Origin of the sequence: Chitinophaga sp. NPDC101104 (genome assembly GCF_050277495.1) — a bacterium.
Taxonomy (GTDB): domain Bacteria; phylum Bacteroidota; class Bacteroidia; order Chitinophagales; family Chitinophagaceae; genus Chitinophaga.
Genome location: NZ_JBNNSF010000001.1, coordinates 1,505,307 through 1,620,649, shown reverse-complemented (window position 1 = coordinate 1,620,649; position 115,343 = coordinate 1,505,307). Strand labels below are relative to the sequence as shown.

Sequence of the window (115,343 nt, the reverse complement as noted above, 5' to 3'; positions counted from 1 at the left end):
CGCCACACGGCGATTTAATGTATACGCCGGTTATCCAAAAACCCATCCTTGTATATAAATATTAAACAAAAGCCAACAATCATTCCCTACATTTATCCACAATTCCGCTTTGTGAAAAACGCGGCAGGGTTAATACATTAAATAAATTTTAAATTAGTCGAAACATGAGAAAAGCTCGCTACTTAGCTTTATTGTTGTGTATGGCGCTTGGCGCGAATGCGCAGGTGAAAGGTGTTAAACATGTGATCCTGATCGGTATGGACGGGCTCGGGGCTTACGCCATGGAAAAATCGGACAACCCGGTCATGAAACAGATGATGGCCGACGGCAGCTGGACGTTGAAGGCGCGCAGCGTACTTCCCTCTTCCAGCGCAGTAAACTGGGCTTCCATGATCATGGGTGCAGGTCCGGAACTCCACGGCTTCACCGAATGGGGCAGCAAAACGCCTGAAGTGGAGCCACGGGAGCTGGACAAATACGGCCTCTTCCCTTCCCTCTTCACGCTGCTGCGCGAGCAAAAGCCCAACGCAGAAACCGGCGTAATCTATTCCTGGGGAGGCATCGGCTACCTGTTCCCGAAACAGGCCGTGAATAAAGATCAAAACTGTCCCACAGACAGCGCCACTACCGAAACGGCTATTGCTTACCTGAAAGAAAAGAAACCGGATTTTCTTTTCGTACATTTCGATCAGCCAGACGGGGTGGGCCATGAGATCGGGCATAACATTCCGCCGTACTATGAACAAGTGCATAAGAACGACGTTTTATTAGGTAAGATCCTCCAGGCCGTGAAAGACGCCGGGATGTGGGACAACAGCGTGATCATCCTTTCTTCCGACCACGGTGGCATCAACAAGGGCCATGGCGGCAAAACGATGGTGGAAATGCAGATCCCCTGGATTTTTACCGGAAAAGGCATCAAAAAAGCCAATGAAGTGACGGAAAGCGTGATGACGTACGATACGGCCGCAACGATCGCATATATCTTCGGGCTGAAAACCCCGCAGAGCTGGACCGGCCGGCCCGTGAAGAGCATTTTCAAATAAAGCGCGATCCGCGCAGATCCGCCACAGCGGCCGATCGCCCGGATCCCATTTACTACTGTATGCAGCGAATTATCTTATATCTGATTTTCATGACCGGCGCGCTTTCGGTGAAAGCGCAGGTCCAGGGCCAGGTGATCAAGGTATTGACCTACAATATCCACCACGCCGAAAACATGAACGGCAAGCTCGATATCCAGGGCATCGCCACCGTGATCCTCGCCACCAACCCGGACCTCGTGGCGCTCCAGGAAGTGGACTCCGCCACCCTCCGCATCGGCAAATCCGACATTCTCAAGGAACTCGCCGATGCCACCGGGATGTACATCTACTTCGGCAAAGCCATGGACTTCGACGGCGGCGGTTATGGCAACGGGGTACTTTCGAGATACCCCATCCAGTCGGCCTACACGCTCCCACTCCCGTCCAAAGGCAAAGAAGGCGAACCGAGATCGGCCGCCATCGTGACGGTGCAGCTCCCGGGCGACAGCCTCCTGCGCTTCGCATCGGCCCATCTCGATCATACGGAAGACCCGGCAGACCGGCTCTCGCAGGTACAACTGGTCCTGCAGCAACTGCACCGTTCTCCCGTTCCCCTCGTGATCGCCGGCGATTTCAACGCCCTGCCGCCATCGAAAGAGATCGCCCAACTGAAGGCGCATTTCACCGACGCTACCGAAAAACTGGGGCCCACCTGGCCATCTGACAAGCCCACCCAAAAGCTCGACTACATCCTGCTTTCCGGGAAAGGGCGCTGGCATGTGAGCGCAGCCGCCGTGGTGGAAGAAACCATCGCATCCGACCACCGGCCCGTGATCGCGGAACTGCTATTGAAGTAGGCACACGGACAACATAATAAAAAGGCTCCCTGACCGGGAGCCTTTTTCGTTTGCGGTAGTTACCATGTCCAATGGCCGAACCAGTCCAGCCCCGGGATCGTGTATTGGTATGTGATCGTTGGCGTGAAGGGAGGATATTTTTGCGTGATGCGCCTGTAACAGATCGCCACCCAGACCTGGTCGCGGTTGGAATCGTTCCACCGCGCCAGGCGCGGCACGCGCATCGTGAAGCTGCCCTCGCTGAAGGCTGCGCCGCCCATGCCTTTTTCCGGCAACAGGTTGACGTAATCCCGGTCTTCGATGTAAAAGTAGAGTGAGTCGGTCATACCCTGGTAAGGGGTCGTGCTCCAGGTGAAATGGTACTCGATATCGATGTATGGCGACGCTGCTGTGACGGCGCAATCGATATGCGGCAGTAATTCGGGATTGGAAGGATTGGTGGAGCCGACGATGATGGACCCGGTAGACGCGGCGCCGCTCGAAGGCTGGACCTTCACCGTGATCGTGGCGCCGGGCGTGCACCACATCGTAGTGTTGTAGGAAATACTGCCGGTATGCGCCGTTTGCGTGGGGCCGCAGCCCGAGATCGTGAGGGTATACGGGCCCTGGAATTGCCCCATATCATCGTCCCAATCCACATTCAGCGTGCCAGAAGACTGATTGTAGCTGATGAGCACAACCGTGCTCCCTAATGTTTGTAAGGTCGATGAACGGGTATCGCGCAAACGGGGCTCCGCCTGCGGCTCGGGCATGGAAGATTTGCCGCATCCTGCGGCGGCCAGCGCCACCAGGGCGCCAGATAAGTAAGCAACAATTTTCATGAGGATAATGGTTTTAATCGTTTTGGAATGTGGTGGCTACGAAAATGAAATGATTGCGGGGGATGGATTCGCTTTCGGGCAACGTGTAATACCGTGAAAGCCAGGCATTCCTGGTCGTCGCAGACCGGAAGGGAAGGGTCTTTTTCATAAGGGAATTGTTTTAAGCTGATATAAAATAAGGAAATCCCGTCATCCGTCCTACCCCTCCATTCATCATTTTTCAATACACTAAAACGTTTTAGCGAATCATTTTCCTTATTTTAGCTTTTTACGACCGGGCTGCATCTATGCCGCGGCGCCGGCGGTTGGATATTAAAAAAACAGTGAATGAAAAAATGGATGGTTTTGCTGGCCCTCGGGCTGGCATCTGCCGCGCAAGCACAAACCGTGAACTATGCGCAGAAAGTAAATCCCTTTATCGGCACAGGCGGCCACGGCCACACGTATCCCGGCCCCAGTATGCCTTTCGGCATGGTACAGCTCAGCCCTGACACCCGCCTCAAAGGCTGGGACGGCTGCTCCGGGTACCATTACACCGATTCCCTGCTCTATGGCTTCTCCCACACCCACCTCAGCGGCACCGGCATCGAGGATTACTGCGATGTGCTGCTCATGCCCGTTACCGGACAGCCCGCGTGGAACAACGAAGCCTACGCCTCCCCTTTCTCCCATGCCAACGAGAAAGCCTACGCCGGCTTCTACAGCGTGAAACTCGACAAATACGACATCCGCGCCAGTCTCACCGCTACCCGCCGCGTAGGCCTGCATAAATACGAATTCCCCCCCTCCGCAAAAGAAGGCCACGTACTGCTCGACCTCTACCATCGCGATATCGTCATCCATTCTTCCCTGAAAGTGATCAACGACTCCACCGTTGTGGGCATGCGCACTTCCACCAGCTGGGCGAAGGAACAGATACTGTATTTCGCCATGAAATTCAGCCAACCGTTCCGCAGCCACACCGTGGCGTTGGGAGACACCACCAAAGGCGCGCTGCAACAGGCCGAAGGGCGCAACATCAAGGCGTACTTTACGTTCGGCGTGAAAGGTCCCGTCTACGTAAAAGTGGCCATCAGCGGCGTGAACGAAGCCGGCGCCATGAAAAACCTCGACGCCGAAATGCCCGGCTTCGACTTCGACGGAACGCTCGCCAACGCAGTATCGGCATGGAATACAGAGCTCGGCAAAATCGAAGTGAAAGGCGGAACGCCCGATCAGCAAACCATGTTCTACTCCGCGCTTTACCACGCCTGCCTCAATCCCAACCTCTACATGGACGTAGACGGGCAGTACCGCGGCACCGACCTGAAAGTCCACAAGGCCGAGGGTTTCGAGAATCATAGCGTGTTTTCGCTGTGGGACACCCATCGCGCCCTGCACCCGCTCATGACCATCATCAATCAACGCCGGACCAACGACTGGATCAATACCTTCCTTGCCCAATACAAAAACGGCGGCATGCTGCCCGTCTGGGAACTGAGCGGCAACGAAACGTTCTGCATGATCGGCTACCATTCCGTGCCCGTGATCGTGGACGCCTACCAGAAAGGCATCCGCGGATATGATGCGAAATACGCACTGGAAGCCATGCGCAGCTATGCGGAAGGCACCCGCTTCGGGATGCAGGACTACATCCGCCAGGGCTACCTCAGCATGGATACGCAACCTGAATCCGTGTCGCGCACGCTGGAATATTCGTACGACGACTGGTGCATCGCACAGATGGGAAAAATGCTCGGCGATATGGAAGTGCATGATCGCTACATGCGCCGGGCGCAATCGTACAAAAACCTCTACGACGCGTCTACCGGGTTTATGCGCGGCAAGATCGGCGCCAGGTGGATGAGCCCCTTCGTTCCCACGGAAGTGAACAACTTCTTCACCGAAGCCAACAGCTGGCAGTATAGCTTCTATGCCCCGCAAGACGTAAGCGGCCTCATGAAACTGAACGGTGGCAGGGAAAAATTCATCGACAAGCTGAACCATCTTTTCACGACCGAAGATCAACTTTCCGGCCGCCACCAGAGCGATATTACAGGGCTTATCGGACAATACGCGCACGGCAACGAGCCCAGCCATCATATCGCGTACCTGTTCAACTACGCCGGCCAGCCCTGGAGAACGCAGGAGCTGGTGCACCAGGTCATGAACACCATGTACCATAACGCGCCCGACGGCTTGAGCGGCAACGAAGACTGCGGACAGATGAGCGCCTGGTACATCATGAGCGCCATGGGCATTTACCCCGTGCGCCCCGGCGACGGCCTCTACAGCCTCGGCACGCCCGCATTCGACGAAGTGAAGATCCATCTCGAAAGCGGCAAAACCTTCACCATCAAGGCGCACCACCTCAGCCCGAAAAACTTTTACGTGAAAGGCGTTAGCCTGAAAAGCGCGAACGGAAAAACGGAAAATCTCAGCACTTCGGTTATTCCCCACAGCGCCATCATGGAAGGCGGCGAACTGACGTTCGACATGAGCGCCACGCCCAACAAAGCCTGGGCCACCGGCACTAACGTGCCCGTTAGCGCCATCACCGAAGACCTCATCGTGGCCGTTCCGTATGTAGTGGCTGCGGAAGACCGGTTCAAAAATTCCATGTCCGTTACACTGAAAGCGGTGGAACCGAACACTTCCATTTTCTATACGCTGGACGGCAGCACGCCCGATAACAAATCGAAAAAATATACCGGCCCCGTTACGCTGAAAAAATCCGTGCGCCTCAAAGCCGTGGCATTCCGCAACGGTAAATACAGCCAGGTGACGGAAACGCCTTTCTACCTCATCCCTACCGACAAAACCATTACGGTGCTGTCGAAAATCCACCCGCAGTTTACTGCCGGCGGGCCAGACGGGCTGATCGACGGGATCCGCGGGCGGGAAGATTTCCGCCTCGGCGCATGGCAAAGCCATTACCCGGGAAACCTGGAAGCCATCGTAGACCTGAAATCGCCCCGCCAGCTGAAGAAACTCGGCCTCGGCGTGTTGCAGGATATCGGTTCTTGGATATGGTACCCCACGCAGGTGGAGTTCCTGCTGTCCGACGACGGTAAAACCTTCCGATCGGCCGGTGTGGTGAAAAATACCTTCTCCCCGCGCGAGCATGGCAGCTTCATCCAGGAGCTGAGCCTCCCGGTGAACGCGAAAGCCCGGTACGTGAAAGTGATCGCTACGTCGATCGGCGTAATCCCCGACTGGCACCCCGGAAAGGGCGAGCATGGCCACATTTTCGCGGATGAAATTACGATCGAATAAAAACCAGGGAGGACTGACAATCCTCCCTTTTTCTTTGGTGAAAGCAGATTGACAGCAATAAAAAAGGAGCGTTCGAAATGCTCCTTTTTTTTATGATCGTGCGTTTACAATCCGGACTTGGGGCGAACATTTTGCTTGACTGCCGCCGGACGATATGCAGAATGACAGGAATCCGCCGGCGACTGCGATAAACTTTGTATCTTATCCGCCTGAAAATCATCAATGATAAGCCGAAGGGAAAACGGCCCTGCCAGAAAGGAGCGCTCCGCGCACAGGGCCCATTGTTCCCGACATAAAACCATCGACAGACAATGACCATTAAAACGCTCGTTATCGCACTGCTGGCCCTTGCCGGCCTCGCGTCCTGCGGCACGCACGGGCCCGAGGGCACCGCGCCCAAGGCGCCCGTACAGCTCATTCCCATGCCCGCAAGGCTCACCGAGTCGGCAGATTCCTTCCTGCTCGACAAACAAACCGTGCTCGTCGCCGCCACCCCGGCCGATCGCAAAACGGCCGAACTGTTCAACGAATGGTTCAGATCGCTCGCAGGGTTCGAACTGAAGATGCAGGACAGCGGATCGATGAACGCCATCGTGTTCAGGACGCGCCCCGCTGCGGAAAAAGCCATCGCCGAAGCTTACCGGCTTAAAGTCGGTAAGGATGTTGTGACGATCGACGGCGACGATGAGGCCGGTACGTTCTACGGCATGCAAACCCTCATCCAGCTGCTGCCCGTGCAATCCGCCACGGCGTACTGGCTGCCCGGGGTCGACATCTCCGACCAGCCCCGCTTCGCCTATCGCGGCCTCCACCTCGACGTTTCCCGTCATTTCTTCCCCGTTACCTTCGTCAAAAAGTACATCGACCTGCTGGCGATGCATAAAATGAATACTTTCCACTGGCATTTAACCGACGACCAGGGCTGGCGCATCGAGATCAAGCGTTATCCCAAACTGCAGGAAATCGCCAGCAGAAGAAAGGAAACCCTCGACGGAAGGCTCGAAGACAATAAATTCGACGGCAAGCCCTACGGCGGGTTCTACACCCAGGAAGACATCAAGGACGTTGTGCAATATGCGGCCGACCGCCATGTGACCGTGATCCCCGAAATCGAAATGCCGGGCCATGCACTCGCCGCGCTGGCAGCGTATCCCAGCCTGGGCTGCACCGGCGGGCCATACTCCGTTGGCACCAAATGGGGCGTGTTCGACGACGTTTTCTGCGCCGGCAACGACTCCACCTTCCTGTTCCTGCAAAACGTTCTGGAGGAAGTAATGATCCTCTTCCCTTCCAAATACATCCACATCGGCGGCGACGAATGCCCGAAAGTGCGCTGGGACAAATGCCCCAAATGCCAGGCCCGCATGAAAGCCAACGGGCTGAAGGACGGTCATGCCCTCCAGAGCTACTTCATCCAGCGGATGGAAAAATGGCTGAATGAAAAAGGGCGCCAGATCATCGGCTGGGACGAAATCCTGGAAGGCGGCCTAGCCCCCAACGCCACTGTCATGAGCTGGCGCGGGATGGAAGGCGGCATCGCGGCGGCGAAACAGCACCACGATGTCATCATGACGCCCGGCAATTTCGTGTATTTCGATTATTACCAGTCGCTCGGCAAAAACGAACCGCTGGCCATCGGCGGGCTCACGCCCGTGAGCAAAGTATATAGCTTCGAACCCGTTCCCGAAGGCCTTTCCGCCACCGAAGCCGCTTTCATCAAGGGCGCGCAGGCCAACCTGTGGACGGAATATATCGGCAGTCCGGAGCATGCGGAATACATGGTGTACCCCCGCGCCGTGGCGCTGGCCGAAGTTTTATGGTCGCCCAAAGACAAGAAAGATTACGACGGTTTCCTCGAAAGGCTCAAACGCCACCTGCCCCGGCTCGATAAAAAAGCCGTGAACTACGCCAAGCACGTTTTCGAAGTGCGCGCCAGCGTGGAAAACGACGGGAAGAACGGCGTGCAGGTGAAGCTGGATTCCAAGCTGGACGGAGGAAAGATCGTTTTCACGACAGACAGTTCCGCGCCGGACGCGGCTTCCACGCCATATACCGGCCCCATCCCCGTCACCAAAACGGGAACCATCCGCGCTACGGTGCTGCAGGACGGCAAGCCTTACGGCAACGACTGGCAGCAATCGTTCGTGTTCCACAAAGCGATGGGCAAAACCGTGACCCTCGCCAAAACGCCTCACCAGAACTACAACCCGGGCCCGTTTGCGCTCGTGAACGGCATCGAAGGCGTTACGTCGTTCACCGACAACCAGTGGACCGGCTACAGCGGTGGTACCATGGAAGCGGTGGTTGACCTGGGAGATAGCACAGACATGGCGGTGGTGGGATTGAATTACCTCGCCAACCGGGAGCAGTGGATCTATCCGCCGAAAGAGATCGTGATTTCGGTGTCGGAAGACGGGAAGCATTACAAGGAAGTGATGCAAAGAAAAGATCCCGGCGGCACGGGCATCATTCACATCCGCGAGCGGTTGCAGGAGGTGAAAGGCCGGTATGTGAAATTCACCCTGCGGGCGCTCGGTAAGATCCCGGACGGCGCCCCCGGCGAAGGCCAGGCGGCCTGGCTGTTTGTGGACGAACTGATCGTGCAGTAAACCGCCGGCGGGCTGAATGTCAATAATCGCCGGATGGCCTGGGGATGGAAGCTTACCGCTCCCCCCCCGGTTATCCCAACAATAAGCAATAAAAAGGCCGGCCCGGTTTGAGACGGGCCGGCCTTTTTACTTTAGCTGACCACCGTTCAAGAACGGCGGACTTGTTTCTTCATCTGTATGCTATTCGTGACTCTATTTGAAAAGATGATGAGGTGCTATGTTTGATGATGATGAGGTGCGATGATGTGATCAATGCGCGACCCAAAGGGTCCATTTTGCGTCGAATTTGTACCACTCGCCCCGGGGGCCCTGCCACTTCCATTCGGGTACTTCTTCGAAATTTTTGCCGGCGTCGGCCGTCCACCACAACTTCCCTTCCCCGATTTTGAGCCAGCGGTCCTGTTTATCGGCCCACATCCCGTCCGTCACCTCCGCCCATTCGTGCCCGTCGGGGCTCCACCAGATGCGGGCGTTGCGGTCGAGCCGGTACCAGAAAGACTTCCCTTCCTTATTGGCCGCCCAGGAACCGGATTTGGACTTTACCCAGTTGACGTTGCGGGTGGCCGCGGCCGGCGGGTCGGGAAAAGCGGCTGATGATGCGCCGGTTGCGTGCAGCAGGAGGGCGCTGGCCACAAATATTAAAATTCTTTTCATGCGTTGGGCGTAAAATGGGTTTGGTTACTGACGGTTATGGGTTCCGTCCGGGGCCGGGGCCGGTCGGGGATCATTCACTGCTAATAATTACGGAGGATAAAAGGGTTTGGATTTGACGGGAGGAAAGCGGGAAGGAAATAGTTAATCATAAATTTTCGAGAACATTACCTGTATTTTATTTAATTTTCCGGCTCGTTTTTGAAAACGCATTAAAAAACTGAACAATGACCATTAATCACCAGGAAATTGAACTGATCGACAGTTTCGAACAGATTTCCGTGGACATTCACCCTGATGCCAAAGCGGGTTCCAAAGCCGTAGCCAGGGAGATCGCTGCTCTTATACGCGAAAAGCAGGCCGCCAACGAGCCCGCCGTATTAGGTCTTGCCACCGGATCCACTCCGAAGTACCTTTATGCTGAACTCGTTCGTCTTCACAAAGAAGAAGGACTGAGCTTTAAAAACGTAGTCACTTTCAACCTCGACGAGTACTACCCTATCGAGCCGGATGCTTTGCAGAGCTACAACCGGTTTATGAAAGAACACCTGTTCAATCATATCGACATTCCCGCAGAAAATTACAACATCCCCGACGGCACTGTTCCCAAAGAGCAGATCAAGGCTTACGCAGAAGCGTACGAGCGCAAGATCGAGACCGTTGGCGGCATCGATATCCAGATTTTGGGCATCGGGAACAACGGCCACATCGGCTTCAACGAGCCCGGTTCGCAGCCTAACTCCCACACCCGCCTCGTAACGCTGGACAACAGCACCCGCCTGGCCAACGCCTACGAGTTCTCCAACATGAGCCAAGTGCCCCGCCTCGCCATCACGGCCGGTATCGGCACCATCATGAAGGCGAAGAAAGTGATCCTCCTCGCCTGGGGCCAGCACAAAGCCAAGATCGTGCGGCGCTCCGTGGAAGGCTCCACCACCGACCAGGTGCCCGCTTCCCTGCTGCAACAGCATCCCAACTGCAAATTCGTCATCGACGAGCAGGCCGCTTCCGAGCTCACCCGTAACAAGGAACCCTGGCTCACCGGCGACTGCGAATGGACGCCGAAGCTCACCCGCAAGGCCGTTACCAGCCTGGCGCTGAAGCTTAACAAGCCCATTCTCATGCTCACCGACAAAGATTACAATAATAACGGCCTGAACGACCTGATCGTGCAATACGGTTCGGCATACGAACTGAATATCAAGGAGTTCAATGCCATCCGCGACACCATCACCGGCTGGCCCGGCGGCAAGCCCGGCGCAGAACTGCCCAACCATCCCGAGCGGTCGACCCCCGAGCGCAAGCGCGCCCTCATCTTCAGCCCGCACCCGGACGACGATATCATTTCCATGGGCGGTACCTTTATCCGTCTCCATGAACAAGGTCATGATGTACACGTTGCGTACCAGACTTCCGGCAACATCGCTGTTACCGACGAGTTTGTGCTCCGTTTCATCGACTTCGCCGTAGGTTTCGAAGGCATGTTCGACATCGACCGCAGCAAGAGCTCCCAGATCCTGGAGAACGCCAAAGCGTTCATCGGCAGCAAGAAGCCCAGCCAGAAGGATACTCCGGAAATCCGCGCCATCAAAGGCCTCATCCGCCGCGGCGAAGCGAAAGCCACCTGCCGTTACGTAGGCGTGGGCGACGATCACGCGCACTTCCAGAACCTGCCTTTCTACGAAACCGGCCTGGTGGAAAAGAAACCCATGGGCCCGGAAGACGTGCAGCTGACCGTGGACCTGCTCCGCGAGCTGAAACCCCAACAGGTCTACTGCGCCGGCGACCTCGCCGATCCGCATGGCACCCATAAAGTTTGCCTGGACATCATCTTCGCCGCGCTCGACATCGTGAAAAACGACGACTGGGCGAAAGATTGCTGGGTTTGGCTCTACAAAGGCGCATGGCAGGAATGGGATATCCACGAGATCGAAATGGCGGTGCCCATGAGCCCCGACCAGATCATGCAGAAGCGCCTGGGCATTTTCATCCACCAGAGCCAGAAAGACGTAGTTCCCTTCCAGGGTGCCGACGCACGCGAGTTCTGGCAACGTGCCGAAGAGCGCAACGCCAACACCGCCGAGCTGTACGACAAACTGGGCCTGCAGAAATATGCGGCCATGGAGGCTTTCGTACGCTACCACTTCATGTAAAAGTCAACTTTGGAGATATGTTTGATACGGTCCGGGCAACACGCCCGGACCTTTTTCGTTTTATGCACAGGTGTGCATAATCCGGTGAGCACCGCATCGTTATGATTCGTTAACTTTGATCGATATGACATTAACCCTCCTTTCCGTACTGATCGCAGGGCTGTTTGCAGGCGGCCTGGGCGGCTTTCTGCTCCTCCGCAGGTTCTACGCCCCGAAAGACGAACTGGCCAAAATGCTGAGCCGCGAACAGGTAGACGAAGGATATGTGAGCCGGGAAATGTACGACAGCACGCTTTTCACCCTCCATCAGCGCGACCAGGAACTGAAAGCACAGGAAGGCGAGTTGCGCACCCTCACCGCCAGGCTCGCCGCGGCAGACAAGGAAAAGGAACAGTTATCCGGCCTGGGCGAGCAACTGAAAAAAATCCACGAAAGCAACCGGCAGGAATTCTCGAACCTCGCGGCCGACATCCTCCGCCAAAAAAGCCGCGACCTCCTGGAAACGAACAAACTTTCCCTCGACCACCTGCTGGCGCCGCTGCAGACCGACATCGGGCAGTTCCGTAAAACCATCGAGGAAACGCGGAAAGAAGACATCCACGACCTCACTTCCCTCAAGAAAGAAATCGAATCCCTCCAGCAACTGAACCTCCGCCTCAGCGAAGACGCACAGCGCCTGGCAAGCGCCCTCAAATCCGACGTGAAAGTGCAGGGCAACTGGGGCGAAGACCGCCTCCGCCTCATCCTCGAAGCCGAAGGCCTCCAGAAATACATCGATTACACCAGCGAGGAAGTCCACCGAGATCATGACCAGCAGCGCAACTTCAGACCGGACTTCATCCTGAAACTGCCCGACGGCAAGCACCTGGTGATCGACAGTAAAGTTAGCCTCAACGCCTACGTCGCCTATTTCAACACGCAGGACCCCGCAGAGAAAAAAATCCATCTCAAACAACTCGTCCGCAATATCAACGAACATATCGACGAGCTTGGCGCCAGGAATTACCAGCGCCTGGGCACCCTCAAGTCCCCCGACTTCGTTTTCATGTTCATGCACTTCGAGCCCGCGCTCACATTGGCTTTGAACGAAAGCCCGGAGATTTTCAACCGCGCGCTCAGCAAAAAAGTGGTACTCATTACACCGTCTACCCTCGTGGCCACGTTCAAAATCGTCCGCCAGTTGTGGCAGCATGAAAACCGGGCGCGGAACGTAGATGAGATCTTCCGCCAGTGCGGATTACTGTACGACAAATTCATCCTGTTCCTGGAAGAAATGCAGGGAATGGGCGAACATATCAATAAAGCCGGCGTTGCTTATGCCGAAGCCATGAACAGGCTGAAGGAAGGCAAACGAAAAGGCGATACCATCATCGGCAAACTGGAACAAATCCGGGACCTGGACGCAAAAACGACCAAATCCCTGCCGAGAGACATTGCCAACGACATGGACATCCGCTTTCCCGACGACGGGCTGAAAGCGGTCCACGGGAATGTATGACGGGATGTTTCCGTCAAAAGAAAAACCCCCATTCGAAACATATGCATGTACAGCCGTTTTCGTCCGAATATGCGGACCAGATTTACGATTTCATTCTCCACATCCAGCAGCAGGAATTCGGCCTGCCCGTAACCCGCGAACAGCAGCCCGACCTGGCGATCATCCCGGAAGTGTACCAGCAGGGCGTCAGCAATTTCTGGATAGCGGTGCATGAAGGCCGGCTGATCGGGACCATCGCGCTGATGGACCTCGGCGGAGGGAAGGGCGCTTTGCGCAAGATGTTCGTTCACCAGGATTTCCGTGGCCGCGGGCACGGTGTGGCCGACCGTTTGCTGGAAACATTGAAGGAGTGGGCCCGCAGCCATGATTACAGCGACATCTATCTCGGCACCGCCGACATCCTCCATGCTGCGCACCGCTTTTACGAAAAGAACGGCTTCGTGCAGGTGAGCCGGGGCGCGATCCCCGACGGGCCGTACATCCTGCCCGTAGATACCAAATTCTATCATTTTCAACTCTGACAACCTATGCGCATCCGCATTTTTCAGCATGTACCGTTCGAAGGGCCCGCCGCCATCGCGGAATGGGCGGAAAGTAAAGGCCACACCCTGGAGTATACCCGCTTTTACGACAACGATCCGCTGCCGGCTGCGTCTGACGTGGATATGCTGGTAGTGATGGGCGGACCGATGGGCGTATACGACACCGACGAGTTCCCCTGGATCCGTAACGAAATCGCTTTTATCAGTGACGCCGTGGAATCGGGCAAACCCGTGCTGGGCGTATGCCTCGGATCGCAATTGCTCGCCGCAGCATTGGGTGCCGCCGTGTATCCCAACCGCGAAAAAGAGATCGGGTGGTTCCCGGTAACCTTCCACGCCGAATGGGCACCTGCTTCGCTGGTAGTGTTCCACTGGCACGGAGATACGTTCGATCTGCCGGAAGGCGCACAGCTGCTGGCGGAATCGCCCGTGACCAAGCACCAGGCCTTCCAGTTCGGTCAAAACGCCGTGGGGCTGCAATTCCATCTGGAAGTGACGGACGTGTCCGTAGAAGGGATGATCGATGCCTGCGGCCACGAACTGCATGGCGGCGATTGGGTGCAGCATGCGGAAGTGCTGCGGGACGGCCTTCCCCATGCCAGGGAAACCAAAGCTACGCTGTTCCGCCTGCTGGACAGGCTGGCGCAAAATGCCGTACATTAGCGTATGGCAAAAAAGGTAGCATTACTCATCGTAGGCGGCGGCCCCATCGGCCTCGCATGCGCGCTGGCGGCGCAAAAGCAGGGAATAGACTATGTGGTGATCGAAAAGGGATGCCTCGTCAATTCGCTCTACCGGTACCCCATCAACATGACCTTTTTCTCAACCAGCGAAAGGCTCGAGATCGGCGGCATCCCCTTCGTGTCCAACAACGCGAAACCCACCCGCCCGGAAGCCCTCGAATATTACCGCCGCGTGGCGGTGAGCAAGAACGTCAACATCCATCTCTTCGAAAAAGTGGAAACGGTGAAACCCGCTGAAAAAGGCTACACCGTCATCACCGATAAAGCCGTGTACGGGGCAGACAACATCGTTATCGCCACCGGTTTTTACGACATCCCCAACCTGCTCCGCATTCCGGGGGAAGACCTTCCCAAAGTAACGCATTACTACAAAGACCCGCACTATTACGCCACACGGAAAGTGATCGTCATCGGCGCCAACAACTCCGCCGTGGACGCGGCTTTGGAAACCTACCGCAAAGGGGCCGAAGTTACGATGGTGGTCCGCGAGGAAGGGATCGGCAAACGGGTGAAATACTGGGTGAAGCCCGACATCGAGAACCGCATCAAAGAGGGCAGTATCCAGGCGTTTTTCCATTCTTCGCTCGTGGGCGTGCGCGAACAGGAGGCAGACATCCTCACGCCGGAAGGCATCGTTACCATCCCCAACGATTTCGTGATCGCCGCAACGGGCTACCAGCCTGATTTTCCCTTCCTGGAAAACGTGGGTATACAACTTTCGGCCGATGGCGTGCGGGAGCCGGTCTATAATGAAGACACGATGGAAACGAATATGCCGGGCATTTACCTGGCCGGTGTGGTGTGCGGGGGCATGAATACGCATGTCTGGTTCATCGAGAATTCCCGTGAACATGCAGACAAGATCATCCGCCACATTGCTTCGAAAAACTAAACGATATTGACTTCCCCTTCGAGCACGACGCCGAACTTCTCTTTCACGCTGTCCACGATTTTCCAGGACAGTTCCACGATCTGTTCGCCTTCCGCGCGGCCGTAGTTAACGAGCACCAGCGCCTGCCGTTCATGCACGCCGGCGTCGCCGTCGCGGTAGCCTTTCCAGCCCGCCTGTTCGATGAGCCAGCCTGCGGCCAGTTTGAAATGCCCGTTGGGCAAGGGGTACGCGACGATGTTGGGGAACGCGAGCTGGAGGGATTCGTAGGTTTCGGCGGTCACTTCCGGGTTTTTGAAGAAGCTGCCGGCGTTGCCGATCTCCGCGGGATTGGGGAGCTTGGAGGAACGGATATTGATGACGGCCTGGCTGATGGCGCGGATGGATAATTCCTTCACGCCCATGCGCTCCAGCTCCTGTTCGATGGCGCCGTAGCTGGTATTAAATGTGGGATGTTTGGAAAGGCGGTACGTGACATGGAGGATGGCGAACTGCTCTTTGTACCGGTGCTTGAATACGCTTTCGCGGTACCCGAATTCACAGGCCTCCTTATTGAACACATGCACCTCGCGGTCCTGCAAATGGAACGCTTCCAGCTGTTCGAACGTATCCTTGATCTCTACGCCATACGCACCGATGTTCTGCATGGGGCTCGCGCCTACGTTGCCGGGGATGAGGGACAGGTTTTCCAGTCCACCGAGCCCTTTGGCAATGCAATCCTGTACAAACTGGTGCCAGTTTTCGCCTGCGCCGGCCTGCACGTACACGTGGTGTTCATCTTCCCTTACGGATCGGATGCCTTTGATCTCGTTCTTCAGCACGATGCCGTCGAAATCTTTCGTGAGCAGGATGTTGCTGCCGCCGCCGAGGATGATCCTGGGCATGGTGGCCCATTTCGGGTCAAGCAAAAGCGTTTCCAGCTGCTCGCGCGAGTGGAAAGATGCGAAATACCGCGCAATGGCGTCTATGCCAAATGTATTGTAAGGCCGTAGCGAAACATTTTCAGATACCCTCATATGCAAGTGTTCAAATATCCTATCTTTAATAACGGAACAAATATAATCAACATTCATATGCCGGGAACAGCAATTGTGATCGGGGCCACGGGGCTCGTAGGCGCGCTGCTGGTGCAGGACCTGCTGGAAAACAGCGGTTATGCGAAAGTAAAAGCCCTCGTCCGCAAGCCCCTCCCCTTCCGCGACGGGAAGCTGGAACAGATCGTGGTGGATTTCACGGACGAAGCCGCCCTTCAATCCGTACTCCACGGCGATGTATTGTTCTGCTGCATCGGCACTACCATCAAAAAAGCCGGCAGCGAGGAAGCCTTCATCGCGGTCGATTATGCGATCCCCGTGCGTTGCGGCGCCATCGCCCGGAAAAACGGCATCCGCCAGTTCCACCTTGTTTCCTCGATCGGCGCGCAGGCATCCTCCAAAAACTTCTATCTCCGCACCAAAGGCCGTACGGAAGCCGCTTTGCGGGCGCTCGAATTCCCGGCCATGTTCATCTATCAACCCAGTTTTTTAGTCGGTAACAGGAAGGAAATGCGTTTCGGGGAACAGGTCGCCTTGTGGGTGATGCCGGTTTTCGGCTTCCTTTTGCGCGGCAGATGGAGCAAATACCGCCCTGTGAAAGCGGAAGATGTGGCCGTTAAAATGCGGGAATTATCTGAAAAAGGAGCGCCTGGCGTACATTACATCCTCTTCCACCAATACTAAACACAGTCCACATCCGGGAGAATGATGACCGACCGGAACTGCTTCTCGATCGTCAATTGTAAAAACATTTCTTTCGCCAGCTGTTTGATCTGGGAGATCTTCTTGCTGTCTTTCGGTAATTTGATGAGCATTTCCTGCAGGTAAAACCCTCTCACCCGGCTTACCAGCGGCGCCGCCGGCCCCACGAGCTGATGCCCCAGGTGCGGTTTCAGCCAGTTGCCGAGCACCATGGCGGCCTGTTCCACCGTTTGCTGCTGCTTGTGCTTAAGCGTGATCTTCATGAGCCGGTAAAACGGCGGATAACCGAACTGTTCCCGCTCCGCGATCTCGCTTTCGTACATTTTCCGGTAGTTATGCTCCACCACGAACTGCAGGATCGGATGCCGCGTATTGCTGGCCTGGATGATCACCTTGCCCTTCCCGTCGCGCCGGCCGCTGCGCCCGCTCACCTGCTCCATGAGCTGGAAAGCGCGCTCGTTCACCCGGAAATCGGGATAGCTGAGCAAACTGTCTGCACTGAGGATGCCGACGAGGTTCACGTTCTCGAAATCGAGCCCTTTCACCACCATCTGCGTACCCACGAGAATGTCGATCTCGCGCTGCTCCAGCGACTGGATCATCTTGTTATGACTGTCTTTGCTCCGGATGGCGTCGAGGTCCATCCGTGCGATGCGCGCCTCCGGGAACAGCGCCTGCAGGTCTTCTTCGATCTTTTCGGTACCGAAGTTCTTCGGGAACAGGGTCTGGCTGCCGCAAGCCCCGCAAACGTAAATATATGGATAACGCGTGCCGCAATAGTGGCAGCTGAGTTTGTCCTGGTGTTTGTGGTAAGTGAGGGAAACGTCGCACTGTTTGCAGTTGGGGATCCATCCGCAGGTGGTGCAAAGCAGGAACGGCGCGTATCCGCGGCGGTTCTGGAAAAGGATCACCTGTTTCTTGTCTGCGAGCGATTGCGTGATCTGCTTCCGGAGTACCGACGAGAAGTTGTTCACCACTTCCTTCAGGGCGGTCTCCTTTTTCATGTCCACGATCTCGATGTCGGGCATATCGATGCCGCCGAAGCGTTCGCCCAGCTCCACCAGGGCGTATTTGCCCTGTTTGGCGTTATAGTAGCTTTCGAGCGCGGGCGTGGCGGAGCCCAGCAGCACTTTGGCCTTGAAAAGACTGGCGTAGTAAATGGCCGCATCGCGGGCGTGATAGCGCGGCGCGGGCTCGTGTTGCTTGAAGGAGGCGTCGTGCTCTTCGTCGAGGATGATGAGGCCGAGGTCGCGGAAAGGCAGCAGCAGGCTGGACCGGGCGCCCAGCACGATGCGGATCTCGCCGCTTTTTACCTTGTTCCAGATTTCCACGCGCTCGTTGTTGGAGAAGCGGGAATGGTAAATACCGATCTGCCCGGCGAAGTGCTTCTGCAACCGCCGGATGATCTGGGCCGTCAGCGCGATTTCCGGGAGCAGGTACAGCACCTGTTTCCCATTGGCCAGCGCTTCTTCGATGAGCTTGACGTAAATCTGGGTCTTACCGCTGGACGTAACCCCGTGCAGCAGGGCCACCTGTTTATCCTGGAAGCCCGTCCGGATTTCGGCCAGGGCTTTTTCCTGGGCGGGACTGAGGTCGAAATCGAGCTGGGTTTCCATTTTACCGAGCGGTACGCGGTCTACCTGCCGTTTTTCCACCTGCAGGATGCCTTTGTCGACCAGGCCTTTGAGCTGGGCAGCGGAAGCGCCTGATTTTTTGAGCAGTTCGCTTTGCAGTACGGCGCCCTGGGTGCGGACGAGGTGGAGATACGCCAGCAAGAGCTCCAGCTGTTTGGGGGCGCGGCTCAGCTCGTCGAACAGGGGGGCCATGGCTTCATCGCTTTCGAGGGCGGGGTTCAGGAGCACATAATTCTCGAGTTTCGCTTTGTAGGATTCCTTCAGCTCTTCGTACACGAAGCATACCCGTTTTTCGATGAGCTGTTTGATGAGGGAATAGACGTCGGAGCGGTCGAGGATGAGCTGCACTTCGCCGATGCGCAGTTCCTTGCGGATCTGGAGCGCCTCGGCGATGAGGTATTCGTGGTCGGAAAGGGCCGTGAAATCGTCGCCGAAGGCGTCGTTGTACAGCAGCACCGTTTCGCTGGAAAGTTTGAGGTGAGCGGGGAGCGCGGCGTTGAGCACGTCTCCTTCGTTGCACATGTAATATTGCGCGATCCATTCCCAGAAGGCGAGCTGCGTGGGGTATACCACGGGCTCTTTGTCGAGCACGTCGAGGATGGGCTTGGTTTTGTAATTGGAAGGCGGCAGGTCGTGGATGCGCTTCACGATGCCGGCGTACCTTTTTTGCTTGCCGAGCTGCACGGCCACGCGGGACCCTGGCTGGATGGAGGTTTCCATTTCGGGCGGAACGGCGTAGGTATAGTTCCGCGGCAGGGCTAAGGGCAATATGACGTCGGCGTATTTCATGCGGGCTGGAGCGCCGGATATACCCTGTATTTGCGCAGTTCGGCGTCCATCATTTCGTACACCTGCTGGCGGAGCTTGGGAACATCTTCGATGGTGAGGCCTTTTACGGAAACCGGTTCCATGAATACCACGCGGCATTTACCGGGGTTGAGGCTCATGGGGTTCAGGTCTTCCAGGCGGGCGCGGCAATCCACGTACACCACGGGCCGGATGTCGGTCTGCGTTTCTATCGCGATGCGGAAAGCGCCCTGGTGGAAAGGCAGCAGGGGCTGGGTAGAGTTGTTGGTAGTGCCTTCGGGGAAGATGAGGAGGCTCACTTTGTGCTGGAGCATGAACATCATGTCGCGCACCGACTGCACCCGGCCGCGGGCGCTGGAGCGGTCTACCGGTACTACGGAACGGCTGTAGATCATGCCGAACAGGGGTACTTTGGAAAGCTCGCTTTTACCGAGGGGCCGGAACGGGAGGGGCATTACCTTCACGGCGAGGGCGGCATCGAGGTAACTGGCGTGGTTGGCCAGGTAGATGCAGGGCTCCTTGGTGCGGGGGGAATGCCATCTGCGGGTAACGAATATGCCCACGGCGGGGAACCAGACATGGGCCCAGAAACGGAGGAAGTAGAACACAAGGTTCCCGCCCTTCACTTTTCCCAGGAAAGACACGGCCACGATGGGCAGCAGGATCACGAGCATGATCGCCAGCCAGATCACCCCGGCGTAAACGACATAGACGCCCTTGAGAACTTTCGAAATAACGCGCATAAAACCGGCAAGTTAGTGCATCCGGCGCAGCTTTTCAAGGGCAGGGAACACATATCGGGATTTTGACATATCAATGGACGGAAAAACGCCCGGAAATCGTACCTTTGCCATCCTTATGACAGGTCAAAAATCAGTAGCATTTCACACGCTCGGCTGCAAGCTGAACTTTTCCGAAACCTCCACCATCGGGCGGATGATGGAAAAGGACGGCTTTGTGCGGAAGGAATTTGACGACACGGCAGACGTGTACGTGATCAACACCTGTTCCGTGACAGACAATGCCGACAAGGAGTGCCGGCAGATCGTGCGCCGCATCCAGCGCCGCGCGCCCGGCAGCATGGTAGTCATCACCGGCTGCTACGCCCAGCTCAAACCGAAGGAAATCGCCGAAATCCCGGGGGTAGACCTCGTGCTCGGCGCCGCCGAAAAGTTCAATATCGCAGATCATATCCGCGAGCTCACCAAGGGCGACAATGGCGCCAAGGTCTGCTCCTGCGACATTGAGGACGTCAACACTTTCCATTCCAGCTATTCCATCAACGACCGTACCCGTACCTTCCTCAAGGTGCAGGACGGCTGCGATTATACCTGCTCCTTCTGCACCATCCCCATGGCGCGGGGCATCAGCCGCAGCGACTCCATCGCCGGGGTGCTGAACAACGCCCGCGAGCTGGCGGCCGGCGGCGTGAAGGAGATCGTGCTCACCGGCGTGAACCTGGGCGACTTCGGCAAAGGGTTCGAAGGCGGCAAGAAGCGCGAAGAATCGTTTTACGAGCTCATCCAGCAGCTGGATGCCGTGGAAGGCATCGAACGGTACCGGATCTCGAGCATCGAACCGAATTTGCTGACCGGCGAGATCATCGATTTCGTGGCGCAAAGCCAAAAATTCATGCCGCACTTCCATGTTCCCCTGCAAAGCGGCAGCAACGATATCCTCGCCCTGATGCGCCGCCGCTACCGCCGCGAGCTGTATGCCGAAAAAGTAGCACGGATCAAGGAAAAAATGCCGCATTGCGCGATCGGTGTAGACGTGATCGTGGGCTTCCCTTCCGAAAGCGACGACCACTTCCTCGAAACCTACGATTTCCTCCATAGCCTCGACGTGTCGTACCTCCACGTGTTCACCTACAGCGAGCGCGACAATACCCACGCCCTCACCATTTCGCCCGTGGTGCCGGTGAACGTTCGCCAGGAGCGCAACAAAGCCCTGCGCAACCTGAGCCACAAGAAAATGTCGTACTTCACTGAACAGCACATCGGGCAAACGCGCCCCGTGCTTTTCGAATCGCATGGGAAAGACGGGATGATGGAAGGCTATACCGATAACTACATCAAAATTTCCACGCCTTTCCGCGAAGAATGGAGCAATAAAATCGTGGATTGGGCGCTTCGCTAAAAAAATCTGAAAAAAAATTTGGCGGAATTCAAAAAGATTCTACCTTTGCAATCCCAACGAACGAAAAGCGTTCACAAAAAAGGGAGCTTAGCTCAGCTGGTTCAGAGCATCTGCCTTACAAGCAGAGGGTCGACGGTTCGAATCCGCCAGCTCCCACAGAAAGCCTCGCAATTTGCGGGGCTTTTCTATTCCCGGACCATTCCATTCCATGCTGCCCTTTCCGGCATCCGCAACTGTCAACCCACTGTCATCCCCTCCGGGTGAGCAGAACAGCAGCCCCACCCGAAAATCGGCAACAATAAATCACATTAATGCTTATGAAGAAATTGCTAAAAATCATCAAGATCATTCTAATCTCCATCATCGGTATCATCGCGGCCGTTTTTCTTTATTTCTACGTCGACAGCAAGCTTTTTATCGGGTTCAAGGATAGCGATAACATCGACTATCTCACGAACCAGCATGTCGCCGCAGGCGATTCCATCAACGGAACATTATTTGACGGCGCGTTTTACGGTTCGAAGGTTTTCCTGATGGGAGAAATCCACGGATATGCCGACAATCAGCAGCTGGATAAAGCCATGCTGCTGTTCCTCCATAAAAATGCCGGCGTGAAATATTACCTCGCGGAAATGGACAGCACCACCGCGAACAAATTCAATATTTTCCTCGGCAGCCATCCGAAGAACGAAGCGGTCCTCCACGAAGCGGTTTCCGATATCCGCAAAAGGATCCCGCAACAATCCAGCCGCGAGCTGTTCGAAAAATGGATGGCCATCCACGATTACAACATGCAACAGCCCGATTCATTAAAGATCACCGTCATCGGGATCGATAAAGGGTTCGACGACAAAGACGCCACGATCACAAGAGACTCCGCCATGATGCTTAATTTTGCCCATGCCGTGGCGGAACATCACCTGGAAAACGAAAAATTCTACGGCTTCTTCGGTTTCTTCCATGTGCTGCAAAATACCATCGCGCCGGACAAGCATCCGTTCGCCGAAAAGCTGAAAGCAGCAGGAATCCGGACTACGAGCTTCGTCAGCTATACACTCGACAGCGACATGTACCTTCCCAAAAACCCGCAATTCCCCACGCCTGCCGACGAAAAAGTAGACTGGGTAAATGCCGACGGCCCGTTGATGCTGGTGAAAGGTATCCAGGACCTAAAAGCGCTCACCCAACCCCATTCCATCACGCTTTTCAGGCTCGGCGGGGCGCAATCCCCCTACGCAAAGTCGCAGGACCTGATGAAGGTGAAGGCGCGGATGTTCGGGGAAAACTTCATGCCCGCCGATGGCGCGGTTACGACGGATTATTTCCAGTACGTTTTCCTGCTGAGGAATTCCGGGGCGCTGACCAAACTTCCATAAAAAACGTCCCGCGAGCGGGACGTTCTCGTACTTGTCGTTTTTAGCAGAATATATAAAAAATGAAGGAGGCTACCTGATGGTAAAATCTTTCGAGCCCGGCGCTGCCAGTACGTACTGGAAGTGGAAGAACGGGCGCGCAGTGGCGGTTTCCGGTTCTGCGGGCGCATCTTTGTACATGCTCGTGATTTTCAATTTGGCGTAGTTGCCGCTCGCGGTGCGGACGATGATCGTACGATCTGGCCGGGCCCAGACGGTGTGTTTCTGCGTGGCAGCGCTGTTGCCGCCGATGCCTTTGGTGGCGCGCAGCGTGCCGGAGAAATCGTACACGCACCAACCGGTGGTGGTGCCGAAGAAGCCCGCGGTATCGAGTCCTACGCCGGTTGAAGCGGTAATGAAGACGGCTCCGTCGGGGACGCGGGTTACCTGGTCGAAGGGTTTATCGATGATCAGCACGCCCCCTTTGCCCGGGCCACCTTTTCCAGCAGAAGTATTCCCATCTTCATTGGCCCCGTAATTACCGGAAACGGCGGAATTGGCGTTGCCGCCGAATGCCACGTCCCAATCCCCGCTTTGCAGGTTTTTCGGGGAGCCGGCCTTTTCCTTTTCCAGGCTGAAGTAAATGGTGGTTTTGCTGGTGGTGGTATCTCCGTTGAAATTGGCTACCGAGATCAGTTTGTTGTAATTGCCCGCAGGAACGGGCGTTGCATCCTTATCGTCTTTGGAGCAGGCTGCCAGGATCACAGCCGCTGCGCAGGCACCGGCGGCCCATTTGTAGGAATGTCTCATGTGTTTGGTAATGTTTGGACCTGCAAGTTGCAGCATTGCCGATACCATTAACGGAGAAATGGCAACCATTCCCGGAAATACGCTGGAACGCAGGATAGCCGGGGGACATAAAACCATGCGATATATTCGTCCGCTTGATGAACAGCATTATTTTAATCAGGTATTTTCTTGTGGCGATATTATTCGACGAAATTGCGTACGCTTATTTCATATAATTCCAGCTATTTTTCGACGCGGTTTTTCCGGATGGAAACGCAAGGCCGTGAATAACACTGGAACGAACGGATTCGATAAAGTCCGCTGCTGTAGTGGCTTTCCTCATCCTCCGAAAATGGAATAAAAAAAATTTCTGCGCAGCTGATTGTTTTTGAAATATTTGTCTATATATTTGCACTCCCATCGAACGACAAGCGTTCACGAAACGGGGAAACAAAAAGGGAGCTTAGCTCAGCTGGTTCAGAGCATCTGCCTTACAAGCAGAGGGTCGACGGTTCGAATCCGCCAGCTCCCACACAACAAACGGCAAAGAAGTACATCTTCTTTGCCGTTTGTCTTTTATAACCATCTCCACTCTTTCTTATCAACTTACCCATACGGATTCACGAATACCAGAAAATTCCATCCTTGACAGGATATGCATTATTTGATGCATCGTTATATCTTGAAAATTGAATACGGAAGACCGTTTGGATAGATGCGGTTTCCCCACGTTTCATGAACACCCGAAAATTCCGGCCTTGACAGGATATGCATTATTTGATGCATCGTTATATCTTGAAAATTGATAGCGAAATACCGTTTGGAAAGATGCGGTTTCCCCACGATACCTGCTCCCATTTTATAACATTCGAACTTCGCATTCGTCAAATCGGCGGAAAACGATGCTTGCGCTCACGGGGAATCCGTAAATTTATCCATCCCAAAAACATACCCATGGGCATTCCATTCACTGTCGTCAACTGGCAAGACATCCTCCCTTCCACGCACCCCGGCGAAACGGGCGTTGCGCATTGGCAGACGTTGCAGTGCCCCGGGCTGCGGGTCCGCATCGTCACCTACAGCCCCGGCTACCTGGCAGACCATTGGTGCGCCAAAGGCCACATCGTCCATTGCCTGCAGGGCAGCTTCGACAGCGAGCTGAAAGACGGTGCCACGCACACGGTCACCCAGGGAATGACCTTCATCGTTTCCGACGACGCCAGCATCCACCGCTCCCGCACCGAAAGCGGCGTTACCCTCCTCATCGTCGACGGGGATTTCCTCGCGGGAAGTTGACTTTTTCTATCCAGATCAACAGATTTCAAAAAAAGATGCTATATTGAAGTAGAAAATACTCCTGAAGAGACCCGACCGTATCAAAATCTAATGTGTGATAAGATAAACCAAACCCTCAGGAACTTTCCCGGATCGTCATCAGTAAACCGAAATCCCACGCTGCAGCCGATACGCTGCGTAGCGGCAATTGTTTGTATCAAATGTGCTTAACCATTTAGTTATGAAATACATATCTACGCTACTCTTCGGGATAGGGCTATGCAGCGCCGCGTCTGCACAGTTCCAGGTCTCCCCCATTTTCGCAACGTCCCCAAGGCCCGCTCAGCCAGGAACGGAACTCAGCAAATGTTTCGACGGAGACGTTTCCACCATCTATCATTCCAGCTGGAGCATCAACGCCATCCCCGACACGGTGGACTTTTTCTTTAACGGCGTCAGCAACATCAACAAGATCGAATACTACCCCCGGCCCAGCGGCCTCAACGGCGTCTGGCAAAAAGTGGAACTGTATTCCCGGAAAGCCAATACGGCTTTCGTCAAAGCCGCAGACCTCACCTGGGCGAACGACAACACCGTGAAAGTCATCAATCTCCCCGGAAACGGACTGGACACGCCCGCCTACGTGCGCTTCGTGGTCACCCAGGCCACCGGGAACTTTTCCAGTTGCGCGGAAATGAAGTTCTGGTCTTCGGCCGCACAGGTAGTACCTATCGACTGCGCCAACCCGGGCGACGGGCTCACGGGCCTGCTGGACACGAAAGTTACCGTCCAGAACGCATCCGTTTCGCCGGCCGCTAACAGCGCCGGTGAAGGGATCGATAAAACCATCGACAACAACAAGAGCACGTTCTACCACTCGTCCTGGGCCGGCGGCGGGTTCCCCATCGAAATGACCTACAATTTCCAGGGAAACAACCAAATCAACTACATCGTATACACGCCACGGCAAGACGGCAGCGGCAACGGGCATTTCGGGAACATCGAAATATGGTACAAAACCACCCCGAACGGAACGCCCGTCAAAGCGAAAGACGCCAGCCTGAATTTCAGCGGCACGCCCAGCCGCATCGAGCTGGCCACACCGCTGGTCAACGTGCGTGCCGTGATCGTGAAGGTGTTGAGCGGACAAAGCAATTTCGCCAGTTGCGCGGAAATGGAGTTCTTTAAGAAGAATCCCGCATCCGCCAGCGTGTACAATAATATGTTCGACAGCCTGTACTCCGTGCTGAAACCCGGCGTAACGCAGGCACAGATCGATACGGTTTCCATGCCGTTCTTCAAAACACTGGCGCAATGCCTCTACAACCACACGTACCAGCGGAAGTTCAGGTATCAATCCTACAAAGTGTATCCGCTGGTGGGCACCACCGCCGCTTCGCTGAAAACATCCACCTATAATTCTTTCGAAAACCCCACGGGCATCGCGTTCAAGGCAAACACGAAAGCGGTGCTGTTCGTTGGCGCCACCAACGGCGTTACACCTTCCCTGCGGGTGACCGACTTCGGTTCCGCTTCCATCACAGACCGGAGCTACGTGCTGTCTGAAGGCCTGAACGTGATCGATATCACGGCAGACGGGCTTGGATACATTAATTACTACAACAACGATTCCACGAAGCCGGATATCAAAATCCACATCGCAACCGGCCGTGTGAACGGGTATTACGATCCGAAAACCGATTCCGATACGGACTGGTTCGGCTATCTGACCAACCAGATCTATCCTACGCTGGACATCAAAGGCCGGTTCGTGAACCTCAACTATCACAAAGCCGCGCTGCTGGGCAATTCTCCGCAATCCGGGCATGCGCTCATCGGGGTATATGACTCGATCGTCAACACCGAGTACATTCTCATGGGCTTATACAAATACAACCGGGTGCCGAAAAACCATATGTTCGCCTGGTCGGCCTACAGCGGCGGATGGTACGCCGGCGGATGGGGCGCGCATTTCGACCTCACCTGGGGCGAGCCCGGCCTCGCGAACGCGGAAGGCGTGAAGGTGTCTCCCTGGGGCATCGCGCACGAGTTCGGCCACGTGAACCAGGTACGCCCGGGATTCGTGTGGACCGGCACCACCGAAGTGACCAACAACCTGTATTCCGTTTGGGTGGATTATACGATGGGCACGTCGTACCCCGGCCGGTCGAGGCTGGACGATGAACCGGTTTCTCCGGACGATGTCCGCCCGGATATCGCCGGTGGCCGCATCAACGGCGCCATCCTGCATAGTTTGGTGAAAAAGCGGGCGATCATGTCGAACCCCGACGTGTTCAAGCGGCTGGTACTTTTCTGGCAGCTGGAATTGTATTACCAGTCTGCCGGCGCGAGCAAAAACCTGCCTACTTTGCAACAACGGTTGACGGGCACGCCCGCTCCCGGCGGCAATCAACCCGACGTGGCGTTCTGGCTCGGCGACATGCTGGAAAAAGTGCGCACCACCAATGAGGCGGGCCTCACGAACAAAGACTTCATCCTGAATTGCGTGAAGAACGTTTGTGACGTGGTGAAGGAAGACCTTTCCGACTTCTTCGTGAAATCCGGCCTGCTGGCACCTATCGACGAAATCGTAGACGATTACTCGCCCGCCCGGATCACTATCACCCAACAGGACGTCACCAACACGATCAACGCTATCAAGGCTAAAAACTACCCAGCACCGGTATCTCCCGTCATCCACTACCTGTCTGCCAACAGCGTCAATACTTTCAAAAACCTGCAGACAGTGTCGGGCACTTCGGGCGTGGGCGCTACTTTAAGCAACAACACGATCACCGTAGACGCATCGCAGTGGCAACACGCCGTGGCATTCGAAACCTACAAAAACGATACGCTGGTGGATGTGGCCATCTTCGGGACCGGCAGCAGCGACAACAGTTTCACCAAAGTACTGTTCCCCGATACGGCGACGGCGGTGTTTGCGATCGGGTATAACGGCGAGAAGAAGCTCGTCTATCCCGCCACGCTTCCTAACCAGGTGGTGACCGGCATCCCGGAAGCCAATGGCGAGCACGCCAACATCAAGGTGTATCCCAACCCCACCAGTTCGTTCGTGAACATTACGCTGAACGGCGAGGGAAAAAGAGCCCTGGACCTGCGCATGACCGACATCACCGGTACGCTGATGCACACCAGGAGAGCCTTTGGCGGAGAAACCGTTCAGATGGACATGTCCCGGATGCCGCCGGGTATGTACTTCCTGCAAGTCCTCAGCAAACACGGCGTTATCACTAAAAAAATCATCAAGCAATAATCGTTTTTCCGATTGTAAACAAAAAGGCCGTCTCTCCATGAGACGGCCTTTTCGTTTTTATCCCTTTCATGTGAATGTTATGCTTCAGGATCCTTTTTCCCATTGGGGCCTTTGAAGATTTTCTTCATGGCGCGCCCCAGTTTATGGATGTTACGCAACTGTTCCTGGATGGGCATGAGCGAAATATCTTCGTCCTGCATACCGGGCTCGCTGTTTTCGGCGGTGCGCTGTTCGGGATAGATGAGGATAATATTGTTTTCGCGGAAGTGGCGGACCATTTTGGCGGGGATGCCTTCCAGGTAAGGCTGGAAGGAAATGGTGCCCCTCCGTGCGGAAACTACCACGATCATATCGTCTGCCGACACGCTGCGGGCGATCACGAGAAAATCTTCCGGGTTTTCCAGCGTGCGGAAAGTGATTTCCACGCTCACTTTCGCCTCTGCGATGTATTTCTCCACCGCGCCCTGGGTTCCTTTTCCACAATACGCCAGGATGCGCGCCCCGGCTTGTTTGGCCAGCAGCACGATCTTTTCCATGTAATGCAGAAAGCCCAGTTCGTATTCCGTGTTGCGCGGCAAAATGAGGACGAGCTTTTTGGTGGTATTGATGGGCGAATGGAAATCGCAGATCCAGACGGTTTCCCAGACGCTTTGCAGCACGTTATCGGTGGTGGAGCCGAAGATGGTACCGAAGATGCGGTCGGTAGCGCTGTTTTTTTCGCTCCAGGCGAGGATCACGTCGGAGATGAGCAGTTCTTTCACGGCGCGGGAGATGCCGTCGGTCACGTTAAGGTCTACCCGTGTCACTACCTGCAGATTGCTTTCTGACGCGGCGGCGTGGATCACGGCTTTCTCCATGGTTTTGTTGCTGAGGTGGATTTTTTCGCGGGCTTCTTCATCGTCTTGCACCACCACGAGGGGGTACACGGGCGCGGGGTTTCCGGGTTGCTTGACCATGAGTGCAAAATCCAGCAGGGGCTCCATGCGCTCGGGCTGGGCGATGGGGATGAGGAAGCGTTCCGGTCCGCCGGTGATCTCTGGCTTGCGGTCGGCCTCCACGAGCGCCAGCCTGCGGCCGGCGTTTTCCGTCACGAAGGAGCTGACCATGCACGTTACGAGGATGAGCACTACCGTGCCGTTGAGTACATTTTCGTTGATGATGCCCATATTATACCCGATCAGCACTACCGCGATGGTGGCGGCGGCGTGGGCGCTGCTGAGGCCGAAGATCACGTTGCGCTGGGTGGGCGTATATCCGAAAACGAGCTGTGTGAAGAAAGCGGCGAGCCACTTGCTGAGGAGCGCCATGGCCGTCAGCGAGCCCGCGATGATGAGGGCTTCGGGGCCTTTCAGCAATACTTTCAGGTCTACGATCATCCCCACCGAGATCAGGAAAAAGGGAATGAAGATGGCATTGCCCACGAACTCCACGCGGTTCATGAGCGGAGACGTGTGGGGAATGAGCTGGTTGAGCGCCAACCCCGCCAGGAACGCCCCGATGATCCCTTCCACGCCCGCCAACTCGGCGAGGAACGCGGCCAGGAACACCAGCGCCAGCACGAATATGAAGTGCGACGTCTTGTCGTCTTTTATCTTCTTGAAAAACCACCGTCCTATCATCGGGAAGCCCCACATCACCACCACGGAAAATATAGTGAAGGAAATGCCCAGCCGCAGCCAGAAAGCGGTGTCGAGGTTACCGGTTTGCGCGCCGGTGATAACGGCCAGGATGAGCAGCACGGCCGTATCGGTGATGATGGTGCCGCCTACGGCTACGGTCACGGCTTCGTTTTTGTTGATGCCAAGCCGGCTGGCCAGCGGGTACGCCACGAGGGTATGGGTGGCGAACATGCTGGAGATGAGCAGCGTGGCCATGAGGTTAAAATGCAGTACGTAGGTACACAGCACATAGCCCAGCATAAGCGGTATGAAAAAAGTAAAGGCCCCGAACACGACACTGCGGTGCCGGTTCTTGCGGAACTCCGTCATATCCAGCTCCAGGCCGGCCAGGAACATGATGTACAACAGCCCTGCGTTCCCGAACAGCTTGATGCTGCCCTGCTCGATGATCCTGAACCCGTGGTCCCCTATCGCCATGCCCGCCAGTATCAGGCCGATGATGCTCGGAATGCGGAATTTGCGCAGGATGATCGGCGCGAGCAGGATGATAAACAACACCAGGCTGAAAATCGGAACCGGGTCTTTGAGGGGCAAGCTGATATTCAAGAGAAAAACCAATCCTTTCATCAATAATCCATTTACGTTCAAATAGTCCAGAAACTCCGCAACCGCAGTTTCATGGCCGTTAATTTACGACCATTCCCGTAAACTCCCGGACGATCGCAAAAAAATGTAACTTTGCAGAAACATAGAACCGAACATGCATTACACGGGAACAGGCGTATCCGTTCAGGAAGCGGAGGATGTGCTGGTGGAAACGGCGGAACAATTCCCATTTAGCCTGATAGTATGGAATGATGAAGTGAACACCTTCGACTGGGTGATCCAGTCCCTGATGGAAGTGTGCGGCCATACCGAAGAACAGGCCGAACAATGCGCGCTCATCATTCACTTCAACGGCAAATACGCCGTTAAAAACGGTTCATTGACCGACCTGAAGCCCATGCTCGAAGCCCTGCTCGACCGCGGCATCAGCGCCACCATCGAAGAAACAGTTGCTTCATAAATGCCCCTTTTCCATCTCCCCGAAAACGAACTGTATTTCCCGCCGGTATCCATGTCGGAACCCGACGGACTGCTCGCCATCGGCGGAGATCTCAGCCCGGAGCGGCTCCTGCTGGCTTACCGTTCCGGTATTTTTCCCTGGTACAACCGTAAGCCCATCCTCTGGTGGAGCCCCGATCCCCGGTTCGTCCTCTATCCTTCAGAACTGAATATTTCCCACAGCATGAAGCAGGTCCTCAAAAAAGGGACTTTCCGGATCAGCTATAACGAATGCTTCGAAACCGTGGTAGACCGCTGCCGCACCGCTCCCCGCGAAGGGCAGGATGGCACCTGGATCACGCGGGATATGCTCCGCGCCTATACTTCCCTCCACAAACAGGGCTACGCCATGAGCGTGGAATGCTGGCAAAACGACGAGCTCGTGGGTGGGTTATATGGTGTGAAGATAGGCCGCTGCTTCTTCGGCGAAAGCATGTTCGCCGCCGTGAGCAACGCTTCCAAGGCTGCGTTCATCACTTTCGTGCAAGACCATGCCGCCCGGCTCGCCATTATCGACTGCCAGGTACATACCCATCACCTCGCCTCCCTGGGCGCAAGGTTCGTGAGCCGCGTCACTTTCCTGGACACGGTACAGCGCAACCTCGATTAATTCCCCTACTTGCGTTTTTTCGTGAAAGTGCCTTCGAACGCGCATTTGATGCCGCGATAGGCGCCACAGCCCGTTTCATTGATCGTTACCTTGCTGCCGCTGAATTTGAAATCTACGATGCAACCGGATTGCTTGTCGCGCCATTGCCCTGTAGTAGCGGTGGTAAAACGGCCGGTGCCGTCGATCTCGCCGGTGCAGGCTCCTTTGTCGCGCGTGAAGTGAATGAAGAAAAGGAATTCCTTCGCCGTTTCCCCATCGCGGATGGAAACGATATTGCCTTCTCCGGCGGTGTAGTTGCCGGAAAGTTTATGCTTACGGGGAAGGGTGTCTATGGGATTGAACAGCCCCGTTACCGCGGGCTCGTTGGAATTGGTAAGGATGAGCGCCAGGCTGCCGTCCGGGTTGGCGGCGAACACGTCTTCCCGCGCGATGGCCGCGCCGGTTTCGGTGGTGATGCGGATATTTCCCTTCTTATCGACGGAAAAACCCGTCTTTTTATTCCCGCCGGCCACATATTGCGCGGCAAGGTACCTTTTAAGGAAAGTGCCGTTTTTATCGTAAAAGCACATCCAGGCCGCGGCGCCCGATTTGGCGGCGCCTTCCACCACGAAGAGGCGGAGGTCTTCGGTCAGCGTTAACTGCCCTACCGGCCAGAATCTGGGCTTTTCGGCAGCGCCGAAAACGCCTTTGGTGAGGGTGTCGGGGAGGAACTGTTTCAGGTAACGGGACTTGAACGCCAGGCTGTCTGTCCGCTTCCGTTTCAGCGAATCCGCATTCCAGCGCAATGCCTCCGCAGCGGGGAATTTATTGGAATAATCCGCGAACGTAAGCTCGCGATCGTCTTCGCTGATGGTCTTTTTACGGGATTTGCAACCGGCCAGTACGCCGATCGCCAGAAACAGGAAAAGAATGCTCCGCATAGTGATTTGTCGTAATTCGGCGAAAAGGTAGTCATAATTCCAAATTTCTCCCAGTTCTTTTCCTTTCGGAATAATTTATTTAGATTTGTCTAAATAATATTTTAGAGCATATGAACTTGACGGTTGCGGAAGAGAACTACATCAAAAGCATTTACAAGCTGCAGGACGGGGAGGAAGTGGTGAGCACCAATGCCATTGCTTACGACCTGGCCACCAAGCCGGCTTCGGTAACGGATATGGCGAAGAAGCTGAAAGAGAAGAAGTTGATCGATTATGAGAAGTACCAGGGTATCAGCCTCACCGCCGAAGGCCGCAAGCTTGCATTGCAGATCGTTCGCCGCCACCGTTTGTGGGAATGTTTCCTGGTAGACAAGTTAAGTTTCAGTTGGGACGAGGTGCACGAGATCGCCGAAGAGCTGGAGCATGTGCGGAGCGAAAAACTGATCGCGCGGCTGAGCGCGTTCCTGGGCAACCCCACTACCGACCCGCATGGCGATCCCATCCCCGACGCGCAGGGCCGGATCTCCAAAAGCCAGCCCCTCATTTCGCTGGACAAAGCCACGGCGCGGCGGCTCGAAGTGGCCGGCGTGTCTGACCAGTCGTCTGCCCTCCTGGAGTTCCTCAACGCCAAGGGCATCCGGCTCGGCACCCAGCTCGATATTATAGAACGATACGAATTCGACAACTCCGTGGAGGTCAAGATCCGCAATCAGCCCGCCTTTACACTTAGCGAACAGGTATCGAAGAACATCATGGTCAAATCATTGTAAACCGGCAGCATGCGTACGCAGGAATCCAGCGCCTCACTCAGCGAAGTTCACCAGAGCATAGACACTACCCAGCCCCATCGCTCCAAATGGCGAAGGATACTCGCCTTCTTCGGCCCGGCCTACCTCGTTTCCGTGGGGTACATGGACCCGGGGAACTGGGCCACCGACCTCGCGGGCGGCAGCCGCTACGGCTATACTTTGCTTTGGGTACTGCTGATGAGCAATATCATGGCCCTGCTCCTCCAAAGCCTCAGCGCGCGCCTGGGCATTGTTCGCGGGCGCGACCTCGCGCAGGCCAACCGCGAAACCTATCCCGCGCCGGTCAACTTCATTTTATATATCCTCGCCGAAATCGCCATTGCTGCCACCGACCTGGCCGAAGTGCTGGGCATGGCGATCGGTATCCAGCTGCTGACGGGGCTTCCGCTCATGTGGGGCGTCAGCCTTACCGTGCTCGACACCTTCCTGCTGCTTATCCTCCAGCGGTACGGCATCCGGAAGATGGAAGCGTTCATCATTGCGCTGGTGGCCATCGTGGGGACGTCGTTCCTCGTACAGCTGCTCATCGCGGAGCCGCCCATGGGCGAAGTGGTGAAGGGTTTCGTGCCGGCGCTGCCGGATGAAACGGCGCTCTACATTGCCATCGGGATCATCGGCGCTACGGTGATGCCCCACAACCTGTATTTGCATTCCGCGCTCGTCCAAACGCGCAAGATCAGCAAAACGGACAGCGGCATCCGCAGGGCGTTGCGCATCAATTTCGCGGATACGGCCATCGCGCTGAACCTCGCGTTTTTCGTGAACGCCGCCATCCTCATCCTCGCCGCTACCGTATTCTATAAAGCCGGCCATACCGGCATCGCGGACCTCCACGAGGCCCACCGGATGCTGGAGCCCTTGCTGGGCAGCAAGCTCGCGCCTATCCTCTTCGCCGTGGCGCTCATTGCGGCGGGACAAAGCTCTACCGTTACGGGCACCCTCGCCGGGCAGATCGTCATGGAAGGTTATTTGCGGCTGCGCATCAACCCCTGGCTGCGCCGGCTGATCACGCGGCTGGTGGCAATTATTCCTGCATTGATCGTGATCCTGGTGGCGGGGGAAGAAAAGATCGGGGAACTGCTCGTGTTCAGCCAGGTGCTGCTGAGCCTGCAGCTCGGCTTCGCCATCATCCCGCTCATCCATTTCGTGAGCGATAAGCAAACGATGGGCGCCTTCGCCATCAAGCCTTATGTGAAAGCCGCGGCCTGGCTCATTTCCAGCGTTTTGGTGTATCTTAACATCCGGATGGTTTTTAACGAAGCGGAAGCACTCCTCACGGCCGATAACCCCTGGTGGGTAGACGGGCTCATCCTCGCGGTGATCCTCGGTTTCATGGCCCTGCTGGTCATCACCGTGATCTACCCCTGGCTCAGCCGCTACCGGAAAATGCGCTCGGCGCAGATGCACCCGGCCAACGTTTCCCTCGGCGATCTCGAAAAGCCCGTCTACGGCCGCATCGCCATGGCGCTCGACTTTTCGCAGCAAGACGAGCGCGTGATCGCCAACGCCCTCGCGCAAGGGAACCCGGGCACGCATTACGTACTCATCCATATCGTGGAAAGCGCGTCTGCACGCTATTTTGGAAAAGACGCACATGATTTCGAAACGCAAAAAGACCAGGAACAACTGGATACCTACATCCGCCTCCTCGCCCAACGCGGCGTCAAAGCCACCGGCCAGCTGGGCTACCGCCACCGCGCCAAGGAAATCGCGCGGATCGTGAAAGCGGAAAATGCAGACCTGCTCATCCTCGGCGGCCACGGCCACTCCGGGCTGAAAGACTGGCTCTATGGCGAAACCGTGAATTACGTCCGCCACAAGGTCCACATCCCCGTACTGGTCGTGCAATAATTTTCGTACTTTCAGGAATGGCCATTCCCATTCAACCCGGCGAGCAGCGCCGCTTCAGCCGCCTCGTCCGCCCGGAAGATTGCGCCGCGTTCGACAGCGGCTCCGTCCACCCCGTTTACGCCACCTTCGCCCTCGCCCGCGATGCCGAATGGTGTTGCCGCCTCTTCGTGCTCGACGTCAAATCCACCGAAGAAGAAGGCATCGGCACCATGATTTCCGTTGAACATATCAGTCCCGCCACAGCAGGTTCCACCGTGGAATTCACCGCCACCGCCGAAAGCATCGCAGGAAACGAGATCATCTGCGGTTTTGAAGCGCATTGCAACGGAAGGCTCGTCGCCAAAGGGAAAACCGGTCAGAAGGTCCTTAAAAAAGAAAAACTGGAACGGCTGTTCCAGTCTCTCGATTCGAATATGAAAAGTTGAAACGCTACAAACCCAATACTTCCTTCAGTTTCGGATAACCCGTTTTACTTACCATCACTTTACTGCCGTCGCGCAAAATGGCGAGATAGCTTTCCTTTTCGTAGGGGTCGATGCGCGTGATCTGCGTAACGTTCAGGATATACGAGCGGTGCACGCGGATGAATTGCTGCGGATCGAGCATTTTTTCGAAAAAGGTCATGGTTTTATTCTTGAGAAAAGCCCCTTCCGCCGTGATGATCTTCACATAATCGTCTGCCCCTTCGAGATAATGGATATCCTGGACGGGGATGATCTTGATCTTTCCGTTGATCTTCACCACCACGCGGTTTTGCTGAATGGGCATTTCGCGGGCGGCATTGTCGAGCAGTTCGGGATTGACGCCGCTGCTGCGCTCCAGCAATTTCTGCAAGGCTTTGGCGAAGCGGTCTTTGGAGAACGGTTTGAGCAGATAATCCACCGCGCTCACTTCGAAAGCGCGGAGGGCGTATTCTTCGAAAGCGGTGGTGAAGATGACCTGCGGCAGCTTGTCTACCAGTTCCAGCATTTCGAAACCGTTGATCTTGGGCATTTGTATGTCGAGAAAAAGGAGGTCGGGCTGATGTTGCTGGATCGCTTTGAGCCCTTCGAAGCCGTCGTTGCATTCGGCCACGACTTCTACCTGCGGAAAATCGCGCAGGTATTCCCTGACCAGTTCGCGGGCGAGGGGCTCGTCATCAATCAGAATGGTCTTTATCATGCTGCTGAGGTACTTTAATGAGTGTGGTAAAAATATTGCCTTCCGTGGACGTTTCCAGCAGGTCTTGCCGGGCAAAGAGCAGGTACAGCCTGCGGCTGATGGAATTGAGGCCGAAGCCGGTGCCTTTGCGCGAGGTGGCCGGCATGTCTGCATCGAACGGGTTGGTGACGGACACGAAGAGCACATCGCGCTCGGTCCAGGCGTGGATGCGGATGCTGATGGCTTCGGTGGTGTCGTACAGTCCGAATTTGATGGCGTTTTCCACGGCGGGCTGGAGGAGCATGGGCGGGATGCCGAACTCCCCTGCCCCGGGGTCTGTCACGAGTTCGGTCGTGAGCCGGTGGCGGAAGCGCACTTTCTCGATATCGAGATATAGTTGTAAATACTGGAGCTCCTCGCGCAGGGGTACCCAGCTTTGATCCTCCCGCTTGAGCGTCCCCCGCAGGAAATCGCTCAGCTGCTGGATCATCTGGCGCGCTTCTTCCGGCCGGATGGAAACGAGCGCGTTGATGGAATTGAGGCTGTTGAACAGGAAGTGCGGCTGCAATTGCTGGCGGAGCTTGTAGAGCTCGGCCTCGCGGGCCATCTTCTCCGCCGCGTCTTTGCGCGCCAGCGCCTGGCGCTGGTCTTCCATTTCGTACATGATGAAACTGAGGAACCCCGTGCCCATGAGCATGAGCCATCCCAGCGCGAACCGCACGGGCGCGGTGTCTGACAGCCATTGCAGGTACACCGCGTCTTTCGGGAAAACCGCCCGGAGGATCACCAGGGTTAGCAACAGCCAGAGTGCGCTAATGACGGTGGTGAGGACGGCCACGTACACGTAGCGCATCCTCACCGGTCTATAATAAGCCTGCATCTGGGTGATGGCGGCCACCGCGATGAACAGGAGAATGTTGTGGATGTTGGCGTCCATCCAGGCGTTCGGCCCGTCTACCCCCAGCCAGTAATGCAGGATGAAACCATGCACGGCCGAGAACACGCAGCAGGCGATGAGGAACGTCCACCGGAAGGGCTTTTCTTTCAACAGATGTGTTGCCAAAGGAGTCGTTTTCCGGATTAAACATTCAGTTCGAACATCTTCTGCGTTTGCAGCTGCGCCGCTTTCATCTGCAGGAGGGCCACATAGCTGTTGGCGTTATCGGGCTCTTCCACGCGGGAATAGATCTCCATACCGTCTTTCAGCTCGTCGAGCGTATGCAGTTCGGGAACGTTGATGTATCGCCATTCCACCAGTTCTTCGCGCTGGTTGCGGAAAGCATATTGTTCCTGCTCCCCGATCTGCACCGCCTTTTTCCAGGCTTCTGCCTTGCTCGTTGCGCTGATGAGGCGCAGCTGCTCGTCGAATTGCGGGAGGTGGTCTCCTGTTCCGCAAATGATCTGGTAAACGATCTTGGCTACGTACCAATACATGTTTTAAAGGTTTTCGGTGATATAAAGGATGGATGGATGGAATGGGGGAAACGTACGATGGATGAAAGAATGGCGGAAGGAAAGGATCAATAGCTTTTCAGGTCTACCCCGCCGAAAGTGCAGGAACCCCGGAGGATAAGCGTCTTGTCGGTCGGGATGGCCGGTGGAACCAGGCGCTTGTCTTCGATCCCGCCGAAAACGGTGTTGATGTCTACTTTCACGTTCCAGTTCGAGGGCACGATGATTTCCGTTCCGGCGAAGAGGTTCGTGATCTCCAGGATCACTTCCCCGTTGATATCGGCCTGCGAAAAGTTCAGTTCCGTACCGCCGAACATGGTAGTTACGTTACCGCCCAGGAAGTTTTTGGACAGCACTACCTTGTTGGTGCCGCTGAAGAGCGTGGTGGCCTGTATGAAATCGTCCTGGTTGGCGCTGTCATCCGCCGAAAATATCTTTTCATACTGCTGCTTTTTGCTCGTGGCCCGCCTTATGAGGTAAATACCAATAACGATGAGGATGGCCGGCCAGAAGAACCTTCGCATGTTCCAATCGTATGGCACAATATCGCCGACGAGGAAAATACATCCGATAAATGTGACGATAAACCATGCAACGCCCTGGAACTTGCCCTTCACGCCCATGACGAAACCGATGGCGATGAGGATCATGGGCCAGGAAAAAATCCAGTCAGGAAAGAAAATGCCCATTTTTTTGAGCAGAATGAAAATACCGATGCAGAGGATGATGAGGCCGGCCCAGAGCCCGCCGTTGCCGCTGCTATCATGATGACGATTATACCTGCGCATAAATTGTAGTGTTTGCTTTTGTAGGTTAGGATTGTTTGATGATGCAAACATACGGAGCGCATATACGCCGGGCAACCGCTATCAGGCGGGCGAGGGTGGTTTTACCGGTAAAAAGGGGGAAATCGTCGGTGAAACCGGTCAAAGCTCGACAATGACGGATTCACCGCCCAATTTGCGGATGATGGGCTGCAACGCGGCCACCATGGGGTCTGGCCCGCAGATATAGAAGTGTTGCTGGAAGTTTTTGACCTTGTCGCGCAGGTACACTTCGTCTACATAATGATGATCGTACCCCGGCCGGGCCTCGTCTGTAAGGGTGTTGATGAAATTGGGGCCCAGCATGGCCCGGAATTCGGGCTCGAGGATGATATCTTCCTGCGTTTTATTACTGAAAATCAATTTGTTGCCGCCGATCTTCCCATCTTTCTGCAACTGCCGGAAAATGGCGATGAACGGCGTAACGCCGGCCCCTCCGGCGATGAACACCCCTTCGCCCTGGTACTGTATCGCGCCCCAGGGGTCGTGGATAAGGAGCTCGTCGCCCGGTTTGAGCAGCCCCAGCTCCTGGGTGACGCCGCCGTGTTCGTAGATCTTGATGGTAAACTCGAGATGGTCCCAGTCGTTGAGGGCCGTAAAGGTGAACGGCCGCAGCTGGTCGTTCCAGCCGGGTTTGTTGATGGCCACGTCGGTCGCCTGTCCGGGTATGAACGTGTACCCCTGGGGTTTACGGATTTTGAAGCGTTTGACGTCGTGCGTAACGGGGCTTATATCCAATATTGTGACAATATGTTGCTCCATGGGGCCGGATTTACGGGTCAGACAATTCTATCCCGAATTTAAGTTAATTCTCACAAATCGGGGGGTGGGGACCGTTGTAAATGTGTTACCTTTGCGGTGCAATAAAGAACAAGCAATATGCCGGCAGAAAAAATTCAGATGATCAACGGGCAGATCAAGGTTCCTGCCCATCCTATTATTCCATTTATTATCGGTGACGGCATCGGGCCGGATATCTGGCGTGCGAGCGTACGGGTGTTCGACGCGGCTGTGGAGAAAGCTTACGGTGGTGAGCGGAAGATCGAGTGGAAAGAAGTACTGGCGGGCGAAAAGGCCTTCCAGGCAACGGGCGAATGGCTGCCCAAATCGACGTTGGACGCGCTGAAGGAATACCTGGTGTCTATCAAAGGCCCGCTGACGACCCCTGTGGGCGGCGGTATCCGTTCCCTGAACGTGGCCATGCGCCAGGAGCTGGACCTCTACGCCTGTGTGCGCCCCGTGCGCTGGTTCAATAAGGTACCCAGCCCCGTGAAGCACCCCGAGAAGGTGGATATGGTGATTTTCCGGGAAAACACGGAAGACATCTATGCCGGCATCGAATATATGTATGGCACCGAAGGCGCCAACAAGCTCCTCAAATTCCTCACCGAAGAGCTGGGCGTGAACAAGATCCGCTTCCCGGAAACTTCCTCGCTGGGCATCAAACCGGTGTCCAAGGAAGGTACGGAAAGACTGGTGCGCGCTGCCATCAAATATGCCATCGAGCATAAAAAGCCCACCGTTTCCATCGTTCACAAAGGCAACATCATGAAGTTCACCGAAGGTGGCTTCAAGAACTGGGGCTACGAACTGGCAGCCCGCGAATTCGGCGAATACGTGTATACCTGGGAGCAATGGGAAAAAACGAAGAAGGAACTGGGCGAAGAGGCCGCCAACAAGGAAATCGCGGTGGCCAAAGCGCATAACAAGATCATCGTGAACGATGTGATCGCCGACAACTTCCTTCAGCAGATCCTCCTCGCTCCGCAGGACTATTCCGTGATCGCCACGCTCAACCTTAACGGCGACTATATCTCCGACGCGCTGGCAGCAGCAGTAGGCGGCATCGGCATCGCGCCCGGCGGCAATATCAACTACGCTACCGGCCACGCCGTGTTCGAAGCCACCCACGGCACCGCGCCCCGCTTCGCCGACACAGATACCATGAACCCTTCCTCCGTGATCCTTTCCGGCGTAATGATGCTGGAATACCTGGGATGGAAGGAAGCCGCAGATATCATCACCCACGGGCTCAGCACCGCCATCATGCGCAAACGCGTTACCATCGACTTCTACAAGCTGATGGACGACGCCACGCTCGTGAAGACCAGCGAGTTCGCAGACGAGATCATCAAGCAGCTTTAAGATAGCCTTAACAGCGATTTTCCCGCCACGATTACGTTTTTTTGAAGGATAATACTATCTTTCGACATTCAAATAATATCATTTGATAGAAAAACGTAATCCGTAGCGGGATTTCGTGTCTCATAAAGATTTTATAAGAAGAACACAAAACATTACATCGATGTCACAAAAAATCAAAGTTGCAAACCCTGTGGTTGAACTGGATGGCGACGAAATGACGCGGATCATCTGGAAGTTCATCAAAGACAAACTGATCACACCGTATCTGGAGCTGGACATTAAATATTACGACCTGGGCATGGAGCACCGCGATGCTACCAACGACCAGGTGACGATAGACGCCGCCAACGCCATCAAACAATATAACGTGGGCATCAAATGCGCCACCATTACGCCCGACGAGCAACGTGTAACGGAATTCGGACTGAAGCAGATGTGGAAATCCCCCAACGGTACCATCCGTAACATCCTCGACGGCACCGTATTCCGCGAACCGATCGTGATGAGCAACGTTCCGCGCCTCGTGCCCAACTGGACCGCTCCCATCTGCATCGGCCGCCACGCTTTCGGCGACCAGTACCGTGCTACCGACTTCGTGACCAAAGGCAAAGGCAAGCTCACCATCAAGTTCGAAGGCGAGAACGGTGAAGTGCAGGAATTCGAAGTGTACAACTTCAAAGGCGACGGCGTTGCCCTGGCGATGTACAATACCGACGAATCCATCTACGGCTTCGCGCGCGCCTGCTTCAACCAGGCCCTCATGAAGAAATGGCCCCTGTACCTCAGCACCAAGAACACCATCCTGAAAAAATACGACGGCCGCTTCAAAGATATCTTCGAAGACGTTTACCAGAAAGAATTCAAAGCTGAGTTCGACAAGAACGGTCTTACCTACGAGCACCGCCTGATCGACGACATGGTGGCCTCCGCCCTGAAATGGAACGGCAACTTCGTATGGGCTTGTAAGAACTATGATGGCGACGTGCAGTCAGACACCGTGGCCCAGGGCTTCGGTTCCCTCGGCCTCATGACCTCTACCCTCGTTACGCCCGACGGCAAAACGATGGAAGCGGAAGCCGCCCACGGCACCGTAACCCGCCACTACCGCGATCACCAGGCAGGTAAACCCACTTCCACCAACCCCATCGCCTCCATCTTCGCATGGACCCGCGGCCTGGAGTTCCGTGGCAAACTGGACGGCAACCAGGCCCTGATCGATTTCTGCCACGCCCTCGAAACCGTGTGCATCGAAACCGTAGAAAGCGGCAAAATGACCAAAGACCTCGCTGTCTGCATCCACGGCAACAAAGTGGAGCACGGCAAACACTATCTCTACACCGAGGAATTCCTCGAAGAGCTGGACAAAGGCCTCAAAGCCAAACTCTCCAAATAATCCGGTCACTTGCGATACGAACGGCCTCCAATGCGGAGGCCGTTTTTTTTGCACCAGTCCTCATAAAAAAAGCCCCCGGGCGTCTATTCCCGGGGGCCACAAATACAAACGGTCTAACAACTAAAATTTCAATGTATCCGGTTTGAGGGCGTAAAATGTATCGATCGCGCGGGAAACGGGCTTGTAGCCCGACAACACGCTCACTGCTTCCCCGGCCTTACAATCCGCTACGCGCGTTTCCCATGCATCGGCCGCTACATCCAGCGTTTTCTTCCTTCCGCCGACGTCCGTGTAGGCGATTTTTGAGCCGGTGTGCACCGTATCCGCCGTTGCCCACTGGATCACGAGCGTTTCGCCTTCGAACCATTTGGATACAACGCCGCGGTTATTGAGGCCGCTTTCGTAGCGCGCGCCGTAGGTGCGCACGGAAACAGCGCTGGGCACGGAAATATTGCCCGATCCGTCGAGCGCGTACAATGCGAATTCGTACATGTCTTCGTTCAGAGACGGCACCGTCACTTTCATGACTTCCGCCGGATCGTGCGTGGTGGCGTCTACCAACGTGGAGTTCCGGCCATTGTTCCAGGCGATGCGGTAACGCTTCACGCTGGGATCTGCACTGGGGTTAAAGGCGAACTGCACCCGGTCGCGGCCGGGCATGGCCACCAGGTTGTTCGGCTTGCCGGGATAAACGCTTTCCTTTCCATTCAGGAATTCCCGGTAATCTGTCGGTTCCCTGTCGCAGGCGCCCAAAGCCAGGAGCATCGCGCAGCCGGCCGCCAGCAGGGTATATGGATTGAGTGTTTTCATGTGTTGATGCGGTTTGAATGATTATTGACCCCAGAAAGTGATTTCCATCAGATGCCAGAAGTTGGCGCCAGACAGCGTTTCTTCGACCTGGATGCGGATGTACCTTACTTTGGGCGTATTGGCCGGGATATTGAACTCGAAGCCCTGCCGCGCCCGGGCAATGTCTTCCGCAGTATTGTCGTAAGGCGGCCGGCCGGAAGGCTTGGGCGGGGTTTCGTATTCGCCGATGAGCGTCCACCCGTCGAAGCTGCCGTTGGTGGCGGGTTTGCTGTCGGTACCCCACAGCTTCCAGCGTTTCGGGTTGCCGTGCGAGAAGGCCATCCAGTCGGTCACCCTGTGCATCATCTTGTAGCGGCTCAGGTTGTAGCTCGCGCCCATGTCGAACGTGATGTGTTTCGGCAAAGCGCCTACGGTAGTGGTATGGAAACCGTTCCCTTCCGCTTCTTCGGTTTTACCGTCCCACAGGTAAGGCAGGTACCAGGTATAATCAGACGGCTCATCGCCCGGCAATGCGTATTCCCGGAATTTGTTTTTATCGATCAACGATTCGAACAGCGGCGTAACGTCGCTGAACGTCGTATCGGAGCTGTTGCCCCAGCGGTCTACCACGTACACGCCGAATTTCCGGGGTTTGCTTTCATAGCCGCGGATGCTGAAACCCACTTCCGCGGTGGTGAGGTATTTGCTTTCGATGGGCTTGAATTCCCCGTTTTTATCTGCCGTGATCACGATGATGCCGATCTTTTCGCGGGTAGGGTTTTCGGCTGCAACATAAATGCCGCCGAAATCGGGGTTGATGTGCACGGTGGGCAGCACCAGCCGGTGAATGGGCGTTTCCGGGTGTACTTTCACCACTACCGGGTCGGATTCCACTTCCCCGCGGGAAACCGCCGTCAGCACCACTTCATACTCTTTCTTTTCCGCGAACCCGTTCACCTCGATCGAGTTGGAATAATAGGAAACCTGCGTCTGGCGGGTGTCTACATCGTTGGTCTTATACTTCGCCCTGATGTAGAGCAGGTTGGAGGATTTCGGCAACGTGTAGGTGATGGTGGCGGCGCCGTTCAGGTTTTTTACCTGGACATTGGTAACGGGGCCGGGCTTGGTACCGTCTTTTTCCGTGGGCTCGTTGTAGATATCATCTTTGAAACAGCCGCCCCACATGGGCGCCAGCCCCATAATGCCGAGCAGTGCGAATATTTTGGTTTGTTGAATTTTCATCTTGAAAGATTTTTATGGATGGAAGGCTGGTTTACCACAACGGCGTCTGCACCAGGTTCGGGTTCACGGTGAGATCGTTGTCGCTGATGGGCCAGAGGTATTCTTTGGTGCTGTATACCGGCATAAAGATGGTGCGGCGGCGGTAGTATCCTGCTGTGGATTCTTCATACACGCTCCACCCCTGCATGGGTTTGCTGAGATGGTCCTTCATCTCCTTCCAGCGCCGCAGATCCCATCCGGCCTGGCTTTCGAAAGCCAGCTCGATGCGCCGTTCCTGGTGGATGATCTGCCGCAGGCCGTCTTTGGTGTTGAACTTGCCGGGCTGGCTGGAATAGTTGCTCCAGGATTCCTGCACGGTTTTCAGTCCGGCCCTTTCCCGTACTTTATTGAGCCATACCAGCGCTTCCGCAGGGTTCCCCGCTTCGTTGAGGGCTTCGGCGTAGAGGAGGTACATGCCGGCCAGGCGAATGCGCGGAACGGCGAAAGCTACCGGGAAGCTTTGGCGCTGGAATTCGCTCTGGTAAGACACGAGCTTTTTGATCCAATACCCGCTGGCGTTCGTTTTGATCGGCATCGCAGCGCCGCTCACCTGCTTCATTTTGGCCTGGATGTATTGCTGGTTCTCATCGTCGAGGGTACCGTTGCCGAACCAGTTGCTGCCGTCGAAACCGAGGCTGGCATAAAACCGCATTTCGCGGTGCAGGTTGAGGCCGGCCGTCTGGTAACCGTTGTGGATGTAGTATTTATGCGCGTTGTCGCTGGCGCGGGGCGTGTTGCGATTGGCATAGTCCCAGGTTTTGTCTTCGTTGATGGGAACGCCGTTTTCCGTATAAAACAGCTCGGCGATGGCCAGCGGCGCGCAGAGGCTGCCGATGATGCCGTCGTTCGCCTGCGACTCCGGCGTCATTTTGGGAACGCAGTAATATTGGAAATCACCGTGAATAGGATTGGCGCCCCAGATCACTTCGTCGTTGAACAGGTGCGAAACCGCGCCCTGGAAGGCGAGCAGCTTCATGGTAGAATCGCTGATATTGGCCAGGTTGGCGGGTGGCACAAATTCATAGAGCTTCACGCCGGCCGCGTGCGCCGCTTCCACCGCATCTTTACAGGCGGCAGCTGCCCGCGTCCACTTTCCGGGGTCCATGTTTTCGGAGAACAGCGCCTGTCCTTCCTTCCCGCGGAACCCCGAATAATCCGGGTTGCCGTTGAACAGGGGGCTCGCCTGCCAAACCAACGCTTCCGCCTTCAGGCTCAATGCGGCCGACCGCGTGATGCGCCCGGACTCGCTCGCTACCGCCGTGATGTTCACCGGCAGGCCGGGCGCAGCTTCGTCCAGCAACTGCACGATATAATTGAAAACCGTATCCACATGCTCCCTTTTCACCCGCACTTCTTCCACGGTCGCGTTCAGCGGCAGGTTTTTCCGGATCAGGGGGACCGGCCCGTACTGCCGCACCAGCCAGTAATTGTAGTAGGCTTTGAGGAATTTCACCTCCGCAACCCACCGCGCTTTTTCGGTGGCCGTCAGGTCGATCGGCTTATCCACGTTATCAAGGAAAATATTGCAGCGGCGGATGGCCTGGAAGAGCTTGACGCCTCCGTTGTTGCCGTTGAACAGGTCGAATTCCACAGACATCACGTTCTTTCCCGACCGCAGCGCACGGAACCCGTAATCGCCCCCGCCGCCTTCCTGGAGAATGGGGTGGAGGATCTCGCCCCCCATGGTGAACGCGGGATCGTTCCAGGTGTAGAAAAGATTGCGCTGCATGGTGGCGTAGCAGGTGAAGAGGTAATTCTCCGCTTCGTTCCGGTTGCGGAACGCATAGTCGATGGTAGCCACGTTGTCCGGCATCACATCCAGGTATTTTTTGCACGAGGGGAAGCTGACCAGCAGCAAGGCCGCCGCTATCCACGTTTGTATGTTGCTTTTCATGATTTGCGTTTTAAATGGCTACAGGTTGACGTTTATGCCGAAGTTGAACACCTTCTGCAAGGGATAAGACAGGCCATTGCCGCCCATTTCCGGGTCCCACAGCTTGAAGCTGCTCCAGGTATGCAGGTTGAGCCCGTTGAAATACACCCGCAGGTTCTCGATGTGGTAACGTTTGGTAATGTGTTTCGGGATGGTGTACCCCACTTCCACGCTCTTCAGCCGCAGGAAAGCCCCGTTGCGCATGAACCAGGTGTTGGCGATGGTTTCTCCGCCCCTCGGGCTCGGCGCGGAATTGAAGTTTTGTGCGGCCGACAGGCGGGGCAACATGGCGTAAATGTTCTGGTTTTCCTCAGACCAGTAATTATCCGCATACGCTTTCAGGATCTGCGCATTGTTGACGAAAGGCATGGTGCTCTTGAGGTAGCCTCCCTGCTGGTCGTCGTCAGTAACATCAATGAAGAAGGACTCGCGGCCGAGGCCCTGGAAGAATGCGGACACGTCGAAGTTCTTGTAACCCAGCGAGAAGCCGGCGCCGTAGACCAGCTCGGGCGTGGTGGGCAGGCCGATGGGCACCATGTCGCGCTCGGTGATCTCTCCGTCGCCGTTTACGTCTTTGTATTTGATGTCGCCACCGCGGGGCACGAAGCCGTTAAAGTTCTGTTTGGGCGAATTGGCCACTTCGGCATCGTCCACGAACAATCTTTCCGCGATAAAACCGTAAGTCTGCCCGATGGAGTTGCCCACGCGGGAGCGCCAGGGCTCCTTGTACTGGGGCTCTTCAAACACCCTGTATTTGTTGGTGGCGTAGGTGAGGTTGGCGCGGACGGCCGCCCATAAACCGCTCTTGAAATTCTGTTTGTAATCGAGCGACAGGTCCATCCCGCGGGATTCCGCTTCGCCGATATTGGCGCTGATATCCGCTTCCAGACCGGATGTATTGGGGATAGAAGAGCGGCGCTGCAGGATGTTGGACCGGTATTGATGATATACTTCGCCGATGAAATTCAGCTTGCCGAAAAGGCTCAATTCAAGACCGATGTTCGTTTGCCGGGAGGTTTCCCAGGTTACGTCGCGGTTCTCGTAGTTCCTGATGGCCACGCCGCTGCGGCTGTAGCCGTTGTTTTTCCCGAATATGGCGCCGTAGTTGGCGTTCATGTTCACTTCAGACATATAGAAGAAACGCTGTCCGCTGATGGCGTCGTTACCCACCCAGCCATAGCTGGCGCGCACTTTGGCGCGGGTCACCACATCGCGCAGCGGCTCCCACATCCTTTCATTGGAAATTACCCACGAACCACCGATCGTCGGGAAAAACCCGAACCGGTTGTTCGACGAAAAACGCTCGCTGCCATTATACCCGAAGTTGAACTCCAGGAAATACCGGCTCAGGTAAGAATACGTGGCACGCCCCGCCAGGCCGAGGTTGCGGAACGGGAGCGAAGATTGCAGCGAAGAACCGTCGGTATTGAGCGTTTGCTGCCGCGTGCCGATGAGCGTACTGCTGATGGTATGGTCGCCGAAGCTCTGGTTATAGTCAAGCATGCCCTGGAGATACACGAAAGTGGAAATGCTGCGGCTTCCCGGCACATAATCGAGATATTCGGTAGCCTCGGTGGGCTTGTTGTTCAGCCACGCCAGCCGGTATTGGTCCGATTGCTTGTCGTAATCGGCCACCTGGTAGTAAAACGGCTTGTATTGGCGGGCCACGTCGAAAAACGAATACCTGTTGGTGGTCATCATCCCCCGGAAATTGAGCCCTTTGGTGATAAACGAAAGGTTCTGCGTCAACTCCACCTGCGCAGACATCCGCGACTGCGAGAAATTCTTGTACCCCCGCATCAGCTGGGCGTACGGGTTGATACCCAACGAGCCGTTTTCCCGGGCTTTGTTACCGAACAGGATGTGCTTTTCGAAGGCGGTAGAGGAATCAGGGGTAAAAAAAGCGGGGAAATCCACAGGGCTGGTATGCATCACCTGCGAATAAAGATCGGTGCTGAACGAGGCGTCTCCCGTTATCGGCCCGGTATATTCGTCGAAGTTGCCGGACAGGCGCACCACCATTTCCGTGGTTTTGGTGAGGTTGATGTTGACGTTAGACCGCAGCTGGTAGTTGTTCAGCCGCACGTTGTTATTGAAATTGTTGACAGGGCTCACTTTCAGGATGCCATTGTCGCGGCTGTAGGAGCCGGCCACATAATACCGGGCTACTTCTCCGCCGCCGGCCACGCTGAGGTTGGCGCGCTGGTTGTTCGTCCGTTTTTTGAAAAGCTCGCTCATCCAGTCTACCGCCGGGTACACGAATTTATTGTCTCCGTTCCGGGTGTGGTTGATCTTGTTCTGGTCGAAGCGCGGAATCCCCAGGGAGTCCCGCGTTTCGATGGCTTCGTTATATAACTCCATATACTGCACAGGGTCGGCGAATTGGAGGTTGCGGGTGGCCTGCGACATGGAGTTCTCGAACCGGAAATTGATTTTCGCCTTGCCGGCCTTTCCTTCTTTCGTGGTGACGAGGATCACGCCGTTGGCGCCGCGCGCGCCGTAGAGCGACGTGGCGCTGGCGTCTTTGAGGATGGAGAAGCTGGCGATATCGTCTACCTGGAGGCGGGCCAGGTCGGTAGCCGTGAGCTCCACGTTATCGATGAGGATGAGCGGGTCTTGCTTGTACCCGAAAGTGGTGACGCCGCGCACGAAGAAGGAGGCATTATCCTGCCCCGGCTGTCCGCTCCGCTGATAAGCGATCATCCCGGCCACTTGCCCGGCCAGTGCGGTGGTGAGGTTGCTGGCGGGGATTTTGAGGTCTTTGGGATTGACGGTCGTAACTGCCCCCACGATGGCTTCTTTTTGCTGCTTTTTACCGTAGGCGGTGATCACGACATCCGTTAGCTGGCTTACCTTTTCCTTCAGTACCACATGTACGGATTGCCGGCCCGCCAGCGGCACCAATACCGATTCATAGCCCATGAGCACGAACTGGAGCGTGGCGTTGGGGGAAACGTCGATGATGAAACGGCCGTCGGCGTTGGTGGAGGTGCCTTTGCCGGTTTGGCCCTGGACCATGATGGAAACCCCTGGCAGGGCGGTGCCTGCCGAATCCTTCACGCTGCCCGTTACCGTAACCGCGCCCTTCTCCTGCGCAACGGTCCGGCGGGGCGAAAGCAGCAGGAACGCCAGAAAGACGAGCGCTGTGAGGAATACCGGGATGAATCGGGAAAAATGTTTCTCTCCGGGCGGACAAATCGCTTGCCTGCCCGTTCGGAAACGAACGTGGATCACTTTCATAGCGGAGATTTTAATGCTTTAGTAACTGGTTTGGTTGACTTATTGCTGATCTTTACCCTAATGTATTGGCCAACAAATCTAAAAGAGTAATTCTATCGGGAAAATGGATGCAAGAAGGGTAATGATGGATTTTATGCCGGACGCGCCCCTCCAGACCACCCCTCCTGCAAATCCTGCATCGGACTTTGATAATAAAGGCTAACAATAACCCGGAGGCTTACACTATATTTATAGAAAGCACCGGCTGACGCAAACGCCGGGTTAAAAAATGGACTATCTTACGACCAGCCTCAACTATCCCGCGTATGAAGAAAAAAGATGGATTCGACGGCCAGCAGTCGATCATCATCCCCCGTAAAATCCTCCAGGACCAGTGTGCGCGCAATGAATTGACGGCAGGACTGTACATCACAGACATGGGATATTATCCCAAGGCCCGCTACCATCACCGGGTGCGGCCCGAAGGCGTAGATGAGCACATTCTCATTTATTGCGTAGACGGTAAGGGAAGCGCCCGCTTCAACCGGCAAACCTATTCCATTGCCGCGGGCGATTTTTTCGTGATCCCCCGGAACATGGCCCATGCTTACAAGGCCGACGAAGAGGACCCGTGGACGATCTACTGGGTGCATTTCGTGGGCAGCGCTTCCGGGGCGGTGGCCCGGACGCTGGAAGAAAAAACGGGCTCGCTGAAAAGCGCCGTGCCCTGGCGCGACCAGCGCATCGCCTTGTTCGGGGCTATTTACCGGCAGCTGGAAGGCGGCTATGATCTCGACAACATTCTTTACGCCAACCTTTGCTTCGGCCAGTTCATCGCCTCCCTCCTGTTCCCTGAGCGGTTTACCCCCGAAACCGAGGCCGGCAGCCGCGACCTGGTGGCTACCACTACCGAGCGGATGAAGCGGCAGCTCAACGGGCAGCTCACGCTGCAGCAGCTGGCCGAAGAAGCCAACCTGTCTGTCTCCCATTTCGTGTTTCAGTTCAAAAAGAAAACGGGATACACGCCCATCGAGTATTTCAACAACCTGAAGGTGCAGAAGGCCTGTGAACTGCTGTTGTACAGCGATCTGCGGATCAAGGAGGTGGCGGCGAGCGTGGGCATGAGCGATCCGTACTATTTTTCGCGGTTTTTTACCCGGCTGATGGGCATATCCCCCAACCATTACCGGCAGCAAAGAGGCGGGTAAGCCGGATATTTTGTGACAAACGGCAACAAGTCAACCGAATTCTTTCCCTACTTTTAGGACGTAAAATCAAACCAATCAAATGAAAAGATTACAGATCCTGCCTGCAGTGCTCCTCCTGCCGGCGCTCGTACATGCCCAAACCAAGTACGCCGTAAAAGGCAAGGTGGGCAGCCATAACGCCCCCACCCAGGCTTATCTTATTTATACCGTAGACGGCGAACAGAAGAAAGATTCCTCCACGCTGAAAAACGGTGAATTCTCCTTCAACGGCTCCGTTGCCGGCATCACCAAAGCTACCGTGGTAATGGATTACGGCCCGAACGCCCCCCGTTCTTCGCGCAACGGCGAATCGGTAAAAATTTACCTGGAGCCCGGCACCGTGAACATCAAGAGCGCGGACTCCCTGAAAAACGCTACCGTGAAAGGCGGCGTCCACACCACCGACCAGGTGGCCCTGGAAGCCCAGCTGAAGCCCGTGATGGACAAGAACAAAGCCCTCATGGCCAAATACTACGGCTCTACCGACGAGCAGAAGAAAGATTCCGTTTGGATGGCTGCCATCATGGCCGAAAGCAAACAGATCGGCGATGACGAAGATGCGATCATGAAGAAATTCGCGGAAACGCATACCAAAACCCTCCCCGGCCTCGAAGCCCTGAAACAGTTCGCCGGCTCCGCGCCCGACTACGGCACCATCCAGCCCATGTTCGCCAAACTGTCTCCCGCCGTGCAATCCAGCGCAGATGGCAAGGCTTACGCAGACATGCTCGAAAAAGTGAAAGCCGTTTCCATCGGTGCTACCGCTCCCGATTTCACGCAGAACGATACCGAAGGGAAACCCGTTTCCCTGGCGTCTTTCCGCGGTAAATACGTGCTGATCGACTTCTGGGCTTCCTGGTGCGGCCCCTGCCGTGCAGAAAACCCGCACGTCGTGAAAGCTTACAACGAATTCAAAGACAAAAACTTCACCATCCTCGGCGTTTCCCTCGACCAGCCCAATGCAAAAGACAAATGGCTGAAAGCGATCGCTGACGACGGCCTCACCTGGACGCAGGTTTCCGACCTGAAATTCTGGAAAAACGAAGCCGCCGCCCTTTACGCCGTGCGCGCCATCCCGCAGAACTTCCTGCTCGATCCGCAAGGCAAAATCATCGCCAAGAACCTCCGTGGCGATGCACTGGCCGCCAAACTCGCGGAAGTGATCAAATAAGCGTACCACAGTTGAATTATAAAGGGCTGACCGGATTTCTCCGGCAGCCCTTTTTCTTTGTATGGCAAACTAAAAAATTATTTCCCCAACCACTCCTTGAACCCCGCCACCCGGTCGCGGCTCACTTCCAGGTCCACCGCCGGCGAAGGCTCCAGATCGAGCTTCAGGCGGCCGCTGAACCAGGGATGCACCCGGCGGACGCTTTTCACATGCACCACGAGATGGCGGCTCACCCGGTAAAATTCCCGCACCGGCAGTTGCTGCTCGATCGTAGCGAGATTATCTTCCATCACATGCTTCTTCCCCGCGAAATCGATGGCGTAGACGAGCTTACCGTCGGCATAGAGGCAGGCCAGGTCGGCCGTGTTCACGTAATACAACTGTTGGCCGCTTTTCACGAGAAAGCGCTCCTTGTGGCCCGAAGGCTGCACATATTGCAGCAGCTGGTGGATCTTGTCTTCCCAGCCCCCGGCCTCTTGCTTCGGCTGGCAGAACTGCCGGAATTTGGCCAGCGCCTGGCGCAATTCGGCCTCGTCGAGCGGTTTGAGGAGATATTCGATCCCGTTGTTGCGGAATGCCTGGAGCATGTACTGGTCGTAGGCCGTGGTAAAGATCACGGGCGCGTCGAGGCTCGCCTGCTTGAAGATTTCGAGGCTGAGGCCGTCTGCCAGCTGCACGTCCATGAAAATCAGGTCGGGCGCGGGGAAATGGCGGAACCATTTGGCGGATTCCTCCACGCTGTCGAGCACCGCGAGCACTTCCACTTCTTCGCTGTGGCGCTTCAGCAAGGTTTTGAGCTTGTTGGCGGCCGGGGCCTCGTCTTCTATAATCACCACTTTGATCATGTTGCAGGGAATATGGGGAGTAAAACAATGTAATGATCGGCCGTTACGACGGATTCCACCTCCTGCTCGCGCAGCAGGCGCACCCGGGAATTGATGTTTTCCAGCCCTTTACCGGTAGACGGCACGGCGTGCATTTTGCGCTGGAGGTTGTTCGTCACCACGATCTTGTCCTGCATCACTTCTATCTTCACGTTCAGCGGCCGCGCAGCCGAAACCACGTTATGCTTCATGGCGTTTTCCACGACGATCTGCAGGGCGAACGGGATGATGCGCCGGTCGTGATATGCTTCAGGAACATCGATCGAAACGCGGAGATTGTCGCCGAAGCGGGTTTTGAGGAGATAGACGTACGCGTCCAGCAGGCCCAGCTCTTCCTTTACCGTTACCAGCGTCGTATCCTGCACTTCGAGCATATGCCGGTAGAGCTTGGATAGTTGCTGAATAAAATGTTCCGCCTTGTCGGGATCGCTGTGCACGACCGAGCTGAGGGTATTGAGGTTGTTGAAAAGGAAATGCGGGTCTACCTGTGTTTTCAGCGCGCGGATCTGCGCATGGAGGCTTTCGTTGCGCAGATCTTCCTGGCCCTGGATCGACAGGCGCAACTGCGCCTGGTACCATATCACTTCGTAAATACCGGCGATGATGAGGGTGTTGACCATCCCCACCACGTTCAGATCCGGATAGGGAAGCTGGATATCGGACCACAAAGGCGGCGTAAAACCGTTAAAATTCGATATTGCGAAAACGAACGCGAACATCAGCAAAGCCGTAATGGCGATCCGCTTCGGCGCCTGGGATAGCTGCGGGAACTTCCGCCGCATTTTTATGATGATCCAGCGGTTGCCGAACCAGAACACTGCCGTGATGGCCACAGAAAAGGCGAAGGCCAGCCAGTTGTACCGCGGCTCCCGGTGGAACCTCACGCCGAAATACATGATGGGCGTGAGAAACCCCAGCAGCGGGATCCCCAGCAGCAAAAACCATTTATCGTTGAATCCGAGCGCCGTTTCGTTATTGCGCATAAGCCTCGTCTGTTTGCTTTAAAAGGTAAACTGGTAGTTAACGTTCGGAAAAAGCCCGATCTGGTTCACCTGCTTCACCACACCGGTCTCCGTGTCGATCGTGCGGGTATAAATATTCTTCCTGTTGGTCAGGTTCTGTAAATCTATAAAGAATTTCTGAGTGGTACGGCCGAGCTCCCAGGTGAAGGAAAATTTCAGGTCCCAACGGAAATACATATCATTCCGCAGCGAATACGCTTTGTCTTCCTGGTACACCACATACCCCTTTTCCACGGTGGCTGTTTCGTTGAAAGGCGTGTACCACTGCCCCCCGGCCACGCTCACCTTACTGTCTGCCCCCACGCTGAAACCCGGTTTCACCGTCCATTCGCGGCCGATGAGGAAGTTGGTGACGTATTGCGCGTTGAAGGCCGTGTTGCGCCAGGTTTTGTCGCTGCCCTGGTATTTGGAGTCGAAAAGGCTTTGGGTGAAGAGGAAGTAGAACCCCTTGTGCAGGAATTTCTCCAACGTCAGCTCCAGACCATAATTTCGGCCGGTTCCGTTGTTGAAGAGGTTCGGCTTGTCGGGGAACCCGAAGTCGGCGCCGTAATTCAGCAGGCTGAACGACGAAGGCGCCCGTTCCACCGGCGCATCGTAAATATGCTGGTAATACGTTTCCGCCTTGAAGCGCAGGCGCTCGCCCAGCAGCAGGTCGTACCCCAGCACGGCGTGCATGGCGCGCGTAGGCGCGAGATCTTTATTGGTGAGGCTTCCGCCGGTTTCGTTAAAATACACTTCCAGCTGCTGCAACTGGCTGTGGAGGCCAATGCCCAGGTTGAGCGACTGCCTCTTCGACAGGTCGTATTTCATGTTGAGGCGCGGTTCGGCCACGAATCCATCGTTGAGCCCGAAATATTGTCCGTAGACGCCGGCGTTGAACGTAAAATCGTTACCGGCGCGGTGTTGCCAGTTCATCCAGCCTTTTCCCAGCCAGGCGCCGTTGCTGGCGTTCACCATGTCGCTGAGGTCGTCGTCACCGTCTTTGATGCGGCGGTTGCGCATATCGAGCTGCATTTTTTCGCCGGAAGCGCCGATGCTGAGCTGGTTCCGTGCATTGAACTTATGATCGAGGCGATAGCCGAAACTGGTGCGGATCAGGCTGTAATCGAGGTCCATCCTGCGTTTTCCGCGTATCTCATCTTTATTTTCGAAATTATCCATTTTACTTTCCGCGGCCGAAATGGCGACGAATGCGCGGCCATACGTTTTGGGCGAAAAGTTGAAACTGTGCGTGAGGCCTGCCACGCCGGTGTTGGAGGTCGTCAGCACTTCGTATTTACCCGTATTGTACAGATCGGTGGAATCTTCTCCGGGGATGAAGTGGATGTTGGACAGCCCGCCCATGGCGAAGACGCCGAAAGTGCCGGCACGTTTGGTGGGGAGGTTGATCTTCATGGTGAGGTCCTGGTACTTGGGAATGCTGGCGCCGGTGCCCACGCTCAATCCCAGCGCGTGCACCGCGGCGATGAGGGAGTAGCGGTAATCCACGAGGAACGAGGCGCCGCCGGGTTTCCCGATCGGCCCTTCCGCCGCGGCTTCGAAGCCGTTGAAGCCTACCTGCGCCAGCATCTCGTACCGGTCTTTGTTCCCGTTGCGCAGGCGCAGATCGAAGGCCCCGGCCAAAGCGTTGCCGTAATCCGCCGGGAAAGCGCCCGTCAAAAAGGAGGACGTCCGCAGGGTGTTGGTATTCAGTATCGTTACCGGGCCGCCAGTAGCGCCGAAAGTGCTGAAGTGGTTGGGATTGGGAATATCCACGCCTTCCGCCCGCCACAATACGCCGGCGGGCGAGTTGCCGCGGATGATGATATCGTTCCGGCCGTCGTTGGCGCCAGACACGCCCGCGAAGTTCTGCGCCATGCGTGCCGGATCGTTCCGCGTGCCGGCATACCGCATCCCTTCCTCGATATGGAGCTGCCGCGCACTGGCCAGCGCCAGGGGGCTCACCGGCCCTTCGCCGCGCTTCACGGTCACTTCGGCGCCTTTGAGGGTGATGACGGTTTCGGTGAGGGGGATTTCGAGGACGGTTTCCTTGCCGGCGTTCACTTCCACCATTTGCAACATCACGGGCTCGTATCCCATCATATTCACCTGGATGTTGTGGCGGCCCACGGGTACGTCGGCCAGGCGGAACTCGCCTTTTTCGTTGGTAGCCGCGCCTTTGCCCAGTGCCGGGATGGAAACGGCGGCGCCGGGAAGCGGGAAATGGGTGGCTTTGTCGGTAATGACGCCTTTCACAGTTTGTTTGGGAAGCGTTTGGGCCATGAGGTTCTTGGCGGCAAGCACGCTCAGGCAAAATGCGAAGATCATTTTCATCGGGGGTTCTTTTCAGGCAAATGTGCACCCTTTACGCCCCGGTGAAAAGCCGTGATTCGTGAATCGTATGATTTGAGGAATGAATGGTATTAACGGAGATACTGCCGGACGCGGGCGTCTTCCCCGTACACGTCTTCATAAAACCGCAGGCGCCCCTCGCGGTACTCGGAAGAGAAGTAGCGGATATAAATGGGCAACCGCTTCGGGAAGGCGTATGTCCGCTGTTCTTCGCGGCTGAGCCACGCCCGCACGCTGTCTGCCATCTCCGGCCGGGGATCGCTGCTCACGAGATACATGGCCAGGCTGTCCCAGGCCTGTACCCGTACGCAGCCATGGCTGAGGGCGCGGTTGGAATTGGCGAAAAGCTTGCGGTTATTGGTATCGTGCAGGTACACGCTGAAACGGTTGGCGAAATTGAACTTCATGATGCCCAGCGAATTGTCCAATCCATCCATCTGCCGCAACACATACGGGAAGTAATTCTTGTTGAGTTTCTGCCAGTCGATGGAATCGGGGGGAATGATATTGCCGTGATGGTCTACCACCTCGAGGTTCTTTTCGACGAGGTAATGCCTGTTCTTTTTGATCTGCGGCAGCATTTCCTTGAACACGATGCTGTACGGCACGCGCCAGTATGGATACAACACGAAATTGGTCATGACGGAACTGAGCTGCGGCGTGCGCGTGCGGGGCGTTCCCACGATCACGCGGGACTCCAGTACGGTGCCGGCCGAATCGTCCCACACCTGCAAGCGGAATGCGGGAATGTTCACCATGAGGTAGCGCGCCGGTAAAGTATCGGGCATTTTGCGCCAGCGGTCGAGGTTGATGCCGGCCTGTTCGATCCAGTCTCCCGGCTGACGGTTCAGGTACTGGATGGTCCGCTTGCCGGCCACACCGTCCGGGTATAAATTGATTTCCTGTTGGAACTGTTTGACCGCTTTCTTCAGCGCCACGGTATCGCCGATATTATTCTCAAGCGTATCGAAATGCCCCGTTTCCGCGAGCCTCACCGCCAACTGGTGCCGGAAAGCGGCGGTATCCGTGTATTCGGAAGGCAGCGTATCCCACACTGCATCCTTATACCGGGATTCATATTCCGCCAGCCCGATCTTGAGCAGCCGGTACGCTTCGTGCGCCGGTTCGCGGGATTGTAAAGTTTCACTGATACGATTGCCGGTAATGGCTTCCCGGAGGAGCGTATTGAGGGCATCGTCCGTCAGCAGCGAATCCTTTCTCAACGCAATGCTGTCCCGGGGAATGACGCCGTATTGCAAATGGCTCGCCAGTTTGAAGAACGCATCCGTGAGAAGGACGTCGGTTTGCGCCCAGAGCGCCGCGTCGCGGAGGGATTCCTTGTCCGTATTCCTCCGTTCCAGCGCCTGCTGCAAGGCGGCGGCGTGGTAATGCGCGGGGTTCAATCCGTATAACCGGGCGTCCCTGATCCAGCGGAAAAGACTGTCGGCCTGGGGGATCGCCTTCCCGTTGCTCGACCATATCGCCTTCCCGCCCTGCCCGTCGTACGCGGCATGCAGCGCGGCGGGACTGAGCGCCATCACGCTGTCTTCCATCAACCCGTCGTTCCCGTCTACATATTGAAGTCTTTCCACGATCTGCTGCGGCACTACCTCGTCGAGTTGCTGAACGTTTTTTACGACTTCCTGTTGACGGGGTTTTCCCTTCTTCTGCCCGCAGGCGGCGCCCATAGCCATGATGCAGAGCATCGCCGGTATGATCTTGCAGTATCTCATTCTTTGGATCCGATTGAATTTGGTGTCGAATGTAGTGATTATTGCAAAGACCGTGCTGCAATGAACGTGTGATTCCGCCATAATGCGTAAAAACCTGCGGGGAATACGTATTTCCCGCAGGTTTTCATAATTGATGTAATTACTTAATCCTTAATATTTACCTATGCATGGCGGGGCTGATCCGCAGGTATATTTGTCCACTGAGCGGATTCTTTCCGTACAGCCCGTCGAGCGCCGAATTGGTGAAATGTGCCGTCCCTTGTGCGCCGAGCGCCACGTTCGTTTTCCAGAAAGTGCCGAGCGTGCGGGCGTATCCTAACGTGAAGGCATGTACGCCGAATTTATCTTCCCCGAACTGTTCTTCGAGCTGCAGTTCGTGGGTGGATTTCTCCACGAATTCGTACCGCCCGTAAACCGCGTTCTTTTGCAGCTGGAGGTTGCTTTCAGCGAGGAAGGAATGCTCCTTATGCCCGTCGGACTTCGAATTCAATCCCCATACGGCGGTGGACGCCACGAAGCTGCCGGGTTTGCGGAGGGGAACGGTATGAATGGCAGACGCGGTAGTGCGGGTCACGTTTTCTTCTGGCTCGCCGGCTTCCGGACTGTGGACGAACGCCTGGGAGAATTGCAGGGCCCACTGGCGCGAGGGGTTGTAGCTCACGCGGTAAGCGTAGCTGTCGAACAGCGGTTTATCGAAATTGTAGCGGTCCTCGTCCGGTTCGCGGCCCGTGAAGCTGGAGAATTCCGCTTTCACCTGTTTGTACCGGAAGCCCAGGGTCCCAACGCCGAAGGTGATGTGCGTGGCATCCTGCCAGTGGTGGCCCAGCGGCGCGTCGGGGTTGTTCATGGCCGACACGCGGTGCATGAAGGCCGGTGCGCTGATGGCCGGCTCGCCGGGGTAGCCCAGGTAGGCGTAAACGTCCATGTCTTTATTGATGGCGTGCGTGTAGCCCACGCTCACAGCGGCGAAGAGATCGTGCGGGTGCTGGCGGTCTACCAGCGGCTTGCCGTTCCAGGTTTCGCCGGATTGATAGAGCAGCGGGTAACCTTCCCCACCCATGACGAGCTTATCGAAGCTGACCATCACCGTGGCGTTGAAGAGCCCTTTTTTACCTACGCGATGGTTCATCATGCCCATGAACCAGTTGGGCGCGTCGAATTTGGCGGCGCCGCGGCTCCCTTGGGCGGTGAAGTCGGTGGAAGTATAACGGATGAACACGTTGCCGTGGAACATGAAGTTGGTGCGGTCGTTGCCGGTCATGTACATGTACATCGGGCTGTTATCGGGCAGCCAGCTCGTTCCCGAGCCGTTGCGGCTCATGGGAAGGTTGAGGCTGTAGGCGTGCGTCATATTGCCCATATCGTGGCCGGAGTGGTCCATTTGCATGGTATCCTTCTGCTTCGGCATATGGTGGCCGGCATGCGGGTCTTTCGCGGGAACGGTATCCTTTTTCGGCAGCTGATGATGCTCGTGCTGCGCGAAGGCGGATATGGTGGCGATCGTCAAAAAGGCCAGTAGTGTGATTCGTTTCATGCTCAGATTTTTACTTGCAACAATTTTTCTTCACAAAGAGTGAACCGATAAATCGGAATATGCTTTTCATCAATTTCATAAATGGCGCATTTTGAATGATAAAGCAAAGGTACCCCAACCCCGCGGCCCCGTCGTTACACAATTATGTCCTTCTATTACAACATTCCCGGCCGGCCACCTGATCAAAGTCAGCCGCCCGCCTGAGGCGCCTCATCCCCAGCCATGACGCCCCTTCGTAGCTTTCTGTTAACAAATCAGGACCTATGAACGATTCCACCTGGATAGAACTCACGCACCCCGTAGCGCTGTTGATGCTCCTGACGGCCATTGGCCTGCTGTTAGTCATCGCCCTCCTCGGCTCAACGGTCATTTCCGCGATGGACGTTTACCGCGAAAAACACATCAAAAAACAACTGGACAAATGTTTTGTTGGCGCGGCCATCGTTCCGGCGTTGCCCAACGATATGTTCGCCACCCTGGCGGCCGTGCTCATCCTGGAAGTAGCGGTGATCCTGGCGCTGTTGTGGCTCCTCCGCTTCCTGACGGGCATCCGCATTGGCAACAAGGCCTGGGCCAGCACCTTCATTCTCGCCGGCGTAATGGGCTATGTATGGATTTTTGCGCTGAACAGCCCTTCGGGCGCGCTCCCCGCCGGGAAAGGCGCCGTTACTGCAGCGCCCAAAGCCGCGGAAGCGCCCATCGACCCCGCCCATGTGCCGCTGCTCACGGATGCGGCCGACATCCAGGCCGGGAAACAGCTTTTCAGCCGCAAATGCACCGCCTGCCACGGCGGGAACGCCAAAGGAGCGATCGGGCCCAACCTGACAGACGGCCAATGGCTCCACGGCGGCAGCACCAACGAGGTTTTCAAGACCATCAAGTTCGGCGTGCCGGTCAAAGGCATGCAGGCCTGGGAGCAACAGCTGAGCGACCGGGAGATCGCACAACTGACCGGGTTCATACTTTCCCTCCAGGGAAGCTGATGACGATCATCGGCCGGCGTGATGCCACTCATCGCCCATGCGCGTAATGGCGGATACTTTTGGGCCATGATCAAACAAGCCCGGGAAGTCAGCCACCAGTGCGCGCATTGCGGTGAACCTTGCCCACCCGAAGACCAGTTCTGCTGCCAGGGTTGCCAGGCGGTGTACGAATTGCTGAACGACAACGGCCTTTGCCGGTATTACGAGATCAACGAAAAACCGGGCGTAGCGCAGCGCCAGGCCGTCCGCAAAGACAAATTCGATTTCCTGGACGACGAGCGCACCCAGCAGCAGCTGCTCCAGTATCGCGACGAAAAGCAGGCCCACGTCACCTTCCACATTCCGCACATCCATTGCAGCTCATGCCTCTGGCTCCTGGAAAACCTCCACCGTCTCGACCCCGGCGTGCAGCGCACCGAAGTCAATTTCGCGGAAAAGGAAGCCCGCATCATCTACGATCCTTCCCAAACAACTTTGCGAAAAATCGCCGAAACGCTCACCAGCATCGGCTATGAACCGTATATTTCCCTGCAAGACCTCCGCGCCCGCAAACCCGCGCCCAACCGCAAGCTTATCTATCAGCTGGGCGTAGCCGGATTTTGCTTTTCCAACATCATGCTACTGTCGTTCCCCGAATACTTTTCGGGCGAAGGACATATGGAAGGCCAGATGACCGTGGTTTTCAGGTATCTCAACCTCCTCCTCTCCCTTCCCGTCTTCTTCTACTCCGCCCAGGCTTTCTATATGCCCGCCTGGAAAGGCCTGAAGCATGGTTTCCTCAATATCGACCTACCCATCGTGCTGGCTATCGTCACCACCTTCACCCGTAGCGTGGTGGACGTGCTCTCCGGCACCGGTGGCGGGTATTTCGATTCCATGACCGGTATCGTCATGTTCATGCTCATCGGCCGGTTGCTGCAGGATAAAACGTACCGGGGGCTTTCGTTCGACCGGGATTATACCGCCTATTTCCCTATTGCCGTTACCGTGATGAAAAACGGGGAAGAAGCGCCCACGCAGTTGCCCGACGTCAAGACCGGCGATACCCTCCTCATCCACCACCAGGAGCTGATACCTGCGGATGGATTACTGGTAAAGGGTTCCGCGCTGATCGACTATAGTTTCGTGACGGGGGAATCGGTGCCGGTGCGCAAGCAGATGGGTGAAATCATTTATGCCGGCGGGCGCCAGCTGGACGGGAACATGGAGATCCTCACCATCCGCGAGGTGGCGCAAAGTTACCTCACCAGCCTCTGGAACCGCGAGGAATTGCGGAAGGACAATCCCGGTAAACCTTCGTTCATACACCTGCTCGGACAATATTTCACCTGGGTAGTGCTGGTCATCGCCGCCGTTACCGCCATTTACTGGGGGATTTACGACAGTACGAAGATCTGGCCCGCCGTGACGGCGATCCTCATCATCGCCTGTCCCTGCGCGCTGCTGCTGGCCGCCTCTTTCACCAATGGCCATATGCTGCGCATCCTCAGCCGGCATCAACTTTACCTCCGCAACGCCCAGGCCATCGAACGGATGGCGGGGCTCACACATATTGTGTTCGACAAAACGGGTACGCTGACGGGCAAATCGAGCACCAACGTAACGTGGCACGGGCGAAAACTGACGCATGCGGAAGTAAGCGCAGTAGCGGCCTTAACGGCGCATTCCCAACACCCGGCCAGCCGCCAGGTGCGCGAGTTCGTGGGTAAGCCCGTCGTACACACCATCGACCGGTTCAGCGAGCAGACGGGGCAGGGCCTGCAGGGATGGGTGCACCAGATGCACGTCCAGCTCGGCAGCGCGGCCTACACCGGCGCGCGCGATGCCGATACGCCCGGTGCCAGCGTGGTCCACGTCAATATCAACGGCGACCATGCGGGGTATTATCTGCTGAAACATGCATACAGACAGGGTATTCCCGAAATGCTGGACGAATTGCAACACCATTTCGGGCTTACGCTCCTTTCGGGCGATCAGCCGGGGGAAGCGGAAAACCTCCGCAGGATGATGGGCCCCAACGCCACGCTGCTTTTCCGGCAGCAGGCGCACGACAAGCTCGACCGCATCGTGCAGCTGCAGGAAAAAGGGGAAAAAGTGTTGATGATCGGAGACGGGCTGAACGATGCCGGCGCCCTGCGGCAGAGCGATTGCGGGATCAGTCTCACCGAAGACTCCAACAACTTCACCCCTGCCAGCGACGGCATCCTGGAAGCATCGCAGCTCCACCGCCTGCCGGCTTTCATCCGGATGAGCAAAATCAACAAACGCATCATTCTCATCGCATTCGTATACTCGATCGTATACAATCTGACCGGTCTTTTCTTCGCCGTGCAGGGGATCCTGAGCCCGTTGACAGCGGCCATCCTCATGCCTTCCAGCTCCATCAGCATCATATTGCTGACCTGGGGGATGAGCGAATATGCCGGCAGGAAGCTGTTGCGTTGATGAGCATCATCGGGAGGTTTGACGCGTGTCATCCAATACCGGCGGCGGCCTCGATACTTTTACACCACAATTACAAAAACTTTAACAAATGAGTGTGATCATCATGCTGTTGTGCGCCAGCCTCGCCGTAGCCCTCTTTTTTTTGGTCGCCTTTATATGGTCCGTCAAAGACGGGCAGTACGACGACGATTACTCTCCCGCACACCGGATCCTTTTCGACGATAAAACCAGTAAAGAATAAACCTCCGTTCATATGTCTCTTGAAAAATTCTCGTACGACAACCGCACCGTCAAATGGTTTGCCTATGCCGCCATTTTCTGGGGCCTGATCGGCATGCTGGCCGGCCTCTGGGCTGCGCTGGAGCTCGTCATCCCCGGCGCCAACCTGGGCTTCGCGCCCATCACATTCGGACGCCTCCGGCCGGTGCACACCAATGCGGTGATTTTCGCATTCGTGGGCAACGGCATTTTCATGGGGGTGTATTATTCCCTGCAGCGCCTGTGTAAAGCCCGCATGTGGAGCGATCTGCTCAGCAAAATCCACTTCTGGGGCTGGCAGGCCATCATCGCCGGCGGCGCGCTCACCCTCTTCCTCGGTTACACCACCGGTAAGGAATACGCGGAGCTGGAATGGCCGTTCGACATCGCCATTACCCTCATCTGGGTGGTGTTCGGCGCCAACATGCTCGGTACCATTCTGAAACGCCGCGTGAGCCATCTGTACGTGGCCATCTGGTTCTATATCGGTACCTGGGTGGCCATCGCCATGCTGCATATCGTGAACTCTTTCGAGATGCCGCTGTCGCTTTTCAAGAGCTATTCCTGGTACGCCGGCGTGCAGGACGCCCTGGTGCAATGGTGGTACGGCCACAATGCCGTGGCGTTCTTCCTCACCACGCCTTACCTCGGCCTCATGTACTATTTCGTACCGAAAGCCGCCAACCGCCCCGTTTATTCCTACCGCTGGTCGATCATCCACTTCTGGGCGCTGATCTTTATCTACATCTGGGCCGGCCCGCACCACCTGTTGTATACCGCATTGCCCGAATGGGCGCAATCCCTCGGCACCGTATTCTCCATCATGCTCATCGCCCCCTCCTGGGGCGGTATGCTCAACGGCCTGCTGACGCTCCGCGGCGCGTGGGACCGTGTGCGGGAAGACGCCGTGCTGAAATTCTTCGTAGTGGCACTCACCGCTTATGGTATGGCTACTTTCGAAGGTCCGATGCTTTCGCTCAAGAACGTGAACGCCATCAGCCACTATACCGACTGGACGATCGCGCACGTACACGTAGGCGCCCTCGGCTGGAACGGTTTCCTGACCTTCGGTATCCTGTACTGGATGATCCCCCGGCTGTTCAACACCCAATTATATTCCCGCAAATGGGCCAACGCCCACTTCTGGATCGGTACGCTCGGTATCATCTTCTACGCCATTCCCCTCTACTGGGCTGCGTTTACGCAAAGCATGATGTGGAAACAGTTTACGGAAGAAGGAACGCTGAAATACCAGTTCATCGAAACCGTGAACGTTATCGTTCCCATGTACGCCCTGCGCGCGCTCGGCGGATTGCTCTACGTTTCCGGGGTGGTCCTCATGATCGTGAATATCAGCAAAACCGTCCGCCGCGGAACTTTCGTGGCCGACGAGCCCGCAGAAGCCGCGCCGCTCGTGAAAGTGGCGGCCGTAGCCAACAGCAAAGACAAAGGCCACTGGCACAACTGGATCGAGAAGCGCCCCGTGCAGATGGTCGTGTTCAGCCTCATCGTGGTAGGGATCGGCGGTATCCTGGAAATGGTGCCCACCTTCCTGGTACGCAGCAACATTCCCACCATCAGCAGCGTGAAACCGTATACCCCGCTGGAGCTCCATGGCCGCGACATTTACGTCCGCGAAGGCTGCTATACCTGCCACTCCCAGATGGTGCGCCCCTTCCGCGACGAAGTGGCCCGCTACGGCGAATATTCCAAAGCAGGCGAGTTCATTTACGACCACCCGTTCCAGTGGGGCTCCAAGCGAACAGGGCCCGATCTGGCCAGGCTCGGCGGCAAGTACCCGGACTCCTGGCACTTCAACCACATGCTCGACCCCGTGTCGATGAGCCCCGGGTCTATCATGCCCTCCTACCCCTGGCTGTTCGACAACCGGATAGACAAGGGCAAGACGCCCGCCATGATCAACGTCATGCGCAAGATCGGCGTACCGTACGCAGAAGGGTATGAACAGCAGTCGAAGGCCGACCTGGAAAAACAGGCGAACGAAATTGCCGTCAACCTGAAAAAGGATAAACTGGAAATTCCGGCAGACCGGGAGATCGTTGCCCTCATCGCCTACCTGCAAAGACTTGGTAAAGACATTAAAGCCACCGCATCCAACAACTGATCGCCATGAAATTCATCAACTATCTCAAAACGATACAAGACGTCAGCATTTACCCGATGGTGTCGCTGATCCTCTTCTCCGTCTTCTTCCTCGCCGCGGCGTACCTCGCCTTCCGGACAGACAAACAGACGATGGACGCCATCAGTCATTTACCGATCGACAACGACGCACCTGAAAAATAGCAAGCCCATGAAACGCATCCTCACATTTCTGCTGACCATACCCGCCCTGCAGGCATCCGCAGCCGGTGCGCCGCCCGATCCTTACGGCGAGCTCACGCACCCGGTGGCCATCCTGCTGATCACCATCGCGTTCGGGCTGCTGATCGCCATCATCGTACTCGGCAATACGGTCATCTCCGCGATCGACATCTTCCGCGAACGCATGAAAAAACTCCCGCTCGTGCTGCTCCTGCTCGCCGCAGGCCACGGCGCCTTTGCGCAGGAAGCGGAAGCGGCGGTGGAAAAAGTGTCCCAACCCGTTGTGGCGGGATTGTCGGACACCACTTTCTATATGCTGCTCACGGTCGTAGGGCTCGAGATCCTCGTGCTGCTGTTCCTCCTCCAGGCATTGCGCATCCTGACCGGCATTACCCGGAAGAAAAAGGTAAAAGCGGCGAAGGCCGCCGTTCCCGGCAAACCGCGCATCACCTGGATGGAGCGGCTCAACAAGACGCGCAGCCTCGATGCCGAATCCGAAGAAGAAGCAGACCTGGGGCACGATTACGACGGCATCCGCGAGCTGAACAACCCCACCCCGCCCTGGTGGCGCTGGGGATTCTACCTCAGCATCGTTTTCGGCGTGATCTACCTCTGGCGTTACCACATCTCCGAAACCGCACCGCTGCAGTTGCAGGAACTGGCCATCGCCGATGCGAAAGCGGCGGAAGCGAAAGCCGAATACCTCAAAAATTCCGCTAACAACATCGACGAAAACAACGTGAAACTGCTGACCGAAGCGGCAGACATCGGCGCCGGACAGAAAATGTTCGCCACCAACTGCGCCGCCTGCCACGGCCCGGAAGGCCAGGGGCTCGTGGGGCCCAACCTCACCGATAAATTCTGGCTGCACGGCGGAAAAGTGAACGAAGTGTTCACCACCATCAAGTACGGTGTGCCCGATAAAGGGATGAAATCCTGGAAAGACGATTTCTCCCCCAAACAGATCGCGCAGCTGTGCGCCTATATCCACTCTATAAAAGGCACGACGCCGGCCAATCCCAAAGCGCCCGAAGGCGCCGAGGTTACGGAATAAAACAAGGTAAAAATGGAAGCGCAAGAAATGTTCAGGGACCATCTGGCCACTATCGACGAGAAAGGAAAACGCAAATGGATCTATGCCAAAAAACCGTCAGGAAAGCTGTACACGGCCAGAACGGTACTGAGCTTCTGTTATTTTCTACTGTTTTTCAGCCTGCCGTTCGTTCAGATTAACGGCAGGCCCTTGTTCCTTTTCGACATTCCCAACGGCCGCTTCACCATTTTCGGCGCCGTGTTCTGGCCGCAGGATTTCTTCATCTTCGGCCTCGCCATGCTCGCGTTCATCCTCTTCATCGTATTGTTTACCATGGCTTTCGGAAGGATTTTCTGCGGATGGATCTGTCCGCAGACCATCTTCATGGAAATGCTTTTCAGGAGAATTGAATACTGGATCGAAGGCGATGCCGCGCAGCAGAAAATCCTCGCCCGCGCGCCGTGGAACACGGAAAAGATCGTGAAGAAATCCGGCAAGCACGCGGCGTTCTTCCTCCTGTCCGTCATCATCGCCAACACCTTCCTCGCCTATATCATCGGCGTCAGAGAACTGAAACACATTGTCACAGATCCGCTCAACGCACACCTCGGCGGATTCCTCGCCATGGCCGCCTTCTCGTTCGTGTTCTACGCCGTGTTCGCGTTTTTCAGGGAACAGGTGTGCACGGTGGTCTGCCCGTACGGGCGCCTGCAAAGCGTATTGCTCGACAAAAACTCAGTGGTAGTGGCATATGATTACGGAAGAGGCGAACCCCGCGGGAAATTCAGGAAAGAAGCGCAGGACCTGGGGGATTGCATCGACTGCATGCAATGTGTGAACGTTTGCCCCACCGGGATCGACATCCGCAACGGCACGCAGCTGGAGTGTGTAAACTGCACGGCCTGTATCGATGCCTGCAATTTCATGATGGAAAAAGTAGGCCGGCCGACGGGGCTCATCCGGTACGCGTCCGAAGACGGCATCGCGAATAAACAACCGCTGCGGTATACGGGGAGATTGAAGACTTACACCGTCATTCTTTCCCTCCTGCTGGTAGCCATCACGTTCCTGCTCATCAGCCGCAAACCGGTAGACGGGTCTATCATGCGGACGGCCGGAATGCTGTACCAGGAGCGCGGAACAGACAGCGTGACCAATCTCTACCGTATCAAGCTCGTGAATAAAACGCTGACCGACGTGCCGCTGGAACTGCGTATCGAAAACGGCATCGGGAAAGTGGAAGTGGTGGGCAAGCCCATCCATGTGAAACCGGAAGCGCAGGGAGAAGGTACTTTCTTCATCGTGCTGCCGCGTACGGCGATCCATCAGAGAAAATCGGTCCTCAAAATAGGATTATATGAAAACGGCCAACGGATCGGGGAAAAGAAGACCACCTTCCTCGGGCCCATCGGCCAATAAAAACGTACTGTTATGAACTGGGGTCATTCCATCATCATCGTATTCGTCCTTTTCGCCATCGGCATCCTCACGCTCGTTACCCGCAGCATGCAAACCCGCATAGACATGGTAACGCCCGACTACTATGCCGAAGAGCTGAAATACCAGGCTACCATCGATGCACGCAACAATACCGGTCAGCTTTCCGCCCCGGTGCGCGTGACGCAGCCGGGAGACAGTATCGAGATTACCTTCCCCGGCGAGCTGAAAGGCGCGCCGCTGCAAGGCCAGGTACACTTTTACCGTCCTGCGGATTCCCGCCGCGATTTCGTGCTGCCCCTCCAGCTCAACGCATCCGGCCAGCTGCTGGTAAGCCGCGCGCGGTTCGACCGTGGGCCCTACCGCATCAGGTTGCAGTGGCAGCACGACGGTAAAGACTATTTCCAGGAAACGCAATTCTACGTACAATGACCGCCTCCATCACCGCCGCATGGCTCCTTTCCGGCCTCGGGCTGGGCTTCCTCGGAAGTTTCCACTGCGTGGGCATGTGCGGCCCCATCGCCCTCACGCTGCCCGTCCGGCACCTCAGCGGCTGGAAGAAGATGGGCGGCATCCTGCTCTACAACGCCGGCCGCGTTACCGCCTACATGCTGCTGGGCCTCGTGTTCGGCTGGCTGGGGCAGCAGTTCTACCTCGGCGGATGGCAACAGGGATTATCGATTGGGTTGGGCCTGTTGCTCCTCGCCGCTGTGCTTTTCGGCAAGCTGACGCCGAAGCTGAAGATGGGATGGGTACAACGGTCTCTCGGGAAATTACTCGCCCGCCGCAGCACCGGCACGCTGTACGCCATCGGTTTCCTGAACGGTTTCCTGCCCTGCGGACTGGTGTACATGGCCGTTGCCGGCGCGATAGCTTCCGGGAGCGTGTGGGGCGGTGCGCTGTTCATGGGCGCTTTCGGCGCGGGAACGCTGCCGGCGATGGCGGCCGTGTCCTGGTTCAGCCAGCTCCTGGGCATGCGGGGGCGCATCGCCGTAAGGCGCGCCATGCCTTACGTGATGGGCGTCATGGCGATATTGCTCATCCTCCGCGGCCTCAACCTCGGCATCCCCTATGTTAGCCCCGAAATGCATCCGCATGCAGAAAAAGTGATCGAAAAATGCTGTCATAAATAGTGAGATAAACTGAGCGTCATGACCACCCTGCTTAACAAATACCAGGTAGCCGCCCCGCGATATACGAGTTACCCGACCGTCCCGTACTGGGACACCACCGCTTTCCGCGAAGACCAGTGGCTGGAGGGGCTCGCGCCCTCGTTCTCCGCGCTGAACAATGAAGACGGGATCAGTCTTTACATCCACCTCCCCTTCTGCGAAAGGCTCTGCACCTACTGCGGCTGCAACAAATACATCACCGTTAACCACGACCACGAAATCCCGTATATCAACACGGTATTGCAGGAATGGGAGCTATATCTGCAACACTTTCCCGAAAAGCCGCGCATCCGCGAAGTGCACCTGGGCGGGGGAACGCCCACGTTTTTCAGTCCGGCGAACCTTACCCGCCTGCTCAACGCCATCTTCGAAACGGCCGTCGTGCTGCCGGGGGCGGAACACAGCTTCGAGGGGCATCCCAACAACACCACGCCGGAACACATGCAGGCGCTCTACGATCTCGGTTTCCGGCGGATGAGCCTCGGCATTCAGGACCTCGACCTCAACGTCCAGACCATCATCAACCGGATACAACCCTTCGAAAACGTGCGCGACTGCGTGGAAACGGCGCGCAGGATCGGGTACACCTCCATCAACTTCGATCTTATTTACGGCCTGCCGCTCCAGACGCTTAAAAGCATCCGCGAAACCTTCACGCAATGCATGTTCCTCCTCCCTGAGCGCATTTCTTTCTACAGCTACGCCCACGTACCCTGGATCAAAGGGAACGGGCAGCGCCTCTTCAGCGAAAAAGACCTCCCCACCGGCGATCAGAAACGCGCACTGTATGAACTGGGGAAATCGATACTGGAAAATTATTTCTACGTGGAAATCGGGATGGACCACTTCGCCCTGCCCGACGACAAGCTCTTCGAAGCCGCGGCAGACGGGAGCCTCCACCGGAATTTCATGGGATATACAGACCACCGCACATCGCTGCTCATCGGGCTGGGCGTTTCCGCCATCAGCGATACCGGTAACGCATATACGCAAAATGAAAAATCACTGGCCGCGTACCAGGAAAAAGTCCGCCAGGGAAAGCTCCCTGTATTCCGCGGACATATGCTTACGAAAGAAGACCTCCGGCTCCGCAACCACATCCTCCGCCTGATGTGCCGGTTCGAAACGCATTGGGACCGGCAAGACGCGAACTGCGACGCCATTTCCGAAAGCCTCCAGCGCCTGCAGGAGCCCGAGCGCGACGGCCTCGTGGAAGTGCGGCCGGATGGCGTGATCGTGACAGAAAAAGGAAAGCCATACATACGGAACATATGTATGGCTTTCGATGCCCGGCTGTGGCGGAACGTGCCGCAAACACAGCTGTTCAGCAACGCGGTCTGAATCAGATATTGTCGAGCGAACGGCGCTTCTCTTCCTTCAGCTGCTTGAAATGGCTGGGCGTAAGGCCCGTCACTTTCTTGAACTGTCCGGAAAGATGCGCCACGCTACTGTATCCCAGCTTATAGGCGATCTCGCTGAGCGTCAGCTCGCCATACACGAGCAATTCCTTCACCTTTTCGATTTTCTGCTGGATGATGAACTGCTCGATGGTCGTGTTTTCGGTTTCGGAAAACAGTTTGCTCAGCATGTGGTAATCTTTCTGCAGCTTTTGCGAAAGCAGCGTGGAAAAGTTTTCGTTCATCTCATCCAGTTCACCGTAGTGGACCGTTTCCACGACGAAGTTCTTGATGGTTTCCACGATCTGGGTTTTCCTGTCGTCCAGCAACAGAAACCCTTCGTCCTGCAAAGCCCTGGCGATGCGCGCGGTAGCCGCTGCATCGGGCTCGGTTTCGAGTTCTGCCTTCCCCAGCGTCACATCCTTCACAACCTGTCCTTCGTGCTCCAGCACGTACCGCACCATTTTGACGCAGCGCGGGCAAACCATGTTTTTGATATGTAATACCGTGCTCATCCTATTTTTTGAAAATGTTATACAAATTGTATTCGTACCGGACGAGGAAACTCTGGTCCATCATGCGGGCCATGTCCCCGAAAAGCTGGGTGCGGTAACTGAGATCGATGCGCGAATTGCTGTTGATGATCAGCTGCACCGCCGGCGCCACGTCTACGTAATAACCGCTGCGGTATTGGTCGAGGTTCGATTTGCCCAGCAATTCCACGTAGAGGTTCAGGTTCGTCTGTTTATAGCTTTTGTACGACCGCGGCAGCAACAGGTACCCGGCCGACAGCGTGTAATTCAGCGCGCTGCGCGACACGTAGGGCAAATGATGCTGCGTGTTGTTCATATACCGGTCGTACGCCAAACTCCCCGAAACGGCGAGCTTATGCACGAGCTGCGTGGCTATCACGCCCGCGCTCACGCCGGAGGTCATGCCATCGAGGTCGAGGTCCTGGTTATTGAACGCTGCGGCCGTGTGATCGTGATCGGGGCCCATGGGCGGCGCGTAGGGATTGTTGATGATGGATCCCTTCGCGAAGGCCGCCATGCGGAAATGCGAGTGCATATCATCCACCGAAAGGAAGCGGTATTTGGCGTACAGCCCCGCCCCTTCCGCCTTGAAGCGGTTTTCCATCACATTGGAGAAATACCCGCTGGCATGCACCATGAGCTTCTTGCTGATACCTACCATCACTTCGGGCTGAAGGCGGTAGCCGGTATAGCTGGCATGGTCCATGGGGTAAAACTTGTTGGTGAGCCGCAGCCCGATCGAGTTGGCCGGCATATTGCTGGCGGGCTCGGTTTGCACGTAGAGTTCCTGCGCCCGTGCCGAAACGCCCGCGCCTGCGAGGGCGAGGATAATGGTCAGTTTTTTCAGCATCATGACAGATTAAATGGTGACGTGATAAACCCGGGTACCCTTCTTGTCGTTGCCGCAGCAGGACTCCATGACACCGGTGTTGATGCATTTCATCTTGGTGAGGGCCGCGTATTTCTTGAAGGATTTGGCGGGAAGGAAGTCGCGGTCGATCACCGTTACGTCTTTTTCACCGCTGAGGGTCTGGGGTTTCACGTTCACGAAGTGCAACGTTTGACCTGCGAAGGGCACATGTGCGTCGTTTTCCACTTTCACGCCGTTGAAATCGGCCGTCATCACCAGTTTGCCTACCGAAAACCCTGCGCCTTCCACTTTCTGGCGGATCTGGTCGATATTGACATTGGCGCCCGGTTTGAAATGGAGGATGAAGGTAGTGTTGTTGAGATCTGTGTCGATCTTGTCAACGAAAGTGAGGGTTTTCAGTGCTTTCTGGGTAGCGTTCGAGCACATGGCGCAGGTGAGGCCTGCGGCCTGGAGGGATGCTTTTTTATATTGCTGCGCGGATGCGGAGAACGTAATGCCGGTCAACGCCAGCGCAAAGAGGATCGTTTTCATTTTTCCTTGATTTGAGGCCCGGGGGCCGTTTGAATGGATACGTAAATTCAGTTACAACAGTTGGTCGGGGGGGACGAACGGTTGTATCAAATCAGGAAGAGACAGAATTGTTTGTAGAGGGGAACGCCGTTGGGTGGTGGCGCATTGATGGGCGCCCATTCGGCGAAGACGGGAGCCGCGGCGAGGCTGGGTTGCCAGGCGGGCTGCAACAGCGTCAAAATTACCGGAGAAGGCTCCGGAAGGCTCACACCGGCTTTGGCGCCCTGGTGCGAATCGTCGTATTTCACGAAGCGGGCTTCGTCTTTACAGCACTCTCCCTTTTTCTCCATGCCGCATTTATTGCAGCCTTCGTCATGGGAATCGTGCAGGTCAACGGAAGCCAATTCCCCCATACAGTAATGCACATTAACACTGAACCCGCTGGTAATCAGCGAGTAAAGTATTGCAATACAAATGGTGAGGAATTTCTTCATATGACAAATATACGCATTTCGGCCGAAACGGGCATCAGTTCACGAACCACCAGCGCAGGCCCACCCGGATCCCGAAATTGTTTGCGGGGTACAGGGGCGACACGAAGTTATTGTCCCACACCAGGGAGTTCAGGTTTTCGCCGCGCACGTAGGCCGACAACGACTTGATCCTGAAATGTACGAAAGCCGCCACTTCGGGTTTGTTGTTGATCTGCAGTACGTCCTGGTAGAAGAACTGGCTGAGCATGGGAGAATAATCGTCCGCATAGTACGGCGTGTTGTATTTCCCTTCGAGGCCGGTGTAAAGGTTCAGGTTTTTGAAGAGCTTGGCCGTGTAGGCAACGCGCAGGCGCGCCCAAACGGTGGGCAACTGCACGGGCGCCGTTCCTGCGATCTGCTGGAAGGCCGCGTCTCCGTCAAAGGTAAATCCGCCTACGTCGAACCTTTTATACGCCACGAGCTGGAGGAGGTTGAACAACCCGCTGCTTTGCGCGCTTTCCGTGAAACTTTTGAAGTAGGTGTAATTGGTGTAGAGGAAATAATTGGCGGTGAGACTGTATTTAAGTTTCTTGTTATCGGCCCGCACCTGGATCTGGGTGATGTTTTCCTTGTTGAGATCGTTGTTCGTCCAGATTTGTTTGTTGCGGGTGCCGAAATACCGGTAAACGTAAGACGGTTCGCGGTTGACGTTGGCGGCCATGAGGCTGATGCGGCCCAGTGTTTCGTTGAGATGGCTGCTCAGGCGGCCGGACACGGCATAGTCGCCCGCGTTCTCGCCGATGGGGTACAGGTCTCCCTTGGCCTGGATGTCCCATTTCTGATTCCGCGTCTTGTTACGGTATTCGCCATGGAGGCGGAGGTTGGTGAACGAGACTTCGTTGAAGGAGCGGACGGCCACGGAGGTGTCGAACTGCCCTTTGATCATTTCGAAAGCGGCGCCTACGCGGATGAAGTGCGCCTGGTTCCCGCGCATGGGGAACTGCATGAGTGAAATATCGTTGCTGAAAATCCGCCAGCGGTGCCGCGTCCGGACCGTATCGGGATTGTTCAGGGGGATGTTGATGTTGTAAAAGGTGCGGTAGTACAGGGAATCCGGTTCGGCGTCCTGGTACCGGTAGGTGTTTTCGGTGTAGGTAAGGGTGTGCTCTACGCGGAAAACGGGGTCGAATTTGTAATATTCGGTGGTGTCGTTGACATGTACCGTATCGCCATGGCCCCAGTCGTATTGCTGGCGCACGAGGATGCTGGCTTCCTGGTTATAGCTTTTTACGGGGATATTGGTGTTGAGCAGGCCGCCGAGGCGCGGGTTGTTGCCGCCGAGGCGTACGGGGATGAGCCGCGGGTCGGTGTATTCCGGGTTCTTGAGGTCGGCCTTGTCTTGCAGCCCGCCATTTTCGCCGCCATTGATCTTGTTGAGATAATAGCTGAAGTAAAGGTGATAGCGTTTGTCCTGGCTGTTGTAGTTCGCCGTTACATTATAATTATCGTGGTTGGTGGCCTGGTTCTGGAAAAACCCGGGGCTGTTGATTTTCCGGTACTGGAACGAGAAGTTGAATTTCTCGCCGCGGTTCTGGGTGTGTTGCAGGTTGATCATCTGCTCCTGTTTGGCGCCGATGAGGTACCACAGCTCCGAGAAGGGCCGGTTGGTGTTATAGAATTTGGCGTTCTGGTGGTTGAAGCCGTACACGTCGTACGAATGGAACCCTGCATCGAAGCCGGGGGCCATGCGGGGCGAGAATACGAGGTTGCGGGCGGCGTTGCCGTTGTTGCCGAGGGTCATGTAGGTGGCGGGGAAGCCAAGGTAATTCAGCGAAAAATCCGCGATGGAAGAGTCGATCATGAAATCGGTGGGCTCGTCGAGGAACCGGTAGCGGAGCGTGAGCGTATCGGGCTCATGGTCGTGCTTGGTAGTGTCCCGCTGCATGGAAGTATTGCCGCCGCCCCCGCCGCGCATGGGCAGGCGGCCGGTGTTGAACTGTGCCCTGAGGGCGGTGCCGGTGCAAACCAGCAGGAGGAAAAGGATCGAGAATTGCCTCATCGGGATGATTCGTGTAAGGTCCGGCATATGCTACAATTGCCGGGCCAATTCGCTGAAAATATAAGTTAAATGCGGCTCCGCTGCTTTGGCGGCTGCCAGTACCTCTTCGTGGGTGATGACGTTTTCTTCTTCACGGATGCCGAGGTCGGTGATGACGCTCATGGCGAAAACGCGCAGCCCGCTGTGGGCGGCTACGATGACTTCCGGGACGGTGCTCATGCCCACGGCGTCTCCGCCGATGATGTGCATGAATTTATATTCGGCCCGTGTTTCGAACGTGGGGCCCTGCACGCCGACGTATACGCCTTCGTGCAGATGGATCCCTTTTGCGGCGGCGATTTCCTTCGCTTTGGCGATGAGCGCCTTGCTGTAGGGCTCGCTCATATCGGGGAACCGGGGGCCGAGGGCGGCGTTGTTGGGGCCGCGGAGCGGATGTTCGGGCTGGAGGTTGATGTGATCGGTAATGACCATGAGGTCGCCCACCCGGAATTTGGCGTTCATGCCGCCGGCCGCGTTGGAGATGAGGAGGGTCTCGATGCCGAGGGCCTTCATCACCCGAACGGGGAAAGTGACCTGTTGCATGGAAAGGCCTTCATAATAATGGTACCTCCCCGCCATGGCCACCACGGGCCTGCCGGCGAGCTTCCCCAGGATGAGCCGGCCCGAATGCCCCTCCACCGTTGCCGGCGGGAAATGGGGGATCTGGTCGTAAGGGATCTCCACCCGGTCGGTTATCTCCCCCGCCAGGTTCCCCAGGCCGCTGCCCAGTATGATGCCCACCGCAGGACGCCAGGGAGCGAACTGCTGAATATAGGCCTTCGATTCGTTGATCTGTTCCAGCATTTGCGGATTTTATGCCCGGCAAAGTTAATTGTTCGTTGCATATCATCCATCCCATCCAAAGAAATCCCCGGATTAAAACATAAAATGCCTAAATTAGCGGCCAAATTTGTATTCCGATGAATTTACACGAGTACCAGGCTAAAGAACTGCTGAAAAAATACAATGTACCGGTACAGGAAGGTATCCCGGTTGACACGCCCGAAGCTGCCGCCGAGGCTTACAAGCAACTGAAGGTGCAGTTTGGAAACGAGTTCGCCGTAGTAAAGGCGCAAATACACGCGGGCGGGCGCGGTAAAGGCAAGATCCGTGGCACCGAACAACGCGGCGTAGCCGTTGGTAAAAACGCGGAAGATGTAAAAACCATCGCCGGAAATATCCTCGGTGGCACCCTCGTAACCATCCAGACCGGCGAAGCCGGCAAGGTTGTCAATAAAGTACTGGTAGCCCAGGACGTTTACTATCCCGGCGCCAATCCCATCAAAGAATTCTACCTCTCCATCCTCCTCGACCGTGCCACCGGCCAGAACGTGATCATGTACTCCACCGAAGGAGGCATGGACATCGAGGAAGTGGCCCATAACACGCCCGACAAAATTTTCAAGGAGTGGGTATACCCCGGCGGCAAACTCGAAGCCTTCCAGGCCCGCAAGATCGCCTTCAACTTCGGCCTCTCCGGCGAAGCGTTCAAAAACATGGTGAAATTCGTGACCAACCTCTATAACGGATACGTTGGGCTCGACGCCGCCATGCTCGAAATCAACCCGCTGTTCAAAACGAGCGACGAAAAAATCATCGCCGTAGACTGCAAGCTGAACCTCGACGACAACGCCCTCATCCGCCACCCGGAGCTCGTTGCCCTGCGCGACATTACCGAAGAAGACCCCACCGAAGTGGAAGCCGGCAAACACAACCTCAACTTCGTGAAACTCGACGGTAACGTAGGTTGTATGGTGAACGGCGCAGGCCTCGCCATGGCTACCATGGACATGATCAAACTTTCCGGTGGCGAGCCCGCCAACTTCCTGGACGTAGGCGGCACCGCCAACGCGCAAACCGTTGAAGCCGGTTTCCGCATTATCCTGAAAGACCCGAAAGTAAAAGCGATCCTCATCAACATCTTCGGCGGTATCGTTCGTTGCGACCGTGTTGCCCAGGGTGTGATCGACGCTTACAAATCCATCGGCACCATCGAAGTGCCCATCATCGTGCGCCTCCAGGGTACCAACGCTGCCGAAGCGAAAGCCCTCATCGAGGAAAGCGGCCTGAAAGTTCAATCTGCCATCCTGCTCAGCGAAGCAGCTGCACTCGTAAACAAAGCCGTTAGCTAAGCTATCGCCTTCATATTTTTCCGGAAAGGACGGTCTTATTGGCCGTCCTTTTTCGTTGCAGCCGGCTTTGTTCCGCTGGCCCGGCCGCCGTTGTGTCACTCCCTTCAACAGCCGTGCACCGTTCGGCGATGCATCTTTTCCGCCGATCCCTCCATCAAACTCCGCCTTTCAAAATCCGCCTGGCCGTCAAAACCGCCAATTCGCTCCCGCGAGCCCTCCAAACAATCCGCCCCTCCCGCCATCGACCGCCTGCCATCGTTCCCCGCCGCCCGCGGTAAATTTGCGGCAAGGGCAGAAAAATTGCCTATTTTTGACTTCCATCCTTCTTATCAAAAACATGACGGCTTACCTGAAAACGAAACAGCATGTTACGTATCCGTCATTTCTTCCTCATCTGCTCGGGCGCACACCTGCCCCTGCTCCGCCGCGCACCTGCCGAAACCAATAAGTACGCCGGCATAGGGGCTACTATTTTCTTTACCGGCCTGTTTGCCGCCATCGCCGCAGGGTATGCACTGTGGACCGTCTTCCGCAACCCCTGGGCCGCCGTCGGGTTCGCATTGCTGTGGGGCCTCATGATCTTCAACCTCGACCGCTACATCGTATCGAGCCTCAAGAAGCGCGACCGCTTCGGCAAAGAGCTCTGGATGGCCGTTCCGCGCCTCCTCCTCGCCGTGATGATCGCCGTGGTGATCTCCAAACCCCTGGAGCTGAAAATCTTCGAGCGGGAAATCCTCGCCGAGCTCACCCTCATGGAACAGGAACAGCGCCAGGCGGAAGACTCCCTCGTCCGCGCTGCCTTCACTTCCCGCAAAGCCGAGCTCGCCACCCGGATGAATGCCATCCAGTCCCAAATCTCCGTGCAGACCACGCGGGTAGATACCCTCCAGCTGCGCGCCCAGCAGGAAGCCGATGGCACCGGCGGCTCCCGCGTCAAGAACCTCGGCCCCATCTATAAAGCCAAAAAAGCCGATGCCGACAGCGCCTCCGCGGCCCTGCAATCCCTCCTGTCACAACGCGCCGCCCTCACTGCGGAAATCCAGGCGGAAGACGATTCGCTCGCCGCGCGCCTCACGGCCCTGGAACGCCACAAACCCGACGGAATGGCCTCCCGGCTGGAAGCACTGGGCCGCATCACCGGGAAAAGCGCCCCCATCCAATGGGCCAACTGGTTCATCATGCTGTTGTTCATTGCCCTGGAAACGGCTCCCGTACTCGTGAAGCTCATCTCGCCCCGCGGGCCGTACGACGATCTGCTGGACCAGCACGAATTCGCCTTCGCCATGCACCGGAAAGAAAAGAAAGCCATCCTGGAAATGCAGACAGACGCGCGGATCAGGAAAGCGGAAGAAGAATCGGCCTATGTATGATCTGGGGTTGGAAAATCCCCGGCCGGCCACGTATCGCGCAGGGGGCTTTACCAGATAACCGGAAACCGGTACATGCACACATCTTCCAATTTGGGAATCATCCGAACATTGCGTACATTAAACATACTATGCAGGTACATCTCAAAACCATCCACGAAACGAGTGCAGCGGCAGGCTGGGCGGGCCCCCGCAGCCTGGTGATAGACCGAACGCCACGCGCGGGAGGCCTGGGCATCGGGTTCAGCGGGGAAGAATTATTCATGATGTCTATCGCCGCGAGCGTGTGCAACAGCCTCTACCGCGAAGCCGCCGCCCGGGGCATCGCCGTGGCGCATGTGGAGATCATCGTCAATGGCGACTGGAGCGGCGAGCCCGCACAGGCCCGGAACATCCGGTACGACATCCGCGTGGAATCTTCCGCGCCGCGGCAAGACGTCGAAGACCTCATCCGCAGCGTCGATCAATCGGCCGATATCCCGACTTCACTGCGCGCCGGCACTGCCGTCAAGCTCAATTCGATCGACATACTGAAGGCGTGAGGCTTTTTATCCGAATCATCTGGCCGGCGGTGTCCCTTCCGGCTATTTTACTATTTTAGATCCACCATCAATCATCCCTATTCCCTAACGTGAGTACCTGGCGACGAAAAGCGATCGAATACATTCCCCAGTGCAGGCGCGAATTTCAGGCGCCGGACGCCGATATTTACACGATTTTAATTGAAATGAGGGCCGTTGTTGTGCAGGCGCATCGTGATAACGACATTCCCCTTTTAACGAAATGCTATGCATATGCGGAATGGTGCCACCGCCAGAAAGCCAACGAACTTTACAACGCCATTTGCGTATGCTTTTACGAACACCTCATCGATCAACCGGAAACGATGAAAGATATGACGACGTGGGTCAAAAAAGATATCTATCTGGACATCCGCAGCCTGCTCGAATATCGCAGCAATACGGATGAGGAGATGGCTGCGCTCGACGATGCGTACGGGATCCCGCTGCAGGAGCGCCCCAAATCCTGGCGCAAAGAAAAATTCAAATTCCGGTAATCACTCGCTCACCAGCTCCACTTCGTATACCGGGCTGAAGAGGTACATTCTTTTCGTTTCGATTTCTTCGCAGCGGATGCGTTTGCGGATTTTTTCGCCGCGGCTGAACACACGGCCATCTTTGGTCCTGAAGAGCTGGCCGATGGGAAGTTGCTCCACGAGGTAATGGTTTTCCTTTTTGCGATCGTAGCGCATGAGGACGCGCATCAATTCCTCGTCGGAGCAGGAAGTGGCGCCGGGGTTGTGGAGGCTTTTGCGGACGGCGGTTTCCACATCGATCGGGAGATAACCTTTCCCGATGAATTCTTTGAGGATCTTACCGTATTCGTTCTTCCACTCGCGGCCATGTGCCTGCACGCTGTGGCTATAAATATTAAAGGTGGTGAGATGCGCGATCTCGTGGAGGAGCGTGAGTAAAAAAGCGTATTTGTTAAGGCCGCCGTTAATACTGATGCGGTGGCCTTTCCCCTGGAAGGGATGGCGATAGTCGCCCAGTACGCTCTGGCGCTCACGGGTGATGGTGAGATGTACTTTATACTCGGTGATATAGGCGATTACCTGCTCGAAAGTGCCATCCGGCAGGTAAGCGGCCAATGCATGTAAAGGATGTTCTTGCTTCAACGGCTACTGATGTTTCTTCTGCCGGAGGCTGGCGCGGAACAGCTGCCAGGTTTCCAGCACGGTATACACGAGGTAAAAGAACAGCAGGATGAAGATAGTCGCTTTGCTGACATGGTCGCGGGTGACGAACACGTACACACCGATGCCCGCCACGCAGAGCATCAGTTTGCTCAGCGTGGAGGCATAAACGGAACGAACGAAAACGTTCGGATTTTCGGCCGCAAGACCTTTACGGCAAAGGGAATAGCTGACAAGGGCGATGAGGGCCAGGACGATGTTGCCGGCAACGAGAACGGGGAAATCGACGCCGAGGGAGGCGAGCCATCCGTTCTCCAACGTAAACAACAAACCTGTGATTGCCGCGACCACTGCCGCCAGCCAGAAGATAAATTTATCGGTCATGCCTGCTGGTATCTTTTACAATTTGCCACAAAAGTAGGGCTAAAGCGAGTAAAGAAAAAATGATCATGAACAACGGGAAACCGATGTCGACCTTTTTATCCAGCAGGTAACCCAGCCATACGGCCACGCCGAGGGTGGCCATCATTTGGAAGGCCAGGCCGGCATACCGCAGCAGCAGGTTAGACGGCTTCTGTTTCTTCTTCCTGGACGAGGGATCTTCCATGTTTTACATCTGCGGTGATTTCAGCTCCAGTACGCGCCGGCGGTGCGTCTGCAGGGTCCATATAGCAACGGCCGTTGAATTTAACGGTCGGTTCCATTTCGAAATGCGCGGTATAAATATCGCCTTTGATGTAGGCGTTGCCTTTCAGGAACAACAGGTCGTCTACCTTGATGATCCCGGTCACTTTACCCAGGATGTCCGCACTCTGGCAGATCAGGTCTCCCAGGATCTCCCCTTCCGGTCCTACCACGATCTTTGCTTTGGTAGAAACCAGGCCCGTAACCTGTCCATCGATACGGATATCCCCTTCACACACGATGTCTCCCTGGATAGTGGTTCCGTTGCCAATAAGGTTGATGTTGGAGGAAGGCATAATGCTCTTGCCTTCACTTTTCTTACTTTGGTTAAACATAGGTCAGAAGGTTTTTCTTTTTAATAAAGATGGTGTAAGATAGTGAAAAAATATTTAATAAGTACTGTTTTCGACTTTCGGGACTTTCAGCATATTGGTATCCAGCTGGATGTTGCCGCCGATGACGTTTTTCAGGTTTTGCAGGTAGCGGTCGCGGGTGGAGATCGCGCGTTCCAGGGAATCCGTCCGCATTTTCAGCTGCAGGAACTCCTTTCGCTGCTTAAGATCGCCGTATCCGGGGATGTAATACCGCAGGGGCGTAAACACCACCGTTGCCACCGTGATAGCCACCAGCAGCACGAACAGGGTGCTGAGCGCCACGTACACGCTCATGCGCGACAGGCGGAAGGCGGTCACCTCCTCATAGGTATCGTCGTTCATAATCACCAACCGGTATTTATGGTTCAACCGGTCGAGGCTTCTGCCCTTATTTTTGTCTTCAGTAGCCATATTTCTGCAAAAATGTAAAGATTGAAGTTTTTACCGAAATATCCATCAAAAATTCATAATTTGTAAATACGATTCCGGATTTGCCCCAAGTTAGCCCTTATACGCGCAGTCCGAAAAAAAATTATCCTATCTTTAAAATATTTTTTCCCAAATAAAAGTTAATAAAGAAGTTATTACCGACCTGGCTTTACATGCATTGTTCTAATATATCTCTATTACGTGCCGGTGTGGTGGGAGGAATGCTCTTTTTCGCCGCAGCCGCAACGGTTTTAGGGCAGGACAAACCTGCCAATCAGCCCCCGGCCAGGCCCGAGAAGCCCCTTAAGGTGGAAGACCGGCGCCCCCCGTCAGAAAAGATGGCCTCAAAACCATATACCTTCACCCGCAGGGTGGTGCAAAACACCGTGACCCGGTATAACTACTATTACCACGCTAAACTCAAGCTGGAAAAGGTACTGACCGGTATCAACAAACAGCGGCAAGACAATTACAACGTCTACCTGCCCTTCTACCCCTTCACCGTCGACAAGCTCAACCTCGATGTCAACGAGCTGGACTCCGTCGTCCAGAAAGCCTCGGTAGCCGTCCAGATCCACGACCCGCGCGGGCGCTGGATAGACGACAGCTACCTGCTCATAGGGAAGGCATATTATTATAAAGGCGAATGGGAAGCCGCCGCCAATACTTTCCAGTTCATCAACACCACCTTTGCCCCGAAAAAGAAATCGGATTACAATGCCGTGGTGGGCAGCAGCCAGAACGACCTCCTGTCTATCTCCAGCCGCGAAAAGGAAAAAACCTGGTACGCCCGGCATTTCCGGCATACCAGTGCCCGTAACGACGCATTCCTCTGGCAGGCGCGCACGCTCATAGAACAGAACAAGCACGACGAAGCCCAGTCGCTCCTCAATATCCTCGAAACCGATCCCTATTTCCCCCGGCGCCTCGACGGACAGCTCGCCGAGCTCCAGGCCTGGAAATTCTATAAACAGGGACAGTACGCCGAAACCATAGAACCGCTGCGCATGGCGCTGAAGAAAGGCCACAGCGGCCGCGACCAAAAGGCGCGGATGTACTATATCCTCGGCCAGTTGTACGTTTCGCAGAACAAATACGATTCGGCCATGACGGCTTTCCGCGAAGTGATCGCCGCCAAATCGGACGCCACCATCGATTTCAATGCCCGTGTCCAGATCGCCAAAGCCAATACCAAAGTAAACGGCGGCAGCCTGGAAGAAAGCATCGCCGCGTTGCAAAGCATGCTGCGCAAAGAACGTTTCATCCCCTTCCGCGACGCGATCTATTACAATATGGCATCGCTGTGCGCCAATGAAGATCCGGAACGTGCGATCGATTTTCTGAACAAATCACTGCGGGTCGAAAGCGCCAACATGCTCCAGAAAACACTGACGTTCAAAGGCATGGCGGATATTTACTATTTCCGGAAAGACTACCGCAATGCACAGCGGTATTACGACAGCACCGCGTCTATCATGGGCCCGGATTTCCATGATGCGGAACTCGTGAATGCCCGCAAGGAAACCCTGGGCGCCGTGGCCGAAAAAGTGCAAACCATCCGCGACGAAGACAGCCTGCAACAAATCGCCAGTCTGCCGCCCGCGATGCGCGATACGCTGCTGGCCAAACAGGTAGCTGCCCTCAAGGCGGCGAAAACCCCGCCACCAGCCGAAGGTGGCAAAAAAGGCGGAAGCACTGCCGCACAGGCGCCTCCTTCCTTCACGGCCAACAACAACTACAACAATCCGTCTTTCGGGCCCGCCAACGAAGGCGGCGAATGGTATTTCTATAACCAGAGCAATAAATCGACCGGCTTCACCGAATTCCGCCGGCGCTGGGGTAACCGCGCCTTGGGCGACAACTGGCGCCGCAGCCAGCAATCGGGCGCCCTGCTCGCCAATAACAACGCCCCGACGCCTCCGCAGCCGGAGGTGAATGAAGGGAATAATGCCGCCCCGTCGATCGCCGATCTGCCGGCAGACAGTATCAACATCTCGCTGCTGGCCAACCAGTTGCCTGATACGCCCGAGAAACTGGAAGCATCGCGCGGGCGCCAGCAGGAGGCGTATTTCGACCTCGGCAAGCTCTATAACGACAAGCTCGACGATACCCGTGAGGGCATCCTCACTTACGATACGCTCCTGTCCCGCTTCCCGGAGCATCCCCGCAAGGTGGAAGTGCTGTATAGCCTGTACGCCTGGCATAACAAACTGAACCACAACGAACTGGCAGCTAAATACAAGACCCAGGTGCTCACGCAGTTCCCGGGCACCCAATACGCCAGTATCCTGACTTACGGCGCGCTCAGCACCCAGGACAAGGAAAAGAACAAGGCCGCCGAAAACATTTACGAATCCGCCTATAATGCGTTCCGCCAGGGGAATTACGACACGGTGTTCGTGCTCCGCAAATTCTCCGACTCCACGGTAGGGTTCAGTCCCGTTCAGGCCAAATTCGACTTACTGGAAGCCATGGCGATCATCAAAACCCGGCCGGAAGACGAAGGCAAGGCCGCCATCGCGTCCGTGATCACCAAATATCCCGGCGAAGAGGGTATCCTGAACCAGGCCAAAGCCATCCAGGAAGCGCTGGAGCGCCGCCAGCAGGTGACCGATTACCTGACCCAGCTGGAAATCCAGCGGGACAGCAGCAGCACGGCACAGGTTGACGAAAACATCCGCATCCGCTATCCCTGGCAAACCCCTGCGCCCAACCTGACGGATTCCCTGGCATTGAAAGCCAAAGCCGATTCCGCAGCAGCTGTGGCCAACGTTCCGCCTCCGCCGCCACCCAAACCGGTAACGCCTTACCAGCTGGGCGACGAAAAGTCAGCCATCCCGCATTTTGTGGTGATCCATTTCGACCGGGTGTCGAAAGTGCTGATCGACGAAGCGGTGGCCCAGTTCTCCAAATACAACAGTGAGAAACACGCTTCCGAACAGCTGCAAACGAGCATGTACGCCCTGACGCCGAACGAGATCATGGTGATCGTGCGGCTGTTCCCCGATGAAAACAAGGCACTTACGTATTTCGATGAAGTGAGCCGCGTGGCGAGTGAAACGATCATTCCGCGGATCCGTCCCACCGACTACCGCCTGTTCATCATTTCCCGCGAAAACTTCATCCTGTTAAATAATACCAAAGACCTGGAAGGCTACCGCAAATTCTTCGGGAACAACTACATAACGGAATAATATTTGCAAGACAAACAAGTATGCTATGCCGCCCGGCCTATGAAACGCAGGGGAAAAAGCATAATTTTGCGCTAAACAGACTGTTTCACACTTTTTAACATATGAAAAAATCCGTAAAAATATTATGGGTGACCTTCGGATGCGGGGTGGCTTTATTCCTCATCCTCCTCCTGCTGATCAATCTCCGGATCATCGGACATATGCCCAGCATGGAAGAACTGGAAAACCCGCGGACGGCCCTGGCCTCTGAAGTGATCGCGGAAGACGGGACCATTATGGGCAAGTACCTCCAGGTAGATCGTTCCAACGTAGACTACAAGGATATTTCTCCCAATGTATTCAATGCCCTCCTGGCAACGGAAGACCGTAATTTTTACAGTCACTCCGGCATCGATGCCAAGGCAACGGCGGCGATCCCTTTTTACCTGTTGATCGGCAAGAAGCGTGGTTCCTCCACCATTACCCAACAGCTGGCGCTGAACCTGCAACAGGACGGTGAGGGCAAGACCCGTGCCCGCAACCTGGTGGTGCGTTCTTTCCAGAAACTTTCGGAATGGGTGATCGCCATCAAGCTGGAACGCAACCTTACGAAAAAAGAGATCATCACGCTGTACCTCAACACTGTGGCGTTCGGCGATAACGTGTACGGTATCGAGAACGGTGCGCGTACCTTTTTCAGCAAGGACCCCGCACGGCTTTCCATCGAGGAAGCGGCCACGCTGGTGGGCATGCTGAAGGGTTCCACCCAATATAATCCCCGCCGTAATCCAGTGCTGGCGCTCAACCGCCGCAATACGGTGATCGACAACATGGTGAGCGAAGGATATATTACCAGTGCAGACGGTGCCGCGGCAAAAAGCCGGCCCATCGTGCTCCGCTACAACAAGCTCGACCACAACAAAGGCCTGGCTCCCTACTTCCGTGAAGTGCTGCGCAGCGAATTGAAGGCCTGGTGCAAGGAACATAAGAAACCCGACGGCACGGAATACAACCTGTACCGCGACGGTCTCAAAATCTACACCACCATCAATCCCCGCATGCAACTGTATGCCGAGGAAGCGGTAGCGCACCACCTGAAAGACCTGCAGAAATCCTTCCAGCAACAGGCCAACATCAAATCCGGCAAGGTGTGGACAGGTAACATCGCCTCCCGCGACCTGCAGAACTTCATCAAGGATACCGACCGGTATCGCAGCATGAAGGAAGAAGAAGCCTCCGACGAAGAGATCGAAAAGGCTTTCAATACGCCTGTTAAAATGAAAGCCTTCAGCTGGAGGAGCTATACCAACACCGACCAGAATGAGATCGATACGGTGATGACACCGCTCGATTCCATCAAATACCACCGCGCCATCCTGCAATCCGGTTTCATGGCCATGGACCCGGAAAGCGGGGAGATCAAGGCCTGGGTGGGCGGTCCGGATTTCCGGTATTTCAAGAACGACCACGTATTCAAGACCACCCGCCAGGTGGGCTCTACGTTCAAACCGTTCCTTTACCTGTTCGCGCTCATGAACGGGTTCAACCCGAACACGATGCTGCCGAACGAGCCCGTGACCATCGGCAACTGGACGCTTACCCGCAACTCCGAAGGCAGCGTGGGCGGTTCCATTTCTATGGCCGGCGCGCTGGCGAAGTCGCTCAACCTCGTGAGCGCCTACCTCATCAAGCAATTCGGCGCCAAGGCATTCGCCAATTTCGCAAACGATAAGATCGGGTTCCAGTCTACCAAGATCGAACCATATCCCTCCATCGCATTGGGGGTTTCCACGATCTCCCTGTTCGATATGCTCCGGGCCTACACGATGTTCCCCGCCCGCGGGGTGATCACTACACCGATCTACATCACCCGTATCGAAGACCGCTTCGGCAACATCCTCGAAACATATGTTCCCGAGAAAAAGGAAGTGATCAGCGAGATCGATTCGTATACCATGGTCAAAATGATGGAAGGCGTTACCGCTCCCGGTGGTACTGGTGCGAGATTGCGCTTCCGTTACAATATTCCCGGCGAAGTAGCGGGTAAAACCGGTACCACGAACGACAACACCGATGGCTGGTTCCTCGGCTACACCCCGCAACTGCTGGCAGGCGCATGGGTGGGTTGCGACAACAACTACCTCCGCTTCAGCAGCACCGCGCTGGGCCAGGGCGCCAACACCGGCCTGCCCATCTTCGCTCTCTTCATGCAGAAAGTGTATGCAGATAAAACCCTCGGCATTGATCCCGCCTCCAAATTCCCCATTCCGCCAAATATGCGCAACGATCTCTATTTCAACTACGAGAACAATGTGCAACCCGGCGCGGAAGCCGAAGATGTAGGCAATGGCGGCGCCAGTGATTATGAAAGCGTAGACGTTGGCGCATACGGCGAACCGGTGGAACAACCGAAGGAAGCGCCCAAAGAAACACCGAAAGAACAAAAGGAACAGAAGGAGCCCAAAGACCCGAAGGAAACGCCGAAACCGCCGAAACGCGACGAGCCGCAACCCGCAGGGCAACAACCGAAAGCCCAGCTCCCTCCGAAACCGAAAAACAATAACTGACGATAATCCAAGAGCGTGTACCATCCATACACGCTCTTTTTTTATGAACAAATACGGTGATTGCGGTCGAGCCAGCAGATGTGGAAGATGTTGCCTACACGACATCCATGAATCCGCCGCTTTCCATCCACCCTTAATTCAAAAATGTCCAAATCCTTTTCCAGCCCTTCGATATATCCATTCAAAGGATACCTGCTCCTGTGGATCTTAGTCATTCCAAAGCCTGATTTATGAGCTCCTCCGCCCGAGTGGACAAGGTCTTTCCAGTTGCATCCTTTCAGTTTTTGGATAAACCGCCAGAAACACTTCATTTCCTGTTTCCCCCAATCGGAAAAGCACTCGAACCTGTTTTGTAAAAAAGTTATTGAGACGTAAATATTGATTCCATCGCCTTGTAACGCGGCTGTTTTCATTTCCGGGCCAAGACTATCAAGATTAACTGCAACGGATGAATCAACAGATCGCCTTTTAAGGCTTTCCTTCATGTTGTAATTTTGAATAATAATTCTTCATTGATTCCTGTGTAATTTCCTGGTGACAATGCATCAGGGAAGGAGTATGCCTTCTTGCCATCCGCCAGGGCAATTCCTTTTTGGAGAGTGCTTCAAGGAACCATGCAGAATGTTCTCCATATTTTAAAAATATTTCCTCCAAAAAATCATCCAATTCGATCGGAAGCTTTTTATAGGAATGTTCCTTGCTAAACATCTTCTCGAATGGAATGCTATCCCTGTAAGCATTATCGAACCGCTCATATATCGCGGGAACGGTCGGGCCATGCATCCAGGCCTCGATCTTGTCATTGAATAGCGGCTTATCAAACTTAACCAGGTGCCAGGCCTGTGAATAGTAAATCAATTTCTGCAACTTCATGGGTGATATTGTATCACCCGAATTGGTTTCCAGGCTCGCCAGAAACCAACTGGCAATTTGATTCGCAGTGTACATCGTGTTGCTATTTTAATGGTTTAGTTTTTCGAAACGCCTCCATGACAATGCATCATATCACATATCACATCGTTCAGCCCAAGCACCTCCTCCTCGAACGCATCCACATCCTGCGCGAGGGACTGCAACAACGGCGACCGCCGGAGATCCCTGCAAATGATCCTCGACATGCGCACACAAGGCCAGATGTCCTGCAAGGTATCGCGCGCCATTTCCTCCGTAAACCGGTAAAAATCCTGTTCTATCCCGTTCGCCAGCATCACCGTCAACCGCGTCATCTCCCGCAAATCGCGGCCGATGCTCAGCAACAGGTCCAGATGCTCGTCCGACCCCGGAACTACGCTACGCTCCAACCGCAGATAGCTGGAAAATACTTTGTGGAACGCTTCCCAATCGATGGGCGTTAACATAACAATTCGTTTTTTGGGTGATCGTATCGGAGTACAAAATTAGAATGACCAACGACCACAACCTTCAAAAAACTCCGAGAATATCTCCGAAATACGAAGAATATCTCAGTGAAACCGGGATTTACCCATAAAAAAAGTGCGCACCGGCCGCGGTGCGCACTTCCATCGAAATATACTTTTCCTTTTTTAATCCTGTGTCACATACGTCAACCGGTCGAATTTCATGGCGTTATCAATCAGCTGGATCGCGATTTTCAAGATCCCCGCCTCCGCGTTCGCATCCACTTTCGGCGCGTCGTCGGTAGGTTTGTGATAATCGTCGTGCCCGCCCGTATGCAGGAACAACACCGGCACCCCGGCCACATAAAAACTGTGGTGATCGCTGCCGCCCTTCCCCGATCCATCGGTGAAGAATTTGATCCCTCCATCCTGCACGCCCTTGAAAATCTCCGGCCACTCCTTCGCCGTGCCATATCCGCCGATACCCACGCCACGCTGCAGATTGTATCGCCCGATCATGTCCATATTCAACATGAACTGCACCTTATTCAGCGAATCCAACGGGTAGCGCGTGTAATATTTCGACCCGTGCAGCCCCAATTCCTCGCCGCCGAAAGCGATGAACAGGAAATTGAACGGCTCTTTGACGTTATTCTGCTGATAATGCCGCGCCAGCTCCAGGAGCCCCGCCACGCCGGAAGCGTTATCGTCCGCCCCGTTGTGTATCTCATTGGGATAGCGGCCGTTAAACAGCTCACCATGCCCCAAATGATCGTAATGCGCACCGATGATCACCGTACGTGCGGCACCGTTATCAATGTATCCGATCACATTCTTGCTGTGCAGGTTGTAATGCTTCCCGCGGGCGAACACGAATTGCTGGAAGTATTGTCCACCCACGGCGGGCAGCAGGCCGATCTGCCGGAACTGCTTCTCCACATACCCCGCAGCCTTCTCCCCTCCCTTCGTTCCCGTTCCACGGCCTTTCAGCTTGTCGGACGCCAGATAGTTCACCGTTTCCCGGATCCGCTCCGGCGAAGGCGCTGTTTCCTGTGCAAAAGCTGCGCCTGCTGCGGCCAGCCAAATCGTCAAAATCGCAATCTGCTTCATATGTTCAAAAGTAAAAAAGGCCCCACTTCCGTGGAGCCTTTTTGTGTTATCCGGTAAAATTATTTTTTGCGTGTTTTCTGCATTTCTGCCTGGCGTTTCTGCATCTCTTCCAGTTTTTCCGCCCATTTGGACTTGGTCTGGGGTTTCGATTTGTTCGCCTGGATCTGTGCATGGATCTTGTCGTGGTTGATGATGAACGTCTGGATCACCCACTGCAGCGCGATCGAGATCACGTTACTCAGGAAGTAGTAGTATGTGAGCGCCGCGGCCATGCCGTTGAAGATACCCAGCAGCATGATGGGGAACACATACGGCATATATTTCATCACCGGGTTGCTCTGGTCGGCCATGCCCCTGTTGTAGAACGCGAGGATAAGGCTCGTGATCGTCATCAGGATCGTGAACAGCGAAATATGATCGCCGTACAGCGGGATGGTGAAACCGAAGTTATAGATGGAATCGTAAGTGCTGAGGTCGTTCGCCCACAGGAAGCTTTCCTGGCGCAGCTCGATGGAGCTGGGGAAGAACGAGTACATCGCCACGAGGATCGGCAGCTGCAGCAATGCGGGCAGACAGCCTCCCAGCGGGTTCACACCGGCACTCTTGAACAGTTTCATCTGCTCCATGCCGAAGGCCTGCTGATCGTCTTTATAACGGGCGCGCAGCTCGTCCAGCTCCGGTTTCAACACTTTCATCTTGGCAGCCGATACATAGCTCTGGTACGTGAACGGTGCGATGATGAGGCGGATGAAGATGGTCAGGAGGAGGATGATGAGGCCATAGTTGGAAGTCAATCCGCCAAGGAAGTCGAACACGGGGATGATGATCCAGATGTTCACATATTTCACGAAAGCGAAGATACCGGAGCCGAGGGGGATGATCTTCTGCAGCTCGATGTCCATCGACTTGAGGGTCTTGTACTTATTGGGACCGTAATACACTTCGATGGGGAAGCTGTAGTTGGCGGAACCGTTGAAGGGGATGGCGAGGCTGCTCATCTGCTGGCCCACGATGTTGGCGCTTTCGGGCACCTTGCTGTGGAAGTCGGCGGATGCGAAGTTATCTTTCCTGGCGATGAGCGTGGTGTTGAAGAACTGCTGCTTGAAGCTTACCCATTGGAGGGGGCGGTCCACTTTCTTCTCGCTGCTGTTGGTCAGGGTGAAGTAATCGTGGTCTTTGGCCGCGTCGCGCCAGTGGATCTGGTTATTCAGGCGCTCCTGTTGCATGCTGTGCTCCTGGAGGTCTGACTGGCTGTTCCACTGGAATTCCACGTTCTTGCTGCCGAGTATGCCCTGCATGCCAACGAGGTTGATCGTGTAATCGACCAGGTAGCTGTCGTTTTTCAGCATGTAGGTGTATTCGATGTATTGGGCCGGGTTGGACGTGGGGAGGCGGTAGCTGATGGATTGGCTGCCGTCGGGGTGCTTTTCCACATTGCCGGGGGTAAAGTATACGTCTGCGGTGTTGAGCGACTGGTTATTGGCGAGGGGAACTTTGATGCCCTGGCGGTTGAAGGAACCTTCCTGGAGCATGAGGGGCTCGCCTGCGGAGGATTTGAATTCCAGCAGCTGGATTTGTTTGGGTTGACCTCCTTTGTTGGTGAAGGTGATCTTAACCAGTTTGTTTTCCAGCACGGTGGTGGCTTCAGTGCCGGTGGCCGCGAGGGTAAAGGGACCGTATTCGCTGCTGAGGCGGGCTGAATCTGCGCTGGTGATGCCGGTTGCTGCTGCACTATCGCTGAGGGCAACGGTTTTAGCTTGTTGCTCTTTGGGCTTGTTCAGGTTGGCGATGGAATCCTGGCGGGCCTTTTCGATTCTTGCGTCCTGGGAGCTTTTCTGGTTCCACCAGATATACCCCACGAGAAGGAGGCCCAGTAACACAAAACCAATGACCGAATTTCTATCCATGTCGAAAATTAAAATTTAAGGAGCAAAGGTAATATAAAGGCGGGTATGATGCATGATTTCTGCTAGCGGAAATGTTAAAGTCTTCCGCTAGCAGCAATCCATATCACATCAAGATTTTTTTATTCATGTACCACTTTCTCTTCCTGCTGCTTAGCCTTTCCATTCCTGGATTCGGCATAGGTTTTGGCAGCGCCGATGAAGCTCACGAAGAGAGGGGCCGGGCTTTCCACGGTGGATTTCAGCTCGGGGTGGAATTGGCCGCCTACGAAGAAGGGATGGCCGGGCAGCTCGATCATTTCCACGAGGCCGGTTTCCGGGTTTTTACCGGAAGCGACCAGGCCTGCTTTTTCGAACTGGTCGAGGAAATCGTTATTGAATTCGTAGCGGTGACGGTGGCGTTCTGAAATGGCGGTGGCGCCATTATAGATAGCGGAAGCCTGGGAACCGGGCTTAAGGTCGCACGCATAAGCGCCGAGGCGCATGGTACCGCCCATTTTGGTCACTTTTTTCTGTTCTTCCATGAGGTTGATCACCGGGTGTTGGGTTTCCGGGTTCATCTCGGTGGAATGCGCGTCCTTCAGGCCCATTACGTTACGGGCGTATTCCACTACGGCCATTTGCATGCCGAGGCAGATACCGAAGAACGGCAGGTTGTTTTCACGGGCGAACTGGATGGCCGTGATCTTGCCTTCGATGCCGCGGTGGCCGAAACCGGGGGCTACGAGGAGACCGTCCAGGTTTTTCAGTTTTTCGCAGACATTATCGGGCGTAATATGTTCAGAGTGAATATTTTGTACGATCACCTTGCACTCGTTCACCGCACCGGCGTGGATGAATGATTCGAGGATGGATTTGTAAGCGTCCTGCAGTTCCACGTACTTGCCGATGAGGCCTATGGTCACTTTGGTTTTGGGATATTTCAGCTTGTCGAGGAATTCGCGCCATTTGGTGAGCTCGGGTTCCTTTTCGACGGGCAGGTTCAGTTTTTTGAGGGTGATGACGTCGAGTTTCTCGCGCATCATTTCGAGGGGCACTTCGTAAATGGTGGGTACGTCGTTCGCCTCGATCACCGCATCTACCTGTACGTTACAGAACAGGGCGATCTTCTTTTTCAGTTCGCGGTACATCGGCTCTTCGGTACGGCACACGATGATATCGGGGTGCACGCCGTTTTCGCTCAGCAAACGCACAGAGTGCTGTGTGGGCTTGGTTTTCAGCTCCTTGGCCGCACGCAGGTACGGGATGAGGGTGAGGTGGATCACCAGGCAATCTTCTTCGCCCAGTTCCCATTGCAACTGGCGTACCGCCTCCACGTAGGGGAGCGATTCAATATCGCCCACGGTGCCGCCCAGCTCGGTGATGACGATATCATATTTACCATCTTTCCCCAGCAGGAGGATACGGCGTTTGATCTCATCGGTGATGTGGGGGATTACCTGAACGGTTTTGCCGAGGTAAGCGCCTTCGCGCTCCTTGTTGATAACGGTCTGGTAAATGCGGCCGGTGGTAACGTTGTTGGCCTGTGTGGTGGGCGTGTTGAGGAAACGCTCGTAGTGCCCGAGGTCCAGGTCGGTTTCTGCGCCATCTTCAGTCACGTAGCACTCGCCGTGCTCGTAAGGGTTCAATGTTCCCGGATCCACATTGATATACGGATCGAATTTCTGAATAGTCACTTTAAAGCCGCGCGCCTGCAATAATTTAGCGAGGGACGCAGCGATAATTCCTTTACCCAATGAGGAAGTAACACCTCCCGTAACGAAGATATATTTTGCCATAAAAACTAAGTTCCTGATTCTTTTACTTGACCAAAGCGGGAAGTGATGCCGGGACTGTAATGGTGGTATCCTGTCAAGTAATTTACTTCCGTAAGGTCATGCAAAGTTACACAAATTTGCTGCGCTCCCAAACCGAATTTTGCAGCGGCCTCCAAAAATCGTCCGCAAACCCGCTCCCACAGCCATTTTCAAAAATTTCCCGACGAAAGCGCATTTCAAATGCCCTCCGGCGGCAGGCCACGGGAATTGTCGTTGCATTCCCGTAATTTTGCCCCCTGAAATTCGTTCCATTATGACCTTGATGCCTAAAAAGGCCCACGAATCCCTCGTTCAGATGACCGAACTGGTATTGCCCAACGATACCAATACCTTCGGTAACCTGATGGGTGGCCGCCTGATGTACTGGATGGACATTGCCGCCGCCCTGGCCTGCATGAAACACTGCGCCGCCCCGGTGGTAACCGCCTCCGTCGACAATATCTCCTTCGAAAACCCCATCAAACTGGGTAATGTGGTGCATATCGAAGCCATCGTCACCCGTGCTTTCACCACTTCCATCGAAGTGCACATGAAAGTCTGGGGAGAAGACCCGGTTTTACAATACCGTTACAAATCCAACGAAGCGTTCATGACCTTCGTAGCCCTGGACCCCAACGGCAAATCGCGGCCCGTTCCCCAGGTGATCGCCGAATCGGAAGAGGAGAAAAAACTCTACGAAGGCGCCCTCCGCCGCCGCCAGCTCCGCCTCATCCTCGGCGGCAAAATGAAACCGGCCGACGCCAACGAGCTCAAAGCCCTCTTCACCGAAGCAACGGAAGCTTAGCTTTCACCAAGGATATATGAGAAGGGCCGTCCCTGGTGGACGGCCCTTCCTTTTGCCCAAACGGTAAATTTCGTGTATATAATTCCCTTTTGATATGTTTCTCCCGCATTAAAAAAGGAGCGTGCCACCACGCTCCCTTCTATGTTGGACCTATCTAAGTTTATGTCAATCCCGTTTGTTGACCAGCACGCTCGTCAACTCGTTCAGTTTCCGCACTTTTTCCGAAAAATCGCCTTTCAGGCGGTCGCGGATGGTGTGCAGGTGCTGTAAAATCGATTCCAGGCCTTCGGGGATCGCTTCGTTCAGCACTTCCTTCAGCCTTTTGGCGATGGTGGGCGATTTCCCGTTGGTACTGATGGCGATTTTCAAATTCCCTTTCCGGACCACCGAGCTCAGGTAAAAATCGCACAATGCCGGGGTATCGGCCACGTTGATGAGCACCTTCGCGGCTTTGGATTTTTCCCAGATGCAATAGTTCAGTTCCTTGTCGGCCGTAGCAGCGATCACCAGGTCTTTCCCGAAAATATCCCCGCAGGAAAACGCTTTTTCCACCAGCGTCACGTTGGGAAAGCCTTCCACGATGCCCGCCATTTCGGGGGCAAACCAGGTAGCCACAACGGTTACCCGGGCGTTGGGACAATTGTTCAGGATCGCGCCCACTTTCTCGCAGCCCACATTCCCCCCGCCAACTACCAGTACCTGCAGTTGATCGAGTTTCAGGAAAATGGGAAAAAGATGGTTTTGCTCCATACCGACAAGTTAAAAGATTAAACGGCCAGTTTATAATCGTCAGCCAGTTTGGACTGCAGTTCCTGGAACGCTTCGTGGAAACGTACCACTTCGCCGATCACGATGATGGCCGGGTTGCGCAAACCTTGTCCTTCCGCAATGGCTGCCAGGTCGGAAGCCACGCCCACCCCTACTTTCTGGTCGGGCAGCGTTCCGTTCTGGATGATGGCGGCAGGTACCTGACCGCGGCCTTTCGCTTCGTAGATGGAGGCGATCTCCGCGAGTTTGCTCATGCCCATGAGGATCACTACCGTCGTATCTGCCTGGATGGCGAATTCGAGATCACGGCTCAGTTTCCCGTCTTGCGTAGTGCCGGTGATCACCCAAAACCCTTCGCTGACGTTGCGAGCGGTCACGGGGATTTTGTTGACGCCCGGCACCGAAATGGCGCTCGAAATGCCGGGGATCACTTCGGTATCGATCCCGTACTGTTGTGCAGCGGCAATTTCTTCCTGGCCACGGCCGAACACGAAGGAGTCCCCTCCTTTCAGCCGTACCACGCTACCGTATGTGAGCGCATATTTCACGATCATGCGGTTGATTTCAGCCTGCGTGTATACGTGCATGCCGGCGCGCTTGCCTACGAAGCGTTTCAGGCAATTCTGCGGCGCATGGTCCAGCAGTTCGTTGTTCGACAGGGCATCGTACAGGATCACCCGGGCCTGTTGAATGGCTTTCAGCCCTTTCACGGTGATCAGTTCGGGATCGCCCGGGCCGGCGCCTACCAGTGTCACTTTCGGATGTAATGTTTGCATGATCGTGTTTTTTTGAATGGTGGTCTGATTAAGCATTGGCGGCGGCCGACTGGCGGGCAGCGCGGTATTGCTGCGCACGGTCGAAAAACGCTTTTGCCTGTTGGAAATATTGTTTGGCGAAGCTTTCGGTGGGCTCGTGCTGGTTGATTTGAAGGACCAGCGCGCGGAATGTCCCTTCCACAGGGAATTTCCCCGTTTCCACGAAATGCTTGTCGAAATCGTTCATAATTCCGTGCTGCGTGTTGCAGTTCACGTTCTCGTCGAGCAGGATGCTCTTGGCCGTCTGGATCAGGCAGGCGTAGGAATGGTAGATGCCGTCGGCCCAGGAGTTGTTGGCGAACGACTGTGTAGCCCAGTCCAGTTTTTCTTCCGCTTCGAACAGCAGGGTGGCGATAAGGTCGATCATCACGCCGGCGCATTCACCCACACCGATGGCGGTGGAGTAGTTTTCCGCCTGGCCCCAGTCTACGAAATCGCCGTCGCTGAGGGCCGTGAGATCGGCCAGGGGCTTGAGGAGCTCATAGAAATATTTTTCGCCGTTGCGGTCGTAATAGTCGTTGAACCGTTCGCCTTTCTGTGCGTTGGCCTCGTAGTTATGCAGGAGGGCGCGGAGCACATCGGGGCCTTTCCGGCTGGGCACTTTCAGCACTTTGTCGGATACACGGCCTTCGCCATCGCTCAGCACGCCGCCGCCAAGGAGCACCTGGAGGGCGGGGAGCACGCGCCCGCCGCTTTTGAGCGAGGAGCCATGGAACCCGATATGGGCAAGACCGTGCTGGCCGCAGGAGTTCATGCAACCGGAGATCTTGATTTTGATATCGTTGTTATAGATAAGGTCGGGGAATTCGTCGCGGATCACGTCTTCCAGTGCTGCGGCGATGCCGGTGGAGCTGGAGATGGCCAGGTTGCAGGTGTCTGTGCCGGGGCAGGCGGTGATGTCGGCCACGGAGTCGAAGCCGCCTTTCTGGAGCTCGTGTTCTTCGAGTACGCTGAACACGTATTCCAGGTGCTCGGGACGGATGAATTTGAGGAGGAGCCCCTGGTTCACGGTTACGCGGACATCATCCGCCACAACGGCTTCCAGCTTTTCGATGAGGGAGCGGGAAGTGGTGGAGCTGATATTGCCCAGCGGAACGCGGATGTAGGCACCGAAGAATCCTGCCTGTTTCTGTTCGAAGGTGTTGGTCCTTTTCCAGGCTTCGAAAGCTTTACGGTCGCGGATGGTGAAAGCGGGCAGTGCGGGGTTGGCCGCGGGAGGCACCGTTTCAGGCCAGGCAGCGTGGTCGATCGGGTAGGTTTTTACCTTGAGGGCTTTGTATTCTTCCTTGGCAAGGCGCTCGAATTCTTCGATCCCGATTTTCTGGATGAGGAATTTGAGCCGGGCTTTGTGGCGGGAAGATCTTTCGCCGTGGCGGTCGAACACGCGGAGGAGGCTTTCTATATATGGAACGAGCTGATCGGCTTCCAGGAATTCGAAAGTGGTTTTGGCGAGGTAGGGCTGAGCGCCGAGGCCGCCGCCAACGAGCACTTTGAAACCGCGGACTTCCTTACCGTCTACCACGCGGATTTTCGGGATCACGCCAACGTCGTGCATGAAGGTGAGGGCGGTGTCTTTGGTGCTGGAAGAGAACGCCATTTTGAATTTGCGGCCCATTTCCTGGCAGATGGGATTGCGGAGGAAGTAGCGGAACGCGGCGTCTGCGTAGGGCGTAACGTCGAAGGGCTCGTTGGGATCGATGCCGGCGGTGTCTGACGCGGTGATGTTGCGGACGGTGTTGCCGCAGGCTTCGCGGATGGTGACATCGTCGAGTTCCAGTTTGGCCCAGAGTTCCGGGGTACGTTCCAGCGACACGAAGTGTATCTGGATATCCTGCCGGGTGGTGAGGTGGAGGTTACCGGTGGAGTATTCGTCGGAGATATCGGAGATGCGTTTCCATTGACGGAGCGTCATTTTGCCGTACGGGAGTTTGATACGGACCATCTGCACGCCTTGTTGCCGCTGGCCGTAGACGCCACGGGCGAGGCGGAGGGAGCGAAATTTATCGTCCGATATTTTGCCTTCGCGGTAGAGTCTGATCTTTTGTTCCAGTTCGATGATGTCTTTTTCAACGATCGGATTTTCCAGTTCGGTTCTGAAACTTTGCATGATTAATGAGTTGCTCGTGATAAAATGGTATTCATAACATTGTGATGGCAGCGCCTGAAAAGCAAAAGCCTCCTGAACATGGGAGGCTCCTGTAGTATTCTGTAAACAGATGTTCCTATGTAAGCGCCTCCACCCTAGTCTGTTGAGTTACCCCAACAGCCGCCGCACATGTGCATCATCGTCTTATTCCTGATTTCATAACCCATATTCCTATAGATTTTGTAGAGTAATACAAAGGTAGCCGTCCACCCGGAGAACGCAAAACTTTTTTTCATAAAAAAGGCTGGGTGTTTTTAGATATTTTCTAAAACGGGGGTGGCCCGGCGGGATTTCTCCGGTGGGGCAGCCGTTGCGTCGCACCCTTCCACGGCGGGTTAGCGGTGATCGGCGGCTTCCGGGCGCGGCGTGCCCCTGGTTATGGCCCATAACTATTATTTATCGGTCCGGGGCTTGTGGGGCCTCACCATAACAGCATTCGCCCATAGCCATGTCCATCTCCAATTACCAATTGAATATCAACCACATACATCATCCCATGGCTTGAAAATCGCCCAATCCCTCCCTATTTCCCCGAAAACCGCGTACCTTTGCGGCGCAAAAAGACACATTTGTATGATCCAGACGGCGATTTTTGACATGGACGGACTGCTTATCGACTCCGAGCCCCTCTGGGGTATCGCGATGCGGGAGGTTTTCTCCACCGTAGGCGTTTCCCTTTCCCCCGAACTTACGCACCTCACCACCGGGCTTCGCACCCGCGAAGTGGTGAGCTACTGGCATAATTACTTCGGGTGGGACACAAAGAGCCCTGAGCAGGTGAGCGACGAGATCATCGAAAGCGTAACCGCCAAGATCCTCCGGAACGGACAAGCCATGGAAGGCCTTGGCTACATCCTGGACTTTTTTCGTTCCCGGAATTACCGCATTGGCCTGGCCTCCTCATCGCCCAACCGCCTCATACAATCCGTGCTCGATCATCTCAACATCCGTTCTTACTTCGACGCCGTCTCCTCCGCAGAATTCGAGCCCTACGGCAAACCGCACCCCGCAGTGTATCTCGCCTGCGCCGAAGCACTGAACACCCACCCGCTGAACTGCTTGGCCTTCGAAGACTCGGTTACCGGCATGATCGCCGCGAAAGCCGCACGCATGAAAGTGGTCGTGGTTCCCGAAGCCCACAAACGCTCCGAGCCCCGCTTCGTACTGGCAGACATGCAGCTCCCATCCCTCCTCGCATTCGGCGAAGCGGAACTGGAGAAGCTTTCTTCCTGAGGCAGCGAGCGTAATTTTTCCAGTCTCACAGTGATTGATATACAACACCTGCTTCGTTCAGGCAGACATGCAGCTCCCATCCCTCCTCGCATTCGGCGAAGCGGAACTGAAGAAGCTTTCGTCATGAGGCTACGAGCGTAATTTTTCCAGTCTCACAGTGATTGATATACAACACCTGCTTCGTTCCGGCAGACATGCAACTCCCATTCCCCTTCGCATTCGGCGAAGCGGAACTGGAGAAGCTTTCGTCAAGAGGCTCGAGCGTAATTCTTCCAGTCTCACAGTGATTGATTTGCAACACCTGCTTCGTTCCGGCAGTCATGCAACTGCCGTTCCTCCTCGCATTCGGCGAAGTGGAACTGAAGAAGCTTTCGTCATGAGGCTACGAGCGTATTTCTTTCAGTCTCATAGTGATTAATATGCAACACCTGCTACGTTCAGGCAGTCATGCAGCTCCCATCCCCCTCCTCCCATTCGCCGAAGCGGAAAGGGAGAAGGTTTCGTTATGTCGAGGCCACAAACACAAAACACTCCATTCTACCGACAATCATCCATCTCCCACCTCCGCTCGTTTTCTGGCAATGCGGAACAGGAGAAGCCTTTTTACCGAGGCTACGAACACTACACATCCATCCACACCGAGCCCATCCATTTATTGAACAGAGTACCTCTTGCCCGGAAACCAGCATCACATCTACATATCCAGGCAACTGAAGATTCAACGCTCACAGTCCCCCCACACCACCACGCAAAAAGCAAAGCAGTTCGGAAGGCTATCCTTCCATTCAGGCATGAAGCTTCCTACTTCTTTTATCCGAAAAGCCGGAAAAGAAGTCAAGCCAATACTGATCCTAATAACTTTTTTGAAATAGAAGTAAGTATCAGATATCGATACCCATTCCCTGCATATATTTACGGAGGTAATTAATTCCAGGGATACTTAAACAATGGTTCTCGAGGTGCATTTCATTAAACTGCACTTCGTCCGGTATACCGTGATACCTAGCTGCCTGGCTCCTTTTGCTCAGTTTATGATATTCTTCCCAAGCCCTCCTGGAAATTGGCATAGCACCTCTTAAAACCGGATTACAACTATGTTCTATCTCTACATGCGACTGCCCTATCGCTATATTCCTCTTTTCCGCCAGCGCTCTCACCCAGTGCAATGCCGTATAAAACAACATAGTTACTTTCCAATCATGAAATTCATCAGGAAACATCGTGCATAACTCCTCATGCAGCCGAATGTTGTGCCTTGCCTGCCGGATATGTCGCTTCATCGTGCCGATTATAAAATAAGTGCCAATTTGATGATTCCAAAGTTTCCCTGCCACAGGGTTTTACAAATTCAAACCAAACAGGATATCGCTCCGCAATATCAAGCAGCTCGTAATCCAGCAGGATGTCGTAAAGGCAAAGCGTCCATTCATAACAATCCTTTTTCATGAGGATATAAAATTTTAGCTCTCCAGACCTTGGTTGATACACCTTCTCAATCAACGCATACCGCTGCGAAAGCATCCGCCGCATCAACTCTTCCACCAATCGCGTGTTCAACGCCCGAACATCCTTTCCCTCCACAAACTCCGGCCGCAAACTCTCCACCCCAAACATCTCGATCTTGATCCGCGACAACAAATTCGTCAATCGCCGCTTCCTCAATGCAGGCCCAGGACGCAATCCCGGTACCTCTATTTTTTCTGCAAACATGATCATCAGTTTTGCGGTAATGTAACGAAAAAACAGATCGAAAAATTTCAGCTGAAACCCAATACAGCAAAATGATCTGTTCATTTTCAAAATGTGGTTTATATACCGTTTGAAGAAAAAAATGAACAAAAAGGGAAGGCATTCCGCCTTCCCTTTTTATCGTTTATCCGATCAGATCTCGGAATACTTGATCGTCACGATCGGAACCGTCTGCGTCACCTGCTTCAAATACGGCTGATAACGAAAAACCTCCGACGCGTCTTTGTAAGCATAGTCGAACTCCTGCAGGTAACCGGACGGGAATTCCCCGCTCCGGTCGAGCAACTCGGGAAACCGTACCCGGTAAGCCTTGCGGTCCTTTTCCTTCAAAACCGTCCGCCAGTGCTTCATCGCATCGAAGCGAGACAACCGCCGCCCCGCTCCATGCGCACAGGAATCCAGCGCCGCGCCCGCACTCCCGCGAACCGGCTTCACCAGCAAACTCCCGCGCACCATCGATAACGGGATCACCGCCGTTTTCCCCTCACGCAACTCCGTGCTCCCCTTCCGGTGAACGATCCCTCCATCCATGAACCGCAAATGATTATGGATGGAATCGCCCATCACATAGTCCGTTCCGTGCAGCGCGCCCACTTCTTCCAACCCCGTAAACCGCTCCCGCAAATAATTGCAGCGGATCCCGGCCTTCCGGCTACGCACATAATTGGCCTGCTGCAGGAACAGTAACGTTTTGAAACAGAAATCCTTCCGCCGCTCATAGCCATATTGCAACGTCCGTTCATACGTTCCGTAAAATTCGGGACCCAAAAAGTCGCGATGCACAAAATCCACACTGCTGCCATATTCCAGCGAAAAACGGCGCGTCTGGTCCAGGCACTCCTGGTACAGCGCGATCCCGCGGTCGCGGGTACCGGTATGACAAATAATGTAAACGTTGGCGTCGTCTTCCTCGATCGACAAAAAATGGTTGCCGCCCCCCAGCCCGTCGTCTGTCATCGCCTTATGGGCATGATACAACGCAGGATAATGGGCTTTCTTATCGAACGGTTTCAACCAGTCTTCCTTCCTGACCGACAGGTACATGACGCCGCAACCGATGTCTTTCCCCGTGATCAGCGGATAACAATAATCCTTCGTCCGGAAAGCGACGCCCACAGGCAAGGCTTTCTCGGCACAATAATGTATGTCGGTAAACGCGCAGATTTCTTCCACGTGCGGTCTGCCGGCATACGATCGCAGCTGCTCCAGGGCGTTTTTCTCGATGCCCTGTGCGTCGCAATAGAATGCAATAGTTTGCATACTCCTTGATTTTCAGTAAATACAAGCGATAATTCTCAGGGCTTTGGGTTAACATCCGCCCCTTACAGAGATGTCAGCAGCCGACTTCGTCGGAAGGCGCAAAGATAGGATTTTCCTGAAAACAAAAAGGGCGCCCCTTGCAGAGGCGCCCTTTCCATCATTAAAATATCTTAGAACTTGAATGTCACGTTCGCGGAAACACGGCGCGGCATTTGTTTTTCGATGGTCGTCCAACCGGTAAAATATTCCTTGTTGGCGATATTGTCCATCTTCAGCGCAAGCCGGAACGCTTTTACGTTGTAGAACACGGAAGCGTTGAACACCGTATAGGCCGGCAGCGTAAAGGTACCGGTACGGGAATCGTTGGTGATCACGTTATCGCCGGCGTAGTTACCGCCAGCACCTACCCCGAACCCGTTCAGCTTACCGCTGAGCACCGTGTAAGTAGCCCACAGGTTGGCGAAATGTTCCGGGCCCGCGCTCACCGGCCTGCGGCCCAGCGTGAATTTGTCGGCCTTCACCATTTTGCTGTTGTTGTAGGCGTAACCGGCAATGATATTCAGGCCTTCCACGGGAGAAGCGTTCAGGTCGAACTCCACGCCTTTGCTGCGCTGGGTACCGCCCTGGTAAGTGTAATTATAGGTCACGCCTTCTTTTACGATCGAGCCCTGCATATTCATATTGTTTACTTCGATGTCGTAGTAGCTGAGGGAAGCGTTCAGGCGATTTTTCAGCAGGTCCACTTTCACACCGCCTTCATACTGATTGGCGTGCTGGGGCTTGAAGTTACCGTTCAGCTCGGGCAGCGGCATTGTAGCCGGCGCCACGTTCTTGAACCCGTTCATGTAGTTGGCGAAGAGCGCCACGCGGTCTTTCACCACCTGGTACACCAGCCCGAACTTCGGAGAAATGGAAGTCTGGTTGAAGTTCCCGGTTTTAGTGCCTTTCACGAAGTCTTCCGTACCCTTGTTCTCGAAATAATCCACACGAACGCTGGCCATGGCGAGCAGTTTGTCGGTAACGTTCAACACATCGGAAACATAAGCGCTATACGTGTAATTGGTAAGACGGTTGCGGGTCATGCCTGCCGTGAGACCGGCCAGTTTAGCATCTATCGCGGGGCGATTGAGCTGGCCATATCGCGGATCGGCCGGGTTAACGGCACTTACCACGTCGAACACGGCGTAGGGCGAGTTGTTGTTGGTGGTTTCCATGCCGAGGAAGTCGAGGCCGAACACCAGGCGGTTACGCATGGAGCCAAGCTTGAAATCGCCGATGAAATTCTGCTGGATCCCGGTCACCACCGTCGAGGAATTCTGCGTGTAGGCGTAGCGGGTCATGAAGGAATCCTGCGGCTGGGCGGTTTGTCCGGCAGGAAGCGGGTTGTACGGCGCATCCAGGAACATCACGTATTGATAGTAACCGTCGCTTTTGCGGTTGCTCCGCGACAGGTTAGTTTGCGACGTCCATTTGTCGGACAGTTTATAGTTCATTTGTCCGTAGAGGTTCATGGTGGGCGTGCGGTTGGTCACGTCGTTGCTGGTGTAGGAACGGTCGAAATCCATTCCCAGTTCTTTCGGCGTGCGGGCTTTCAACTGGCGGCTGCGGTTGAGGAAGACCATGAGCGGATTGGTGCCTTCGCCGTTGTAAAACTCGGCATTCACGTTGAACGACAGCCGGTCGTTCACCTGGTACGAGAAGCTGGGCGCCACGAAAAACGATTTGCGGAACCCTGCGTCCTGGAAGGAATTTTCGTTATGGTAAGCGGCATTCACGCGCAGCAAAGCGGATTTGTCGGCGTTGAGGGGCGCGTTCACATCGGCCGTAATACGGGTAAGCCCGAAACCGCCGCCGGTGTAAGACAGTTCGCCGCCGAAATGATCATATGGTTTCTTGGTTACGATGTTGATCAACCCGCCGAAGGAAACGAGGCTGCTGCCGAAAAGCGTTCCGGAAGGGCCTTTGATGGTTTCGATGTGCTCCACGTTGGCGGGGTCGATGCTGCCGTTGGTGAGACCGGCGATGCCATTGATCATGGACGGTTGAACGGCGAAGCCACGCATGGAGAAATAGCTGGCGCCGTCGTTGGGGCGGCCGGTGGACGACCACATTTTGTTCACGCCCGGTGCGTTGCGCATGGCGTCGTCGAAGGAAACGACCACCTGTTCTTTCAGCACTTCCTGCCCGAAGGTGTTGTAGACCTGCGGATTTTCCAGGTTCTTGATGGGCAGGCGGGCGATGTGGTCGCTTTCGCGCTTGCCTTTCAGCTGTGTGCCTTTTACGATCACTTCGTTCAGCTGGGTGTTGTTCAGTTGCAGGTCGATGTTGACTTCAGCCGTCTGGTTGGCTTCAACGGTCACGGTTTGTTCGGCCGTTTCGAACCCTACGAGGGAAACCTGGAGGGTGTAAGTTCCGGGTTGCACCCGGCGTATGTTGAATTCGCCTTTCTCGTTGGTCATGTCGCCGCGGTTCTTGCCTTTGAGCAAAACCGTTACCATGGGAGCCGGCTGGCCGTCGTTCGTGCGAACGATACCCACGATGTTCCCGGGCACCTGGTCTTCGGCTTTCGCCACGAAAGTGCATCCAAGGATCAGCGTTAATACGTACAGTAATTGTTTCATCGTCTATGTTTAATAAAGCAAATATTTATGTTGATGCGCATACCGGCTGAACAGAAAATGCCCGTTGCGGGGGAACAAATCGGGCATTAAACGGTATGATAATCCGGCGCAAAGGTGGCACAGGATGAGGGGCTAATCTTGTCGAAAAGGGAAATTGATTTACGCGATCGGGAAAAATACGGGGAATGAGGTTAGCGCATATATGGGATGGAATATGTAATATTTTGATTTACAGTATTTTGATATAGCACCAATAGCCGAATCCAATCACAGCTGCGGATATCAACAAGAACAAAACGAGCACCCTGAAATTATCGAACTTTTCATCTTCGTGCTGATATGCCTTCCAACGCCGCTTCCTGCCGGCAATGAACCAGCGCAAGGTGCCGCCAGTCAAATCGACCGCCTTGCTTCGCCACCAGACTATAATTGCCAAAAAGATCAAAGCCTTGATCCATTCCATATCAGTACTTCATTAAATAAACACTTCCAGCGATCAAAGCCGCTATCGACATCCAGAACAGCAGACCAGCGCGATAATTATGAGCTTCATCATCTTCCAGAAATGCCTTCCATGGCCGTTTCCCTCCGGAAAACCACCAGCGCAAGGCACTCCCGGGAACGATCAGCAGATACATTCCCAACATCCGGATAAATACTTCAACCAGAAAATCCAGCATGACTTAAGACGGATCTAATTCCCCGGAAAATACAAAAAGAAAGGCATCCCTCCCGGGACGCCTTTCTCCATCTTAAAAAATATATGGCTGGTCTTATTTATTCCACCAAACCTTCGTGGCCAGGTTATCTCCGCCCTGCGACTGGATCGCGGCGCGATAATTCTCCAGGTTCACGGCCTGCTCCTTCTGCGGATAATACAGGCGCGCCGGTATCCCCGTTCCCACGAGCGGCGTAAATTTGTCCGCGCCCGGCTCGGCACTCGGTACTCCCGGCCAAACCACGTCTCCGGGCTTCACCAGCCAGGCGGGGTACCCCGTGCGACGGATCTCCGACCAGGCCTCGATCCCCTGCATGTACAGTGCGAGGTATTTTTGCGAGAGCACATTCGCGGCGCTCGCTGCAGGCAACGCGTTCACATAATTGGTTGCCGCCGCTCCCGAAACACCCCATTTCTCCAGGGAAGCACGCACACCGGCCAGGTATTCCGCCTGGTCCCAGCCATGCACCTCACTCAGGAGGAAGTTCACTTCCGCCGCTTCGATCAGCACCTCCGCATAATCGGCCGCGTTCACCACCGTGCCCGGCAGGCTGATGTCTTCCGCCTTCAGGAGGCTCGCCACGGCCGGGATCAGGCCGTAAGGCTGGCCACGGTACACACCGCTGTTGTTTACCCGGGCGTATACCGCCAGGCGGGGGTCCGCTGCGGCGAAGGGGCCCTTATCCCCTTTCAGTACGTCTATCAGGATGTGCGAAACGGAAAAGTCGCGGCGGTTCTCGGTGACGGTGGCACGGAACAGCGGCGCCTCGTTCGGCGATTTGTTCTCGTATTTCAGGGTGGCGTTGTCGGCGTTCGTGGTGATCAATCCGCCGGTAATGGCTTCCTGGATATGGTTGGCCGCCACCTGGGGCAGCTTCGCCCGGATGCGCACGGCTACGCGCAGGCGCAGGGAGTTGGCGAACTTCTTCCATTGCGCGGTGTTGCCTTTGTAAATCCCGTCGTACGCCTGGAAGGTATTGGCGGCGGTCAGTTGCGCGGCCGCTTCTTTCAGCTCTTTCAGGATGTCCGTATAAATTTTTTCCTGCGAAGCGTATTTCGGTTTCAGGATTTCAGGGTTGATTTTCAACGCCTGGAAATCGGGATCGGAACTGCCGTACGAGCTGTAGGGAATATCGCCGAACACGTCGGAGAGCGACAGGAAAGCGAACGATTTCAGGATCCGCGCGATGGCGATCTGGTTTTCGTTAGGCCCCACCGTGCCGGCTATCCTGTCTTTTGTGAGCGGATCGGTATTGAGCCGGATGATCTGCTCCAGGTTGTTGAGGGCTTTGAAGGTATTGTCCCACACCGCGTCGGCGTTGGTACGCCCGATGTCGTACCGCGATTCGTTCGTGTACTGGTTCTGGGAAAAATACTGGGCAAACAGCATGCTGCCGCGGAAATTGGCGGCCGAGCCCCGCAGTCCGTCTACCAGTTGTTTTTGCGCGGTAGAAATGATGGTCGTGGTCGGCACATCTGCCGGACGGTTGGGATCGGTATTGATATCCCGGAATTTATCGTCGCTGCAGGCGGCCAGTAAAAGTCCGGCCACGGCTGCGAATGTATATTTCAGAAAAGTGAGTTGTTTCATGTTCATGTCGGTTTATCAGAATTTCACCTGTACGTTTACGCCGAATGTGGCCGGCACGGGGATGTTACCTCCTTCGATGCCCTGGATGTTGCCGCTGCTGCTCGTCAGTTCCGGGTCTACGTTGCGATTGTCCTGGTAGATGTTCCAGAGATTGCGGCCGTAGGCGGATACCCGAAGTTGCTGCACCGTTTTGTTGCGGAACGGAATGGTATAACCGGCCGTGATCTCGCGGAGTTTCACGTAAGTGGCGTCGAAGATGCTTTGGGTGGTAGGCCCGTTGGAAAAGCCCAATCCCCAGGTTTGTGCGGAAATGCGGGTGGTGTTGGGTTTGGTGTTGGAAACGGAATAGCTGCCATCTGCATTGAACACTACGGTACCATTCACGCCGTCGAGCACCAGGCCATTTTCACGGATCCCGTTTTCGGCGGTCGCTTTCTGCACACCCGTCTGCATGCCTACGCTATAAGTTTGCGAAAACACCTTGCCGCCTACGCGCCCGTCCACCAGGAAACCGGCGTCGAAACGTTTGTAGGTAAAGTGTTGTCCGACACCGAACTGCCAGTTGGGAAGCACGCTGCCGAGGGGGCGCATCTGTTCCGTGCGCAGGTACGATCCGTTATCACCGATCACTTTGTTGCCCTGCGCATCATACACGAAATCATATCCACGCAGCTGCCCGAACGATTCGCCTTCCTGCGCTACCAACGCGATGAGGCTATTGGCGTCGTTGATGGGGAAGCGGGTCACGCCTTCGGTCAGTTGCACCACTTTATTGCGGTTGGCAGACCAGTTGAGGCTCACATCCCAGTTGAAATCCTTCGTGGAAACCGGAACGCCCGTCAGCGTCACTTCCAGTCCTTTGTTATTGATCTTGCCGGCGTTGATGAACTTACTGTCGTAGCCGAAAGCGGTGGACGTGGGGATGTTGATGATCTGGTTGCGGCTGTCGTTGGTATACGCCGTCACGTCGAGGCCCAATCTGTTTTTGAGTATCCTGAAGCTCACGCCCGCTTCCAGCGAGGAAGTGATCTCCGGTTTCAGGCGGCTGTTCGCCAACACGGCCGGGAGTTTGTAGCCCGGGTTGCCGATGAACGACTGCACCGCTTCATATACCTGCTGCAATTGATACGGATCGGTATCGTTGCCCACTTGCGCCCAGCTCAGGCGAACTTTCAGCAGGTCGAGCCAGGAGGCGCTTTTCAAACCGTTCAGTTCGCTCACGATAAAGCTGGAAGAAACGGAAGGGTACGCGAAAGAATTCTTATCGAGTGGCAGTGTGGAGCTCCAGTCGTTCCGGATGGTACCATCGAGGAACAGGATATTTTTATACCCGAGCGACACGCTACCGAACAGCGAATAGATGCTTTTGTGATAGCGGTTGCTTTCGTTGAGCACGTTGTTCGCGTTTTTGAGGTTGTAATATAGGGGGATGATGAGCCCGCCTTGCGTGGCGGCATTGGAAATCGTCCGTTTCTGGTTCATGATATTACCACCGGCGAACGCGCTGAGCGAAAATTCGTTCCAGCTTTTCTTCGCGTTGGCGAGGAATTCGTAGTTGAATTCGCTGAATTTATTGTTGTACTCGATGTAATTGCTTTGCGTGCGGGAATACACGGCGATGCGGTCCTGGTAATCGTAACCGTAAAGGTCCGCATTGATTTTGGAGCTGAGCTGCAGCCAGTTGTTGACTTCGTAGTTCAGGCCCACGTTCCCGTAGAAGCGGTCACGGTTTTCTTCGAGATAGCTTTCATAGGCCGACCAGAAGGGGTTGTCGATGTATTTGGTGGCGCGCCCGGCGGCGGTGTTTTCCCAGCTGTTGCGGTTCCATGCGCGGGGCGTACCGTCGGCGCGTTTGTAATCGCGGAGCTTATCGTAATCGACCTGTACCTGTCCCCACTGGAAGGCTTCGAGCATGATGCCGCGGTTGGTGGCGCCGGTCCATGGCCTGCCGGTGCTTTGGTTCTTCACGTAATTGAAGTTCCCCGTGGCGAGGAATTTCCCGAACCGGTTGGAGCCGGAGAAATTCAGGGTGTTCCGGTGCAGTTTCGAGTTGGGCGTGGTACCGCGAACGATCTTGTTGGTGTACGACAGGCGGAAGGTCTGCTTGTCGTTCCCGCCGCTCACGGCCACGTTGTTGGTGGTGGCGATGCCGGTGCGGAAGAAGTCGGTGGCGTCATGTTTGGGATATACCCAGGGTTGCGGATTGAGGTAATCGGCGGAGAATTCCGGGTCGAGGTTATACCAGTGGAGAACGGGGGTGCCATCGAGTTTGGGGCCCCAGCTTTCGTCCATGCCATAATCCACGAGGTTATAGGTTTTGCCGTTGATGGTGGCAGTCTGGAAGGTGTTGGCTTTACCGCCGCCGTAGAGATGCTGGCGTTCGGGGAGGCGCACGACCCTTTCCAGTTCGAGGCCGGAGTTGATGGTAACATCGAGCCCTTTGCCTTCGCGTCCTTTCTTGGTGGTGATGACGATCACGCCGTTGGCAGCGCGGGTACCGTAGAGTGCCGCAGCGGCGGGGCCTTTCAGCACGTTGACCGACTCGATGTCGTCCGGGTTCAGGTCTTGTATGGTGTTGCCCACGTCTTTACCTGCGGAGCCCTGTGCGGTGCTGCGGGTATTCATGTCGGCGTTATCGATGGTGATACCGTCTATCACGAACAGGGGCTGGTTGTTGCCGGAGATGGAGTTGATGCCGCGAAGGAGCACGCGGTTGGAGCCGCCCATGTTGCCGCCTACGGATATCACCTGCAGGCCGGCCACTTTACCGGAAAGGGCGCCGATGGCGTTGGTGGGGCGGGTCTGCAGTTCCGCGCTTTTCACTTCCTGGACGGAGTACCCGAGCGCTTTTTTGGCGCGCGAGATGCCGAGCGCCGTAACCACTACTTCCTGCAGTTGCTTGTCTGACGAATGCAGTACGGCGTTGATTTCCGTTTGGCCGTTGATGGGCAGCACGAGGGTTTCCATGCCGATGAGGCGGAAGGAAACGGCTGTTGCGGTATCGGGAATGGAGAGGCTCCAGGTTCCGTCGGCCGAGGAAATCGTTCCCGAGGAAGTGCCCGCTATGAAAACGGTAACGCCGGGGAGCGGCTGGCCATCGCCGGAGCTGACTTTTCCGGTGATCTTCCTGCTTTGTGCGAAAGTAGTCAGGCTAGTTAGCAGCATAAGCAAGGTAAGCTTGAACAAATGTGACATGGTTTTACCCTATTATTTTTATAGACTATATAGGGTGCGAAGGTAAAAGATGTGTTAAGAAAAACCTAATAAATTTTGGTTATAGTAGATATAGATAGGCTATAAACGCTTTACAGGAAAGGGTTCCGGCCGTTTCTAAAATTGGCGGTCCTTGATTTGTGCAATAAGGTAATGGTGAAATAAATACTACTTCAGGAGAATTCCGGGGCGTATTTCCTTCTTAAGGATGGAGCAAAGATGTGTCAAAACCCAATTCCAAATTCGAAAAAAGGGCTTACAACCAGGGCTTCAATTTGTAGCGAAGCCAGGCGCAGCATGCCAGCTCCCGCAAAGCCGGACTGAAATATGCGCATAAAAAAAATCCCTCCCCGTTTGACCGGGAAGGGATCTTTTATTTTACAAAAACAATACTACTACTCGGCTTTCTTTTCTTCGCCGCCTTCGGATTGTTTCAGTTTTTCTCTGAGTTCGGCCAGCGCGCCCAGGTCGCCCAGGGTGGCTTTTTCTACCTTAGACTGGATATTTTTCACAGTCTTGCGGGTTTTCTCAGCGTCAGCACGTTTTTCTTTGATGACAGCATCTTTTTCGTCGGCTTTCGCTTGTTCCCAAACCTTGGTATGAGAAACCAGGATGCGTTTTTCGTTGCGATCGAATTCGATGATCTGGAATTCTTTCACGTCTTCAACAGCGATCGGTTTTTCATCTTCGGTGCGCAGGTGACGGGCGGGAGCGTAAGCTTCCAGGCCGTATTGCAGCTGCACGGTAGCGCCTTTGTCGTCTTTCTTCACAACGGTACCTTCGTGTACGGAACCGATGGGGAAGATAGTTTCGAAGGTGTTCCAGGGATCTTCTTCGATCTGTTTGTGACCGAGGGAGAGCTTGCGGTTGTCTTTGTCGATACCAAGGATCACTACTTCGATCTCGCTGCCCACTTTCGTGTACTCGGAGGGGTGGTTGAAGCGTTTGATCCAGCTGAGGTCGGAGATGTGGATCATGCCGCCGATGCCGGTTTCCAGTTCAACGAACACGCCATAGGGAGTGATGTTTTTCACGATGCCTTTGTGACGGCTGTCGAGCGGGAATTTGGTTTCGATGGTAGACCAGGGATCTTCGGTCAGTTGTTTGATAGACAGCGACATTTTACGCTCGTCTTTGCTCAGGGTAACCACCACTGCTTCGTATTCTTCGCCCAATTTGAAGAATTCTTTCGCGTTGATGGGGGTAGATGCCCAGGAGATCTCGGATACGTGCACCAGGCCTTCCACACCGGGGAGGATTTCCAGGAACGCGCCGTAATCTTCGATGTTCACTACCTTGCCTTTTACTTTCGCTCCTTCGGAGATGGTAGCGGGCAGGGTATCCCAGGGGTGGGGGGTCAGTTGCTTGTAACCCAGGGAGATACGTTTCTTCTCGTCGTCGAAGTCGAGAACAACCACGTTGATCTTCTGGTCCATCTGCAGCACTTCGCTCGGATGGCTGATACGGCCCCAGCTGATATCGGTGATATACAGCAAGCCGTCCAGACCGCCCAGGTCGATGAACGCACCGAAGTCGGTGATATTCTTGATGGTACCTTCCAGCACCTGGCCTTTCTCCAGTTTGCTGATGATATCCACACGCTGCTGCTCGATATCGGATTCGATGAGCGCTTTGTGAGATACTACTGCGTTGCGGATAGCCTCGTTCACTTTCACCACCTTGAATTCCATGGTTTTGCCCACGAACTGGTCGTAATCGGTAACGGGTTTCACGTCGATCTGAGAACCAGGCAGGAACGTTTCCATACCGTAAACGTCCACGATCAGGCCGCCTTTGGTTTTGCTGGTAACAGTACCGGTAACCACTTCGCCGGTTTTGTAAACTTCCACGATGCGCTCCCATGCACGTTGCATACGAGCCTGTTTGCGGCTCAGGTGCAGGTTGCCGTCGCGGTCTTCTTTCTCAACTACCAGTACTTCCACTTCGTCGCCGATTTTGAGGCCGGGCAGGTCGCGGAATTCGTTGAAGGAGATCAGGCCGTCGGATTTGAAGCCGATGTTGATCACCACGTCGGTCTTCGTCAGGCCAACGATAGTACCCATCAGGAGGCTGTTCTCTTCGAACACTTTGAAGGTACCGTCGTAAGTAGCGTCATATTTCGCTTTTTCTTCAGCGGAATAGGAAGTTACGTTACGTTTGTCCACGCTCCAGTCGAAATCATCGTGAGCGGTCTCTACAACAGGAGCATTTTTTGTCGCTGTTTCTGCCGCGGCCGTAGCCACAGGAGCCTGTTGTTCAGCGTTTTGTTCGTTAATAATGTTGTTTTCTTCCAAAATATAAAGTTTTAAGGGGGCAAAGATACGACATTTCTCCCTCGGAGACAACTTTATTTGGCAAAAAGTACTGCTGATAATGAATCGCTTATGTATTTCCATCCCGATCATCCGTTTTCTGCGCGAAATTGGAAAATTGGCCGTGGGAAAGGCCGGCGAGCATTTTTTTTCCTTAATTTTCCGGTATGAACGGAACTACATTCAAAGCGGACATTAAATACTGGCTCAGGCAGGACAATACGGTTAACCATCTGATGATCATTAACATAGCCGTGTTCCTGGTAGCAGGCATCCTGCGGCTCCTCGGCACCCTGCGCCTCCCTTTCGCAGCAGAAGCCTGGGCATTCCTGGTAGACAATCTCGTGCTGCATGTAGACAACGTCTTACTTTATAAGCCCTGGGGCCTGGTGACTTATATGTTCTTCCACGTCCAGGTACTGCACATCCTCTTTAACATGCTGACTTTCTTCTGGTTCGGCAATTTCTTCCGTACCGAACTGGGCAACCGCCGCGTGCTGCCGCTGTACCTCATGGCAGGGCTCTTCGGCGCCGGGCTGTACCTCCTGTTCTATTACCTCCTCCCCGCCACGCCCTACCTCGGCGGATCCCTCCTCGGCGCCTCCGCCGCCTCCATGGCCTTCCTCATCGCCAGCGCCACCCTCATGCCCAACCTGGAGATCAGCATCCTCGTGGCGCATGTACGGCTGAAATGGCTCGCGATAGCCGTGCTCGTCCTCAACCTGATCTCCATCCCCGACGGCAACGCCGGCGGCATCCTCGCCCACTTCGGCGGCGCGCTTTTCGGTTTCGGGTACGTCCGCATCCTCAAATCGACCGGCACCGACCTCTGCGCCCCGCTCATGCGGCTCTTCGATGGCATTAACGGCCTCTTCACCCGCAACAAAACCACCCGCACCTTCAAGCCCAAAAAATCCCCCCTGCGCGTGGTCCGCAACGCGACAGACGCCTCCCATGCCTCCAAACTCGACCAGCTACTCGATAAAATCTCCGAAAAAGGCTACAACAGCCTCACTTCCGAAGAAAAACAGTGGCTCCGCCAATACAGCAACGAAAAGTAACCGTTAACAATCCCCTTAACATCCGGTTAACCGGCCGATCCGTGGAGATACGTACATTAGGTATGTAAAATCCCGCGTCCCATGTCCGTCCACCCCATTGTCCGTTGGGCCGGCAAAAAGATTACTTCCGTCATCAAAACGGGGACCAAAGGGCTTCATGAGGAATCCGCGATCCAGAGCGTAGTCCTCGTCAACAGTCTCAGCATCGCGCTCAGCACGCTGGTCCTGGTCATCGGCCCGATCTTTTATTTGCTGACCGGCAACCCCTATATCGTATTTCCAGCACTCGCGGAAAGCATCATCGCCGCTTCAGCCCTTTATTTAAATTACCTGAACAAACACACCGCCGCAGCCCTCGTCACCTTCCTCAACCAATGCGCCGCCGTTCTATACTTCGGCCTCGCCCTGGGAGACGTGCTCCTGCTGCAGCTCATGGTCGTATTCCTCATCGCCGTCACTTTCCTCATTTTCAACAAATCCCGCATCCGCAGGTTCTGCCTCCTCACCGCGCTCTCCGTGCTGGTAGCCCTCGAAGCCGGGCATTACTTCCATATCGGACAGTTCATTTATCTAGACGGGCAAACCGCCTTCATCTTCCGCTGGTGCTCCATGGCCGGCATGCTGTTGCTGATCGTGCTCACCGGCCGGCATTACGTGCGCAGCAGCGATTTCCGCCGGATATTCCTCTACCAGGTCACCCACGAGCTCCGCACACCGCTCAACGCCGTGATGCTCGCAGGGCAGCTCATCAAAAGGGAACTGACCTATAAACCCGACGCACGCCGCATCTCCGCGTTAACCGATCACCTCCTGGCAGCCGGCAACAACGCCGATAATATCCTCGGCAAAATTTTGCAACTGGCCAGGAAGGAATCCGGGCGGCACGACGAGCTGAAATCCGTTCCCATAGCCCCGCGCTCCTTCTTTTCCCAGATCGTGGAACTGCACGGCGTCGTGGCGGAGTATAGCAGCGTTTCGCTGGATTTCGACATGGAAGGCATGCCGCCGTTCATTTCCGCCGACCCGGCCAAACTGCACGTCATCACCAGCAACCTCCTCTCCCACGCCATCCAGTTCGCCGACCGCAACAGCATCGTGACGGTGTTTGTGCGGGGAACGGCAGACAACCGCTGGGAAATCCGCGTCAGCAACGCGGGTCGCGGCATTCCGGACGACCGCCTCGAGCATGTTTTCGAACCATTCGTCACCGAAGGCAACCTGGCGGTGGAAGGCACCGGGCTCGGGCTTTTCATCACCCGCGCCAAAACCCTTTCCATGGGCGGCCGTATCGACGTGGAAAACCAACCGGGCGAACGTACCACTTTCATCGTTTCGCTCCCGCTCGTTCCCGCAGCACCCGGTCCCAGCCCCAACCTGGTGCCCGACGCCGGCAGCAACGGCACGCCGCTCAACCTGCATGTGCTCATCGCAGACGATAACGACATGAACAACCTGCTGCTCGCGCAATTCCTCCGCCGGATGGGCTGCCGCGTGTCGATGGCCGTGAATGGCGAAGAAGCGTACCGCCAGGCGGAACATTCCAGCCCGGACGTCATCATCCTCGATTACCATATGCCGGTGATGGACGGGAAAGAAGTGCTGGTGAAAGTCCGCGGGGAAGCGAGCCTCAAGCACATCCCGGTGATCATGGCAACGGCAGACGCCTATCAATCCACCCGTCAGCTCCTCATGGAAGCGGGCGCCACCGCTTTCCTCCAGAAGCCCATCAGCTTCGGGATGCTACAGGAAGCACTGGGGCGCTGCGTGAAATAAAAAAGGCCCCGGAGAACCGGGACCTTTGTTCAGATCATTTATCAGTAAACGTAAAATCCAAAACTTATTCTGTGGGCAACCGCTCCAGGTCGA

94 protein-coding genes and 2 tRNA genes are annotated in these 115,343 nt (G+C 55.3%); 45 read left to right on the top strand and 51 right to left on the bottom strand.

Going from position 1 to position 115,343, the window contains the following annotated elements:
• Nucleotides 1–164 precede the first annotated feature (164 nt).
• Nucleotides 165–1,046 carry an alkaline phosphatase gene (locus ACQKLP_RS06660; protein WP_427321249.1) on the top strand — a complete coding sequence of 294 codons (882 nt, stop codon included), beginning with the start codon at nucleotides 165–167 and terminating at the stop codon, nucleotides 1,044–1,046.
• Between the two features lie 59 nt (nucleotides 1,047–1,105).
• Complete coding sequence (locus tag ACQKLP_RS06655) at nucleotides 1,106–1,882, top strand: endonuclease/exonuclease/phosphatase family protein (protein WP_427321247.1); 777 nt, start codon at nucleotides 1,106–1,108, stop codon at nucleotides 1,880–1,882.
• Nucleotides 1,883–1,941: 59 nt separating this feature from the next.
• On the opposite strand, the gene ACQKLP_RS06650 is transcribed toward ACQKLP_RS06655, so the two are convergent.
• Together ACQKLP_RS06650 and ACQKLP_RS06645 are read right to left on the bottom strand one after the other, a co-directional pair.
• On the bottom strand, nucleotides 1,942–2,703 hold the full coding sequence (locus tag ACQKLP_RS06650) for a hypothetical protein (RefSeq protein ID WP_427321245.1): 762 nt from the start codon (nucleotides 2,701–2,703) through the stop codon (nucleotides 1,942–1,944).
• A 13-nt stretch (nucleotides 2,704–2,716) separates the two neighbouring features.
• Nucleotides 2,717–2,851, bottom strand: a complete 135-nt coding sequence (locus ACQKLP_RS06645; RefSeq protein WP_427321243.1) for a hypothetical protein — start codon at nucleotides 2,849–2,851, stop codon at nucleotides 2,717–2,719.
• A gap of 179 nt (nucleotides 2,852–3,030) precedes the next feature.
• On the opposite strand from ACQKLP_RS06645, the gene ACQKLP_RS06640 reads away from it, so the two are divergent.
• A complete protein-coding gene (locus tag ACQKLP_RS06640) occupies nucleotides 3,031–5,958 on the top strand; it encodes a GH92 family glycosyl hydrolase (RefSeq protein WP_427321241.1) in 2,928 nt (975 codons plus the stop codon).
• Between the two features lie 311 nt (nucleotides 5,959–6,269).
• Nucleotides 6,270–8,567, top strand: coding sequence for a glycoside hydrolase family 20 protein (locus tag ACQKLP_RS06635; protein WP_427321239.1), 2,298 nt, complete (start codon nucleotides 6,270–6,272; stop codon nucleotides 8,565–8,567).
• A gap of 249 nt (nucleotides 8,568–8,816) precedes the next feature.
• On the opposite strand, the gene ACQKLP_RS06630 is transcribed toward ACQKLP_RS06635, so the two are convergent.
• Nucleotides 8,817–9,221, bottom strand: coding sequence for a hypothetical protein (locus ACQKLP_RS06630; RefSeq protein WP_427321237.1), 405 nt, complete (start codon nucleotides 9,219–9,221; stop codon nucleotides 8,817–8,819).
• A 224-nt stretch (nucleotides 9,222–9,445) separates the two neighbouring features.
• On the opposite strand from ACQKLP_RS06630, the gene nagB reads away from it, so the two are divergent.
• The 5 genes from nagB to ACQKLP_RS06605 all read left to right on the top strand — a co-directional run bounded on the left by nagB (nucleotide 9,446) and on the right by ACQKLP_RS06605 (nucleotide 15,046).
• Nucleotides 9,446–11,371 (top strand): glucosamine-6-phosphate deaminase, encoded by a 1,926-nt coding sequence (gene nagB, locus ACQKLP_RS06625; protein WP_427321235.1) that lies wholly within the window; start codon nucleotides 9,446–9,448, stop codon nucleotides 11,369–11,371.
• Between the two features lie 124 nt (nucleotides 11,372–11,495).
• Complete coding sequence (locus ACQKLP_RS06620; RefSeq protein WP_427321233.1) at nucleotides 11,496–12,869, top strand: DNA recombination protein RmuC; 1,374 nt, start codon at nucleotides 11,496–11,498, stop codon at nucleotides 12,867–12,869.
• Nucleotides 12,870–12,910: 41 nt separating this feature from the next.
• Nucleotides 12,911–13,390, top strand: coding sequence for a GNAT family N-acetyltransferase (locus tag ACQKLP_RS06615; RefSeq protein WP_427321231.1), 480 nt, complete (start codon nucleotides 12,911–12,913; stop codon nucleotides 13,388–13,390).
• Between the two features lie 6 nt (nucleotides 13,391–13,396).
• A complete protein-coding gene (locus ACQKLP_RS06610) occupies nucleotides 13,397–14,074 on the top strand; it encodes a type 1 glutamine amidotransferase (protein WP_427321229.1) in 678 nt (225 codons plus the stop codon).
• A 3-nt stretch (nucleotides 14,075–14,077) separates the two neighbouring features.
• Entirely contained in the window at nucleotides 14,078–15,046 is a 969-nt protein-coding gene (locus tag ACQKLP_RS06605) for a YpdA family putative bacillithiol disulfide reductase (protein WP_427321227.1), read from the top strand.
• Here ACQKLP_RS06605 and murB read toward each other — a convergent pair.
• Nucleotides 15,043–16,059, bottom strand: coding sequence for a UDP-N-acetylmuramate dehydrogenase (murB, locus tag ACQKLP_RS06600; RefSeq protein ID WP_427321225.1), 1,017 nt, complete (start codon nucleotides 16,057–16,059; stop codon nucleotides 15,043–15,045). The two genes, ACQKLP_RS06605 and murB, sit on opposite strands and share 4 nt — an antisense overlap.
• 57 nt (nucleotides 16,060–16,116) lie before the next feature.
• Here murB and ACQKLP_RS06595 point away from each other — a divergent pair, with 57 nt between their 5' ends.
• Nucleotides 16,117–16,761 carry an NAD(P)H-binding protein gene (locus ACQKLP_RS06595; protein WP_427321223.1) on the top strand — a complete coding sequence of 215 codons (645 nt, stop codon included), beginning with the start codon at nucleotides 16,117–16,119 and terminating at the stop codon, nucleotides 16,759–16,761.
• Here the strand turns inward: ACQKLP_RS06595 and priA are convergent.
• Nucleotides 16,758–19,202, bottom strand: a complete 2,445-nt coding sequence (priA, locus tag ACQKLP_RS06590) for a replication restart helicase PriA (protein WP_427321221.1) — start codon at nucleotides 19,200–19,202, stop codon at nucleotides 16,758–16,760. The genes ACQKLP_RS06595 and priA overlap by 4 nt on opposite strands.
• The gene (locus ACQKLP_RS06585; RefSeq protein WP_427321219.1) at nucleotides 19,199–19,963 is read right to left on the bottom strand and encodes a lysophospholipid acyltransferase family protein; all 765 of its coding nucleotides are present in this window, start codon (nucleotides 19,961–19,963) and stop codon (nucleotides 19,199–19,201) included. Before ACQKLP_RS06585 ends, priA begins: the two co-directional genes overlap by 4 nt.
• 115 nt (nucleotides 19,964–20,078) lie before the next feature.
• Here ACQKLP_RS06585 and mtaB point away from each other — a divergent pair, with 115 nt between their 5' ends.
• The 3 genes from mtaB (at nucleotide 20,079) to ACQKLP_RS06570 (ending at nucleotide 22,735) form a co-directional block, all read left to right on the top strand.
• On the top strand, nucleotides 20,079–21,359 hold the full coding sequence (gene mtaB / locus ACQKLP_RS06580; RefSeq protein WP_427321217.1) for a tRNA (N(6)-L-threonylcarbamoyladenosine(37)-C(2))-methylthiotransferase MtaB: 1,281 nt from the start codon (nucleotides 20,079–20,081) through the stop codon (nucleotides 21,357–21,359).
• A gap of 81 nt (nucleotides 21,360–21,440) precedes the next feature.
• Nucleotides 21,441–21,515, top strand: a tRNA-Val gene (locus ACQKLP_RS06575).
• A gap of 161 nt (nucleotides 21,516–21,676) precedes the next feature.
• Nucleotides 21,677–22,735, top strand: coding sequence for a hypothetical protein (locus ACQKLP_RS06570; protein ID WP_427321215.1), 1,059 nt, complete (start codon nucleotides 21,677–21,679; stop codon nucleotides 22,733–22,735).
• Between the two features lie 69 nt (nucleotides 22,736–22,804).
• Here the strand turns inward: ACQKLP_RS06570 and ACQKLP_RS06565 are convergent, their stop codons facing one another.
• Nucleotides 22,805–23,521: an HmuY family protein gene (locus ACQKLP_RS06565; protein ID WP_427321213.1), complete on the bottom strand. Its 717-nt coding sequence runs from the start codon at nucleotides 23,519–23,521 to the stop codon at nucleotides 22,805–22,807.
• A 436-nt stretch (nucleotides 23,522–23,957) separates the two neighbouring features.
• On the opposite strand from ACQKLP_RS06565, the gene ACQKLP_RS06560 reads away from it, so the two are divergent.
• The 3 genes from ACQKLP_RS06560 (at nucleotide 23,958) to ACQKLP_RS06550 (ending at nucleotide 28,049) form a co-directional block, all read left to right on the top strand.
• Nucleotides 23,958–24,032 (top strand) — tRNA-Val (locus ACQKLP_RS06560).
• A 422-nt stretch (nucleotides 24,033–24,454) separates the two neighbouring features.
• Nucleotides 24,455–24,796, top strand: coding sequence for a DHCW motif cupin fold protein (locus ACQKLP_RS06555; protein WP_427321211.1), 342 nt, complete (start codon nucleotides 24,455–24,457; stop codon nucleotides 24,794–24,796).
• A 220-nt stretch (nucleotides 24,797–25,016) separates the two neighbouring features.
• Nucleotides 25,017–28,049 carry a M60 family metallopeptidase gene (locus tag ACQKLP_RS06550; RefSeq protein ID WP_427321209.1) on the top strand — a complete coding sequence of 1,011 codons (3,033 nt, stop codon included), beginning with the start codon at nucleotides 25,017–25,019 and terminating at the stop codon, nucleotides 28,047–28,049.
• A gap of 77 nt (nucleotides 28,050–28,126) precedes the next feature.
• Here ACQKLP_RS06550 and ACQKLP_RS06545 read toward each other — a convergent pair whose 3' ends face one another.
• Nucleotides 28,127–30,295 (bottom strand): cation:proton antiporter, encoded by a 2,169-nt coding sequence (locus ACQKLP_RS06545; protein WP_427321207.1) that lies wholly within the window; start codon nucleotides 30,293–30,295, stop codon nucleotides 28,127–28,129.
• Nucleotides 30,296–30,428: 133 nt separating this feature from the next.
• On the opposite strand from ACQKLP_RS06545, the gene ACQKLP_RS06540 reads away from it, so the two are divergent.
• Both ACQKLP_RS06540 and aat read left to right on the top strand, forming a co-directional pair.
• Nucleotides 30,429–30,734, top strand: a complete 306-nt coding sequence (locus tag ACQKLP_RS06540; RefSeq protein WP_341843242.1) for an ATP-dependent Clp protease adaptor ClpS — start codon at nucleotides 30,429–30,431, stop codon at nucleotides 30,732–30,734.
• Complete coding sequence (aat, locus tag ACQKLP_RS06535; RefSeq protein WP_427321204.1) at nucleotides 30,735–31,382, top strand: leucyl/phenylalanyl-tRNA--protein transferase; 648 nt, start codon at nucleotides 30,735–30,737, stop codon at nucleotides 31,380–31,382. It begins immediately after the preceding gene.
• Nucleotides 31,383–31,387: 5 nt separating this feature from the next.
• On the opposite strand, the gene ACQKLP_RS06530 is transcribed toward aat, so the two are convergent.
• A complete protein-coding gene (locus ACQKLP_RS06530; protein WP_427321202.1) occupies nucleotides 31,388–32,302 on the bottom strand; it encodes a hypothetical protein in 915 nt (304 codons plus the stop codon).
• A 110-nt stretch (nucleotides 32,303–32,412) separates the two neighbouring features.
• Between ACQKLP_RS06530 and ACQKLP_RS06525 the strand changes: the two genes are divergently transcribed.
• The 3 genes from ACQKLP_RS06525 to ACQKLP_RS06515 are packed head-to-tail and all read left to right on the top strand — an operon-like array spanning nucleotide 32,413 to nucleotide 35,387.
• Nucleotides 32,413–33,072, top strand: a complete 660-nt coding sequence (locus tag ACQKLP_RS06525; RefSeq protein WP_427321200.1) for a metal-dependent transcriptional regulator — start codon at nucleotides 32,413–32,415, stop codon at nucleotides 33,070–33,072.
• Nucleotides 33,073–33,081: 9 nt separating this feature from the next.
• Complete coding sequence (locus tag ACQKLP_RS06520; RefSeq protein WP_427321198.1) at nucleotides 33,082–34,962, top strand: Nramp family divalent metal transporter; 1,881 nt, start codon at nucleotides 33,082–33,084, stop codon at nucleotides 34,960–34,962.
• 17 nt (nucleotides 34,963–34,979) lie between these two features.
• Nucleotides 34,980–35,387, top strand: coding sequence for a thioesterase family protein (locus ACQKLP_RS06515; RefSeq protein WP_427321196.1), 408 nt, complete (start codon nucleotides 34,980–34,982; stop codon nucleotides 35,385–35,387).
• Nucleotides 35,388–35,391: 4 nt separating this feature from the next.
• Here ACQKLP_RS06515 and ACQKLP_RS06510 read toward each other — a convergent pair whose 3' ends face one another.
• The 5 genes from ACQKLP_RS06510 to ACQKLP_RS06490 all read right to left on the bottom strand — a co-directional run bounded on the left by ACQKLP_RS06510 (nucleotide 35,392) and on the right by ACQKLP_RS06490 (nucleotide 39,140).
• Nucleotides 35,392–36,123, bottom strand: coding sequence for a LytR/AlgR family response regulator transcription factor (locus ACQKLP_RS06510; RefSeq protein WP_427321194.1), 732 nt, complete (start codon nucleotides 36,121–36,123; stop codon nucleotides 35,392–35,394).
• A complete protein-coding gene (locus ACQKLP_RS06505) occupies nucleotides 36,101–37,165 on the bottom strand; it encodes a sensor histidine kinase (RefSeq protein WP_427321192.1) in 1,065 nt (354 codons plus the stop codon). The genes ACQKLP_RS06510 and ACQKLP_RS06505 overlap by 23 nt, the downstream gene beginning before the upstream one ends.
• A 17-nt stretch (nucleotides 37,166–37,182) precedes the next feature.
• Nucleotides 37,183–37,536 (bottom strand): DUF4288 domain-containing protein, encoded by a 354-nt coding sequence (locus tag ACQKLP_RS06500; protein WP_126245467.1) that lies wholly within the window; start codon nucleotides 37,534–37,536, stop codon nucleotides 37,183–37,185.
• A gap of 86 nt (nucleotides 37,537–37,622) precedes the next feature.
• Nucleotides 37,623–38,342, bottom strand: a complete 720-nt coding sequence (locus ACQKLP_RS06495) for a LiaF transmembrane domain-containing protein (RefSeq protein WP_427321190.1) — start codon at nucleotides 38,340–38,342, stop codon at nucleotides 37,623–37,625.
• 138 nt (nucleotides 38,343–38,480) lie between these two features.
• On the bottom strand, nucleotides 38,481–39,140 hold the full coding sequence (locus ACQKLP_RS06490) for an FAD-binding oxidoreductase (protein ID WP_427321188.1): 660 nt from the start codon (nucleotides 39,138–39,140) through the stop codon (nucleotides 38,481–38,483).
• A 117-nt stretch (nucleotides 39,141–39,257) separates the two neighbouring features.
• Between ACQKLP_RS06490 and icd the strand changes: the two genes are divergently transcribed.
• Both icd and ACQKLP_RS06480 read left to right on the top strand, forming a co-directional pair.
• Nucleotides 39,258–40,523 (top strand): NADP-dependent isocitrate dehydrogenase, encoded by a 1,266-nt coding sequence (gene icd, locus ACQKLP_RS06485; RefSeq protein ID WP_427321186.1) that lies wholly within the window; start codon nucleotides 39,258–39,260, stop codon nucleotides 40,521–40,523.
• Nucleotides 40,524–40,683: 160 nt separating this feature from the next.
• Complete coding sequence (locus ACQKLP_RS06480; protein WP_427321184.1) at nucleotides 40,684–41,916, top strand: NADP-dependent isocitrate dehydrogenase; 1,233 nt, start codon at nucleotides 40,684–40,686, stop codon at nucleotides 41,914–41,916.
• A gap of 120 nt (nucleotides 41,917–42,036) precedes the next feature.
• Here ACQKLP_RS06480 and ACQKLP_RS06475 read toward each other — a convergent pair whose 3' ends face one another.
• The 4 genes from ACQKLP_RS06475 to ACQKLP_RS06460 are packed head-to-tail and all read right to left on the bottom strand — an operon-like array spanning nucleotide 42,037 to nucleotide 49,159.
• Nucleotides 42,037–42,726 (bottom strand): DUF4998 domain-containing protein, encoded by a 690-nt coding sequence (locus tag ACQKLP_RS06475; protein ID WP_427321182.1) that lies wholly within the window; start codon nucleotides 42,724–42,726, stop codon nucleotides 42,037–42,039.
• Between the two features lie 21 nt (nucleotides 42,727–42,747).
• Nucleotides 42,748–43,947 (bottom strand): DUF5000 domain-containing lipoprotein, encoded by a 1,200-nt coding sequence (locus ACQKLP_RS06470; protein ID WP_427321180.1) that lies wholly within the window; start codon nucleotides 43,945–43,947, stop codon nucleotides 42,748–42,750.
• Nucleotides 43,948–43,978: 31 nt separating this feature from the next.
• Nucleotides 43,979–45,880, bottom strand: a complete 1,902-nt coding sequence (locus ACQKLP_RS06465) for a RagB/SusD family nutrient uptake outer membrane protein (protein ID WP_427321178.1) — start codon at nucleotides 45,878–45,880, stop codon at nucleotides 43,979–43,981.
• Between the two features lie 18 nt (nucleotides 45,881–45,898).
• Nucleotides 45,899–49,159 carry a SusC/RagA family TonB-linked outer membrane protein gene (locus ACQKLP_RS06460; RefSeq protein WP_427321176.1) on the bottom strand — a complete coding sequence of 1,087 codons (3,261 nt, stop codon included), beginning with the start codon at nucleotides 49,157–49,159 and terminating at the stop codon, nucleotides 45,899–45,901.
• Nucleotides 49,160–49,464: 305 nt separating this feature from the next.
• On the opposite strand from ACQKLP_RS06460, the gene ACQKLP_RS06455 reads away from it, so the two are divergent.
• A complete protein-coding gene (locus ACQKLP_RS06455; RefSeq protein WP_427321174.1) occupies nucleotides 49,465–50,346 on the top strand; it encodes an AraC family transcriptional regulator in 882 nt (293 codons plus the stop codon).
• 79 nt (nucleotides 50,347–50,425) lie between these two features.
• Complete coding sequence (locus tag ACQKLP_RS06450; RefSeq protein WP_427321172.1) at nucleotides 50,426–51,556, top strand: redoxin domain-containing protein; 1,131 nt, start codon at nucleotides 50,426–50,428, stop codon at nucleotides 51,554–51,556.
• A 77-nt stretch (nucleotides 51,557–51,633) separates the two neighbouring features.
• Here the strand turns inward: ACQKLP_RS06450 and ACQKLP_RS06445 are convergent, their stop codons facing one another.
• From ACQKLP_RS06445 to ACQKLP_RS06425, 5 genes are all read right to left on the bottom strand, one after another.
• Nucleotides 51,634–52,401, bottom strand: a complete 768-nt coding sequence (locus tag ACQKLP_RS06445; RefSeq protein ID WP_427321170.1) for a LytR/AlgR family response regulator transcription factor — start codon at nucleotides 52,399–52,401, stop codon at nucleotides 51,634–51,636.
• Nucleotides 52,398–53,423: a sensor histidine kinase gene (locus tag ACQKLP_RS06440; RefSeq protein ID WP_427321168.1), complete on the bottom strand. Its 1,026-nt coding sequence runs from the start codon at nucleotides 53,421–53,423 to the stop codon at nucleotides 52,398–52,400. Before ACQKLP_RS06440 ends, ACQKLP_RS06445 begins: the two co-directional genes overlap by 4 nt.
• Before the next feature lie 18 nt (nucleotides 53,424–53,441).
• Nucleotides 53,442–55,775: a carboxypeptidase-like regulatory domain-containing protein gene (locus ACQKLP_RS06435; protein ID WP_427321166.1), complete on the bottom strand. Its 2,334-nt coding sequence runs from the start codon at nucleotides 55,773–55,775 to the stop codon at nucleotides 53,442–53,444.
• Nucleotides 55,776–55,864: 89 nt separating this feature from the next.
• Nucleotides 55,865–57,526, bottom strand: coding sequence for a L,D-transpeptidase family protein (locus ACQKLP_RS06430; protein WP_427321164.1), 1,662 nt, complete (start codon nucleotides 57,524–57,526; stop codon nucleotides 55,865–55,867).
• Between the two features lie 157 nt (nucleotides 57,527–57,683).
• Complete coding sequence (locus ACQKLP_RS06425) at nucleotides 57,684–59,060, bottom strand: hypothetical protein (RefSeq protein WP_427321162.1); 1,377 nt, start codon at nucleotides 59,058–59,060, stop codon at nucleotides 57,684–57,686.
• Between the two features lie 263 nt (nucleotides 59,061–59,323).
• Between ACQKLP_RS06425 and ACQKLP_RS06420 the strand changes: the two genes are divergently transcribed.
• The 10 genes from ACQKLP_RS06420 to hemN all read left to right on the top strand — a co-directional run bounded on the left by ACQKLP_RS06420 (nucleotide 59,324) and on the right by hemN (nucleotide 70,054).
• On the top strand, nucleotides 59,324–60,043 hold the full coding sequence (locus ACQKLP_RS06420) for a c-type cytochrome (RefSeq protein ID WP_427321160.1): 720 nt from the start codon (nucleotides 59,324–59,326) through the stop codon (nucleotides 60,041–60,043).
• A gap of 66 nt (nucleotides 60,044–60,109) precedes the next feature.
• Nucleotides 60,110–62,488: a heavy metal translocating P-type ATPase gene (locus ACQKLP_RS06415; RefSeq protein WP_427321158.1), complete on the top strand. Its 2,379-nt coding sequence runs from the start codon at nucleotides 60,110–60,112 to the stop codon at nucleotides 62,486–62,488.
• Nucleotides 62,489–62,576: 88 nt separating this feature from the next.
• A complete protein-coding gene (gene ccoS, locus ACQKLP_RS06410; protein WP_427321156.1) occupies nucleotides 62,577–62,729 on the top strand; it encodes a cbb3-type cytochrome oxidase assembly protein CcoS in 153 nt (50 codons plus the stop codon).
• Nucleotides 62,730–62,741: 12 nt separating this feature from the next.
• On the top strand, nucleotides 62,742–64,871 hold the full coding sequence (ccoN, locus tag ACQKLP_RS06405; RefSeq protein WP_427321154.1) for a cytochrome-c oxidase, cbb3-type subunit I: 2,130 nt from the start codon (nucleotides 62,742–62,744) through the stop codon (nucleotides 64,869–64,871).
• Nucleotides 64,872–64,876: 5 nt separating this feature from the next.
• Complete coding sequence (locus tag ACQKLP_RS06400; protein WP_427321152.1) at nucleotides 64,877–65,053, top strand: CcoQ/FixQ family Cbb3-type cytochrome c oxidase assembly chaperone; 177 nt, start codon at nucleotides 64,877–64,879, stop codon at nucleotides 65,051–65,053.
• 7 nt (nucleotides 65,054–65,060) lie between these two features.
• Complete coding sequence (locus ACQKLP_RS06395) at nucleotides 65,061–66,125, top strand: cbb3-type cytochrome c oxidase N-terminal domain-containing protein (protein WP_427321150.1); 1,065 nt, start codon at nucleotides 65,061–65,063, stop codon at nucleotides 66,123–66,125.
• A gap of 12 nt (nucleotides 66,126–66,137) precedes the next feature.
• On the top strand, nucleotides 66,138–67,523 hold the full coding sequence (gene ccoG / locus ACQKLP_RS06390) for a cytochrome c oxidase accessory protein CcoG (protein WP_427321148.1): 1,386 nt from the start codon (nucleotides 66,138–66,140) through the stop codon (nucleotides 67,521–67,523).
• Nucleotides 67,524–67,535: 12 nt separating this feature from the next.
• Entirely contained in the window at nucleotides 67,536–67,973 is a 438-nt protein-coding gene (locus ACQKLP_RS06385) for a FixH family protein (RefSeq protein ID WP_427321146.1), read from the top strand.
• Complete coding sequence (locus ACQKLP_RS06380; RefSeq protein ID WP_427321144.1) at nucleotides 67,970–68,674, top strand: sulfite exporter TauE/SafE family protein; 705 nt, start codon at nucleotides 67,970–67,972, stop codon at nucleotides 68,672–68,674. The genes ACQKLP_RS06385 and ACQKLP_RS06380 overlap by 4 nt, the downstream gene beginning before the upstream one ends.
• An 18-nt stretch (nucleotides 68,675–68,692) precedes the next feature.
• Complete coding sequence (gene hemN, locus ACQKLP_RS06375) at nucleotides 68,693–70,054, top strand: oxygen-independent coproporphyrinogen III oxidase (protein WP_427321142.1); 1,362 nt, start codon at nucleotides 68,693–68,695, stop codon at nucleotides 70,052–70,054.
• A 1-nt stretch (nucleotide 70,055) separates the two neighbouring features.
• Here hemN and ACQKLP_RS06370 read toward each other — a convergent pair whose 3' ends face one another.
• From ACQKLP_RS06370 to ACQKLP_RS06345, 6 genes are all read right to left on the bottom strand, one after another.
• Nucleotides 70,056–70,625, bottom strand: coding sequence for a helix-turn-helix domain-containing protein (locus tag ACQKLP_RS06370; protein WP_427321140.1), 570 nt, complete (start codon nucleotides 70,623–70,625; stop codon nucleotides 70,056–70,058).
• Between the two features lies 1 nt (nucleotide 70,626).
• Entirely contained in the window at nucleotides 70,627–71,493 is an 867-nt protein-coding gene (locus ACQKLP_RS06365) for a hypothetical protein (RefSeq protein WP_427321138.1), read from the bottom strand.
• A 9-nt stretch (nucleotides 71,494–71,502) separates the two neighbouring features.
• Nucleotides 71,503–72,045, bottom strand: coding sequence for a heavy-metal-associated domain-containing protein (locus tag ACQKLP_RS06360; protein WP_427321136.1), 543 nt, complete (start codon nucleotides 72,043–72,045; stop codon nucleotides 71,503–71,505).
• Nucleotides 72,046–72,131: 86 nt separating this feature from the next.
• The gene (locus ACQKLP_RS06355) at nucleotides 72,132–72,518 is read right to left on the bottom strand and encodes an HYC_CC_PP family protein (RefSeq protein WP_427321134.1); all 387 of its coding nucleotides are present in this window, start codon (nucleotides 72,516–72,518) and stop codon (nucleotides 72,132–72,134) included.
• 34 nt (nucleotides 72,519–72,552) lie between these two features.
• Nucleotides 72,553–74,556 (bottom strand): putative porin, encoded by a 2,004-nt coding sequence (locus ACQKLP_RS06350; RefSeq protein WP_427321132.1) that lies wholly within the window; start codon nucleotides 74,554–74,556, stop codon nucleotides 72,553–72,555.
• Nucleotides 74,557–74,586: 30 nt separating this feature from the next.
• Nucleotides 74,587–75,399 (bottom strand): purine-nucleoside phosphorylase, encoded by an 813-nt coding sequence (locus tag ACQKLP_RS06345; RefSeq protein ID WP_427321130.1) that lies wholly within the window; start codon nucleotides 75,397–75,399, stop codon nucleotides 74,587–74,589.
• Nucleotides 75,400–75,515: 116 nt separating this feature from the next.
• On the opposite strand from ACQKLP_RS06345, the gene sucC reads away from it, so the two are divergent.
• The 4 genes from sucC to ACQKLP_RS06325 all read left to right on the top strand — a co-directional run bounded on the left by sucC (nucleotide 75,516) and on the right by ACQKLP_RS06325 (nucleotide 79,151).
• Nucleotides 75,516–76,727, top strand: coding sequence for an ADP-forming succinate--CoA ligase subunit beta (gene sucC / locus ACQKLP_RS06340; protein WP_126245409.1), 1,212 nt, complete (start codon nucleotides 75,516–75,518; stop codon nucleotides 76,725–76,727).
• A 365-nt stretch (nucleotides 76,728–77,092) separates the two neighbouring features.
• Entirely contained in the window at nucleotides 77,093–78,097 is a 1,005-nt protein-coding gene (locus ACQKLP_RS06335; protein ID WP_427321128.1) for a DUF4407 domain-containing protein, read from the top strand.
• 128 nt (nucleotides 78,098–78,225) lie between these two features.
• The gene (locus tag ACQKLP_RS06330) at nucleotides 78,226–78,636 is read left to right on the top strand and encodes an OsmC family protein (RefSeq protein WP_427321126.1); all 411 of its coding nucleotides are present in this window, start codon (nucleotides 78,226–78,228) and stop codon (nucleotides 78,634–78,636) included.
• An 89-nt stretch (nucleotides 78,637–78,725) separates the two neighbouring features.
• A complete protein-coding gene (locus ACQKLP_RS06325) occupies nucleotides 78,726–79,151 on the top strand; it encodes a DUF7674 family protein (protein WP_427321125.1) in 426 nt (141 codons plus the stop codon).
• On the opposite strand, the gene ACQKLP_RS06320 is transcribed toward ACQKLP_RS06325, so the two are convergent.
• The 5 genes from ACQKLP_RS06320 to ACQKLP_RS06300 are packed head-to-tail and all read right to left on the bottom strand — an operon-like array spanning nucleotide 79,152 to nucleotide 81,259.
• Nucleotides 79,152–79,772, bottom strand: a complete 621-nt coding sequence (locus ACQKLP_RS06320; protein ID WP_427321123.1) for a SprT-like domain-containing protein — start codon at nucleotides 79,770–79,772, stop codon at nucleotides 79,152–79,154. It lies immediately after the preceding gene.
• A gap of 3 nt (nucleotides 79,773–79,775) precedes the next feature.
• Nucleotides 79,776–80,174, bottom strand: a complete 399-nt coding sequence (locus tag ACQKLP_RS06315; RefSeq protein ID WP_427321121.1) for a hypothetical protein — start codon at nucleotides 80,172–80,174, stop codon at nucleotides 79,776–79,778.
• Complete coding sequence (locus ACQKLP_RS06310; protein WP_427321119.1) at nucleotides 80,164–80,397, bottom strand: AtpZ/AtpI family protein; 234 nt, start codon at nucleotides 80,395–80,397, stop codon at nucleotides 80,164–80,166. The genes ACQKLP_RS06315 and ACQKLP_RS06310 overlap by 11 nt, the downstream gene beginning before the upstream one ends.
• A complete protein-coding gene (locus ACQKLP_RS06305) occupies nucleotides 80,354–80,809 on the bottom strand; it encodes a bactofilin family protein (protein WP_427321117.1) in 456 nt (151 codons plus the stop codon). Before ACQKLP_RS06305 ends, ACQKLP_RS06310 begins: the two co-directional genes overlap by 44 nt.
• A 54-nt stretch (nucleotides 80,810–80,863) precedes the next feature.
• Nucleotides 80,864–81,259 carry a hypothetical protein gene (locus tag ACQKLP_RS06300; protein ID WP_341843199.1) on the bottom strand — a complete coding sequence of 132 codons (396 nt, stop codon included), beginning with the start codon at nucleotides 81,257–81,259 and terminating at the stop codon, nucleotides 80,864–80,866.
• A 227-nt stretch (nucleotides 81,260–81,486) separates the two neighbouring features.
• On the opposite strand from ACQKLP_RS06300, the gene ACQKLP_RS06295 reads away from it, so the two are divergent.
• Nucleotides 81,487–84,471 (top strand): tetratricopeptide repeat protein, encoded by a 2,985-nt coding sequence (locus ACQKLP_RS06295; RefSeq protein ID WP_427321115.1) that lies wholly within the window; start codon nucleotides 81,487–81,489, stop codon nucleotides 84,469–84,471.
• A gap of 101 nt (nucleotides 84,472–84,572) precedes the next feature.
• Nucleotides 84,573–87,017 carry a transglycosylase domain-containing protein gene (locus ACQKLP_RS06290; RefSeq protein WP_427321113.1) on the top strand — a complete coding sequence of 815 codons (2,445 nt, stop codon included), beginning with the start codon at nucleotides 84,573–84,575 and terminating at the stop codon, nucleotides 87,015–87,017.
• A gap of 41 nt (nucleotides 87,018–87,058) precedes the next feature.
• Here the strand turns inward: ACQKLP_RS06290 and ACQKLP_RS06285 are convergent, their stop codons facing one another.
• The 6 genes from ACQKLP_RS06285 to ACQKLP_RS06260 form a co-directional block, all read right to left on the bottom strand.
• Nucleotides 87,059–87,502, bottom strand: a complete 444-nt coding sequence (locus ACQKLP_RS06285) for an MAG6450 family protein (RefSeq protein WP_427321111.1) — start codon at nucleotides 87,500–87,502, stop codon at nucleotides 87,059–87,061.
• Nucleotides 87,486–87,965 carry a Panacea domain-containing protein gene (locus tag ACQKLP_RS06280; protein WP_427321109.1) on the bottom strand — a complete coding sequence of 160 codons (480 nt, stop codon included), beginning with the start codon at nucleotides 87,963–87,965 and terminating at the stop codon, nucleotides 87,486–87,488. Before ACQKLP_RS06280 ends, ACQKLP_RS06285 begins: the two co-directional genes overlap by 17 nt.
• Nucleotides 87,966–87,985: 20 nt before the next feature.
• Entirely contained in the window at nucleotides 87,986–88,375 is a 390-nt protein-coding gene (locus tag ACQKLP_RS06275; RefSeq protein WP_427321107.1) for a hypothetical protein, read from the bottom strand.
• A 186-nt stretch (nucleotides 88,376–88,561) separates the two neighbouring features.
• Nucleotides 88,562–89,485, bottom strand: a complete 924-nt coding sequence (locus ACQKLP_RS06270; RefSeq protein WP_427321105.1) for a M20/M25/M40 family metallo-hydrolase — start codon at nucleotides 89,483–89,485, stop codon at nucleotides 88,562–88,564.
• A 59-nt stretch (nucleotides 89,486–89,544) separates the two neighbouring features.
• Nucleotides 89,545–91,392: a membrane protein insertase YidC gene (yidC, locus tag ACQKLP_RS06265; protein WP_427321103.1), complete on the bottom strand. Its 1,848-nt coding sequence runs from the start codon at nucleotides 91,390–91,392 to the stop codon at nucleotides 89,545–89,547.
• 119 nt (nucleotides 91,393–91,511) lie between these two features.
• Complete coding sequence (locus tag ACQKLP_RS06260) at nucleotides 91,512–93,167, bottom strand: CTP synthase (protein WP_427321101.1); 1,656 nt, start codon at nucleotides 93,165–93,167, stop codon at nucleotides 91,512–91,514.
• 292 nt (nucleotides 93,168–93,459) lie between these two features.
• On the opposite strand from ACQKLP_RS06260, the gene ACQKLP_RS06255 reads away from it, so the two are divergent.
• Nucleotides 93,460–93,990: an acyl-CoA thioesterase gene (locus tag ACQKLP_RS06255; RefSeq protein WP_126245382.1), complete on the top strand. Its 531-nt coding sequence runs from the start codon at nucleotides 93,460–93,462 to the stop codon at nucleotides 93,988–93,990.
• Nucleotides 93,991–94,155: 165 nt separating this feature from the next.
• On the opposite strand, the gene ACQKLP_RS06250 is transcribed toward ACQKLP_RS06255, so the two are convergent.
• The 3 genes from ACQKLP_RS06250 to ACQKLP_RS06240 are packed head-to-tail and all read right to left on the bottom strand — an operon-like array spanning nucleotide 94,156 to nucleotide 97,680.
• Nucleotides 94,156–94,740, bottom strand: coding sequence for a precorrin-2 dehydrogenase/sirohydrochlorin ferrochelatase family protein (locus tag ACQKLP_RS06250; RefSeq protein WP_126245380.1), 585 nt, complete (start codon nucleotides 94,738–94,740; stop codon nucleotides 94,156–94,158).
• 17 nt (nucleotides 94,741–94,757) lie between these two features.
• On the bottom strand, nucleotides 94,758–95,534 hold the full coding sequence (cobA, locus tag ACQKLP_RS06245) for a uroporphyrinogen-III C-methyltransferase (protein ID WP_427321099.1): 777 nt from the start codon (nucleotides 95,532–95,534) through the stop codon (nucleotides 94,758–94,760).
• Nucleotides 95,535–95,562: 28 nt separating this feature from the next.
• On the bottom strand, nucleotides 95,563–97,680 hold the full coding sequence (locus ACQKLP_RS06240) for a nitrite reductase (RefSeq protein WP_427321097.1): 2,118 nt from the start codon (nucleotides 97,678–97,680) through the stop codon (nucleotides 95,563–95,565).
• Nucleotides 97,681–98,292: 612 nt separating this feature from the next.
• Between ACQKLP_RS06240 and hxpB the strand changes: the two genes are divergently transcribed.
• Complete coding sequence (gene hxpB / locus ACQKLP_RS06235) at nucleotides 98,293–98,952, top strand: hexitol phosphatase HxpB (protein WP_427321095.1); 660 nt, start codon at nucleotides 98,293–98,295, stop codon at nucleotides 98,950–98,952.
• Nucleotides 98,953–100,185: 1,233 nt separating this feature from the next.
• Here hxpB and ACQKLP_RS06230 read toward each other — a convergent pair.
• From ACQKLP_RS06230 to rpsA, 8 genes are all read right to left on the bottom strand, one after another.
• Nucleotides 100,186–100,746 carry a hypothetical protein gene (locus tag ACQKLP_RS06230; protein ID WP_427321093.1) on the bottom strand — a complete coding sequence of 187 codons (561 nt, stop codon included), beginning with the start codon at nucleotides 100,744–100,746 and terminating at the stop codon, nucleotides 100,186–100,188.
• An 87-nt stretch (nucleotides 100,747–100,833) separates the two neighbouring features.
• The gene (locus ACQKLP_RS06225) at nucleotides 100,834–101,961 is read right to left on the bottom strand and encodes an RtcB family protein (protein WP_427321091.1); all 1,128 of its coding nucleotides are present in this window, start codon (nucleotides 101,959–101,961) and stop codon (nucleotides 100,834–100,836) included.
• A gap of 170 nt (nucleotides 101,962–102,131) precedes the next feature.
• Nucleotides 102,132–104,582: a TonB-dependent siderophore receptor gene (locus ACQKLP_RS06220; protein ID WP_427321089.1), complete on the bottom strand. Its 2,451-nt coding sequence runs from the start codon at nucleotides 104,580–104,582 to the stop codon at nucleotides 102,132–102,134.
• Nucleotides 104,583–104,811: 229 nt separating this feature from the next.
• On the bottom strand, nucleotides 104,812–105,045 hold the full coding sequence (locus ACQKLP_RS06215) for a hypothetical protein (RefSeq protein ID WP_427321087.1): 234 nt from the start codon (nucleotides 105,043–105,045) through the stop codon (nucleotides 104,812–104,814).
• A gap of 1 nt (nucleotide 105,046) precedes the next feature.
• On the bottom strand, nucleotides 105,047–105,262 hold the full coding sequence (locus ACQKLP_RS06210) for a hypothetical protein (RefSeq protein ID WP_427321085.1): 216 nt from the start codon (nucleotides 105,260–105,262) through the stop codon (nucleotides 105,047–105,049).
• A 93-nt stretch (nucleotides 105,263–105,355) separates the two neighbouring features.
• Complete coding sequence (locus ACQKLP_RS06205; RefSeq protein WP_427321083.1) at nucleotides 105,356–106,891, bottom strand: SusD/RagB family nutrient-binding outer membrane lipoprotein; 1,536 nt, start codon at nucleotides 106,889–106,891, stop codon at nucleotides 105,356–105,358.
• 15 nt (nucleotides 106,892–106,906) lie between these two features.
• Nucleotides 106,907–110,056 (bottom strand): SusC/RagA family TonB-linked outer membrane protein, encoded by a 3,150-nt coding sequence (locus ACQKLP_RS06200; protein WP_427321081.1) that lies wholly within the window; start codon nucleotides 110,054–110,056, stop codon nucleotides 106,907–106,909.
• A gap of 443 nt (nucleotides 110,057–110,499) precedes the next feature.
• Nucleotides 110,500–112,398: a 30S ribosomal protein S1 gene (rpsA, locus tag ACQKLP_RS06195; protein ID WP_427321079.1), complete on the bottom strand. Its 1,899-nt coding sequence runs from the start codon at nucleotides 112,396–112,398 to the stop codon at nucleotides 110,500–110,502.
• Nucleotides 112,399–112,583: 185 nt separating this feature from the next.
• On the opposite strand from rpsA, the gene ACQKLP_RS06190 reads away from it, so the two are divergent.
• Nucleotides 112,584–113,477: a rhomboid family intramembrane serine protease gene (locus ACQKLP_RS06190; RefSeq protein ID WP_427321077.1), complete on the top strand. Its 894-nt coding sequence runs from the start codon at nucleotides 112,584–112,586 to the stop codon at nucleotides 113,475–113,477.
• A gap of 81 nt (nucleotides 113,478–113,558) precedes the next feature.
• On the top strand, nucleotides 113,559–115,250 hold the full coding sequence (locus ACQKLP_RS06185) for an ATP-binding response regulator (RefSeq protein ID WP_427321075.1): 1,692 nt from the start codon (nucleotides 113,559–113,561) through the stop codon (nucleotides 115,248–115,250).
• The last annotated feature ends 93 nt before the right edge of the window (nucleotides 115,251–115,343 follow it).

Coding starts and splice junctions, on each gene's coding strand:
- ACQKLP_RS06660 (WP_427321249.1), top strand. CDS start 165: ATGAGAAAAGCTCGCTACTTAGCTTTATTGTTGTGTATGGCGCTTGGC.
- ACQKLP_RS06655 (WP_427321247.1), top strand. CDS start 1,106: ATGCAGCGAATTATCTTATATCTGATTTTCATGACCGGCGCGCTTTCG.
- ACQKLP_RS06650 (WP_427321245.1), bottom strand. CDS start 2,703: ATGAAAATTGTTGCTTACTTATCTGGCGCCCTGGTGGCGCTGGCCGCC.
- ACQKLP_RS06645 (WP_427321243.1), bottom strand. CDS start 2,851: ATGAAAAAGACCCTTCCCTTCCGGTCTGCGACGACCAGGAATGCCTGG.
- ACQKLP_RS06640 (WP_427321241.1), top strand. CDS start 3,031: ATGAAAAAATGGATGGTTTTGCTGGCCCTCGGGCTGGCATCTGCCGCG.
- ACQKLP_RS06635 (WP_427321239.1), top strand. CDS start 6,270: ATGACCATTAAAACGCTCGTTATCGCACTGCTGGCCCTTGCCGGCCTC.
- ACQKLP_RS06630 (WP_427321237.1), bottom strand. CDS start 9,221: ATGAAAAGAATTTTAATATTTGTGGCCAGCGCCCTCCTGCTGCACGCA.
- nagB (WP_427321235.1), top strand. CDS start 9,446: ATGACCATTAATCACCAGGAAATTGAACTGATCGACAGTTTCGAACAG.
- ACQKLP_RS06620 (WP_427321233.1), top strand. CDS start 11,496: ATGACATTAACCCTCCTTTCCGTACTGATCGCAGGGCTGTTTGCAGGC.
- ACQKLP_RS06615 (WP_427321231.1), top strand. CDS start 12,911: ATGCATGTACAGCCGTTTTCGTCCGAATATGCGGACCAGATTTACGAT.
- ACQKLP_RS06610 (WP_427321229.1), top strand. CDS start 13,397: ATGCGCATCCGCATTTTTCAGCATGTACCGTTCGAAGGGCCCGCCGCC.
- ACQKLP_RS06605 (WP_427321227.1), top strand. CDS start 14,078: ATGGCAAAAAAGGTAGCATTACTCATCGTAGGCGGCGGCCCCATCGGC.
- murB (WP_427321225.1), bottom strand. CDS start 16,059: ATGAGGGTATCTGAAAATGTTTCGCTACGGCCTTACAATACATTTGGC.
- ACQKLP_RS06595 (WP_427321223.1), top strand. CDS start 16,117: ATGCCGGGAACAGCAATTGTGATCGGGGCCACGGGGCTCGTAGGCGCG.
- priA (WP_427321221.1), bottom strand. CDS start 19,202: ATGAAATACGCCGACGTCATATTGCCCTTAGCCCTGCCGCGGAACTAT.
- ACQKLP_RS06585 (WP_427321219.1), bottom strand. CDS start 19,963: ATGCGCGTTATTTCGAAAGTTCTCAAGGGCGTCTATGTCGTTTACGCC.
- mtaB (WP_427321217.1), top strand. CDS start 20,079: ATGACAGGTCAAAAATCAGTAGCATTTCACACGCTCGGCTGCAAGCTG.
- ACQKLP_RS06570 (WP_427321215.1), top strand. CDS start 21,677: ATGAAGAAATTGCTAAAAATCATCAAGATCATTCTAATCTCCATCATC.
- ACQKLP_RS06565 (WP_427321213.1), bottom strand. CDS start 23,521: ATGAGACATTCCTACAAATGGGCCGCCGGTGCCTGCGCAGCGGCTGTG.
- ACQKLP_RS06555 (WP_427321211.1), top strand. CDS start 24,455: ATGGGCATTCCATTCACTGTCGTCAACTGGCAAGACATCCTCCCTTCC.
- ACQKLP_RS06550 (WP_427321209.1), top strand. CDS start 25,017: ATGAAATACATATCTACGCTACTCTTCGGGATAGGGCTATGCAGCGCC.
- ACQKLP_RS06545 (WP_427321207.1), bottom strand. CDS start 30,295: ATGAAAGGATTGGTTTTTCTCTTGAATATCAGCTTGCCCCTCAAAGAC.
- ACQKLP_RS06540 (WP_341843242.1), top strand. CDS start 30,429: ATGCATTACACGGGAACAGGCGTATCCGTTCAGGAAGCGGAGGATGTG.
- aat (WP_427321204.1), top strand. CDS start 30,735: ATGCCCCTTTTCCATCTCCCCGAAAACGAACTGTATTTCCCGCCGGTA.
- ACQKLP_RS06530 (WP_427321202.1), bottom strand. CDS start 32,302: ATGCGGAGCATTCTTTTCCTGTTTCTGGCGATCGGCGTACTGGCCGGT.
- ACQKLP_RS06525 (WP_427321200.1), top strand. CDS start 32,413: ATGAACTTGACGGTTGCGGAAGAGAACTACATCAAAAGCATTTACAAG.
- ACQKLP_RS06520 (WP_427321198.1), top strand. CDS start 33,082: ATGCGTACGCAGGAATCCAGCGCCTCACTCAGCGAAGTTCACCAGAGC.
- ACQKLP_RS06515 (WP_427321196.1), top strand. CDS start 34,980: ATGGCCATTCCCATTCAACCCGGCGAGCAGCGCCGCTTCAGCCGCCTC.
- ACQKLP_RS06510 (WP_427321194.1), bottom strand. CDS start 36,123: ATGATAAAGACCATTCTGATTGATGACGAGCCCCTCGCCCGCGAACTG.
- ACQKLP_RS06500 (WP_126245467.1), bottom strand. CDS start 37,536: ATGTATTGGTACGTAGCCAAGATCGTTTACCAGATCATTTGCGGAACA.
- ACQKLP_RS06495 (WP_427321190.1), bottom strand. CDS start 38,342: ATGCGCAGGTATAATCGTCATCATGATAGCAGCGGCAACGGCGGGCTC.
- ACQKLP_RS06490 (WP_427321188.1), bottom strand. CDS start 39,140: ATGGAGCAACATATTGTCACAATATTGGATATAAGCCCCGTTACGCAC.
- icd (WP_427321186.1), top strand. CDS start 39,258: ATGCCGGCAGAAAAAATTCAGATGATCAACGGGCAGATCAAGGTTCCT.
- ACQKLP_RS06480 (WP_427321184.1), top strand. CDS start 40,684: ATGTCACAAAAAATCAAAGTTGCAAACCCTGTGGTTGAACTGGATGGC.
- ACQKLP_RS06475 (WP_427321182.1), bottom strand. CDS start 42,726: ATGAAAACACTCAATCCATATACCCTGCTGGCGGCCGGCTGCGCGATG.
- ACQKLP_RS06470 (WP_427321180.1), bottom strand. CDS start 43,947: ATGAAAATTCAACAAACCAAAATATTCGCACTGCTCGGCATTATGGGG.
- ACQKLP_RS06465 (WP_427321178.1), bottom strand. CDS start 45,880: ATGAAAAGCAACATACAAACGTGGATAGCGGCGGCCTTGCTGCTGGTC.
- ACQKLP_RS06460 (WP_427321176.1), bottom strand. CDS start 49,159: ATGAAAGTGATCCACGTTCGTTTCCGAACGGGCAGGCAAGCGATTTGT.
- ACQKLP_RS06455 (WP_427321174.1), top strand. CDS start 49,465: ATGAAGAAAAAAGATGGATTCGACGGCCAGCAGTCGATCATCATCCCC.
- ACQKLP_RS06450 (WP_427321172.1), top strand. CDS start 50,426: ATGAAAAGATTACAGATCCTGCCTGCAGTGCTCCTCCTGCCGGCGCTC.
- ACQKLP_RS06445 (WP_427321170.1), bottom strand. CDS start 52,401: ATGATCAAAGTGGTGATTATAGAAGACGAGGCCCCGGCCGCCAACAAG.
- ACQKLP_RS06440 (WP_427321168.1), bottom strand. CDS start 53,423: ATGCGCAATAACGAAACGGCGCTCGGATTCAACGATAAATGGTTTTTG.
- ACQKLP_RS06435 (WP_427321166.1), bottom strand. CDS start 55,775: ATGAAAATGATCTTCGCATTTTGCCTGAGCGTGCTTGCCGCCAAGAAC.
- ACQKLP_RS06430 (WP_427321164.1), bottom strand. CDS start 57,526: ATGAGATACTGCAAGATCATACCGGCGATGCTCTGCATCATGGCTATG.
- ACQKLP_RS06425 (WP_427321162.1), bottom strand. CDS start 59,060: ATGAAACGAATCACACTACTGGCCTTTTTGACGATCGCCACCATATCC.
- ACQKLP_RS06420 (WP_427321160.1), top strand. CDS start 59,324: ATGAACGATTCCACCTGGATAGAACTCACGCACCCCGTAGCGCTGTTG.
- ACQKLP_RS06415 (WP_427321158.1), top strand. CDS start 60,110: ATGATCAAACAAGCCCGGGAAGTCAGCCACCAGTGCGCGCATTGCGGT.
- ccoS (WP_427321156.1), top strand. CDS start 62,577: ATGAGTGTGATCATCATGCTGTTGTGCGCCAGCCTCGCCGTAGCCCTC.
- ccoN (WP_427321154.1), top strand. CDS start 62,742: ATGTCTCTTGAAAAATTCTCGTACGACAACCGCACCGTCAAATGGTTT.
- ACQKLP_RS06400 (WP_427321152.1), top strand. CDS start 64,877: ATGAAATTCATCAACTATCTCAAAACGATACAAGACGTCAGCATTTAC.
- ACQKLP_RS06395 (WP_427321150.1), top strand. CDS start 65,061: ATGAAACGCATCCTCACATTTCTGCTGACCATACCCGCCCTGCAGGCA.
- ccoG (WP_427321148.1), top strand. CDS start 66,138: ATGGAAGCGCAAGAAATGTTCAGGGACCATCTGGCCACTATCGACGAG.
- ACQKLP_RS06385 (WP_427321146.1), top strand. CDS start 67,536: ATGAACTGGGGTCATTCCATCATCATCGTATTCGTCCTTTTCGCCATC.
- ACQKLP_RS06380 (WP_427321144.1), top strand. CDS start 67,970: ATGACCGCCTCCATCACCGCCGCATGGCTCCTTTCCGGCCTCGGGCTG.
- hemN (WP_427321142.1), top strand. CDS start 68,693: ATGACCACCCTGCTTAACAAATACCAGGTAGCCGCCCCGCGATATACG.
- ACQKLP_RS06370 (WP_427321140.1), bottom strand. CDS start 70,625: ATGAGCACGGTATTACATATCAAAAACATGGTTTGCCCGCGCTGCGTC.
- ACQKLP_RS06365 (WP_427321138.1), bottom strand. CDS start 71,493: ATGCTGAAAAAACTGACCATTATCCTCGCCCTCGCAGGCGCGGGCGTT.
- ACQKLP_RS06360 (WP_427321136.1), bottom strand. CDS start 72,045: ATGAAAACGATCCTCTTTGCGCTGGCGTTGACCGGCATTACGTTCTCC.
- ACQKLP_RS06355 (WP_427321134.1), bottom strand. CDS start 72,518: ATGAAGAAATTCCTCACCATTTGTATTGCAATACTTTACTCGCTGATT.
- ACQKLP_RS06350 (WP_427321132.1), bottom strand. CDS start 74,556: ATGAGGCAATTCTCGATCCTTTTCCTCCTGCTGGTTTGCACCGGCACC.
- ACQKLP_RS06345 (WP_427321130.1), bottom strand. CDS start 75,399: ATGCTGGAACAGATCAACGAATCGAAGGCCTATATTCAGCAGTTCGCT.
- sucC (WP_126245409.1), top strand. CDS start 75,516: ATGAATTTACACGAGTACCAGGCTAAAGAACTGCTGAAAAAATACAAT.
- ACQKLP_RS06335 (WP_427321128.1), top strand. CDS start 77,093: ATGTTACGTATCCGTCATTTCTTCCTCATCTGCTCGGGCGCACACCTG.
- ACQKLP_RS06330 (WP_427321126.1), top strand. CDS start 78,226: ATGCAGGTACATCTCAAAACCATCCACGAAACGAGTGCAGCGGCAGGC.
- ACQKLP_RS06315 (WP_427321121.1), bottom strand. CDS start 80,174: ATGACCGATAAATTTATCTTCTGGCTGGCGGCAGTGGTCGCGGCAATC.
- ACQKLP_RS06310 (WP_427321119.1), bottom strand. CDS start 80,397: ATGGAAGATCCCTCGTCCAGGAAGAAGAAACAGAAGCCGTCTAACCTG.
- ACQKLP_RS06305 (WP_427321117.1), bottom strand. CDS start 80,809: ATGTTTAACCAAAGTAAGAAAAGTGAAGGCAAGAGCATTATGCCTTCC.
- ACQKLP_RS06300 (WP_341843199.1), bottom strand. CDS start 81,259: ATGGCTACTGAAGACAAAAATAAGGGCAGAAGCCTCGACCGGTTGAAC.
- ACQKLP_RS06290 (WP_427321113.1), top strand. CDS start 84,573: ATGAAAAAATCCGTAAAAATATTATGGGTGACCTTCGGATGCGGGGTG.
- ACQKLP_RS06285 (WP_427321111.1), bottom strand. CDS start 87,502: ATGAAGGAAAGCCTTAAAAGGCGATCTGTTGATTCATCCGTTGCAGTT.
- ACQKLP_RS06280 (WP_427321109.1), bottom strand. CDS start 87,965: ATGTACACTGCGAATCAAATTGCCAGTTGGTTTCTGGCGAGCCTGGAA.
- ACQKLP_RS06275 (WP_427321107.1), bottom strand. CDS start 88,375: ATGTTAACGCCCATCGATTGGGAAGCGTTCCACAAAGTATTTTCCAGC.
- ACQKLP_RS06270 (WP_427321105.1), bottom strand. CDS start 89,485: ATGAAGCAGATTGCGATTTTGACGATTTGGCTGGCCGCAGCAGGCGCA.
- yidC (WP_427321103.1), bottom strand. CDS start 91,392: ATGGATAGAAATTCGGTCATTGGTTTTGTGTTACTGGGCCTCCTTCTC.
- ACQKLP_RS06260 (WP_427321101.1), bottom strand. CDS start 93,167: ATGGCAAAATATATCTTCGTTACGGGAGGTGTTACTTCCTCATTGGGT.
- ACQKLP_RS06255 (WP_126245382.1), top strand. CDS start 93,460: ATGACCTTGATGCCTAAAAAGGCCCACGAATCCCTCGTTCAGATGACC.
- ACQKLP_RS06250 (WP_126245380.1), bottom strand. CDS start 94,740: ATGGAGCAAAACCATCTTTTTCCCATTTTCCTGAAACTCGATCAACTG.
- cobA (WP_427321099.1), bottom strand. CDS start 95,534: ATGCAAACATTACATCCGAAAGTGACACTGGTAGGCGCCGGCCCGGGC.
- ACQKLP_RS06240 (WP_427321097.1), bottom strand. CDS start 97,680: ATGCAAAGTTTCAGAACCGAACTGGAAAATCCGATCGTTGAAAAAGAC.
- hxpB (WP_427321095.1), top strand. CDS start 98,293: ATGATCCAGACGGCGATTTTTGACATGGACGGACTGCTTATCGACTCC.
- ACQKLP_RS06230 (WP_427321093.1), bottom strand. CDS start 100,746: ATGAACAGATCATTTTGCTGTATTGGGTTTCAGCTGAAATTTTTCGAT.
- ACQKLP_RS06225 (WP_427321091.1), bottom strand. CDS start 101,961: ATGCAAACTATTGCATTCTATTGCGACGCACAGGGCATCGAGAAAAAC.
- ACQKLP_RS06220 (WP_427321089.1), bottom strand. CDS start 104,582: ATGAAACAATTACTGTACGTATTAACGCTGATCCTTGGATGCACTTTC.
- ACQKLP_RS06215 (WP_427321087.1), bottom strand. CDS start 105,045: ATGGAATGGATCAAGGCTTTGATCTTTTTGGCAATTATAGTCTGGTGG.
- ACQKLP_RS06210 (WP_427321085.1), bottom strand. CDS start 105,262: ATGCTGGATTTTCTGGTTGAAGTATTTATCCGGATGTTGGGAATGTAT.
- ACQKLP_RS06205 (WP_427321083.1), bottom strand. CDS start 106,891: ATGAAACAACTCACTTTTCTGAAATATACATTCGCAGCCGTGGCCGGA.
- ACQKLP_RS06200 (WP_427321081.1), bottom strand. CDS start 110,056: ATGCTGCTAACTAGCCTGACTACTTTCGCACAAAGCAGGAAGATCACC.
- ACQKLP_RS06190 (WP_427321077.1), top strand. CDS start 112,584: ATGAACGGAACTACATTCAAAGCGGACATTAAATACTGGCTCAGGCAG.
- ACQKLP_RS06185 (WP_427321075.1), top strand. CDS start 113,559: ATGTCCGTCCACCCCATTGTCCGTTGGGCCGGCAAAAAGATTACTTCC.